Raw genomic sequence first — 115,343 nt, forward strand, 5'->3', positions numbered from 1 at the left:
ACTTCCACACCCTCCTCCTCACCACCCCCGCCAACCACACCCTCACCATGATCAGCAGCATGCTCCGCCACATCCTCGACGCCACCACCCCCGACACCCNCACCCCCGACCTCACCACCCTGCGCCACCAACACACCACCCACCACCAACTCCTCACCCACCTCACCAACCACGACCCCGACGCCGCCGAAACCCTCTGGCGCCACCACCTCACCACCACCCCCCACACCCCCCACCAACCCACCACCCCCCTCGACCTCCTCGGCGACTAGACCCCACACCGAGTCACCCACAGTCACCGAGCCACCCGGACATCGAGGCACCCGGACATCGAGGCACCCGGACATCGAGGCACCCGCGGATCACGTGCCGGTCCCGCGGGGCTCGGCCAGGCCTGGGGAGGCCGTGACCGACCCGGCCGGCCGGGTCGGCCGGGTCGCCGTGACCGGCCCGACATTCCCGGCGCGCGAAACCGCAGGCCCGAAGCACGCGGGAGTCTCGGGCCGGACGTCGTCGTCAATGCGGACTTTTTTGCAGATTCCGGGAGCGGCCGCCGACTGCTCCGGCCGCCTTCCCGTAGCCGGCGGAGGCAATCCCGCACCGGATCGACCCGGCCCGCCGGGGCTCCGACCTGCATGAACGCCGACCGGATCGGTGGAACCACGCAGTGGTGGGGACGTCAAACGCGTATACGAGAGAAATTCGCCCGCAATGCGACGGTGTTCGCGGTATCGTCGTGAGCGTTCAGACTCGGACCATGCGTCGGCGTTCGGCCGAAAGGGTTCTGATGGTCGATCTTGCCCGGCTCAGCTTCGGCGCGGCCGCCGCGGAACGAGACATCCGTCGGGGGCTCGACTCCTATTTCATCGAGTCCTCCGCATACAACCAGGTGAACTCGGGGACGAAGACGATCCTGGTCGCGAACCGGGGCGCCGGCAAAAGTGCGATCTTCAAGACCATGGCGCATCGACAGCGGGACGCGGGCCGCTCGGTGATCGAGCTGGCCCCGGAGGATTACTCCTACGAGTTCCTCAGCTCCGCCATGACCCGGGAGCTGGACGGCGCGTGGGCGAAGCTGGGCGCCTATGCGACGGCCTGGAAGTACCTGATCCTCATACTGATCATGAAGGAGCTGACCCGTCNCCACGGCCGGCTGCGCCGTGGCGCGGAGAGCCAGATCCACACCTACCTGCGGGACCATCACGCGGGCGGCACGACAAGCGCCTTCGATGCCTTCGTCTCCTATCTTCGCCGGATCGAGTCGGTGAAGATAGGCCGGTACGAGGCGGGTGTGCGCACCCGGGAGCTGCAGTACCTGTACAAGCTCCAGGAGATCGAACATCTACTGCCCCCGCTGGTCCGCCTGTGCGAACGCAGCCGGGTGACGGTGCTCGTCGACGAGCTGGACCGCGGCTGGGACGCCTCCGAGGACGCCCAGGCGTTCGTCGCCGGCCTGTTCCAGGCCTGCATGTCGATCAATGATCTCTCGCCGCACCTGCGGATCTGCATGTCGCTGCGACAGGAACTCTACGACAGCATTCCCGCGATCTACGACGATGCCCAGAAGTTCCGCGATCTCATCGAGGTGATCTCCTGGGATGAGGAAGGGCTCTGGAAGATGATAGCCGGCCGCATCCGGCATACGNTCCCCGACATGAGGAGCCGCACCGACAATGACTGCTGGGGCGCGGTCTTCACTCGGCCACTGTGGTCCTTCCGGTACATGACAGACCGTTCACTGTGTCGCCCCCGGGAAATCATTCAGTACTGCAGCCACGCGCTCGACCACGCCCGTACCCACAGCCCCCGCAAGTCGGTCAGAATCACCCCGCGGGACATCCAGGCAGTCGAATCGACGTATTCGGCCGAACGGTCGCGCGACATCGCGGCCGAATACCGGTTCCAGCATCCCGGCCTGCTCGGCGTCTTCCAGACGTTCCGCGCCGGGCCGCCCGTCTGGGGCCGGGCGGACCTGGAACTGTTCCTGCTGGACCTGGCCACCGGGGCGGTCCACACGGCCCCGGAGGCCCGCTCCTGGGTCGACAGCCGAGAACCGGAGGTGATCCTCGAGGTGCTGTGGAACGTCGGTTTCCTCGTCCCCGTCGGGGACACCGCCGCCGATCCCGAGCGGGTGCCGGTCGGCGCCGCGCCCCAGCCGGCGGCCGGGACTGGCGAGGTCCGCCGGCCCCGGCGTCCGCGGCCCGCCCTGCACAGCGTCACCGAGTTCACGATCCACCCGATGTTCCACCGCTACGTCGTCGATCGGTGAGTCGATCGGTGAGTCGATCGGTGAGTCGATCGGTGAGTCGATCGGTGAAAAGTCGGCGTCCGCGAATGGGCGTGCATGACGGCGAGATGACGGTGCCGGATGCCGACGGGAAGAAAGGGCCGGGGCGGCCGCACAACCATTTTCACACCGTGCAGCCAACACCCTGGTTTAGCCTTGTTACTGGGGTTACCGTGGGCCGCATGCCATCGGCGGGTCTGGCCTGGCAGACCCTTTCCGACCCCGGGGCGCTCGCGCTCGTCGACGCCGACTCCGGCCGAGCTGCCGCGCTGGCCCGACCCCATCCCGCCGACCTGCCGATGGTCCAGATCGTCGACATCGAACGCCTCGCCTGGGGCTGGTTGGCGCCGGCGAGCCGGCCACAGTCCGAGCGGCATCTGTCCGAGCAGGTCGCCGCCGATCCGCTGAACANGATGCGCGGGCTGTGCTGGCTGATGGCGATGTGGGTCGTGGCCNTGCATCTACGCACCGGCCGCCAGCCGACCGTCCTCGTTGCGGAACTGCGCGTGCCGGGGATCTGGCAGGGACCCGAGACGCCGGCGAGCACGGCGGTCTGGGAGGACCTGGAGGATCGCATCAGGCTCGGCATCCTCGCCGCGCTCACCAGCGACGCCGACGCCGACACGCGGTTTGTGGAGACCCTTCGCCATCCCGCGGGCATCGCGCCCGTGCTGCTCGGCTACGCGCTGCGCATGCTCACGGATCTACACCGGCAGATGCTGGACCACGGNATCGATCCGCGGGAGATGGCGGGCACCCTGGCGCTCTACACCGTCGATCCTCAGGACCGCGCGACCGCCTGCTTCCGTCCGTTGACCTGACCTCCCGCCCGGCAGGCCGGGCCGAGAGGGTCCGGCGGCGTCACCGTGGAGCGCGCAGGAGGAGCCTGGTCGGCCGCGTCGATGTAGACCACCCGGGTCGTCCCACCGTGCCCGTGGATGGCGAGCAGGGTCTCCATCGTCGGATAGATCGCGATGGAGTCGTGCTCGGAGTCCCACCACAGCACGCAGGTGCCGTCGGGCGCCTGCGCCCCAAATGCCACCGCGCCCGTCCCGGACACCCCCGAGACGTCGACCTCACGCTCCAGCTCGAACCGCCGCACCTGGCGAGCAGACATCGCCACGACCTCCTTGCGGGGCACCGCACCGTACCCGTAGGCATCGCCCGTGATCCGGTTCGGCGGGCGACTCGGGCACCGGGTCCGGGTGAGGCGCCGACGCGATCGGATCAACCGGCCGACGCTGCGCATCGTGACGCCCGCCGGCCGGTTGGCCAACGGTAGCCGCTGATGTCGGGGTGGGTCACCTGTATGCCTTCATAGCACCGTCCGGGTAGCCCGACCGGGGTAGTACCTCCGGGGAAGGCCACCGGCCGGGCCTGCACCCGGCGACGCCGACCGCCTCCCCCGCGCGACGGTCAGGGACTCGAGCGGACGGTCGCCAGCCGCGCGTCCCCTGCCTCCGGGGACGTGAGGTAGCGCGCGTAGCCGGGTTCTCCCCGCAGGTGCAGCGCGAGGAAGGCCACGGTGTAGCGGTCCGCGAGCCGGTGGGCGTCGGCGGGGGCGATCCGCGGCCACCAGCAGGTGGCCGCGGAGGTCAGCGCGACCTGCATGCCCAACACGGCCGGGATCCCGGCGGCGCCGAGCAGCCCGGCCTGCCGGCAGATCTCGGTGAACGAGTTGTGCACGGCGCCGGTGACGGCGACGGTCATCCGCGGGTGGGAGTCGACCAGGAGGTTGAACGCCCGGTCGACGTTCCGGGCGATCGGCACGTTCACGTCCCGGGTACCGCCGATGAGCAGCGTCGGCACGCGCACCTGGGCGAGTGACGCCGCGGGCAACGGGGAGGTCGCCGCCGCGATCCCCACGGACGCCCGGATGCGCCTGTCCGCCGGCGCGGACAGGACGCCGATGCTGGACACGACCGCGGTGAAACCGCCGAAGGAGAAGCCCACGACGCCGATCTCGTCGCGCCGGACCCGCGACGCGACCAGGCAGGACCTGGCGGTCAGCGCGTCGATGACCGCGGAGACGTCGCGGGGCCGATCCGTCGCCAGGGCGAGCTGGCGCTCCTCCCGGCCCGCCGCGGCGTCGGTCATCGTGTCGCCGGGATGGTCGGGGGCGGCGACGAGGAAACCGTGGCTGGCCAGCGCCTCCATCAGGTAGGCCGACTGGACCCGGCTGCCGGCGCTGCCGTGGGAGAACACGACGAGGGCGAACCGACCCGGGGCCGGGGCGGCGTCCGTCACGGCGCTCGCCGAGGGGAACCCGACGTTTCCGACCAACGGGTAGAACGCCGGCCGGCCGGGCCCGCCGAGACCCGCCGGGCCGGCGGCCGCGACCTCGGGGCAGGCTCCACCGGCGCCGGATTCGGTCGCCGCGCGCGGCCCGCCGCTCGGGCCGTTCGTCCCGTTCACCCCGTTCACTCCGCTCGTCCCGGGAAGGGGCGTGCCGGGGGCGGCGGACGCGTCCGGGCGGGCCGGGTACCACAGCGAGGTCACGAGAACACGGCCCGGGCGGCTGGAGTCGACGATCCGCACCGTGCGGTAACCGATCTGCCAGGGCCCCGGCAGGTCCGGGTCGGGCCCGGCAGCGTCGGCGGCGACCGGCGGCGGATCAGCCGGAGCTGCCGCTGCCGCTGCCGTTGCGGCTGCGGCTGCGCGCGGATCGCGGTCGCTGCCGGGCGGTCCGCCGCCTGCGCTCGCCGGCGCCGCCGGGCCCACCACGCAGCCCAGCAGGGCCAGCAACGCCAGCAGGACGACGGGCAGGGCCGCCGGGCGCCTCGCCGACGGCGTCGCGGTCCGGCGCGTCACCACGCATCCGATCACGCTACGCATCATGGCGATGACACTACCGAGTGTGTCGGAACGTCGCCGACGCATCGCCTGGGCCGGTGGCCGCATGTCGCTCGACGCACGGATTCACCGGATCCTCGTCGACNTCACCGAGCCTTCGGCGCCGCTGTGCCGGCGGCCCTGGACGGCCAAGGTCCTACGTGGTCCGTGGGGCCCTTTACCTGGTCCGTGGCCCTTTACGCCCAGCTAGCTGGCCCTGGCGATCAGACGGGCGCAGCGGGGGGCGAAGGCGTCCAGCAGGTCCTCGATCTCCTCGACGCAGCCGCCGCAGCCCGTGCCAGCGTCGCAGCGCGCGCCGATCTCGTCCACGTCGCGAGCACCGGCGGCGATCACTGTGCGCAGCGTCCGGTCAGACACCGCGAAGCATGAACAGATGAGCACCGCACCTCACCAGCCCGAGGCGGCCAGCCCACCCGGGGTTGGCCGGCAGTTGGCAGATCCTGCCGGGAGGCCGCGGCGCCAGCCCAAGCGGACCGATGCCTTAGCTAAGGCTTCCCTAATTGCAGGGTGCCATGCGGCGCCCCCTCGGCGCAAGACGGCCGTATCGCCCGTCACGGCCGGGCGCAAAGGCCCCCGCGGCCCCGGCGCGACGGCCCGGCGCGGTGCGACACGGGGGACGAACGGGCCGTCCGTCCCCCGTCCCACCATCGGCTACGCGCCCCCGGCGGCCGGCACGAGCGCGACGGCCGCGTCGGGCTCGGTGACCCGGAAGGTGAAGCTCTCCTCCAGGTACAGGTCGACGGTGTCCGCAGTGTGGGCCGCATACCCGATCGAGAGGTCCTGGCCCGACTCGAGCACGAAGTCGCCGCCACGCAGGCTGAGCACGACCGCTCCGGTGACGCCGGGGGCCTGCACGACGGGCCCGTCGAGGATGTGCTGGAGGTGGGTGAGCAGCAGGTAGCCGCCGTGCTCGGCGGTCTCGATCACCGCGGTGTAGCTGTCCGGCTCGAGGGCCAGGGCGTACGGTCCGGCGATGCCGGCGCGGCGCAGCAGGGCGACGGCCTTGGCCACGGTGCGCGGGTAGGTGTCGGTCCCCGCCGCCAGCGGGAGCTGGGGATGTGCCGACGCCTGCGTGATGCCGACCAGGCCGGCCTCCTGGTAGCCGTGGAAGACCACCGAGTTCTCGGTGACGGCGATGCGGCGCACCGCCTCCTCCAGCGGCGCGAGATCGAGGTCGTCGGCGCCGCGGTCGGCGTCGGCGAGCTGGGCGCGATCGAGGGTGAAGCCGACGCGCAGCTCGATGACCGGCTGCACCTGGCGGACCCGGGCCTGCACCCCGGCCGCCGGCGGCGAGGACAGCGCCGCCACCCGACCCAGCGGGGTGGCGGAGTACTCCCAGCCGTGCGGCCCGGCGAAGTCCACCACCTTGCGGGCGGCCAGGTTCGTCGTGAGGCGGGCCTTCGCCTCGTCGTCCACCGCCTTCCAGGCAGCGTCCGTCAGCGGGGCGTGGCCGCNCAGCAGATGATTCACTCGCCTACACCTTTCAGACTGCCGATTCCGAGGGAGCCGTCACCGGGCCCCGCCGCCTGCCGCTCCGTCACCGCGCCCGGGTCGCCGGAGCCGCCCCGATCCATGGCCTCCTGTTCGACCTCGGTCACCGGTCCGGAGGTGAACAGGTAGGTCCGTAGCTGGGTGTCCAGCACGGGATCGTGGCGACGCAGCCATTCCAGCGTCATCGCCGCGTGTTCCTTCTCCTCGTCCCGGTTGTGCGCCAGCACCTGGGCCAGTTCCGGGTCCGTCGCGGCGTCGACCCGCTGGTCGTACCAGTCGACCGCCTCGAGCTCCTCCATCAGCGAGACGATCGCCCGATGNCGGTCGACCGTCTGCGCGGAGAGCTTGTCGGGCTGCTCGTGCAGCCCCATGCTTGAGTCGCCCATGGCGTCTGCCTACCACGCCGGCCCGGCGTTACGCCGGCACGGGTGCGGTCTCGCACCCACGGTCACCGCCGTCAGCGCGACGGCAACGGGATGATCTCGACGCGACGGTTGGCGGCGCGGCCCTGCAAGGTGCCGTTGCTCGCGACCGGTTCGCGGGAGCCGAAGCCCGCGACCCGCACGAGGTCTGCGGGGACACCCCGGCTCGTCAGGTAGTCGGNGGCGGCCTGGGCCCGGTTCAGTGACAGCGCCTGGTTCAACGCGGACGGCCCCGAGGTGTCGGTGTAGCCGCCGACGAGGACGGCGAGATCCCCGCCGCGCAGGGTGCTGGCGACCTTGTCCAGGCTGGCCTGCGCCGACGGGCTCAGCCGCGCCCCGGACACCGGGAAGGTGACGTCGTGACCGTCAAGGACCGCCCGCAGGGCCGCCAGGGTTCCGGCCGTCCCGGCGGACGCCCCTGAACCAGCGGACACCCCTGAACCAGCGGAGGTGTCGCCCGGCGCGGCCGATCCCGACTGCCGGCTCCCGGCCGCGGCGCGACCCGGCCTGGCGGCGGCACCGGACCCGGTGCGGGTGACGACCAGATGGTCCGCCAGCGTGGCGCCGGGGACGGTGGCGGCGGTCGCGGCCAGCACCGCCGCGCCGAGCCGGCGGCGGGCCGCCTCGTCGGGAGTGCCGCCNGCGAGGGCGACGGTCGAGCCGGACACTGTCGCGGAGTGCTCCCCCGCCACCCCGCGCAGCGCCGTGGCGAGGGCGGCAACGGCCTCCACCGGCGGCTCGGCGACCGCCGGGTCGACGAGCACCTGGCCGCGCACCGTGCCATCGGCGGCGTCGGCCACGGCGGCCAGCAGCGCGGCGCGGCTCGCCGCGTCCGGCACGGTCGCGGTGACCGACAGGCCCTGCCCGGCCACGGCGAGCACCAGCGGCCTGGCCGGCTGGGTGGCGATGACCACGTCGTCGCCGAGGCGGGCCGACGTGGTGCCGGAGACCGCGGCCGAGGCCCGCGCCTGCTCCGCGGCCGCCGCGCTGGGGAAGCGCCCGGTGACGATCGCCTCCCGCCCCTCGATGCGCACCTGGGCGTGCACACCGCCGACAGCCCGGACGGCCGCCGTCGCCCGGGCGGCCAGGTCATCCTGGATGGGCCCGCGGCGCAGCGCGAAGGCGATCAGGGCGAGCAGCAGCCAGGCCAGCACCAGCGACACGACGAACGCGAGCGGGCGAGGACGGTGCAGCCGCGCGGCCAGGGACGGGGACATCGATCGGACTCCGAGCGGGATCGGACCGGACGCGCAACCCGGGGACGGCGCGGAAGGGTCGGACGTGCATCTTTCGCGACGCTGCCCGGACAGGCGAGGTAGGGAGGGTGCGCGGCCGACGCCGGCCGCGGCACAACCTTCGCACATCGCCCACCCAGGCAACACACCGGGGGTCGCAAACCGCCCATCCTGGACACCCCGCCACGGCGTGGCCCCACCGGCAGGCGGGGCGCCGCGCCGCTTGGTCGCCCGGACGAGGCCCGTCCGAATCAGACCGCGCGCGCACCGTCCGGACGGATGGCCCGGTCCGATCGCAGGGAGTGCTCAGGCGCGGCGGGGGCCGGCACAGGGGGCACGGGCGCTGTGGCCGGTGGGCCCTGCCGATCGGGGGCCGGCGCCGCCCGTGCCGAGGAAGCGGGTTCCGCCGGCGGGGCGGGCTGGGCCGCGGTGGGCTCCGCCGGCGACTCCGGCGACTCCGGCGAGGGGGGCGACTCCGGCGAGGGGGGCGACTCTGGCGAGGGGGGCGACTCGGCCGCCTCGACGGCGCCCGAACCGGCGGTGGGATCGCGGCCGGCCGCCGTCGAGGCGGCGAGCACGACCGGCACCGGGCCTGACCCACCTGCGTTCGCAACGGCGACCGGGGCCGCCGAGCCGGCCGGTCGGGCCGACTCCCGCGGCGGCACCGGCACCGGCACGGCACCGACCGGGACCGTCGGGACCCGCCGCCGCCAGGCGAACACCAGCGCGACGGAACCGGCGGCGACGCCGAGGACCATCCAGCCGGCCACCGCGTCGAGCAGATAGTGGTTGGCGGTCGACATGACGACGAAGAACGTGGCCGCCGGGTAGAGCACCCCGAGGATCCGGGTCACCGGCCGGCGCCCGAAGCGCACGAGCAGGAACCCGCACCACATCGACCAGGCGCAGTGCAGCGACGGNAGCGCCGCGTACTGGTTGGTGATGCCTTCCAGTCCGTTCGGGGCGGCGCTGGCGGTCCCGGTCCACCAGCCCCAGCCCGCGAAGTGCGACATGGTGTCGGTGTACGAGGTGCCGGTGAGCAGGCGGGGCGGCGCCGTCGGGAACAGGAAGAACCCGACCAGGCAGATCAGCGTGGTCACCACGAGCGTCCAGCGGATCTGTGCGTAGTGCCGGGTGTGCCGGCGGTGCGTCCACACCAGCAGTCCCGGCGTCACCACGAAGTGCAGTGTCGCGTAGTAGTAGCAGCACACCACCGCCAGCACCGGGACGCTCTGCAGCCACCGGTTGAGGCTGAGCTCGATGTCGAGGTGCAGGAAGGTCTCGAACCGCACCAGGTCGTGGCCCATCCGCATCGCCTCGCCGGCCGAGGCGTCGGCGACGGAGCGGGTCCCGGTGTACGAGTAGTACAGGACGGCCAACATCAGCAGCTCGAGCCACCAGACCGGCAGACCGGTGGCCTGGTTGCGCAAGCGCCTCACGATGCACCTCTCGAACGTCGCACTCTTCCCAGCCGTCGCACTCGTTCGCGACGTCGTACTTTTCCCGGACGCCGCGGCCATTCCGGACGCCCCACTCTTCCCGGAGGTCGCGATCTTCCCCGAGCGTCGCGACAGCCGCAGCCGCCTCGGCGGGCACGGCCGCCGCGCGAGCCGCGGACGTCGGCCCCACCCGGTCGCGGCCCGCCGGGGCGCCGCGCCAGCGCGCACTTCATGCTTCCACTCAACAGCATGGGCCGGTTGGTGCCGTCACGGGCCGATGCGTGACCGGGTTCGGCGGGAAATTCACCGACTTCTTGCGTGCCCGTCGCCACGGCCCGTGCCTTCCCGGCCGGGTCCGCCCGCGTCGACGGGGCACGTCCCGGGACGGCGCGGGACGCCCCGGGACGGCGCGGGACCGGTGGGCCGGCCGGGCTCGCCGCGACGCCGGCGCACCCCGCAGACGCCGACGAGCCGGTCACCACCCGCGTGGGCGGTGACCGGTCGGCGCCGAGGCGGGGCCGGTCAGGCGCCGCCGGCCGCCGAAGCACCGGGGCCGCCGGCCGCCGAGGCCCCGGGGCCGCCGGGGGCGCTGGGAACGGCGGTGCTCGCCGCCGGCGGAGTGGTGGGAGCCGCCGTCTCGGGCTGGTCCGACACGGGCAGGGCACTGCCCGCCTTCCAGACCGACCACGGTACCGACCAGAAGTTGCCGAGCTGGCTGGTGTCCGGCGGGCGGCCGCTGTTGACGATGTCGACGATGTCACCAAGCCGGCTGATTCCGTAGAACCACTGGGCGTCGGCCGGGGAAGCGTTCACGCAGCCGTGGGAGACGTTCGTCCGCCCCTGAGAGGCCACCGACCAGGGCGCGGAGTGCACGTACTGCCCGCCGCTGGTGTAGTTCACCGCCCACTGGACCTTTTCGTAGTAGTAATCCGGGTTGCCCTTGGGGATGCCCACCGTCGCCGAATCCATAATCACCTCGGGCGACTTNCCGAGGACGTTGTGGGGGCCGTCCATCGACGGGGTTGTGGGCTTGCCGAGGCTCACCGGCATCGTGCGCAGCAACTGACCGTTGCGGAACACCTGCATGATGTGGGTGGCGGCNTCGACCTTGGAGATCTGCGCCGAGCCGACGACGAAGTCCATCGCCCGGTCCTTCACGCCGAGGCGTCCCCCGCCCGCGTCGTACCCGGCGAGGTTCGCCTCCACGTGCACCTTCGTTCCCGGCGTCCAGTACTGCTGCGGGCGCCAGACGACGAGCCGGTTCGAGATCCAGTTCCAGGCGCCGAGGACCGGCGGGTCGGTACGCACGGACAGCATGCGCTGCACGGCGGCGCGGTCCGGTGCGGGGGCGCTGAAGGTCAGGCTGATCGGCGCGCCGACCCCGACCGTCTGCCCGGCGACCGGATCCCAGGAGACCTTGAACGCCTTCTCCGGCACCCCGGTGACGAAACTCGTACGCACCGACTTCGTCCCGACGATCCCCGCCGCGGGGCTGGTGGTGGCGGTGACCTGGTAGCGGGAGTCGGAGTACAGACCGCCCGCGGACGTCCAGGTACGCCGGTCGGCCGAGAACGTCCCGAGCAGCACCCCCGGCTCGGTCTTCTCCGACGCGCTCGCCTCCCGGGCGACGCTCACGTCGGCCAGCGGGGCGTTGGCGTGGACGACGACGTGATCGGTGAGGGTGACGCCCCTGGTGTCGTCGCCCGGGAAGACGGTCACGCTCGCCGCGGGATCCGGCACGGCGACGCCCGCCGGCTTCGACGACCCGCCGCCGGGCGAGCAGGCGGCGACGGTCAGCGCCGTGACGAACGCGAGCGCCCCGCCGACCCACCGGCCACGCCGATGCCCGAAAGTGCCGGCCGGCCGCCGACCCGGACGGCTCGGGTCCCACCCACGAGAAACACGTGAGGGAATCATTACCGAGCGAGACATGTAATGCCCTCTTCCGAAGAACGCGACCGGCATCGTCGCCGGACGGAAGCCTAGGTCTGAACGGTACCCAGGGGTCGGCACCTCGTCCCGTCGATCACCGGACTGGCCGGTGTCAGCCGCCCGACCATCACTCCGCGTCGAGCATATAAATACGGAGGGTAGCACCCTCCGGGCATTCCCCATAAACCCCTCCCCTTTCCCCTCTTCCGACGCGCGGACACCGGATGAGGTTGCCCCCCGGGATGACAATTCGCCGACCCGTCGAAAGCGACGACCTGGACCCATCGCGCCGCCAAAGACGGNGCANCCGGTCACGCCGACGGATGGTTTTCCGCAACTCGGGGACGACCAGACGGGCCATCCGGTCGACACCAACCCAGGACCATCACGGATGATTGCGATGTCGATGGAATTCCGGCGGGAAACGCGGATTCGTTGGGCGATCGGTGATCGATGACCCGCGAACCCGGGGGTGGTGGGGCCGGNGGCGGACTGCGCCCACCCCGGCCACCACGGACCCTCGGGTGGACCCCCGGAGGATCACTGGACGGCCTCGGCACGGACGGCTCGCGGCCGACCGGCGGAAACGGCCACGAAACCCACGGACGGCCCGTGCCGTCACACCGCTGCCGCAGGATGGGCGGGGCCACGGGCCGGGGCTGGGCCACGGGCGGGGCGTCCGTGGACACCGTCGGGCCGCGCGGGTCGCGGCGCCACGTGCCGGGCCGCGCCGGGCCCGGCCGGGGACCGGACCAGACTCGTCGCTGGGCGACCCTCACCGCGAGGGAACGCACGTCCCCGCGACCAGGGAGGCTCGATGGCGATCGTGCTTGGACCGAACCAGTTCGGCAAGGCGGAGATCCGTCTCGTCCACGTGGACCGCACAGGTCCGGTGCATCACCTCACCGACCTGAACGTGTCCACCGCGCTTCGCGGCGACTTCGCCGCGGCACACCTGACCGGTGACAACTCCCACGTCCTCACGACCGATGCGCAGAAGAACACCGTCTACGCCTTCGCGCGGAAGCATGGCATCGGCCAGATCGAGGATTTCGCGATCCGGCTCGGCCGGCATTTCGTCGATTCCTTCCCGTGGATCGACGGCGCCCGGATAGAGATCGAGAAATACCACTGGAATCGAATCCTGGTAGGCGGGACGCCGCACGACCATGCGTTCAGCCGGGCCGGCGGGGAAAGACGGACGACGGTCGTCACGGTGGACGGCGACGCCGCATTCGTCGTTTCCGGACTCGCCGGGCTGGTCCTGCTCAAGTCGACCGGTTCGGAGTTCTGGGGATTTCCCCGCGACGACTACACGACGCTGGCCGAGACCACCGACCNCATCCTCGCGACCGAGGTGACGGCCCGCTGGCGTTACATCGGGGCCGGTCATGACTTCGGGCCGCTGTTCGACGGCGTCCGCGAAACTCTGGTCAGCACGTTCGCCGACGTCCACAGCCTGGCGCTGCAGCAGACGCTCTACCGGATGGGCGAGGCGGCCCTGACCGCCTTCCCGCAGGTCGCCGAGGTACGGATGTCGATGCCGAACAAGCATCACTTCCTGGTCGACCTCGAACCGTTCGGTCTGGACAACCCGGACGTCGTCTACCAGGCACCGGACCGTCCCTACGGGCGGATCGAGGCGACGGTGCTGCGCGACGACGCGCCCGACCCGGGCCCGAGCTGGCAGGCCGTCCCCGGCTTCTGCTGACCCGCGAACGGCCCGGACTGGCCCTGACGCCCACCCAGGCTCGACGCCCGCTCAGGCTCGACGCCCGCTCAGACCCCGGTGCCCGCTCAGACCCCGGTGCCCGCCCGACACAGNGCGAGCCGGTCCGCCGGGGCGACGGCCAGGGTGCGGGCCGCGTCGCCGTCGCGGACCGCGATCGCGGCCATGCCCGCGGCGTCCACGTAGAGCACCAGCTCGCCGGGCGCCACCGACCCGAACGTCACCCCGACCGCCAGCTCCGTCACGGGTGTTCCACCGGCCGCGCCGAGGGATGGGCCGGTGCCGGGGGCGGCGGCCCAGACCAGCGCCCGGCCGGGCGGCCGCAGCCCGGCATCGGCGAGCAACGCCCCCTCGGCCGCGAGCTGCACGTTGCCGAAGGTGTCGACGAGCAGCACCTCGGCCTCGAGCGCCCCGTCCGACCGCAGCCGGGCGTGCAGGGCGGGCAGGCGGACGAGCGTCGCCGGGTCGAGCGGCGCGCCGAGCGCGGTCAGCTCCGTCCCCCGGGCGAGCTCGGCGGCGGCGGGCGCGAACACGTCGCGGCCGTGGAACGTGGCGGGCACTGCGGCCGGCACCGGCAGCGTCACCGCCGCCTCGACGCCGCCGAGCCGCTCGGCCGCCGCGATCAGCAGGCCGTTGTCGGGCCCGACGAGGTCGCCGCCGGCCGCGCGCACCGCCACCGCCCGGCGCGCCGTGCCCACCCCCGGGTCCACCACCGCGAGGTGCACCCCGCGCGGCAGCGAGCCGACGGTCTGGGCGAGCACCGCCGCCGCGCGGCGCACGTCGCCCCGCGGCACGAGGTGGGTAACGTCGATGATGCGGGCCGTCGGCACTGCCCGCAGGATCACCCCGTGGCACGCCGCGACGAAACCATCCGCGAGCCCATAGTCCGTGGTGAAGCTGATGAAGGTCACCGTGACGGGGCGTCGGCCACGGGATCAGCCCGCGCGGAGGCTTCGGCGGGCCCCGGCGGCTCGTTGCCGGGTGTCGACGAGCCCGAGGACGACGAGCCCGAGGACGACGAGCCGGGGGTCGACGCGTCCGCCGGATACTCGGAGGCCGCGTCCGCAGTCGCGGACCACGCGCCGCCCGGCGCCGCCGAGGGCCGGCCGTGGACCCAGCCCGCGTCGTCGACCCAGCCCTCGCTGTCGACCACGCGGTGGGGATCGGCGGTCAGCGCCGCCGGCGCGTCCTGCACCGCCCGCACCGGATCGAAGGTGGCGGGTCGGTCCCGCTCGGGGGGCGGGCCACCGTTGGCGACGACGACCGCGACCCAGGGCAGGATGACGGCGATCGCGACGGCGATGAACCGCAGCCAGCCCTGGAAGGCGACCACGGCGAGCACGAAGCAGATGACCCGGAACAGCATCGAGGCCAGGTAACGCCGCTCCCGGCGGTGGATGTCGGACTGCCGCGACCGGCCGGCGGACGTGATGAGAACCGTCTCCCGGCGTTTGAACATCATCTGTGCACCTCGATGGTTCTCCCTGTCCGGTTCGTCCCCGCCCGCGCCTGCCCTGCCCCTCCCAATATCCTCCTCACCGGGTCGCGGGGAAAACGGCCACGATCGGGCACCGCACTGCGCCAGGGGCCCCGGACCACCCGGACCGCGGCCACCCGGCCCGCGGCCACCCGAACTTCGGCCACCCGGCCTGGGCGACGCTTTCCGGCACGAAGCTGTGCGGGAACGTTCACGTAGCGGTCGGCTGGCCGTCCGCGGGACGGCTCCGTGCCCTGCCACCGTGCTCGGTGTGCGCGTAGCCGTGATCACCGAGTCGTTCCTCCCCCACGTGGACGGGGTGACGAACACGGTGTGCCGAGTCCTGGAGCATCTACGCGACCGCGGGCACGAGGCGATGGTCGTCGCGCCGGCCCCGGCACCGGCCGCCCGGCGCACCGCCCCCCGCGCACACGCCGGCGCGCCCGTGCTGTGGGCGCCGTCGGCGCCGATGCCCGGCTACCCGGCGTTCCGCTTCGCCGTCCCGTGGCCCGCCCTGCCCGCGGCGCTGCGCGAGTTCGACCCGGACATCGTTCATCTCGCGGCGCCGGCCGGGCTCGGCGCGCAGGCGGTGTTCGCGGCCCGGCGGCTCGACGTGCCGAGCGTCGCCGTCTACCAGACCGACATCGCGGCGTTCGCGGCCCGCTACGGCCTGGCCACCGCCGAGCGCACGATCTGGCGCTGGCTCGCCACCGTGCACCGGCTGGCGGCGCGCACGCTCGCGCCGTCCTGGGACTCGGTCGACGCCCTGCTGCGCCAGGGGGTGCAGCGGGTCGCCCGCTGGAGCCGGGGCGTGGATCTCGAACGTTTCGATCCGGGGCACCGCGACGCCGACCTGCGCCGCCAACTCGCCCCGGGCGGCGAGCTGCTCGTCGGCTACGTCGGCCGGCTCGCCCGGGAGAAGCGGGTGGACCTGCTGGGTGCGGTCGCCGACCTGCCGGGCACCCGGCTCGTCGTCGTCGGTGATGGCCCGTCCCGACTGGCCCTCACCCGGACGCTGCCGGACGCCGCCTTCCTGGGCTTCCGCAGTGGCCGCGAGCTGTCCGCCGCGGTGGCGAGCCTGGACGTGTTCGTGCACACCGGCGTGCACGAGACGTTCTGCCAGGCCGCCCAGGAGGCCAAGGCCAGCGGGGTACCGGTGGTCGCCCCGGCGGCCGGTGGGCTGCTCGACGTCGTCGAGCACGGCCGCACCGGCCTGCACTACGCCCCGGGGGATCCGGCGGCGCTGCGCGCCCAGGTCGCCGCGCTGGTCAGCGACCCGCAGCGGCGGGCCACCATGGCGCTGGCCGCGCGGGACTCCGTCGCCGGATGCGGCTGGAGCGCGGTCGGCGACGAGCTGCTCGGCCACTACCGCGACGTCCTCGGCACCGGCGGCGGACAGACCGCGCGTCGCGGCGGACAGGCCGGCCATCGCGCCGGGCCAGGCGCGCACGGGGCGCACGGGGGGCGCGGGGCGCACGGGGGGCATCGGGAGATCGGCGCGCGCGGGGGGCCGGACGGCCGGGCCGGGACGCCCGGACGGCCCGGCCCGGGTGGGTGGGCGGCCCGGCACCTGCAGGCAGGGTCCGGCGGTGGTGCCCGGCGGGGATCGGGGGCGGCCGGGTGGCCGCCGGCAACGGGGGCGGGCGGCCGGGACGCGGCCCGACGAGACGACAGGCGGTCACCATGAAGATCGTGCAGGCGGCGAACTTCGTCGCGCCGGCCTCCGGCGGCATCCGGACGACGCTGCGCCACCTCGCCGCGGGCTACACGGCGGCCGGTCACGAGGTCGTCCAGATCGTGCCCGGGGAGCATGACGAGGTCGAGCAGCGCCCCGACGCGCTGGTGCTGCGGGTTCGGGCCCCCCGCCTGCCCGGCACCGGCTACCGGGTCATCACCCAGCCGTGGCGGGTGGCGGCCCTGCTCGACCGGGAGCAGCCCGACCGGTTGGAGGTCCACGACCGGGCGACCCTGCGTCCGCTGGGCGGCTGGGCGCGCCGGCACGGCGTGCCGTCCCTGGTCGTCAGCCACGAACGGCTCGACCGGCTGCTCGGCACCTGGACGCCGCCGGCGCTGCGGGGCGTGCTGCCGGTGACGGCGGCGGCGGACCGGGCGAACGCCTCGCTCGCCGCCGGGTTCGACACGGTCGTCACGACGACGGCCTGGGCCGCGGCCGAGTTCGTCCGGCTCGGCACGCCGAATCTGTGCCACATCCCGCTCGGCGTGGAACTCGACCGGTTCCACCCCGATCACCGCGACCGCACGCTGCGCCGGGCGTTCGCCCGGGACCGGGAGGCGCTGCTGGTCGTGGCCAGCCGGCTGGCGCCGGAGAAGCGGGTGGACACCGCCGTCGACGCCGTCGCCGAGCTCGTCCGCCGGCGGGTTCCGGTCCGCCTGGTGATCGCCGGCGACGGGGCCCACCGCGGCCGGTTGGAACGGCGGGCCGCCGGGCTGCCCGTGACCTTCCTCGGCTTCGTCGCCGACCGCGAACGGCTCGCCGGCCTGCTCGCCACCGCTGACCTCGCGCTCGCCCCGGGACCGGTGGAGACGTTCGGACTGGCCGCCCTGGAGGCCCTCGCCAGCGGCACGCCGGTGGTGGTCAACCATGCCAGCGCGCTGGCCGAGCTGGTGGTGCCGGGGGTGGGCGCGATCGCCGCCGGCAGCGGGTTCACGTTCGCCGACGCGGTCGTCGACCTGCTGTCGGTGCCGCCGGCCGGGGAGGCCGACCGGCGCGCGGCGGCGCGGGCCCGGGCCGAGCAGTTCACCTGGTCGGCCGCTGTCGCCGGCTTCCTCACCTGCCACGCCGGGTCGCCGACGGCCGACACCGCCACGGTCGCCGCGCCGGCCCCGGTGCCGCCGGCACCGCCCATGGCCGCCTGAAGGCGGCCCACCGATGGCCGCGGCCCGGTCAGGCCGGCGCCCCCCACCGGCGACACGCTTCGTCGCACTGGGCGACAGCATCACCGTCGGGCTGGGTGACGGAGTCACCATGGGCCGCGAGCACCGCCGCACCGCCACCCACGGCCGTGGCTTCGCCGCCCGGCTCGCCGAACGCCTCGGCCCGCCCGACGCCGTCGACTACACCAACCTCGCCACGACCGGCGCGACGGCCCGCGACGTGCGCACCCGCCAGCTACCGGTCGCGCTCACCTGCGACCCGCAGGTGGCCACCGTGATCGCGGGCATGAACGATGTGCTCAAGCGGACGTTCGACCCGCTGCGCGTGCGTCAGGACCTGGTCTGGACGGTGAGCCGGCTGCGCGCCGGTGGGGCGGTCGTGCTTACCGCGACCCTGCCCGACCCCGGCCGGCTGCTTCCGCTGCCGGCGCCGCTGGCCCGCGTTCTCGCCTACCGGGTCGGACGCCTCAACGCCGCCGTGCGCGCCACCGCCCGGGCCGATCCCGGGGTGCTCGTCGTCGACCTCGGCCGTCATCCGGCCGTGCGCCACCGGTCCAGCTTCGACGTCGACCGGGTCCATCCGGGGCCGCACGGGCACCGGCTGATCGCGCAGGCGTTCGCCCACCGGCTCGCCCAGGCCGGGGTACCACTTGTCGGCGCGCCGTCCGGGCCGGATGCCGCGGGCGGCGCGGACGCCGAGGTCACGGCCCCGGGTGCGCTCCGGCACTCCTACTGGCTGCTCAGCGTCGGCCTGCCCTGGCTCGCCGGTCGGTGCCTGGCCGGCGGCGACCGGCACGCCTATCACACGGAAAATCGGCTCGTGAGCCACCCTCGGCGCGCCTGAGACCCCCTCGATTGCCTACGGTAGGCAATGTGCTTCCCGCCCTGTCAGCCTCGCCCCGGTCCGGCGTCCTCACCGGCTGGGGCAACGCATGGCTTGCCGGGCTCGTCGGACTGGACGACGTCATCACGCAGGTGCACCGCGCGCTCGGCGGCGAGGCGGCGCCGCACACCCTCGGCGACGAGCCGCTTGTCCTCGGTCTCGGCGCCCTGCGCACAGCCGGCGCGCAGCGGCTGCGCCTCGTCCTGCCCGCCCCGGGTGACGTCGCCGGCCTGCCCGGCCCGCCGGAGGTGAACCGCGACGCGATCACCGCGGGTGAGGCCGTCCTCGTCGTCGGGCCGACCCCGCCGCTGCTGCTCGTCCCCAGCGTCGTCGTGCACGGTCCGGCGCTGGAGGGCCGGCTGGAGTCGGTGCACTGGCGGGTGCTGCCCGCGGCCAGGGTGCCGCCGCCCGGCGCCGGGCTGCGCGCCGCCGAGCACGACCTCAGCGACGCGATCCGCACGACCACGGCCGCCCTGGTGCATCTGGACATCGCCAGCGCCCGCCCCGAGGTACTCGCCCTGCTGCGCGACCGCGGCGAGGAGGAACCGGGGCCGGGGCTGGGCCCGGGCCACCCGTCTGCCGCCCACGCCCTGCTCGCCCGGGCGGAGCGGCTGTCGACCCTGCTGGACCTGGCGGCCCGCGACGACGGTGCCGCGGTGACGGCCCACGAGATCGCGCGGCGGTCCGCGGCCCTGCGCAGCCTGTCCGCGGCGGTGCGGCGCGCCTACGAGGCCGCCTACGACGCGTTCGACCCGTCCTGCGCGACGGTGCCGCCGCCGCACTGAACCGGCTCGGGCGCGGGCGCGGGCAGCGCGGTCCCGAGGTAACACGGCCTCAGGTGAACCGGGCCGGGAGGACCGGCGCCGCAAGGACCGGCGCCGGGTGAACCGGTGGGGCCGGTCAGTTCAGCCGGGGGCAGAAGTGGCCCGCGGGGTCGTCGGGGCGACCGCACAGGACGCACGCCGGGCGACCGGCGGCGACGATCGTGCGGGCCCGTTCGATGAAGGCCCGGGCCTGCCGGATGGACAGGCCGACCCGCAGCGAGTCGAGCTCGTCCTCGCTCTCGGGCAGCCGGATCTCCCCGGGCGAGATCCCGGCCGCCTCGACGAACACCCGGTGGCCGTCCCAGGAGACGGTGAGCTGCCCCAGGTGGAAGTCCTCCTGGAACGGCGCGTCCAGCGGGGCGAGATCGATCTCGACGTCCGAGGCGGCCGGAAGCGGTATCCCNTGGGTCTGACCGACCTGGCCGAGCAGCGTGTTCAGCCCCTCGGCGAGCGCCGTGACCTNGGTTTTCTCCAAGCCCACGGTCACGACCTGCCCCCGGCCGGCGGCCTGCAGGAAGAAGACCCTGTCACCGGGCTGGCCCACCGTTCCCACCACGAACCGCTCCGGGGATTCGAACACGTAGCGCTGCATATCTCCGATCGCTCCGTTACCTTCGTTCGCCTCGTCGTCCGGTGCTGGTTGCGTCGTTCCCCATCAGTATCGCCGCATCCGCATGCNGTCCACCCTTCGNGGCGTCCTGGATGGCGCCAGGTGACCGCCGCGGCGGCAGGCAGCAGTGCGCGGCGCACCTCTGCGGCCATGGTCCGAACTCGGTCAGCGCCCGGCGGGGCAGGTCCGGATGCCGGATCTCCTCGACGAGCTCCCGCACCATCGCGACGAACCGCGGGTCGGTGCCCACCGTGCCGGCGCGCGCCACCGGCAGCCCGACCTGCGCCGCCCGCTGCGCGGCGAGCACGTCGAGATCGTAGGCGACCTCCATGTGATCGCTGACGAAGCCGAGCGGCACGACGACGGCGCCCACCGCCCCGGCGCCGGCGAGCTCGACCAGCCGATCGCCCACGTCCGGCTCCAGCCAGGGCACCGCCGGCGGTCCGCTGCGGCTGCAGTAGGCCAGCTCGACGGGATGGCGGACCCCGGTGACACGCTCGACCCCGGCGGCGATCACTCCCGCCACGGCGCGTAGCTGGCGCGGGTAGGCGTCGCCGTGGGGACCGCTGGCCCACGCCTGCGACAGCGGCAGGGAATGCGCGGTGAACAGCAGGTGGGCGTCGGCCTGCGCCTTCTCGGGCAGCTCGGCCAGCGCGGCGACGCACCGGTCGACCATCGGCTCCACGAAGCCGGGATGGTCGAAGAACAGGCGCAGCTTGATCAGCTCCGGGGCGGCGAGGGCCGGCGGGAGTGCGGCAAGCGCCGCGGCCAGGTTCTCCCGGTACTGGCGGCAGCCCGAGTACGACGAGAACGCCGAGGTGACGAAGCAGGCCGCCCGGCGGACCCCGGCGGCGGCCATCTCGGCGACCGTGTCGGTCAGGTAGGGCGCCCAGTTGCGGTTGCCCCAGTAGACGGGCAGGCCGGGCAGCTCCGCCCGCAGGGCCTCGGCCAGCGCACGGTTCTGGTCGTTGAGCGGGCTGCGTCCGCCGAACATCCGGTACTGCTCGGCGACGACCTCGAGCCGCGACTGCGGGACATCCCGCCCGGCCGTGACGTTGCGTAGAAACGGCAGCACGTCGTCGGGGCCCTCGGGGCCGCCGAAGGAGACCAGCAGCAGCGCGTCGACGTCGCTGGCGACCCCCAGCGTCCCGGGCGTCGCGGGCGTCACGGTCATCGCGGCACGCGGTTGGCGAGGTCGGCCGGGTAGGTCGGGAAGTAGCGGCCGATGGTCGACAGCTCGAACTCCGGCAGGATCGCTCCCGCCGGTTCCCGGGCCAGCAGGTACTCGAACGACGCGCGGACCAGGGCAATCATCCCCGGCTCGTCGCCGACGTCCGTCCCGCTCGCGGCGAGCACCGCGTCGTCGACGGTGACCCGGAACGAAAAGGAGAGACCGGGCACGCCGGGCGAGGTCTCCTCGGCGGCCTCCACGTCGAAGTCGCGGCCACCACGCGGTTCCACCCGGATCACGCTCATCGGACCCACCCCTTCGTGGCTGTGGCTGCGGCGGCCTCGGCGCCACCGCCCAGGACGAGAGCGGTGGGCCAGGACCGACGCCGGGTGACGCCGGCCGCCGCGCACGGCCACGGCTCGACGGCGCGCAGCAAGGCTTCGCCGCCCACGATATCCGTCGGCGACGTCCCTCACCCACCCGCGGGCCCGGCCGGCGTGCGCCGGCGCAGCCCGGCCCGCGGGCCGGCGCCGTGATGTGCGGCCGCGCGGGTCGGTGACCGGCTTGACGAACTGGTCCTATCGGCCGTCGGACCCGTCCGCGCGGCGGCCGTCGGAACTGTCCGCGCGGCGCGAGGGTGCGGCCGGCCGTGGCGCTCGGCCGCGGTCAACCGGGCTGGGAATCAGTGCCCCATGCTCAGTCCGCCGTCGACCGGAATCAACGCACCGCTGATGTACCCGGCCTGGGGCGAGGCCAGGAAGGCGACGAGGGCGGCGACGTCCGCCGGCTCGCCCATCCGCCCGCCGGGCACCTGGGCGGTGAGCGCCGCCCGCTGGGCCTCGGTCAGCGCGTCGGTCATGTCCGTACGGATCGGGCCGGGGGCGACGACGTTGGCGGTGATGTTGCGGGGTGCCAGCTCCCGGGCGAGGGACCGGGCGAAACCGATCAGGCCGGCCTTGGAGGCGGCGTAGTTGGACTGCCCGGGCCCGCCGGTGGACGCGACGACGGAGGAGACGAAGATGAGCCGCCCGCGGCGCATCCGCATCATCGGCCGCGCNGCCCGCTTGGCCACCCGGTACGCGCCGAGCAGGTTCGTGTCGACGACCTCCTGGAAGGCGTCCTCGCTCATCGTGGCCAACAGGGTGTCGCGCACGATGCCCGCGTTCGACACGACGATCTCGACCGGGCCGAACTCGGCCTCGACCTCCGCGAATGCCTTGTCGACGCTCTCGGTGTTGGCGACGTCCATCCGGACGCCGAGCATGCCCTCGGGGGCGGAGCCGCCGCGGCTGGCGACCGCAACCCGGTCTCCCGCGGCGGCGAGCGCGACCGCGCAGGCGGCGCCGATGCCGCGGTTACCACCCGTCACCAGGGCCACGCGACCCTCGTTTTCGACCATGGCCGGATAGTAGCCGGCCGATCCACCGTCTCCGGACCGTCCCGGCCGACGACACACACATCCCGGAGGACCGCGGGGAACCATCACCCCCGTGGTCACCCCTTGGTGGCATCGTGCCCGCGTCGGCGCCGCAGACGTGCGGTGTCCAGATCACCCTCGTCCTCACGCCGCGACACGAGCTCGCGCGGTGCGGCGGTGCGGCGGTGCGGCGGTGCGGCGGTGCGGCACGATAGCAGTCATGCGGGTGACGATCCGGGTCCAACCGGGCGCCGGGCGAGCCGGCGTGGGCGGGCGCTGGACGGATCCGCGGGCGGGTGCGATGTTGATCGTCCGGGTGACCGAGCGGGCCGTCGACGGCCGGGCGACCGAGGCCGCCCTGCGCGCCCTGGCCGGCGCGCTCGGTCTGCGCCATCCGCAGGTGCGGCTCGTCCGCGGGGCCACGAGCCGGGTCAAGACCGTCGAGCTCACAGCGCCCGAGGCGGACGAACCGGCGCTGCGCGCCCGCCTCGACCGTCTGCTCGCCGCCGACGACCTCAAGGGGACGGCCAGCACCACGACGGACTGACGGGTCTCGCCCGGCCGCACGGCAGAGCCGGGGCGTCGCCGGTGGGGCGCGCACCGGCGACGCGGGGTCGGCGGAGTTCAGCCCGCGGCACCGCAACCGCNCACGGATGCTGAAATGGTGCGACCACCACGAAACGGGACGCCGGACGCGGGCCCGCCGCGCGTAGTGGACGTGTGTCGCCGATCCGGCCGGCGGCACAACCTCCGGCCCGCACCGCACGTCCGGACATTGGGAGGTCGGTGTCGTGGGACGAAGGCCGGTCATGCGCAGGCCGGAAGTCAGACCGGCGGACGCCCTGCGGGCGCATGCGGGTCGGGGGGAGCTGACCATGGGACCAGACATCCCGGATGCTCCCGACGTCCCCGACGTCCCCGACGCCGCGGACGCCGCAGACGCCGCAGACGCCCCGGACACCGCCGCGCCGGACGCCACCCCTCGACCGGGCCAGGAGGACGGCGCGATGGCCCCGGCCCGCCCGCCCCTGCGATCCGGCGCGGACATCCAGCAAGATCGAGACGAGGACTCCATGGTGATGTCGCCGGCCGCCGCTCGCCGCCCCTGGCCCGCCGACGCCGGGGAGCCCGCGGGACCACCGGCGGCGCCGGGCGCCGTGGTGCCGGCCGCGCCCCACGGGCCGGCCACGCCTGGCAGACCGGACCTGATCGCCGGTAGCGCACCGGAACCGGTCACGCCGGGCCCGCCCGGTGGGGTACTCGATCTCGCCGCGCTGGCCGCGGTGGAGCGTCGGCTGCGTGCCACCGCCACCGCGGCCGTCGAGGACGGCGTGCGCTCCGGGCGGCGCTCCCCGGCCGCCGCCCGCAGCGAGCGGGCTGGGGTGGCCGCGGCCTCGAGCATCGCCACCGTCCTGTGGTTCGACTCGCTGCGCGCCGAGGATCGGGTCAGCGTGACGCCCCGGGCCGCCGCGCTGGTCCACGCCGTCCATCACGTGCTCGAGGACGCGCGGGTGGCCGGCGACCCGATCGGCGGGCCGGCGGCGGGCGACCCGCCGGCCGGTTGGCTGCGGCCCGACGGCGCGCCGCCTCTGGCGGACTCCCGCCCCCTGCGCGTGCTGGGCGCCGGCAACGTCGGGCCGAGTGGAACGGTGTGGGCGGCGCTGGCCCGCCGGTACGCCGGCGAGCGCTTCGACCGCACCCCGCGGGGACGCCAGATCTGCCTGATCGACTACGCCGAGCTACGCGACCCGGCCGTCTGGGAGACGATCGCCGACGAGCGGGCCGCCCATCTCGGCGAGCTGCTCTGGGTGGTGATGGTGACCGGGACCAGCGTGTCCGCCGCCACCGGCGGCCCCGGCGGGATCGGCGGGCCGGGCCGTGCGGCGCGGCTGTTCGAGGCGGCCGGCTGGCAGGTCCTGACCGTGCGGTACGGCCGTCGGCTCGAGGCGCTGTTCCGGGCGCCCGGCGGCCACGCGCTGCGGTCCCGACTCGACCTGCTCACTCCGGCCGAGTTCCGGGACCTGCTGCACGCCCGCGGGGCGGACCTGCGCCGCCGCCTCGCCGGGCCGGGCACGGCCGGCGCCGGCATCAGCCGGTTGCTGGATACCCTCACCGACGAGCAGATCCTCGCCTGCCTGGGCGATCTGGGCGGGCACGACATCCCGCTGCTGATCGACGCCTTCGACGAGGTGGCCGCGGACCGGCCCACGGTGCTGTTCGCCTACACCGGCGACCGGCTCGCGCCGGAGGACGGCCCGTACCCGGCCGCGGACACCAGCCGCCGCGACCCACCCGCGCCGGCAGCCGCGCAGCTCGCCTCCCGCAACCTCGCCTCCCGCAACGGGGCCGGTGCGGCGACCGACGTCGACGGGGCGGTTGTCGCCCTGTCCCAGGATCCGGCAGCGCGGCGGCTCGCCCGCCACGTCGCGCGTTATCTCGACCGTGCTCCGGTGCCGCTGCGCAGTCCCGCCCCGGTGCCCGCACACGCGGCTGNCCGCCGCTTCCCGGAGCGGATCTCCACCCAGGAGGCGTTCGGGGACCTGCTGCGAGATCTGCCGCGGCTCGCCCCGCAGGCGGCGGCCGCGGTGGTCACGATCAGCACTCGGGCCGCCGATCCCGTGCTCGCCGGCTGGCTGGCCGCCGCCGGCGGGCCTTCCGGCGGCGGCACGGCGTCGCCCGGCAGCACCACCGACCCCGCCTCCAGGGCGGAACCGGCAATCATCGACGCGGTGGGCGGTGTGGGGGGCGCGACCGACCTGATGCGGCCGGGCGGCGCGGATGACGGCGAGGGCGATGCCCCGGCGGGGCGGCATGTGGCCGGCGGACTGTCGGCGGCGGCCTTCGGCGGGGTTCTCGGCTCGCTGGGGGTGGCGTGGAGCCGGCAGGGTCTGCCGCTGCTGCCCATCGGGGTCGCCGACGAGGTGTCGGCAGGTCGGGTGCTGCCCGGCTGGCTCGCCGCCGGCAGCGCCGACGCCCGCTCGGTGCTGGCGGTGGCCGACACCGGACTCGACCCGATCACCCGCGCTCTGGCCTGGAACGGCGGCGACGGCGCCCCGGCCGGGATCGCGACGACCTGGGTGCCGGCGTTCGCCCACGATCTCGCCTGGTGCCTGCTGGCGGGGCTCGGCCGGCTGGCCCGACTCGACGGTGCCTCCAGCCTGATCCAGCTCTCCGCCCGCCCGGTGGACCAGCGGCTCGCCGAGCTCCCGGTGGACGCGGACGGCTGGCGCCGCCGTCGCGCCCTGGTGCTCGCCGGCGGCTACCGGCTGCACGAGGGCGGGCCGGCAGCCGCGATCACCCTGGTCGGTGTCGGCCCGGTCATGCCGGAGGTGCTGCGCGCCGCGGCGGAGTTGCGCTCCGGGCTCGGCCACGAGGTGACCGTGGTCTGCCTGACCTCGCCGGGAGCCGTCTTCCAGGCGCTGCAGGCCCGCCGCGGGTTGGCCGAGGGGTCGGACGCGCTGCTCGCCGAGCTCTTCCCGGCCGACCGGCGGTGTCCGATGGTCACCGTTGTCGACGGCGATCCGCGGGCGCTGAGTTTCCTGGCGGGCGTGCACGGCGATCCGATCTCGACGCTCGGCTCAGCCACGCCGCCGCCGGACGCCGCCGGGGCGGCGGTCCGGCCGGGGACCGTACCCGTCACCGTGGACGTGATCGTCGGAACGGCGTTGGACCTGCTCGACGAGACGGCGACCGCCGGCTGATCGGCGGCGGGCCGACCTCGGCCACAACGCCCGCCGGTCGGCCCACCACGGCCCGGCGCGGCCCGGCGCGGGCGGCCGCGCGTCAGACGCCGACCGCGTCAGACGCCGACCGCGTGGACGCCGCCGTCGACGTGGACGATCTCGCCGGTGGTCGCCGGGAACCAGTCCGACAGCAGCGCCACGCACGCCTGGGCCGCGGGTGTCGTGTCGTGGACGCTCCAGCCCAGTGGCGCCCGACCGTCCCAGACATCCTCGAACTGGCTGAAACCCGGGATGCTCTTGGCTGCCATCGTGCGCAGCGGGCCGGCCGCCACCAGGTTCACCCGGACGCCGCGCGGGCCGAGGTCGCGGGCGAGGTAACGGGCCGTGGACGCCAGGCCCGCCTTGGCGACGCCCATCCAGTCGTAGGACGGCCAGGCGACGGAGGCGTCGAAGTCGAGGCCCACCACCGACGCCCGGTCCCCGAACAGGGGCAGGGCCGCCCGGGTCAGGGAGGCCAGCGACCAGGTCGACACCTGCAGGGCAGTGCCGACCTCGGACCAGGCGGCCTCGACGAACGGTTTGCCGCCGAGGACCGACTCGGGGGCGAAACCGATCGCGTGCAGCACCCCGTCCAGACCGTCGACGTGTTCGAGCACCCGCCCGGCGAGACCGGCCAACTGCTCCTCGTCGGTGACGTCCAGCTCGACGACCGGCGCCTCGCTGGGCAGGCGCTTGGCAATGCGCCGCGTCAGCGACAGGCCACGTCCGAATCCGGAGAGAACCACCTGCGCGCCCTGTTCCTGCGCGATACGGGCAACGCTGAACGCGATCGATGCTTCCGTGAGAACACCGGTGACGAGAACGCGCTTACCTTCGAGAAGTCCGCTCATGGGCCGCATCCTGCCAAACATGGCCGCCCGAGTGGGCACACCCGGGCCCGGAAGTCTGCCCCCGTTCCGGTTGGACGACGCCGCGGCCGGCGCACGGCACACGGAGGGCCCCACCCGATATCGAGGGAACGTGGACCAACCGTTGCGGGCTCGTCGATGCGGCGCCGCGGTCCGGTGATCAGGAGCGGCCCAGCCGACGGCGGGTGGTGCGGGTCACCGGCTCGACGAAGCGGGCGGCCAGCGGGCCGATAATCGCCATGAGCAGCACATAGCAGGCGGCGAGGGGCCCCAGTTTCGGTTCGATGCCGGCCGCCACGGCGAGGCCGGCGATCACGATCGAGAACTCGCCGCGCGCGACGAGGGCCGCGCCCGCCCGGAACCGACCCATCGTCCCGATCCCGGCGGAGCGGGCCGCCCACCACCCCGTCATGACCTTTGTCACGACGCCGGCAAGCGCCAGCAGCGACCCGGCAAGCAGCGCCGGGGGAATGTCGGCGGGGNCCGTCTGCATGCCGAAGAAGACGAAGAAGACGGCCGCGAACAGATCCCGCAGCGGCCGGAGCACCTCCTGCGCCCCCTCGGCCACGGGACCGGACAGAGCGATGCCGACGAGAAACGCGCCGACGGCGGAGGACACCTGCATCCGCTGGGCGAGGCCGGCCACGAGCAGCGCCAGCCCCAGCGCCCGCAGCAGCAGGACCTCGTCGTCGCGGTCCGCCGACGGGTTGAACACCAGACGGGTCACCTTGTCGCTGTGCCGCAGCGCGACATAGAGGACGGCGACGAGCAGGCCGAGGGCGATCGCCACCGTCAGCGACCCACGGGCGAAGCTGTGGTGGGCCAGCAGCGCGGTCAGGATCGGCAGGTACACGGCCATCGCCAGGTCCTCGAGCACGAGGACGGACAGCACGACCGGCGTCTCCCGGTTACCGAGCCGACCGAGGTCGCCGAGGACCTTCGCGATGATCCCGGACGAGGAGATCGCCGTCACCCCGCCGAGGACCACCGCCGCCGTCGGACCCCAGCCCAGCACGAACGCCGCCACGACGCCCGGGGTGGCGTTCAGGACGAGGTCGAAGACCCCGGCGCGGGCCTGTTTACGCAGGCCGGACAGCAGCTCGCCGGCGGTGTACTCCAGCCCGAGGGTGAGCAGCAGCAGGACGACGCCGATCTCGGCGCCGACGCTGATGAACTCCTCACTGGCGCCGAGCGGCAGCAGCCCGCCGTGACCGAACGCCAGGCCACCGACGAGATAGAGCGGGATGGGGGAGATTCCGACGCGCAGCGCCAGATGTCCGAGGATGCCGAGGGAGAACAGAACTCCCCCGAGCTCGAGGAAGGTCGTCGCGGTGGAATGCACTCGATCCGGCCAACCCGCTCGTCAGCCGGAGTGGAGCAACGCGGCGACGGACGCCGTGTTCTCCGGGGTCCCGACGACGACCACGATGTCCCCGGCCTCGAACCGGAAGTCCGGCCGGGGGGAGGCGTGGACGATCTGGTCACGGACGACGGCGACGATGGAGGCGCCGGTGCGGGTGCGGGCCTGGGTGTCGCCCAGCGGGCGGCCCGCGAAGGGCGAATCGGGCAGGATCGCGATCTGCTCGCCGACCAGCCCGGCGAACGCGCTGCTGATGTCGGCCAGCTTCTCGACGATGTGCGGCGCACCCAGCAGCTCCGAGAGCGCGTCGCTCTCCTCCGCCGTGAGCGGGATGGAGTCCCGGGAGGAGTCGGGATCGTCGGGATCGTAGATGACAAGATCACGCCGCCCGTAATGATGGGACACGACCCCCAGCCGACGGCCACTGCGCGTCTGGAAGTCATGCCGCAACCCGATGCCGGGGAGCGCGGTCTCCTCGATCTCCACAACAACCCTTTCCGCGCCTTGTTGACCCGCTCGTCCGCAGGAAGCTCCTGGTGAGCCGCCTTTGCCACCCTAACCAACGATCCGGGGACGCTCCTGGTTCGCGCCGCGGGCGGGAACGCGGCTCAGCTCACGGAGCCGGACTCGGCGATTCGGGCCACGATTGTGGTGCGCGGCGCGTTGCAACGGGGTAGCGACGACGAGGTCGATGACGCCCGAACGGCATCCGCCCGGACGCCACGGCCGGAACCGGCGCCAGGAACCACCGCCACCAGCAACCACCATGGACCCGTGGGGACCGGCGCGCATCCCGTCCCACCCGCCCCACCCCGTCCCACCCCGTACAGGGAGAGTCGCCGCCTGTGCTGACCCAAAGCGCCCGACTGCTGCGCAGGATCGCCCTCACCGTGCTGGGGATCGTGGTCCTCGGCGTCGGCATCGCGATGCTCGTCCTGCCCGGTCCGGGCTTCCTCGTCGTCGCCCTCGGGTTCTTCGTCCTGAGCCTGGAGTACGAGTGGGCGCGCAGCCGCTTCGAGCGGGCCCGGCGCAAGGCCGCCGACCTCGCCGACCAGGCGGCCGCCAACCGGTTCTCGTCGGCGTTCACGATCCTGTTCGGGCTCGGCATGATCGCCGCGGGCATCGTGTGGATCGTCGTCGACACCCTGCCCGCCTCGTCGCCCTGGAGCGGCGGGAGCCTGATCTTCAGCGGGCTCGTCGTGCTGGCGACGATGATCGTCAGCCTCTGGCAGGCCAAGCAGGCGCGGGACGCCGGTCTACCCNCCCCCGCCGAACTCCTCGAGCAGCACGACCAGGAGCAGCGGGATCAGGAGGAGGAGTGGGCGGCCACCGAGCCCGTCACTGGCCCTGGGTCTCCTGGCTGATGCCGACCACGCCCGGCTGGTCGTGCACGCACTTGTACACCGCCGCACGGTCGGCCGTCGACGCCTTCGCGACGTCGTAGCGCAGCGGATACGCCCTGCTGACGGCGAGGTTGTTGCGGTCCTTCGGTTCCTGGATCGCGCGCCCCACCGAGGGACACGCGGCGCGCACGGCCTCCTTCTGCGCCGCCGTCGCCTCCGGGGTGAAGTAGACCACGGCCTCCTGCTTGGGGGGTGGCCCGCTCAGCGTCGCGTAGATCCCGAACACGATCAGACCGACGGCCGCAAGGGTGATCGCCACCACCGCCGTGCGGCGCCGGGGATCGACCAGATACCGCGCGGCGCGGGTGGCGGCGGTGGGCGGCGAAGAGGCCACGTCGTGAGTCCTGTCACATCGGGGAAGGAATTCTGGTCCGGATTACGGGTGGACCACCACGAAGTCCGGACCCCCAAACTAGCCGGCCGGCGCAGTCCGTAAGGTGAACGCCTTTGTGAGGCTCGGCGACCTCCGCCACGTGTGACCGCCTCCTCTGTCCGGCCCATCTGCCGGGCGGGGGGCGCGAGCCCGCCCCGGGCGCGCGCATCGGCACACCGTCGACCGGCGGCGCCCGCCCACGATCGGGTCCAACGACGGGCCACCCGCGATGGGCCACATCCGATGACGCCGGCAACGGCGTTCATCCCACATCCGGCGATCATCACCGTCCGATGATCGCGACCAGCGAAACCATGGGAGCGAGGAACAGGTCGTGCCATCCCTGATCGAGGACTACGCGCTGATCGGCGACACCCACTCCGCGGCACTCGTGGCGCGCACGGGCTCGATCGACTGGCTGTGCCTGCCCCGGTTCGACTCACCGTCCTGCTTCGCCGCGTTGCTCGGTGACGCCGACGACGGGCACTGGCAGATCGCCCCGGTCGAGCCGGTCCTCGGCGTCAGCCGCCGCTACCGCGGCGACACCCTGGTACTGGAGACGGACATGACCACCGCCTCCGGCACCGTGCGCATCGTCGACGCGATGTTTCCCCACGCCGGCACCCACACGGTGCTGCGCCTCGTCGAGTGTCTCGAGGGCGCCGTCCACATGCGCTCGGAGACCCGGTTCCGGTTCGACTACGGCTCGATCGTGCCGTGGGTGCGCCGCGTCGACGAGCACACCATGTCCGCCGTCGCCGGTCCCGACGCCGTCACCCTGCGCACCACCGCCCCGATGGAGGGGCACGACATGGCCACCTACGCCGACTTCCACGTCGCGGCCGGCCAGTCGGTGCCCTTCTCGCTGACCTGGACGCCGTCGCACCAGACGCCACCGCCGGTCCACGACGTCCGCCGCATGATCACCCTCACCGAGGCGTGGTGGTCGGACTGGATGGCCGGCTGCACCTACGACGGCCAGTGGCAGCCCGCCGTGCGCCNCTCGCTGATCACCCTCAAGGCCCTGACCTACGCCCCGACCGGCGGCATCGTCGCGGCCGTCACCACCTCCCTGCCGGAGCACATCGGCGGGGNGCGCAACTGGGACTACCGGTACTGCTGGCTGCGCGACGCGACCATCACCCTGCTCGCCCTGCTCGACGCCGGGTTCACCAGCGAGGCGACCGCCTGGCGGGAATGGCTGCTGCGCGCGGTCGCGGGCGACCCGTCCCGGGTGCAGATCATGTACGGCGTCGGGGGGGAACGCCGACTGCCCGAGTACGAGGTGCCCTGGCTCGCCGGCTACGAGAACTCCTCCCCCGTCCGGGTCGGCAACGCCGCCGTCGACCAGTTCCAGCTCGACGTCTACGGCGAGGTCCTCGACGCCCTGCACGTCGCGCGGGTCGCGGTCGCCAACCGGCGGCCGTCCGTGCCCGGACTCGTCCTGCCCGGCGGGCAGGCGCTCGCCGACCACCACGGCGACGACTCCTGGCCGCTGCAGACCAAGCTGATGGACTTCCTGGAGACCGGCTGGCGCAAGACCGACGAGGGCATCTGGGAGGTCCGCGGGCCACGCCGGCACTTCGTCCACTCGAAGGTGATGGCCTGGGTCGCGGCCGACCGGGCCGTGCGCGGCATCGTCGAGTCCGGACTGCCCGGCCCCGTGGAACGCTGGTCCGCGCTGCGCGACGAGATCCACACCGAGGTCTGCGCGCGGGGCTTCGACTCCGACCGCAACACCTTCACCCAGTTCTACGGCTCCCGCGAGCTCGACGCGGCGCTGCTGTACATGCCGCTGGTCGGCTTCCTGCCGGCGACCGATCCCCGGGTCGTCGGCACGGTCGCGTCGATCGAACGGGAACTGATGGAGGACGGCTTCGTCCTGCGTTACCCGACCGCCGAGGACGGCGCGGTCGACGGGCTGCCCGCCGGCGAGGGCGCCTTCCTCGCCTGCACCTTCTGGCTCGCCGACAACTACGCGCTGTCCGGACGGGTGCACGAGGCCCAGGAGCTGTTCGAACGCCTGCTGTCACTGCGCAACGACGTCGGCCTGCTCGCCGAGGAGTACGACCCCCGGCTCGGGCGGATGACCGGCAACTTCCCGCAGGCGTTCAGCCACGTGCCGCTGGTCAACACGGCGCGCACGCTCACCGACGCGCTGCGCGGGGTGCCCCGCTCGCGCACCGACCGCGCGCACCCGCCGGGCCACTTCTTCGGCTGAGCCGCCCGGCGGCGGCACGGCGGTGGGGTGGTGGCACGGCGGTGGGGTGGTGGCACGGCGGTGGGGTGGTCCTGCGGGTCGTGCCGCCCCGGGTTCGCCGCACGGCCGCCGGCCGGACTACCAGTTCGTCACACAGCGTGCATGCCGATACTTGTTCCGTACTGTCGGCGTGGCGGAGGACTCCAGCCGATCGACGAGGAGCAGGGGGCGGGGCGTGGCAGGTCGGATCGCGGTGATCGGCGGCGGCATTCTCGGACTGGCGGTGGCCCGGCGTCTTGGCCAGGTCGAACCGGGAGCGACGGTGACCGTGTTCGAGAAGGAGCCCGACGTCGCCCGGCACCAGACCGGACGCAACAGCGGCGTCGTCCACGCCGGCCTCTACTACGTCCCGGGCTCGCTGAAGGCCACCCTGTGCCGGCGCGGCGTCGGCCTGCTGCGCGAGTTCTGCGACACCCACGACCTCCGCTACGACGAGTGCGGCAAGGTCGTCGTCGCGGTCGACGACAGCGAACTGGAGCGGTTGGCCGCGATCGAGAAGCGCGCGGAGGCCAACGGAGTCCCCCGGACCCGCATGCTCGACGCCGCCGAGCTGCGGACGATCGAACCGCATGCCCGGGGGGTCGCCGCCCTGCACTCCCCCACCACCGCGATCGTCGACTATCCCGGGGTCGCGCAGGCGCTCCGCAAGGAGATCATCGCCGCGGGCGGCACGGTGCGCACCGGGGCCGAGGTGATCGGCGTCGACGAGCGGCCGGACGGGGTGCACCTGCGCCTGACCGTCGCCGGCTCCGCCAGCGCCCGACCCAACGGCAATCACGAGGTGGCCGCCCAGGACGGCGGGCGGGTCTCGGTCGTCTCCGAGCGCGTCGGTCCGTTCGATCTGCTGATCGCCTGCGCGGGGCTGCAGTCCGACCTGGTGGCGACCTTCACCGGCGAGGACCCGTCCCCGCAGATCGTTCCCTTCCGAGGTGACTACTGGCTGCTGCGCCCGCAGCGGCGGGACCTCGTCCGCGGGCTCATCTATCCGGTGCCGGATCCGCGCTACCCCTTCCTCGGCATCCACCTCACCAAGCGGATCGACGGGGAGGTCCTGGTCGGGCCCAACGCGGTGCTCGCCACCGCCCGCGAGGGCTACACGGTCGGCACCGTCCAGGGCAGCGATCTGCGTCGGACCCTCACCTGGCCGGGCTTCCACAAGATGGCCAGGACGCACTGGAAGACCGGCGCGAAGGAGATCCTGCACACCGTCAGCAAGCGGGCATTCGTCGCGGAGGCCCGGCGCTACGTGCCCGAACTGCGGACCACGGACGTGGTACGCGGTCCGGCAGGGGTGCGGGCCCAGGCCGTGGCCCGGGACGGCAGCCTCGTCGACGACTTCGTCCTGTCGCACACCGGTCGGGTCGTCCACGTGCGCAACGCCCCGTCGCCGGGGGCGACCGCCTCGCTCGCGATCGCGGAGCACATCGTCAGCAAGGTCGTGCCCGAGCGGGCGAGCTGATGTCGGCCACTCACCGGGCAGGAACCGAGCTGTCCCGACGTTGGCGTGCCGCGCGACCGGCCTCAGCGGTGACTCACCTGGACTCGGCCGCCGCCGCCCGGCCCAGCCAGGCGACTCTCGACGCTCAGATCGCCCACCTGCGGCGTGAAGGCGAACGCGGCGCGTACGTCGCCGAGATGGAGGTCGGCGAGGTCCTGCACTCCGCGCGGGCGGCACTCGCCGACCTCCTGGGGCCCGGGCTCGGCCCCGACGAGGTCGCCTTTCACCATTCGGCCAGCACCGCCTTCGCCGCACTGCTCACCGCCTGGCCGCTGCCCCCGAGAGGCAGAGTCGGGATTCTCCCGAGCGAGTACGGCTCCAACACGCTCGTGCTCGAGGCCCGAGCGCGACAGGCTCCACTCGAGCTGATCAATCTGCCCGTCGACCCGCAGGGCGTGATCGACCTCGACGCCCTCGACAGGGTGGGAATGCCCACCCCCGGGGCGGCCCGTCCGCTCGGGCTCGACGAGCTGGATCTCGTCGTCCTGCCGCATGTCCCCAGCCAACGCGGCATCGTGCAGCCGGCCGTCGAGATCGGCCGGCGCTGCGCCGCCGCCGGGGTGCCGCTCATCCTCGACGTCGCCCAGTCGCTCGGCCAGCTCGATGTCTCGCACGTCCACGCCAGCGCCTACGTGGGAACGTCACGCAAATGGCTGTGCGGCCCGCGGGGCACCGGCTTCCTCGCCGTGCGGGGGGACCTGGCCGAGCGCATCAGCGTCGCGGTTCCGAGTCTTTACAGCATGGGTCGGGGCGAGGACGGCCGGCCGATTCCCCTGCCCGGCCTGGCCCGGCTGGGCATCGGTGAAGCCTCGATAGCGTCCCGGGTCGGTCTCGCCCACGCGCTTTCCGAGCTGCTCGCCAGCGATCCCCCGCTCGTGTTCGCCCGCATCGTGTACCTCGCCTCCTATGGGCGACGCGTCCTGGACGGTGCCGGCGCATGGCGGGTGCGCGAGCAGCCGGACTCGCCGACCGGCATCGTCACGCTGGAACCACCACCCGGCGTGGACCCGGTGGCCGTCCGCGATCGTCTCTACCGGCAGGAGGCGATCCTCACCAGCGCCATCCCGGTCCAGCGAAGCCGCGATCTCGAGGGACCGGTGCTGCGGGTGAGCGCCCACGTGTACAACGATCCGGTCGAGTTCGATCGGCTCGCGGCGGCACTCAGCCGTGATCCTGGAAACTCCCCGTCGCACGCCTGAGACGGACGTGATCCCGCCCCGGCGGTTGCACTGTCGCAAGCCAGACAGGGCGACGTGGCCCGCGTGCACGTACCGCCACCCGCCCTTCTGAGAAGGTGCGACCATGTTCGGAGTGGTTCGCCCCTGCCGGCGGCAGTTGTCCGAGGACCTGCACGCGGCGTGGATGTCGCATCTCTGCGGGCTGTGCCTGACCCTCCGCGACCATCACGGCCAGTGGGCCCGGGTCGCCACGAACGTGGACGCGGTTGTCGTGTCGGTGCTCGTCGCCGCGCAGGCCGGCGCGCCGGCAGAGCGCCGCAGGGCCGGGCCGTGTCCGTTCCGCGCGATGCGCCGGATCGAGGTGCCAGCCTCCACCGAGGCGGGCCCGCGGCTGGCGGCCGCGGTGTCCCTTGCCGCCGGCGCGACCGCCGTAGGCGACCACGTTGCGGACGGCGACGGTCTCCTGCGCCGCCGCCCCGCGGCCGCGATCGCGCAGCGGGTGGCCAGCCGGGCCGTCGCAGCCGCCGAGCGCACCGGCTCCGGGGTCGGACTCGGTGTCGCCCTGCTGGAACACGCGGCGGTGGAGCAACGCGCCCGTGAGGGCGCCAGCGGCCGGGGCAGGGCGGCGCTGTTGGACGCGCTGGCTCCGACCGAAGGCGCGGTGTCCGCCGTCCTCGCGCACACCGCCGTCGTGGCCGGGTGCGACGACAACCGCGCGCCCCTCGCGGCGGTGGGGCGACACTTCGGCCGCGTCGTTCATCTGCTCGACGCCGTCACCGATCAGGCCGACGACGCCCGGTCGGGATCGTGGAACCCGCTGACGGCGACGGGAACCAGCCCGACCGAGGCCCGCCGCCTGTGCGAGGACAGCCGGCGGGACCTGGGGCATGCGTTGGCCGAGGTTCGGTTCACCGACACGGTCGATGCCCGGCTCGCCCGTCTCCTCTTCGGCTTCGGGCTCGACCACGCCGTCGACCGGGCCTTCGCGGCCACCGGACCGTCACCTGGGCCGGGCCGCCCCGGCCAGCGGCCGGACGGTCGTCCCGACGGCCGGCCGCCACACCGCCGGCGGACGGGCTCGGCCTGCCTGGTCGCCGCCGGCATGTTCCTGACCTGCCAGATGTGCGGCGAATACACGTCGCCGCTGGACGGGCGGCGAAAGGAGGGTCTGTGCAGCCGGTGCGGCGACCTCGACTGCGACTGCTGTGACTGCTGTGGGTCCTGCGGCGAGTGCGCGGAGTGCGACTGCGGCGGATGCGACTGCGGCTGCTGAGCGAGTCCGATGTTTCGGCCTCGTTGCGCAAAGCGGAACCTGGTCGTGACATCGGGTGGGGATCTGCTGAAATGGTGGACGTCGCGCGAGCGGAGTCCCCGACGCTCCTCGCGGCCGGGGACGCCCCCACGTCCCCACTGGCGGGCACCGACGCCCGTACGGCCGTGTCGAGGTCTGTCATGGCCGCAAGTCCGGGAGAACGACTGGACCACCATGAACGCAGAGGACGACACGACGGTTTCCGACATCATCACGGTTGCGGCGGTCGACGATCATCCGATCGTGCTGCGCGGTCTCGCGGACCTGCTGCACGACGTCAAGGACTTCGACCTGATCGACACGGCCTGTTCGCTCGACGCACTGCTCGCGGGGCCCGGGCGACACGCACAGGTGGTCCTGCTCGATCTCGACCTGGGCGACGGCACCGAGCCCCCGGACAACCTCCGGCGGCTGCTCTCCGACGAACGGGCCGTGGTGGTGTTCAGTGCCGCGGCGGCGCCGGCCACCGTCCGGGACGCGATGCGCGCCGGCGCCTCGGGCTTCGTTCCGAAGACCGACGACGTCGAGGACCTGGCAACCGCGATCCGGGCGGCCGCCGCCGGCACCGGATGGATCTCGCCACAGCTTGCCTTCCTGCTCCTCACCGACGACTCTCCCGACAAGCCGGACCTGTCCCCGAAGGAGATCGAGGCGCTGCGCCTGTATGCGACGGGGATGCCGCTGAAGACCGTGGCACGCAAGATGAACGTCTCCCCGGAGACCGCCAAGCAGTACATCGATCGGGTCCGCCAGAAGTACCGACGGGTCGGCCGAGACGCGGCGACAAAGGTCGACCTGTTCAAGCGGGCGATCGAGGATGGTCATCTCGACCGCCGCGCCGAGGGGATGGCCTGACNGAGGCGTCGGACCACTGGAACCAGCCGATCGTGGGGCGGCGCCCGCCCGCCGCGCCGAGCCCGACAAGGCTTCGATCGGTTTGAAAAGGTGCAGTGGGCGCCGACACCCCCATGTCAGCGCCCACCACCCCGGCGCGCACGAATCCCCGTATGCTGCGCGCGCCCTCGCGCCACCCCCCGCGTGGCGTGAGGGCGCGCGATCCGGTCAAGTGCGGAACATCTCCGGCACGTCCCCCGACCGAGCCTCGCTGCTCCCCCCGTGTGCCCTTGACCTCTGTCAGAGTGCCTGATGTCGTGGTTGCCGTCATGACCCCAAATCGACCGAACCGGGCGTCCCCCTGTTGGGGGTCACCCGCCCCACGATCGGGCCACCGCCAGCCCTGACATCAGGCCGGACGGGACGCCGGTCGCCGATCAGCGCCGCGGCTCGTCGCCGCCGGCCGCAGGCCGATGCGCGAAGCGCGCAGCCAGGCCGACCAGAAGAACAACGAAACCACAACAGGCAATCACCCACAAGCCGGGGCCGACCGTGATCGCCGTGCGCAGCCCGCTGTTGACGAACGGACCTCCCCGGTAAAGCTGGACGAGGTCGACCGCGGCGGCCAGCAAGATCATCAGCCCCGCCATGGTGGCGAGCAGGCGCCCCCACTCCCTGCGTCCGGCGGCGAGGAGAAGGCCCGCGACCACGGCGAGGATGCCGAGCAGCACCGTCAACCGCCCGTGCTGGTCGGGATCGGTTCCCCGCACGGTGAACTCTACGAACCCGTAGGCCCGCACCGTCGCCCACCGCATCCCCGACGCGATGATCACGGCGACGCCGGCGCAGACGGCCAGCGGGCCGGGTAGCCAGGCGCAGTGGGACGCGAACCGGTGCGACCACGAGCGCTCGGCCGAAGCCGCCGTCCGCGCCGACGCAGACGCAGACGTCGACACAGCGGGCGCCGAGGGCAGGTCCCACGGATGTGCGCGGGACGCTGTGGGGGATGACCACCCGTCCGGCGCGGCGCCGCCAGCCGCCGCGCCGACCTGCGGCGCCGCCAGGGAGACCGGGCCGGATCCCGCCAGGGACCAGGCAGGATCAGCCGTCGCCGCGGCCCGTGCCCGCCACGCCCGCAGCTCCGCGGCGACAATGGCCTCACGGTCGTCATCCCCGGGTGGGCGTGGGCCGGCCGCGGGTGGTGGCGTCCCGCCGTCCCCCGCGTCGCCCCGGGTGCCGCCCCCGGCGGCCACAGGTGAACCACCGCCCCCCGGGCGGGCCCACGGACTCTGCTGTTGACCGGTCACCCACGCCACCACCGTCCGACACCCCGGGAGGGGCCTGACGACCGCCCCNCACGGTCGTATCACGCGCGGAAGCCGCCCGCATGGTCGCGAGACAGAACCACCCAAACCGGGNGGATTACCGCCGGGCACCGCCTCCGGTCGGTGCCGAGCGCCGCTGCAGCAGTACGGCGCCGATCAGGGCGAGGATGNCGGACCCGAGCGTGAACATGATCCCGTTCTGCGGATGGATGGAGATCACGTCTGCCGAGATGGCCCGAAAGGACGCGAGTGTCGGCGGTCCGTAGGCCCGATCGAGCCCGGCAATCACCACGATCAGGATGGCGACCACGCGGGCGACCAGGACATCTGCGGCTCCACCGCCGATCGGCCGGCGCGCGAGCCGCGCCGCACCCAGAGCCCCCAGGATGACGGCCAGGACGAGGACAAGCCGGCCGTCCCCGACGACGAGGCCGTTGAAGGTGCGAGTCTCGTCCGCGCTGGACATCTCGCTCCAGGGCAGGACGCTGCCGATGACGCAGCCCACCGCGCCGACGATCATGGCCAGCGCGGCCGCCGGTCGGGTCCGGCCCGGCGCCGTCGCGGACCCGGTCACGGGCTCGCCAGGCCGGGGCACCTCGTGCTCCGGCACCACGCCCGGCTCAGCCGCCGAGTCGTGATCGCGTAGGCGGGACGGCGCGACGGAGCCGGCGCGGCCGCCCTCGAACGCTGCAGACGCCTCGGACGCTGCAGACGCCTCGGACGCTGCAGACACCTTGGAGGCGTCCGGCTCCGGGTGCTGCCCCGGGTCCGTGAGACGCCAGCCGTCGTCGGTCGCCGCGAACCGCTTCGCGGCCGCGCCGTGATCATCACTCCCGCGATCTCGACGCAGTCCGACGCGCATGGTCGGCGGGTCGAGCGCCGAGTGTGCGGTCGGCAGCCGGGCCGTGCCGGCGCCGGCACGGCTCCCGGCGGCGTTTCCGGCTGCCGGTTCAGTCGCGTCGCCGATGCCGGGGGCGGGTGCGCGTTGTGGATCCGCAGTGCCCGGGCGACCGGGCCGGACGACATCCGGGGCGCCGGCGCGGGCCGAGGCCTCCCGGGCGGGCGGCCGTGCCACGGGCAGCTCACCCCCGCGTTCGTCCCCGCGCCTCGGCAGCGGATCGGGGACCCTGGGAGCGGCCGGGGTCTGCTCGGGCCCGCGGCCTCGGGACAGCCCGTCCGTCCGGCCGGCCGACTGGCGATCTGCGACGTCGCGTTCCCCGGACGGCCGGTTCGTCCCCGCGTCGGCGGACCGGACGGGCGATCGTGGCGCCTCGCGCTCGAACCACGTGGGCCGAGGTGCGGCGTCCGCCGGTGCGGAGGCGGACTGAGGCGGCGATGGCGGGGCCGCGGCGGGCGAAGCGACATCGGTCCTCGCCGGCGGCACGGGCGATGCGGGCGGCGTTGGCGGCCCGGGCGCGACGACGTTCGACCGCCCCTGGTCTCCCCCCACGGCGGCGGCAGGCGGCGGCTGCGCGGCAGGCGGCGGCGGCGCGGCGGCGCGGGGCGGGTCCGCCTGCTGGCCGGCGGCCGGTCGGATCTGCGGCGTCCACGGCTGCTGATCGGGGGGACGCGGCAGCTGGTGTCGGCCCGGCGCGGGTGCTGGGCCGAGCCCCGGTCGGCCAGTTCGAGAGCCGGCCTGGGGGGCCGGCGGGGCCGACGCCCGCGTCTGCGCGGCGGATCCCGGCGACGCGCCCGGAGCGGACCGGCCGGGCGCGGGGGGTGGCGCAGAGAGGTCCCGGTCGACGCGCGGTGACTTCGGGGCCCGGTCGCCGGCGCCCTGCGGCCGCGGAGCAGCGCCGGCCGCGGCAGGCGACCCGTCCGGCGCGCCGTTGTCGGCCGAGCCAGCCTGACCCGCGGCCGCCGACCGCGCCCGAGATCCGTCACCCGCGCTTCCTGCCGGTTCGACCGCACCGTTTCCCGCTGGTCTGGCCGCGCCGCCCGCATCGGTCCGGCCAGTACGGGTCGCCGACCCCGGCGACGATGCTCTGCCGGGAGCCCCGGACGACGCGGGTGCCTCGGCCGACCCGGCCGAGGCACCGGACGCGCCCGACGACGCCCCAGCCGCCCGGGACGGGCGCGCCGGTGCGCGGGATCCGGCGCCCTCGTCCTCGCGCCCGCCGCCGAAGGCACCCCCAGCGCCAACACCTCCAGCGTCACCGGAAGCACCACCACCGCCGACAGCACCACCACCGCCGACAGCACCAGCACCCCCGGCGGAACCAGCACCCCCGGCGGCGCCGACGCCACCGGCAGCGCCCTGTCGCCCACCGTCGGCGCCACGCCCGCCAGCCCCACCGTCCGCGTCCCCGCTCGGCGGGACCGGTGACCGCCCGGGCCACGGCCCGGCCGCGGGCGCCACCCGGGCGGTGGGCTGCCCGGAGGCCGGACGCGGCGCGCCGGGCCGGGCGGCCGGCCGCTCACTGGCAGATCCGCCCCGTGGCGTGCCGGCGGCGCTTGGACGTGCGCCGGCGTTCCCCGCCGGCTGCCCCTTGGCATCCGGCGGGAGCCCGGCCCGGCCCTGGCCGGGGGGGCCGGCGGGGCCGGCGGGCGCACCGGCCGCCGGCCGACCCCCGCGTGCGACGGGGTCGGGTGTCTCGCGGACGGGGCCTCCGCCCGGTCCGCGGTTGTCGCGAACGGAGGACGAATCCTGCCGCGTCGGCGGGGCGCCGGTGGGCTGGGACCGGCCTGGGGCGAGCGGCGGACGGATCGGGCTACGGTCACCCTCGGCTGAACGCGCGGCCGCCCCCGGAGGACGGGACGCGCCGGGCCCGCCACCGGCGCCGGACCGGCCGCCAGGAGACCCGGCCGAACCCGACGACCCGGCCGAACCCGATGACCCCGACGGCCCAGGCGAGGCCCCCGAACCAGACCGTCCGGGCGAAGCGCCGGTCGAGGAGGCGCTCGCCGCGATCGCGTTGTCCGGCGGAAGGGGCAAGCCGCCGGCGACGGAGGCGCGGGCGCCGGCGGGCGAGGCAGGACGAGCGGCTGGTCCGGAGACGGCTCGGCCCGCGGGCGCGGCACGTGGCGGGGTACGGGAAGCCGGGGAAGCCGGGACGCCGGCGCCCGGGTGGTCGGCGGCCGCGGCGGGCCGCGACTGGCCGGCGGACGAAGACTGGCCGGCGGGGCGGGACTGCGGCCCGTGGCCGGGCGGGCCGGGGTCGGCCGTCGGCGTGCCCGCTGGTGCCTGATCGTCCGGCCCGCTCCCCTGCTCGACCATGCAACCACTCCCTGACCATGCGCCCTTGCCCGACAGGCTGCCGCCCGATCCGATCCGGACCCGCGTCGCGGGATCCGCCGCGATCCCGGTCGGCGGGTTGGGACGCGGCCGGCATCATCATGACAGCCGCCAGGCGTCCGTCGGACGGGCACGGCGAATCGCTGCACGGCGGGGTCGTCGCCCGCAACCGAGGCGACAGGTGCCCGCGCGGGACTCCATCCCATTACGCGTGGGAGGTCCAAGGATCGCGAACGCGTCCCCGACTCCGTCGCCGTGGCGGCGGGGCGACGGGGCGGGCGCGGACGCCGGGCCCGCCATCGCATCCGAGCGAGGGAGGTGCGGTGGTCCGGGGGTCGGCGTCCGCTCGAGGTGGCGGGGCGCCCGACCGTCGGTCGGCGCGGGTGGGGCCCCGCGGCAACCGCCCGCCGGTCAGGCGTCAGGTCAGGTCAGGTCAGGGAAGACACGTGAAGTCGGGTGGAGAACGACGACGCGACGACGCGACGTCGCATCGTCACGACTGCACGGTGCGGCCGTCAGACCGCCTCGCCGATGCGGTGGACCCGCATCATGTTGGTCATGCCGGCCACGCCGGGTGGGGTTCCGGCGACGACGACCACGAGCTCACCGGGCCGGCAGCGGCCGATCTGGAGCAGGGCGGAGTCGACCTGGCGGACCATCTCGTCGGTGCTCTCCGCGAACGGCACGAGGAAGGTTTCCACGCCCCAGAACAGTGCCATCTGGTTGCGCACGGCGGGGATCGGGGTGAAGGCCAGCACCGGGACCTCGCTGCGGTACCGGGCCAGGCGCCGGGCCGTGTCGCCGCTGAGGGTGTGGGCGACCAGGTAGCGGGCGCCGACGGCGTGCCCGACGGAGGCGGCCGCCTGGGCGATCGCCCCACCGAGGGTCCGTGGCTCGGTGCGCAGCGGCGGGATCCGTCCGAGGTCGGCCTCGGCGGTCTCGATGATCCGCGCCATGGTGGACACCGACTCGATCGGGTAGGCCCCGACGCTCGTCTCCGCGGAGAGCATGATCGCGTCGGCCCCGTCGAGGACCGCGTTCGCGCAGTCGCTGGCCTCGGCGCGGGTCGGCCGCGGCGCGCTGACCATGGACTCGAGTACCTGGGTGGCGACGATCACGGGCTTCGCCCGCTCCCGGGCCTGGCTGACGGCCCGCTTCTGCACCAGCGGCACGTCCTCGAGGGGCAGCTCGACGCCGAGGTCGCCACGGGCGATCATCAGACCGTCGAACGCCTCGATGATGCCGTCGAGGGCGGCGACCGCCTGCGGCTTCTCGATCTTGGCGTGGACCGGGACCCGGGTGCCGACCTCGTCCATGATCGTGTGCACGGCCTTGGCGTCGGCGGCGCTGCGCACGAAGGACAGCGCGATCATGTCGACCCCGAGTTCGAGGGCGTAGCGCAGGTCGTCGGCGTCCTTCTCGCTCAGCGCCGGCACGGTGAGCGCGGCCCCGGGGATGTTCATCCCCTTGTGGTCGCTGACCGGGCCACCGATGACGACTGTGGTGTGGACGTCGGTGTCGGTGACGCCGTCGATCTGCAGGACGAGGCGGCCGTCGTCGACCAGGATGCGGTCGCCGGCCGAGACGTCGGCGGGCAGACCGGAGTACGTGGTGCCGACCTGGTGCTGGTCTCCGGGCACGTCCCGGATGGTGACGGTGAAGCGCTGGCCCGGCAGCAGGGTGACGCCGCCGTCGGCGAAGGTGCCGAGGCGGATCTTCGGGCCCTGCAGGTCGGCGAGGATGCCGACNCTGCGCTCGGCAGCCTCGGCCGCCTCCCGCACCCGGGCGTAGGTGACGGCGTGCTGTTCGTGTGTTCCGTGGGAGAAGTTTAGGCGGGCAATGTCCATTCCGGCGTCGACGAGGGCCCGGACCTTCTCTGGCGAGCTGGTGGCCGGGCCGAGGGTACAAACAATCTTGGCTCTACGTGGCACAGACAAAGCCTAAGTACTGATCGTCGGTCATTGCACACGGGGGCCGCCGAGAGACGCGCGTCGCGCTCCCGGCAGTAGTCAGATCAGGTCGATCAGGTACATGCTGCGCGTGGTCGCCCGGCGGCGTACCGTCCGTCTCGTCCCCCGCGCCACCCCCGTCCGTCGGCGCGCGTGATACGGGAAAGACGGCAAGGGTGCCGACGTTCCTGGGAGCCGCTCCACCCGGACGCGGAAGTCGGTATGACACGGTCGAGCACCCCCGGAGTCGGACATGAATCGAAATCCCGCTATTCACCGTCAGCCGTCCGGTGACATCGACATCGCCGTGGTCGAGATCACCACCGCACCCGAACCCGGCCCCGCCGCCGCGGATCCGCGTCCCGGGCCGGCGCCCGCGCAGTCCGCCGCGCTCGCCGCAGCACCGCCACGTTCGGTGGAACCCGGTACCTGACCGAACGGGTTACCCCGGCGCCTCCCCCGAACGGCGGTGCCCGCGTCTGCGGCGCGGCCGGGTCCCGGGTCGGCTCAGGCGGGGACCGCGGCCGCGGGGTCGACGGTGGGCTCCGTGGACCNCGCGGGCTCTGTGGACTCCGTGGCGGGGCGGAACTGGGTCCGGTACAGCTCGGCGTACAGGCCGCCACGCGCCAGCAACTCGTCGTGGGTGCCGCTCTGCACGATGCGGCCGCCGTCGACGACGAGGATGCGGTCGGCCTCCCGCACGGTGGACAGCCGGTGCGCGATCACCAGCGAGGTACGGCCGGCCAGCGCCGCGCTCAGCGCCTGTTGCACCGCGGCCTCGGACTCGCTGTCGAGATGCGCGGTCGCCTCGTCCAGTACGACGATGCCCGGCGCGCGCAGCAGCAGCCGGGCGATCGCCAGCCGCTGCTTCTCCCCGCCGGACAGCCGGTGCCCGCGGTCGCCGACGACGGTGTCCAGCCCGTCCGGCAGCGTGCGCACCAGCTCCCCGATCCGGGCGGCGTCCAGCGCGGACCACATCTGCTCGTCGGTGGCGTCCGGCCGAGCGAAGGTCAGGTTGGCCCGCACCGTGTCGTGAAACAGGTGGGCGTCCTGAGTGACCACACCGACCGCGGAGCGCAGCGACTGCAGGCTCAGGTCGCGCACGTCGTGCCCACCGACCCGGACCACGCCGGACCGGGCGTCGTACATCCGTGGGATCAGTTGNCTGATCGTCGTCTTCCCGGCACCGGACGGTCCGACCAGTGCGATCATCTGACCGGGATCCGCCCGGAACGTGATGTCGTGCAGCACCGGCGCGGGGATCCTGGTGTCGAGGACCGCGACGGACTCCAGTGAGGCCAGGGAAACCTCGTCCGCGGCGGGGTATCGGAATCCGACGTGATCGAACTCGACGGCCGCCGCGCCCGCCGGCAGATCGACGGCATCAGGCCGGTCGACGATCGCCGGTTCGAGGTCGAGAACCTCGAAGACGCGCTCGAACGACACGAGTGCGGTCATGACGTCGACGTGCACGTTCGACAACTGGGTGAGCGGCCCGTAGAGCCGGCCGAGATACGCGGTGAGCGCAACCAGAGTGCCGACCTCGAGATCTCCCCGGGCCGCGAGACGGCCGCCGACGCCGTAGACGATCGCGGTCGCCAGCGATGCGACGAGGCTGAGCGAGACGAAGAATATTCGGCCGTACATGGCCTGGGTGACCCCGATGTCTCGTACCCGCCGGGCCCGGCCGCGGAAGTTGACCTCCTCACGTTCCGGGGACCCGTAGAGCTGGGCCAGCATCGCGCCCGACACGTTAAATCGCTCGGTCATGGTGTTGTTCATGTCCGCGTTCAGCCCGTACCGTTCCCGGGTCAGCCGGGCGAGCCGGGGCGCGAACGCGCGAGCGGGAAAGATGAAAACCGGAAGTAACACCAGTGACACAACAGTGATCTGCCAGGACAGTACGAGCATCGCGGCAAGCACGAACCCGGCCGAGAGCACATTCGACAGCACTGAGGACAACGTGTTGGTGAACGCCGACTGCGCGCCGAGCACGTCGTTGTTCAACCGACTGATGAGCGCCCCGGTCTGGGTGCGGGTGAAGAACGCCAGCGGTTGGCGTTGCACGTGCCGGAAGATCTGGCTGCGCATCTCGTAGATCAGGCCTTCGCCGATACGGGCTGAGAACCAGCGCTGGGCGAGGGACAGGCCGGCGTCGAGGAGGGCCAGCGCGGCGACGACCGCCGCCAGTACCTCGACGTAGCCCACCCGGTGACGCCCGATCCCGCCGTCAATGATCTCCTTGAGGATCAGCGGGACGACCGCGCCGAGCGCGGCGCTCACCACGATGAGGAGGAGAAACCAGACCAGATGGCCACGCCAGGGCCGCGCGAAGGCCGCGATGCGGCGCAGCGTCCCCGGCCGCAGCGAGGTCCTCGCCGCCGTGCGGTCGCGGGTGACGGATCGCATGAAAGCCCCACTGTCCGAACCCGGTCTCATCACGCCTCCTACTTCCACTGCTTGCACTGTAAGCAAGTAAGCACACGTGGTTCGCGGTAATTCCCGCCGACCGGTGGCGGGCTCGGACGGTGGCGGGCTCGGACGGTGGTGATCGCGTGGCGGGCCCGCGACCAGGGCGGCCTCGGTCGAATCGGTCGCGGTCAGGGCGGCCTCGGACCGCGCCAGTCGGGGCGCGGGCCGCGATCGGGCGCCGTCCCCGGGCGGATCAGCCCGCGGCGATGCCCCGCGAGGCGTCCAGCAGGTCGAAAAGCGTACGCGCCCACGCCTCACCCTCGGCGTCGGGAAGATCGCGATGGTCGGCAGCGGCCCCGGCCCGCGTCGGGACCACGGATCGGCCGACCGGTCGGGCGCCGCGCAGAAGCGCCTTGACCTCGACGGTGACGGCACGGGATGCGGCGAGCAGGCCCGCGACCACCGTGTCGACCTCGTCGTCCAGGCGCGGGCGGGGTACCAGCCGCTGGGCCAGCCCGAGACGGGCCGCCTCCGCCGCACCAAGCGGCTGCCCCCCGGCCAGGCACAGGTCGAGGGCACGAGACCAGCCGATGAGGTCGGCCAGCCGGGTCAGCGCACCCGCCGCGGGCAGCAGGCCGCCGCGCGCCCAGACGGGGCGCAGCCCCGCGTCGACGGCGAAGATCCGTAGGTCGCAGGCGACCACGAGGGCGGTGCCCACGTCCTCGGTGACCTCCGCCACCGCGGCGATGCTGATGAGGTCGGCTCGCATGGTCAGCCGGTCGAGTGCCTCCCGCCAGACCCGGTACCCCTCGATCAGAGAGGCCGGATCCACTCGCGCGGGCGACGAGGGGAATGGTGCGTTCCTGGCGCCGCCCGGCGGACACGCCGCGGTGTCCGCGGCCGGCGGAACCTGATCGCCCACGCGGAGGACGGCGACCCGGACGTCGCCGCCCATGCGCCGCTGGGCGTCATCAAGGGCGGAGCCGAGACCCTCCAGGGATCCGGGATCACCGGATCCGGACAGCCGGATGGTCGCGACAGGTCCGACGACCTCCACCCGCAGTCCGGCCGCCGCCGATTCGGCGGCGGCCGGCACCGCCATGATCAGGCGCTCTTCTTCTTGGTGCCCCGGGTCGCACCGCCACGGCCGCGCAGGGTCGTGCCGGACTCCGACAGGATCCGGTGGACGAAACCGTACGAACGGCCAGAGGACTCGGCGAGCAGACGGATGCTCTGCCCACCTTCGTACTTCTTCCGAAGTTCGGCAGCGAGCTTGTCCCGCTCGGCGCCGGTGATCCGGGTTCCTTTCCTAAGCTCGGCCAACGTGGCCCCCTCCGTGTTCGATGATCTGCGAACCGATCTTCACTCAGCTCGAGTGAACGCGCCACTCGAAGCAGATGTGATCCATCACACGCGGCGCGCCGGTGCGTGACCGTGCCCTCGCGCTTCCATCTCCACGCCGACGCCAGCGCCGACATGGCCCGGGTCGCACCCGCCCNCACGCACGCCGGGCGTCCACGGCCGACCATGCACGGTGACCAGTGTCCCCAATCCCCTACGCACGGCCTAACAACGGCAACGGCGCGTCGCCGCGAACATCGTCACCAGCATGATCGGCGATCTTCCCTCAACGCAATACCGCAGGTACAACCAACAGTCGATCACTGTACAGAGCCCGCCGACGGACCGCGAACGCCGCAGATCAAACCGACTGATTACTCACACCCGGCACCGGCCCGTGCAGGGCCGTGGCCGGCGGGAAGACCACCGCCGCACGGTGCGTGCCCGCCCCCCGTGGCGCCGGTCCGGCCTGGGCTCGCGCACCCGGAACCCGCGCGCCGATCGGCCCTGGACCTCAGCCGGCAGGAGACTCGTTACCGTGCAGGGGTGGCCCGTGAAGTGATGATCGCCGGTTCGGCGCCGGGTACGTCCCGGGACGCGACGGCCGGCGGGGCGAGGCCGTGAGCGTCACCGGCAGCGCGTCGGAGCGGGCGGGCGTCCCGACGGCCGCGCGGGGATCGGCGGATCGGCGGGCCGGCGCGCCCACGGCGGCGCTCGGGCCGGCGGTGCGCGCGGAGCTCGCCGAGGCCGGGATCTGGCTGGCCCTGGTCGCCTTTGGGCTCGCCGGCACCGCCCTGCTGGCAAGCACCGACGTCGATCTCGGCCTGACGCGCCCCCCGTGGCACGACGGCTGGGAGCCGCGGCTGGACCCGCTCGTCGTGGTCCCGCTCGCGGTCGCCGCGGTCGTGATCGCGCTCACGGCCTGGTGGGCCTCGACGATCCGGCCGCCGGCCCAGCCCGGCGACACAACCCCGACCGCCGACGTCGTTCCGGGGGCCGCCACCGCCCCGGACACAGCGCCATCGGCCGCCTCGACCGCGCCGACCGACAGCTCCACCACCACCACCACCCACACAGCGCCACCGACCACCCCGGCCGCGCGGTCGGTGGTGTTCCGGTTGCCCTGGAGCGTTCTGCTGCTGCTGGGCTATCTCGGTTCGTTGGCATGGAGCCTCGCACTCGCCCTGGTCGCCCCCGGGGATCTCACCGCCGGCCTGCGGGCACCGGCGGACCTGCTCGCGGCGGCCGGCGCGGTCGGCGACGACCCGCTCGGCCTGCTCGCCGCCTACACGACGACGACGCCACACGCGGCCGCCGGCGCAGTCGCCGTGCTGCCGGCGCACCCGCCGGGTCCGGTGCTCGCCACCTGGCTGCTCACCCGGGCGGGGCTGCACGGCGCCGTGGCGATCGGCGTCCTGTTCACCGCGCTCGGCGCGCTGACCGTTCCGGTGGTGTGCGTCGCCATGCGCTCGCTGTGCCACGAGACCGCGGCCCGCCGGCTGGTTCCCGTCCTCGTCCTGGCGCCGTGGAGCGGCTGGCTGGCAGCCTCTCCGGACGCCGTCACCGCCACGCTTGCCGCGCTGGCGGTCGCCGTCGGCGTGGTCGGCTGCGAACCAGAGCGCCGGTCGGTCTGGTGGGCGCTGGCGAGCGGGCTGCTGCTGGGCCTGGCGGCGCTGTTCGGCTATGCCCCGGTGTGGTTGGGGGTGGCGGTCGCGGCCGCCTACTTCGTGCGGCGCCGGCCGCTGCTCAACGTCATCACCGGGCTCGGCGCGCTGCTGCCGCTGTGGCTGTTCTACGCCTGGGGCTTCTCCTGGCCGGACGGGCTGGCCCTGGCCAGCGCGCCGCGACCGTCGGCGGGAGCCGCGCTGGCCTGGATCTTCCTGGACCTGACCGTCCTGGTTCTCGCCACCGGTCCCGTCGCCGTCCGGGCCGCGCGCCGGCTGCGGCTGACGCCGGGCTGGCCGTTCCTGGTCGGTGCCACCGCCACCGTGCTGTTCGCGGTGGCCCTGGGCCTCGCCGAGGGCGGGGTGGAACGGAGCTGGCTGCCGGTGTTCCCCTGGCTGCTGGTCGCGGCGGTGGCACCCCGGCCCCGACCAGCCCGGCCGGGCGACCGGTTGCAGGCCGGCAGCCTGCCCGTCATCCTCGTGTCACTGACTGCGATCGGAGCCCTCGCCCTGCGGCTCTGCCTCGGCGGCCCCCCGGCCTGACCCGCCCCGGAGAAGGCCCGGAACCGCTCCGAACGAGGCGCGTCGGCGGCCGCGCGTCAGACGGCGGGCGCGGAGGTCGCCTCGGTGCCGCCCGCGGACGGTCGGGGCAGCGAGTCGCGGGGGATGTCCGGCTCCAGGAAGATTCGCATCGGGACCGTCAGGGACGCCCGCAGCGCCTCCTCGGCGCCGTCGATGGTCGCGGCGACCTCCCGCATCGTCGCCGTCGGCGCAATCCCGATCTTGGCGGCGACGAGCAGCTCGTCCGGGCCCAGGTGCAGGGTCCGCAGGTGGATGACCTTCGTCACCCCGGGCGCGGCGGCGAGCGTGCCGCGGATCGTCGCGACGGCCTGCGGGGTCGCCGCCTCCCCNACAAGCATGCCGTACGCCTCGGTCGCGACGAGCACGGCGACGACAAGCAGCAGGATGNCGATGGCCAGAGTGCCGGCCCCGTCCCAGATCGGATCGTCGAGCAGCAGGGTCAGCCCGACGCCAAGCAGGGCGAAGATCAGCCCCAGCTCGGCGGCCAGGTCCTCGAGCAGCACGATCGGCAGCTCCGGTGCGCGCGCCTCCCGGATGAACTGCCACCAGGAGCGGTCCCCCCGGGTCTTGCTCGACTCGCGGACCGCGGTGGACAGCGAGTACGACTCCAGCCCGACGGCGATCACCAGGATGACGATCGCGATGAGGCCGCTGTCCAGCTCATGCGGGTGGCGGAGTTTCTCGACGCCCTCGTAGACGGAGAACAGCCCGCCGACACTGAACAGCACGATGGCGACGAGGAAGGCGGCGATGTACCGCGCGCGGCCGTACCCGAAGGGATGCTCCTCGTCGGGCGGGCTGGCCGACTTGCGCTGGCCGAGCAGCAGCAGACCCTGGTTGCCGGAGTCGGCGACCGAGTGAATGGATTCGGCGAGCATCGACGACGACTGCGTGAGCAGGAACGCCACGAACTTCGTCACCGCGATGCCCAGGTTGGCGGCCAGCGCCGCCAGAACCGCCTTGGTGCCGCCCTGCGTACTCACAAAGACTCTCCACTTCGGGTCAGGCCGGTGTCCCCTCCGACCTGACGCCCCAGTCTGGCAAGTCCGCCCCGCCGGTCCTGCGGCGGGTACGGGCGCGCCCGGTGGCGCGAGCGTCTCGGTGTCGCGAGCGTCCCGGGGCGCGGGCGTCCCGACGGGGCGACGGACCGCCCCCGGCGGGCGTCACGCCAGGGTGATCAGCTCCATGAGATCGGGTGACCAGTTGTCCTCGACGCCGTCGGGCAGCATCAGCACCTTCTGCGGGTCGAGCGCCTCGACCGCACCCGGGTCGTGCGTGACGAGCACCACCGACCCCTTGTAGGTGCTCAGCGCGGCGAGCACCTCGTCCCGGGAGGCGGGGTCGAGGTTGTTCGTCGGCTCGTCGAGCAGCAGCACGTTCGCCGAGCTGCACACCAGTCCGGCCAACGCCAGGCGGGTCTTCTCGCCACCGGAGAGGGTCTGCGCGCGCTGCTCCACGGTGTCACCGCTGAACAGGAACGCGCCGAGGATGCGCCGCAGCTCCACGTCGGAGGTGCCCGGCGCGGCGGCCCGCATGTTGTCGAGCACGGAGCGGTCGGTGTCCAGCGTCTCGTGTTCCTGCGCGTAGTAGCCCAGCCGCAGGCCGTGCCCCGGATGCACCTCGCCGGTGTCCGGCCGCTCCTGCCCGGCGAGAATGNGCAGCAGCGTCGTCTTGCCGGCGCCGTTGAGCCCGAGGACGACCACCCGGGACCCGCGGTCGATCGCCAGGTCGACGTCGGTGAACACCTCCAGCGAACCGTAGGACTTCGACAGGCCGGTGGCGGTCAGCGGGGTGCGCCCGCAGGGTGCCGGGTCCGGGAAGCGCAGCTTCGCCACCCGGTCGGCGACGCGGACCTCGGCGAGGCCGGCGNCCAGCCGCTCGGCACGGCGGTCCATCTGGTGGGCGGCGCGGGCCTTGGTCGCCTTCGCCCGCATCTTGTCGGCCTGCGCCTTCAGTGAGTCGATCTTCTTCTCGGCGTTGGCGCGCTCCCGCTTGCGGCGCCGCTCGTCGAGCTCCCGCTGGCTGAGGTACGTCTTCCAGTTGACGTTGTAGACGTCGAGGGCGGCGCGGTTGGCGTCGAGGTGGAAGACCTTGTTGACGCACCGGTCGAGCAGGTCGACGTCGTGGCTGACGACGACGAGGCCGCCGTTGTGCGCGCGCAGGAAGTCGCGCAGCCAGACGATGGAGTCGGCGTCGAGGTGGTTCGTCGGCTCGTCGAGCAGCAGCGTCGCATCCGAGCTGCCGGACCCGGCGAACAGGATCCGGGCCAGCTCCACCCGGCGGCGCTGTCCGCNGGACAGCGTGCCGATGGGCTGGGCGAGCACCCGGTCGGCCAGGCCCAGCGACGAGCAGATCCGGGCCGCCTCCGCCTCGGCGGCGTACCCGCCGAGCGTGCCGAAGCGCTCCTCCAGACTGCCGTAGCGGCGGATCGCCGCGTCCCGGGCCTTCGCGTCGACCAGCTCGGCCATCTCGAGCTGCAGCTTCTCCATCTCGCGCAGCAGGACGTCGAGGCCGCGGGCCGACAGCACCCGGTCGCGGGCGGTGTCGGTCGGGTCGCCGGCGCGCGGATCCTGCGGCAGGTAGCCCAGCTCGCCGCGGACATCGACGCCACCGGCGAACGGAAGGCCCTCGCGCGCCAGCACCTTCAGCAGCGTCGTCTTACCCGCGCCGTTGCGCCCGACCAGACCGATCCGGTCGCCCTGCTGCACCCGGAAGGAGACGGGCTCGATCANGGTGCGGGCTCCGGCGCGCAGTTCGAGCTCGGACACGATGATCATTGAGGTTGGGCCTCTTTCGGGCTTCCTGGCGACGCCGTGGTGACGTCAGACGGCTACGGACGACGGTGGAAACGCCACCGGGGCGGGACATCATCCGATCACGACACGGCGATGCTCATGCCGTCCAGACTACGGTGCCGTCTTCGGGTGGCGACGCCCTCCGGTCGCGACGTCGCCGCCCGCGAGGTCAGGCCAGGCGCGTCACGGCGACGGTGACGCCGAGGGAGGTGGAGGTGCCGCCGGAGAAGACGCCGCGCACGGGCGGGACGTCGTTGTAGTCACGGCCGCGGGCGACGACCACGTGCTGCTCGCCGGCGGGGACCGCGTTGGTCGGGTCGAAGCCCCACCACTGGCCGAGCCAGCCCTCCACCCAGGCGTGCGACTGCCCCTCGACGGTCTCGCCGACCTCCGCGGCGGCGGAGGGGTGCTGGTAGCCGGAGACGTAGCGCGCCGGCATGCCCGCCGCCCGCATCAGGACCAGCGCGAGGTGGGCGAAGTCCTGGCAGACGCCCTCCCGGCGCCGCCACGCCTCCACCGCGGAGGTGTGCACGCCGGTGGTGCCGCGGCGGTAGGCGAGGCGTTCGCGCACCCAGTCGCCGACGGCGGGGATGAACTCCCGCGGCCCGTGGCGGGCGGCGAGGTCGCGGGCGGCGGCGGAGAGCTCGGGGTGCTCCGGGGTGGACGCCGACGGGCGCAGGTACTCGACGAACTCGTCCGCGACCGGGTCGGCGCCCAGCCGCTCCCAGGTGGGGACGTCGGTTGGGGGCTGCGGCGCCGCGGCGGTCTGCACGATCGACCGGCCCGTGACGACGAGCTCGGTGTGCGGGGTGTGCAGGTCGAACGCGGTGACCTGGGTGCCCCAGTAGTCCCAGTAGCGGTAGGTGGTCGCCGCCGGCTCGGTGCGGACCGTGGCCTCCAGCGTGAGCTGGGACGCGGCGGTCTGCGGGATGATCCTGACCTCGTTGTAGGAGGACAGCACGGGGCTGGCGTAGCGGTAGCCCGTCGAGTGCTCGATGCGGATCTGCCAGCTCACCAGGAGTCCCCTCGGATGGGTCGGGTGGGCCGGGTCGGGCCCACCGAGCGGGTCGGGCTCGCCGGCCGCCCCCGGCGCAGCGCCGGGGCCCGCCGCGTCCACCGGACCGCGGCGTCGCCCCGAGCCGGGTGGACCACCCGGGTGGGGCTGGCCGGGCGAGTCAGCCGCGACGGCCGGCTCATGCCGGCACCTCCATCGCCCAGGACCGCGGCGCCTCCCGGGCGAAGTAGCGAGCCGTCACCTCGCCGCTGACCGACGAGCAGGTGCTCTGCAGGGAGGCGAGCAGGTCCGGCATGTTCTCGACGAGTTCGGCGACGCTGTGGAACTCCAGCTCCGTGCGGGTCCGCCCGACCGTCCGCCGGGCGGCGTCGTCGACGGTGGACCGAGGCCGGCCGCGGCCGCCGTCGAGTTCGGCGAGGATGTCCTCGGCCAGCGCCAGCGACCAGTACACCGAGCGCGGGAACAGNCGGTCGAGCAGCAGGAACTCGGCGACCCGGGCGGCGTCGACGGCGCGCCGGTAGGTCCGCAGGTACGCCTCGTGCGCGCCGCAGGAGCGCAGCAGACTGATCCAGCTCTGCGAGTGCGGGTCGTCGCTGATGCTCGACGACAGCAGCCGGGAGGTCATGTCGACGCGTTCCAGGCTGCGGCCGAGCACCAGGAAGCGCCAGCCGTCGTCACGGGCGAGGGTGGCGTCGACCAGCCCGGCGAGCATCGCGGTGCGCTCGCGGACGTAGCGGAAGAACACGTGCGGGCCGAGGCGGCGGGCCAGCTCCTCGGTGTGCGGCAGGTCGTTCCAGGTGGCGTTGAGGCATTCCCAGACGTCGCTGGAGACGACCACGCGCGCNCTGCGGGCGTTCTCCCGGGCCGCCGAGAGCGCCCCGGTGATGCTGAACGGCCGCGCCGGGTCGTAGGCGAGGGTCTCGGTCACCGTGCGGGAGTCGACCTGCTGGTCGAACGTGGCGGGCTGGCCCATGACGGCGAGCAGCTCGCGGCCGGCGGAGCTCGCGTCGAGCCACGGGTCCTCCAGCACCCGGTGGACGTGGACGTCGAGGATGCGGGCGGTGGACTCGGCCCGCTCCACGTAGCGGCCGATCCAGAACAGCGACTCGGCGATCCGGCTCAGCATCCCCGGCTCCCCGCGGCGATCCCGGCCTGGTTCTGCTGCTGTTGTTGCTGCTGGTCGGAGGAGACCGGGCCGTGGTCCGGGCCGCTGGCGGGGCGGACGGCGGCACCGGGCGGGCGGGCCATCGGCAGCGCCGGTTCGCGCGGGTTGCGCTCGGCGGCGAGCACCCAGGTGTCCTTGGAGCCGCCGCCCTGACTGGAGTTGACGACCAGGCTGCCCCGCGGCAGCGCGACCCGGGTGAGCCCCCCGGGCAGCACCCACACCTTGTTGCCGTCGTTGACGGCGAACGGGCGCAGGTCCACGTGCCGGGGGCCGAGGCGGTCATCGGTCAGCGTCGGCGACGTCGAGAGCTTCACGACCCGCTGGGCGATCCAGCCGCGGGGGTCCTCGCTGACCCGCACCCGCAGCTCGGCGAGTTCGGCGTCGCTGGCCTGGGGCCCGATGACGATGCCCTTGCCGCCGGAGCCGTCGACCGGCTTGACGACGAGGGAGTCCAGGTGGTCAAGGACGTAGGCCCGCTGGTCGGGATCCTCCAGCCGGTAGGTGTCGACGTTCGGCAGGATCGGCTCCTCGCCGAGGTAGTACCGGATGAGCTCGGGGACGTAGGTGTACATCAGCTTGTCGTCGGCGACCCCGTTGCCGACCGCGTTGGCGATCGTCACGTGCCCGCCGCGGGCGGCGTTGACCAGGCCGGCGCAGCCGACCATCGACTCCGGCCGGAAGTGCAGCGGGTCGAGCCAGTCGTCGTCCACCCGGCGGTAGACGACGTGCACCGGCTGCTCGCCCTCGGTGGTCCGCATGGTGACCTTGTTGTCGCGCACCGACAGGTCGCGGCCCTCGACCAGCTCCACGCCCATCTGCCGGGCCAGCAGCGCGTGCTCGAAGTAGGCGGAGTTGTACACGCCCGGGGTGAGCACGACCACCGTCGGGTCGGCGACCTCCGGCGGCGCGGCGGCGCGCAGCGCGTGCAGCAGGTGGGTGGCGTAGTCGGCGACCGGCCGCACCCGGTGGGTGGCGAAGAGCTCCGGGAACACCCGGGTCATCGCCCGGCGGTTCTCGATCACGTAGCTGACCCCGGACGGCACCCGGACGTTGTCCTCCAGGACGCGGAAGCCGCCCTGCTCGTCGCGGATGAGGTCGATGCCGGACACGTGCGCCCGCACCCCGTTCGGCGGGTCGATGCCGTGCGCCGCGCGGTGGAAGTGGGCACTGGTCAGCACGAGCCGGCGTGGCACGATGCCGTCGGCGAGCACCTCGGCCGGCCCGTAGANGTCCGCCAGGAACGCCTCCAGCGCCTGGACACGCTGGGTGACGCCGCGTTCGATGACGTCCCACTCGTCGCCGGCGAGCAGCCGCGGCACGAGGTCCAGGGGAAACGGCCGCTCCTCACCGAAGAGGTTGAAGGTGATGCCCGCGTCCCGAAACGCCCGGTCCAGGGCGACCTTGCGGGCCGCGAGATCTGCGCTGCTGAGGGGTTGCAACGCGTCGTAGAGGGCGGCGTACACGTCCCGGGGGGTGTTCGACGCCTCGAACACCTCGTCCCAGGCCGCCGTGGCCGCCGCCTCTGCCGGATAACCCTCGAACAGGTCCGCCACAGCCCGGAGCGTAATTTGCGCGTGTTACCTCCGCGTGACGTCGCCGACCTGGACCGGGCTGGTCACCCTCACCGGATGGTGGGGTGGGGGCCCCGGCCCTCCCTGCCAACCCGGCGCGGACCGCCTCGACGCGCACCAGGCAGACTTGAACCCGCTTGGCCCGGGCCGCGAGACCATGGCCGCCGACCGCCCATCCCACCGCGTGCGCCGAAGCATGCGGGCCGACCGAAAGGCCGAACGATGTCGACGCTGCTGGTGACCGGAGCCGCCGGGTTCATCGGATCGAACTTCGTCCGCTACTGGCGCGAGCGGCACCCCGCGGACGCCGTCGTGGCGTTCGACGCCCTGACCTACGCGGGCTGCCGGGAGAACCTGGCCGACCTCGCCGAGCGCATCACCTTCGTCCACGGCGACATCCGCAACCGCGAGCTCGTCGAGTCCACGCTGCGCGAGCACTCGGTCGACGTGATCGTGAACTTCGCCGCGGAGTCGCACAACAGCCTGGCGATCATCCGGCCGGGAGACTTCTTCTCGACGAACGTGATGGGCACCCAGGCGCTGCTGGAGGCGGCCCGCACGGTCGGGATCGCCCGCTTCCACCAGATCTCCACCTGCGAGGTCTACGGCGACATGGACCTCAACGACCCGGGCGCCTTCACCGAGGACGCCCCCTACCTGCCGCGCACCCCGTACAACGCGGCGAAGGCCGGCAGCGACCACGCCGTGCGCGCCTACGGCTACACCTACGACCTGCCGGTCACGATCACCAACTGCTCGAACAACTACGGGCCGTACCAGTTCCCGGAGAAGGTCATCCCGCTGTTCGTGACCCGGGCGCTGCAGGGCGAGCAGCTCCCGCTGTACGCGTCGACGACGAACCGGCGCGAGTGGCTGCACGTGATGGACCACTGCCGGGCGATCGACGCCGTACTCGACCGCGGCCGCGTCGGCGAGACCTACCACGTGGGCTCCGGGGTCGAGGCCGACATCTCCACGATCGCCGACACCGTCCTCGCCGAGCTCGGCCTGCCCGCGTCACTGAAGACGATCGTGCCGGACCGGCCCTCCCACGACCGCCGCTACCTGCTGGACTCCACCAAGCTGCGCACGGAGCTCGGCTGGTCGCCACTGATCGACTTCAGCGAGGGGATGCGCTCCACCATCGCCTGGTACAAGGAGAACGAGTCCTGGTGGCGCCCGCTGCTGGGCCGCTCCCCGGTCACCGAGACCGCCTGGAAGAACTGACCACCCGCCACGAGTCGGCAGCGTTACTGCCAGCACACATACTGGCAGCGCACCTTACGGCGATGTGGTCGACAGTGACGCGACGCGCCAGATCTGTCACACCTTCCTGGCATGGTGGCGGCATGCCCACTTCCGCCCACGAGATACCGCTTGAGCTCCTCCGGCTCGACCCCGCCCTGCCCGACTGGGTCCAGACGGAGCTGCTCGGCGGTGAGGACGCGCCGGCGTTCGATCACGCCCGGTTGCATGACCCCCATGTGCGTCCGCAGACCTTTCTCGCCGACGCGATGGTGCTGTACTGCGACTCGGAGGACACCCCGGTACGGGGCACCGTCTACGAGGTTCAGCGCGGCCGTGACCCGCGCAAGCTGGGGTCGTGGAAGCTGTATGTCGGACATCTGGAGACCGAGTTCCGGGTGACGGCTTCGCTGGTGGTGTTCGTGCCGGATCCGGCGGTCGCCCGCTGGTACCGCGACCAGATCGCCGCGGACACCCACAGCGGGGCGCGGTTGTCTCCGCGGATGTTCACCGCCGACGATGTTCCGCTGCTCCCGGACGTCGAGCAGGCGACGGCGCGGCCGGCGTCCGCGCTGTTCGCGGCGACGTGCCATCTCGACGACGCCGACATCGACGTGATGTTCCCGGCACTGCTCGCGGCGCTGGACGCACTGGAACCCGAGAAGAAGATCTTTTACGATGATGTGACCGTGGGTCGGCTGCCCCAGGCGGCCCGCGACCGATGGGAGGCTTTCCTCATGACGACTGCCGTCGGACGGCGTTACCACTACGAACGCTACAACGAGATCGACGCACGCGGAGAGGCTCGCGGAGAAGCCCGTGGCGAGGCTCGCGGCGAGGCTCGCGGCGAGGCGAAGGCGGTACTGCTCGTGCTGGACAGCCGCGGGGTCCCCGTGCCCGAGGCGATTCGCCAGCGGATCCTGGAGTGCGTCGACATCGACCTGCTGGATCTGTGGCTACGGCGCGCAGCCACGGCGGACACCGTCGACGACGTCATCCGCGGCCACACCGGCCAGGCCTGAGGGATCCCGCCGGGCGGGCCGGTGCCCCGTGGCGTCGTTCGGCCAGCTAGCGGCTGGCCACGGAGTCGTACAGGGCCGCGGTGCGCTCGGCGACGGCCGCCCAGCCGAACTCGCCGACCGCCCGCTCCCGCCCAGCGCGGCCCATCGCCGCGGCCCGCGCCGGGTCGGCGAGCACGGTGTTGACGGCGTCGGCGAGCGCCTTCGGCTCGTCGGGCGGCACGAGCAGCCCGGTGACGCCGTCGTCGACGACCTCCGGGATGCCGCCGACGCGGGAGGCGACGACGGCGGTGCCGCAGGCCATCGCCTCCAGGTTGACGATGCCCAGCGGCTCGTACACCGACGGGCAGACGAACACGGTGGCGTGGCTGAGGAGCTGGATGACCTCGGGCTTGGTCAGCATCCCGTTCAGCCAGACGACGCCGCCGCGCTCGACGCGCAGCCCGTCGACCAGGGCGGTGGTCTCCGCGAGCAGCTCCGGGGTGTCCGGGGCGCCGNCACAGAGCACGAGCTGCGCCCGCGGGTCGATCGCCGACGCGGCGCGCAGCAGCACCGGCAGCCCCTTCTGCCGGGCGATCCGCCCCACGAAGATCACCGTGGGCCGCTCCGGGTCGACCCCGTGCCGTTCCAGCACGTCGGTTGCCGGGTCGGGCCGGTACTCGTCGGTGTCGATGCCGTTGCGGATCACGTGCACCCGCGCCGGGTCGACCGCCGGGTAGGCGTCGAGGATGTCGGCACGCATCCCGGCGCTCACCGCGACCACCGCCGCCGCGGACTCGATGGCGATCCGCTCGGACCACGACGACAGCCGGTAGCCGCCGCCGAGCTGCTCGGCCTTCCACGGCCGGCGCGGCTCCAGCGAGTGCGACGTCATCACGTGCGGGACGCCGCCGAGCAGGGCGGCGAGGTGGCCGCCGAGGTTGGTGTACCAGGTGTGGGAGTGGATCACGTCCGCGCCGACGGCCGCCGCGGCCATCGACAGGTCCATCGACAGGGTGCGCAGCACGTCGTCGGTGCCGGCGAGCGCCGCCCAGCTCGGGTGGGCGCGCACCGCGGCGACGCCCGGCCCGCCGGACGCCTCCACCACGGCCCGGTCGCCGCCGGCGGCCGCCTCCCGATGCCCGCCGGCCTCCCGGTGCACGGTGAGGTCGACCAGCCGGGCGAGCTCGCGGGCCAGGTACTCGACGTGCACACCCGCCCCGCCATAGACGTCCGGGGGAAACTCGCGGGTGAGCAGCGCGACGCGCATGGACTGTCTCTCCATCGACGGGTTGGTGGTGTTGCAGGGGCCGGTGGTGCTGGTGCGGTGGTGCTGGTGCGGTGGTGCGGGGGCGCGCCGGAGCGGGCGGCGGGGAGTCAGTCGGTGACGGTGACGCCCTTGCCGACCACGGTGATGCCGCGTTCGCTGACGGTGTAGCCGCGGGCGCGGTCGCGGTCCTTGTCGACGCCGACCTGAGCGCCCGGCGGGACGTGGACGTTCTTGTCGAGGATCGCGTCGCGGACGACGGCGCCGCGCCCGACGACGGCGTTGTCGAGGACGACCGCGCGGTCGACCTCGGCCCAGGAGTTGACCCGCACGCCTGGCGAGAGCACAGAGGAACGCACGGTGCCCCCGGAGACGATCACGCCGTTGCTGACGATGCTGTTGATCGCCATGCCGGTACGCCGCGGATCGTCGTGGACGAACTTGGCCGGCGGCAGCGACGGCACGCTGGTCAGGATCGGCCACTCGCGGTTGTACAGGTTGAACACCGGGTCGAGCGCGCACAGGTCCATCTGCGCGTCGAAGTAGGAGTCGAGCGTGCCGACGTCACGCCAGTAGCCGCGGTCCCGGTCGGTCGTGCCGGGCACGACGTTGTCGCTGAAGTCGTAGACGGCCGCGGCCCGCTGCGAGACGAGCATCGGGATGATGTCGCCGCCCATGTCGTGCGGGCTGTCCTCGTCGGCGGCGTCCTTCCGCAGCGCCTCGATGAGCACGTCGGTGGAGAAGACGTAGTTGCCCATGGACGCGAACGTCTCCTCGGGGCTGTCCGGCAGGCCGGGCGGGTCGGCGGGCTTCTCCAGGAACGCCTCGATGGTCCGACCGTCCCGGCCGGTCTGGATCACCCCGAACGACCGGCCGTCCGCGCGCGGCACCCGCAGCCCGGCGACGGTCACCCCGGCACCGGACTCGAGATGCTGGGCGACCATCTGCCGGGGATCCATCCGGTAGACGTGATCGGCGCCGAAGACGACGACGATGTCCGGATTGTCGTCGTGGACGAGGTTCAGCGACTGGTGGATCGCGTCGGCGCTGCCGGCGAACCACCGCGGGCCGAGGCGCTGCTGCGCCGGCACCGGGGTGACGTAGTTCCCCACCAGGTTGCTCATCCGCCACGTCGTGGTGATGTGCCGGTCGAGGCTGTGGCTCTTGTACTGAGTAAGCACGGCGATCCGCAGATAGCCGGCGTTCACGAGGTTGGACAACACGAAGTCGATCAGCCGGTACAACCCACCGAAGGGAACGGCGGGCTTGGCCCGGTCAGCCGTCAGCGGCGCCAGCCGCCGTCCGGCCCCCCCGGCCAGCACCAGGCCGAGGACCCGCGGGCTCGGCACAGACTTGCTCCCGTCTCATGGCGTGGTCTGCGGGGCGATCCGCGGGCCGATACGCCCTGTCCCCCAGCGGGTTTCCCACCAGACCCGAGGTCCCGACCGACACGCCGAGCCGCACCGAGCACGAAGGGAGATTCCGCTGAATGAGAGCCACTGCCGGGAAGGACCGATGACGCCGCCGATCGCCTGTTGCGACCCTACAAGCTGGGCCTGGAAGGCTCGGAACCGCCGCCGGACGACTGCCCCGAACGGGGTCGTCCCCGGCCTCGAACCGGCCCGGTCGGGCCACGCCGATCGACCGAGCCACGCGACCGCCCACGTCTCCTAAGCCGCGGGGCGAGGGATGACGCGGACGTCGAGGTCGGCATCGAGAGCCTCGGCGAGCCGTTCCAGCACCGGCAGTGTCGGTACGGTGCCACCGGCCTCGAACCGTGCCACCGCCGACTGCGTCATGCCCGCCGCAGCGGCCAGCTCGGCCTGGCTCCAGGCGCGCCGCTGGCGCAGCTCCCGCACCGACCGGCCCAGCTCGAACGCCAGCCTGGCCGACTGGTAAGCATCCCGCGCACCCAGCTCGCCCATCCGCCGTTCCCGCAGCTGCGCCCAGTCCGACCGTTCAGCCATCGCCGCCATCCCTCGCATCCTCGTCTGCCGTGTGCTCGGCGGCCAGGNACCGCGCCAGCGCACGCCTCGCTCGGGACACCCCGGCGGCCTCTCGCATCCGCGTCTTGGCGAACACCGTCAGCAGCACCATCCGCCTGCCCGACGCTATCCAGTAGGTCACCCGGACAGCCCGACCTTCCAGATGGAACCGCAGCTCCCGCAGCTTGCCGTCGAGCTGCCGTGTGTACGGCTCACCCAGCAACGGCCCCTGCGCAGCGAGCAGGTCCACCTAGAAGGCGGCCGTCGCAAACTGCGCGGTCGGCAACCGCTCCAGCCAGTCCCGGACCTCCGGTTCCAGCTCGACGGTACCCCAGTTCATAGCGTTGACGCTATATTCGATCGACGGCGATCCAGGCGGCAGGACCGAGGCAGGCACCACCCGGACCACGCACGCCATAGTCCGCCAGCGGGAAAGGTGGGATGCCCGCCCGGTTAAAAGCGGCCGGGGCGTCGGCCGCCCGGCCGTCAGCTCAGGACGACCCGGCGATCACCGAAGTCGGCGATGATCTCGACTTTCCNGCCGAGGGCTTCCACGTAGGCCCGGATGGTCGACAGCCCAGCACGATCGAGAGCTCCCCGCTCAAGATCGGACACAGGGGGCTNCCTGACGTGCATCCGCTCCGCGAGCTCGACCTGCGTGAGTCCCTGCTCCTCGCGGATCTCCCGCAGCCGGTAGGCACGCACCTCGGCATCGATCCGGGCCCGGTGCTCGGCAACCCTGTCCTCGCGAGGNGGTCGCCTGGACCGCGNCTCGTTCCAGGTGGACGCCACGGCCCCGCCTCCTGTCGATTCAGTCGCCATGATCATCATGTAGCCAGTCGTCGTACCGGTCGTCGGCAACTTTGATGTTGCGGAACACCTTGATCGCCACGCGGTTCCGCGGAACACCTTGATCGCCACGCGGTTCCGCGGAACACCTGGCCGGGGCCAGGGGCCCCGGCCGGGGCCGAGGGGCTGGCTTGGCGAGGTGGGCCAGGTTCACGACCCTCGCCTCGCTCGGCGGCCGCGGAGACGGCATGAGTCGGCTCTTGAGATGGACCCAAGGCTGCGAAGTCGCGTGGCCACGCAGGCGGCGACCGACGTGCGTAATGAAGACGCGTGCGGGCCTACCCGCAGAAACAGCAATTTCCGTCAGGCGTTGACCGACATGTCGTCGGCGCGGCCCGCGGTGTGTACGGCACTGCTAGTGTCGGCCAGAGAGGACTCAACTTCGCTGTTGAGGCGACTTCGCTGTTGAGACGAGACGCCGTGAGCTGTTTAAACCCCGGCGACGCGGAACACCGTTTCTACGTCGTCGACGACCGAGCTGTCGACGACCATCTGGGCGAAGCGATCCGGCCGTTGTAGCGCCATATACTCATTCTCGGCCGGCATCCATTCGTTGACCCATTGATCACGCGACTCCTCCCCGTCGCGTTGTAGACCGCGAGCGAGGCGTAGTGCTGGTTCTGCCTGACAGAACACGGTGAAAGTGTAACAAGCGCGTAGCTTCCGCTCGAGNCAGTAGACGCCCTCGACAATGAGGGATGCACCGGCGGGGACCTGAATCCATCCGGCAAGATCGTCCTTGATCCAGTCATAGCGCTGATAGCGCAGTGCGGCGCCGGCCGCACCTGGAATGGCGACCTGGTCGGCGAGCCGAGGCAGATCGAACAGTGGGCCAACGGCGCCCCGCCGTTCAGTCCGCCGACTGGAGGGCAGGTAGAAGTCGTCGACATGCACGACGTGCGCGGAAGGGATGGCAGCCGCCAGCTGACCGGCCAGCGTGCTCTTGNCGGCGGCGCCTGGGCCGTCGATCCCGACGAGGACCCTCGGACGAGCCGCAGCGGCACATATGATGCGCTCGGCCAGAACAGCGATATCCACGGTGTCGGCTGCGGTCATGGTGATTCCAGCCCAGGCTCACATCGAGATGGCGATATTCAGCGAAGCCGGGGGCTGAACGTCAATCCGTTCACCGGCATTTATTCGGCCGCCCAGGGCCGTGCAGGCGCTGCGGCGAAACCCGGATGATCGGGGCGGCGGCCCGGTCTGGCCGGAGGACGATCCCGGCCAGACCGGCGGCGGCTCGCTGGGCGGGTCAGACGTTGAAGCCGAGGGCGCGCAGCTGCTCGCGGCCGTCGTCAGTGATCTTGTCAGGGCCCCACGGGGGCATCCAGACCCAGTTGATCGTCACGCCGGCGACGAGGCCGTCCGGGCCGTCGACGAGCGCGGAGCGGGTCTGGTCCTCGATGACGTCGGTCAGCGGGCAGGCCGCCGAGGTCAGCGTCATGTCGAGGGTGACGGTGTTGTCGTCGGCGACGTGGATGCCGTAGACGAGCCCGAGGTCGACGACGTTGATGCCGAGCTCGGGGTCGACGACGTCGCGCATCGCCTCCTCGATGTCGGCGAACTCGGCGAGTTCCAGGCCCGCGGCCCGCTCCGCGACGGTGGCTGGCGCGGGCGTCTCGGTGCCGCCGGTCGGCTGCGCCGGGGCGTCGCTCGCCGCCGTCTCGTCACGGGTGTCGGTTACCACTTCGCTCATGGCTTCTCCTGCTCGGGTACGTCCAGGGCGGGGCCGGCGCCGGCACCGGCGGCGGGCGTCAGCGACGGGGCCGCGAGGCCGGGGGTGGGCGCGGCGGCGGCGGCCGGGTCGACGGCCTTGGCGGTCGCGTCCTTCCAGGCCATCCAGGACAGCAGGGCGCACTTGACCCGCGCCGGGTACTTGGAGACGCCGGCGAACGCGACGGCGTCCTCCAGCACGTCCTCGTTGCCCTCCGCGGTGCCCCGCGACTGCATCAGCGCGAGGAACTCGCGTTCGAGCTCCAGCGCCTCGTCGACCTTCTTGCCGATGACCAGGTCGCTCATGACGCTCGCCGAGGCCTGGCTGATCGAGCAGCCCTCGCTCTCGTAGGAGACGTCCTCGACGACCCCGTCGGAGACCTTCACCCGCAGGGTGACCTCGTCGCCGCAGGTCGGGTTGACGTGGTGCACCTCGGCGTCGAACGGGTCGCGCAGGCCGCGGTGCAGCGGATTGCGGTAGTGGTCCAGGATGATCTCCTGGTACATGGAATCGAGCTTCACCTCGAGAAGAACCTCCGAACCCCGTGCAGACCTTCCACCAGCGCGTCGACCTCGCCGGTCGTCGTGTACAGGTGGAACGACGCCCGGGTCGTGGCCGGCACGCCGAAACGCAGGCAGACCGGCCGGGCGCAGTGGTGGCCGACGCGCACGGCGATGCCGCGCTCGTCGAGGAGCTGGCCGACGTCGTGCGGGTGAATCGCCCGGCCGGCGTCGTCGTGCAGGACGAAGGAGATCGCCCCGCCGCGGTCGGTGCCGGTCGGCGGGCCGATGATCCGGGTGCCGGGCACGGTGGCGAGCGCGTCGAGGGCGTACGCGGTGACGGCGTGCTCGTGCGCGGCGATCGCCGGCATGCCCAGCGCCGTCAGATAGTCGACGGCGGCGCCGAGCCCGACGACCTGGCTGATCATCGGGGTGCCGGCCTCGAAGCGGTGCGGCGGGGCCGCGTAGGTCGACCCCTCCATCGTGACGATCTCGATCATCTCGCCGCCGCCGAGGAAGGGCGGCATGACCTCCAGGAGCTCGTAGCGCCCCCAGAGCACCCCGACGCCGGTCGGCGCGCACATCTTGTGGCCGGTGAAGGCCAGGAAGTCCACGCCGAGCTCGGCGACGTCGATCGGCATGTGCGGCACCGACTGGGANCCGTCGAGGACGGTGAGCGCGCCGACCTCGCGGGCCCGGGCGACGATCCGCGCCACCGGGTTGACCGTGCCGAGGATGTTCGACTGGTGGACCATCGAGACGACCTTCGCCCGGTCGGTGATGACCGCGTCGAGGTTGTCGAGGTTCAGCCGGCCGTCGTCGGTCAGGCCGATCCAGCGCAGAGTGGCGCCGGTGCGCCGGGCGAGCATCTGCCAGGGCACCAGGTTGGAGTGGTGCTCCATCTCGGTCACGACGATCTCGTCGCCGGGGCCGAGCCGGAACCGCTCCGCCTCCCCGCCGGTGGTCTCCGCGTTGCTCATCGCGTAGGCGACGAGGTTGAGCGCCTCGGTGGAGTTCTTCGTGAAGACGACCTCGCGCCGGTCGGTCGCGCCGATGAAGGCGGCGACCTTGTCCCGCGTCGCCTCGTACAGGCCGGTGGCCTCCTCGGCGAGCACGTGGATGCCACGGTGCACGTTGGCGTTGTGCAGCTCGTAGTAGGCGCGCTCGGCGTCCAGGACGGCCAGCGGCTTCTGCGAGGTGGCGGCGCTGTCGAGGTAGACCAGCGGCAGGTCGTCGTGCACCGTGCGGGCCAGGATCGGGAAGTCCTTGCGGACCTGCTCGACGTCGAAGCCTGTGGCGCCCGGTGTGCCGCCGGCGATCAGCGACTCGGTGAGCGTCATGACACCGCCCCCGCTCCCGCCGGCGCCGCGGCCCCGCCGCCCTTGACGTAACGGTCGTAGCCGGAGTCCTCCAGCNCGGCGGCGAGCTCCGGGNCGCCCTCGTCGACGATCCGCCCGGCCGCCATCACGTGCACGAACTCGGGCTTGATGTAGCGCAGGATGCGGGTGTAGTGGGTGATGAGCAGGATGCCCGTCTCCCCCTTGGCCCGCACGGCCTCGATGCCGCCGGAGACGATGCGCAGCGCGTCGACGTCGAGGCCGGAGTCGGTCTCGTCGAGCACGGCGATCTTCGGCTTGAGCAGCGCCATCTGGAGGATCTCGTGGCGCTTCTTCTCACCACCGGAGAAGCCCTCGTTGACGCCGCGCTCGGCGAACGACGGGTCCATCTCCAGGGCCTCCATGGAGGCCTTGACCTCCTTGACCCAGGTCCGCAGCTTCGGCGCCTCGCCGCGCACGGCCGTGGCCGAGGAGCGCAGGAAGTTCGACACCGACACCCCGGGGATCTCCACCGGGTACTGCATCGCCAGGAAGATCCCGGCGCGGGCGCGGGCGTCGACGCCCAGCGCGAGGACGTCCTCACCGTCGAGCGTGATGCTGCCGTCGGTCACGGTGTACTTGGGGTGGCCCGCGATCGAGTACGACAGCGTCGACTTGCCCGAGCCGTTCGGACCCATGATCGCGTGCGTCTCGCCCGTGCGGACGGTCAGGTCGACGCCGCGCAGGATCTCGCGCGGGCCCTCCTCCGTCTCGACCGAGACGTGCAGGTTACGAATCTCCAAGGTCGACACCGCTGCCGTCACCCTCGTTCCAGGTTCGAATGTGCGACGTCGACGAGCACGTCGTCGCCGTCGATGGTCACTGCGTAGGTGGGCACCGGGTCGATCGCCGGCAGGGTCAGCGCCTTGCCGCTGGCCAGGTCGAACTGGGACCCGTGCAGCCAGCACTCGATCTTGCCGTCCTCGACCTCGCCCTGCGAGAGCTGTACGTCGGCGTGCGAGCACTCGTCGCGCACCGCGTAGACGCGCTCCCCGGCGCGCACGACGCACACCGGCACGCCCTCGATCTCGGTGCCGAGCGCCGTGTCGTCCTTCAGGTCGGCCAGCGCGCAGACCCGGTGCCAGCGAGGCACGGCCGCGGAGTCGGCGGCGGAGTCTGCGGCGGCGCTCATGCGCCCACCGTCTCGGCCCCGGCCGGCGTCGCGGGCTCGTCCTCGGCCGGCGTCTCGCCCAGCCGGGCCGCGACCGACGCCATGATCCGGTCACGCAGGTCGGCGACCTCGATGCGGTCGATGACCTCGGCGAAGAAGCCGTGCACGACGAGCCGGCGGGCCTCGGCCGGCGGGATGCCGCGGGACTGCAGGTAGAACAGGGCCTCGTCGTCGAAGCGGCCGGTGGCGCTGGCGTGGCCGGCCCCGACGACCTCCCCGGTGAGGATCTCCAGGTTGGGCACCGAGTCGGCGCGGGCGCCGTCGGTGAGCACCAGGTTGCGGTTGAGCTCGTAGGTGTCGGTGTCGACCGCGTCGGCGTTGATGACGACGTCGCCGATCCACACCGAGTGCGCCCCGTCGCCGCGCAGAGCGCCCTTGTAGGTCACCCGGCTGCNGCACGACCGCGGGGTGTGCNTGACGAGCAACCGGTGCTCCTGGTGCTGGCCGGCGTCGGTGAAGAACACGCCGTTGAGCTCGGCGTCGCCACCCGGGCCGCGGTAGTCGACGGTCGGGCTGAGCCGGACCAGGTCGCCGCCGAGGGTGACGGTGAACGAGCGCAGCTTCGCGTCGCGGCCGATCGAGTAGGCGTGCGCACCGACGTGCACCGCGCCCGCGTCCCAGTCCTGCAGGGACACGAAGGTCAGCGAGGCGCCGTGGCCGACGTGGACCTCGACGTTGCCGGCGTAGGTGGCGCTGCCGGTGTGGTCGAGCACGACGGTGGCCGACGCGAACGGGCCGATCTCGACGAGCAGGTGACCGTAGGCGACCCCGGCGGCGGTGCCGGCCGCGGCCCGGGGGCTCTCGCCGTGCAGGTGCACGACCACGGGCTCGGCCGTGGCGGCCTCGGCCGGGATGGTGATGGCCGTGGCACCGCCCGCCCGGGCCAGCGCGAACGCGGCGACCCGGTCGGCGGGCGTGTACGACCGGCCGATCCGCGGGTCGGCGGCGTCGAGCTGCTCCACGGCGATCCCGGCCGGCGCGGAGACGGTCACGGAGACCTTCCCGTCGGCGTCCGGGCCGGTGAGCAGGCCGCGCAGCCGGCGCAGCGGAGTGAACCGCCACGCCTCCTCGCGGCCGGTGGGCACGTCGTGGTCGAGCGGGTTGCGCGATCGCACCGGGCGGGGCACGGCTCCGGAGGCCATCGGGGGGCGCCCGGTGGCATCGATGACGACCATCAGCCGACCGCACCTTCCATCTGCAGCTCGATGAGCCGGTTCAGTTCGAGGGCGTACTCCATCGGCAGTTCGCGGGCGATGGGCTCGACGAAGCCGCGCACGATCATCGCCATCGCCTCCTCCTCCGACAGGCCGCGGCTCATCAGGTAGAAGAGCTGGTCCGCGCCGACCTTGGAGACGCTGGCCTCGTGGCCGATGGAGGCGTCGTCCTCGCGCACGTCGACGTAGGGGTAGGTGTCCGAGCGGCTGACGGTGTCGACGAGCAGCGCGTCGCACTTGACCGTCGACCTCGACGCCGCGGAGCCCTCGTTGATCTGCACGAGGCCGCGGTAGGAGGTGCGGCCGCCGCCGCGGGCCACCGACTTCGAGATGATCGTCGACGACGTGCGGGGCGCGGCGTGCACCATCTTGGCGCCGGCGTCCTGGTGCTGGCCGGCACCGGCGAAGGCGATCGAGAGGACCTCGCCCTTGGCGTGCTCGCCGAGCAGCCACACGGCCGGGTACTTCATCGTCACCTTGGAGCCGATGTTGCCGTCGACCCACTCCATGGTGGCGCCCTCGTGGCAGGCGGCCCGCTTGGTGACCAGGTTGTAGACGTTGTTCGACCAGTTCTGGATGGTCGTGTACCGGCAGCGCGCGTTCTTCTTCACGATGATCTCGACGACCGCCGAGTGNAGCGAGTCCGAGGAGTAGACCGGCGCGGTGCAGCCCTCGACGTAGTGCACGTAGGCACCCTCGTCGACGATGATCAAGGTCCGCTCGAACTGGCCCATGTTCTCGGTGTTGATCCGGAAGTAGGCCTGCAGCGGGATCTCCACCTGCACGCCCGGCGGCACGTAGATGAACGACCCACCCGACCACACGGACGTGTTCAGCGCGGCGAACTTGTTGTCGCCGACCGGGATCACCGAGCCGAAGTACTCCTGGAACANCTCCGGGTGCTCACGCAGGCCGGAGTCGGTGTCCAGGAAGATGACGCCCTGCTCCTCGAGGTCCTCACGGATCTTGTGGTAGACGACCTCGGACTCGTACTGCGCGGCGACACCCGAGACGAGGCGCTGCTTCTCNGCCTCCGGGATACCGAGCTTGTCGTAGGTCGCCTTGATGTCCTCGGGCAGGTCCTCCCACTCGGCGGCCTGCTTCTCCGTCGAGCGGACAAAGTACTTGATGTTGTCGAAGTCGATGCCGGAGAGGTCTGCGCCCCAGGTCGGCATCGGCTTGCGCTCGAACAGCCGCAGCCCCTTCAGGCGTAGGTCGGTCATCCACGACGGCTCGGACTTCTTCGCCGAGATGCCGCGGACGACCGCCTCGGAAAGGCCGCGCTGGACGTCGTCGGCGTAGGCGTCGGTGTCAGCCCAGCCGAACTTGTAGGAACCAAGGCCTTCGAGGGCGGTCTCGGCAGAGGTTGTCATAGGGCGGAACCCTCCGAAGACGGGGACGGTGGACAGGTCGGGGGCGCGGGTGCGGGGTCCCGGTCGGACACGGGCGGCTGCGACCCGCCTACGCGGAACCCGCCTTCGCGGGACCCGCCAGCACGGAACCCGCCAGCACGGGACACGTCCTGGTCGGACGGACCATGCGGATCGGGTCCCGGCGCCGCGCCCACGGGAATGTGCGTCGTGCAGACGCCGTCGCCGTGGGCGATCGTCGCCAGGCGCTGCACGTGGGTGTCGAGGACCCGGGCGAGCGCCGCGGTCTCGGCGTCGCACAGCGCGGGGAAGCGCTCCGCGACGAACTGGACCGGGCAGTGGTGCTGGCAGATCTGCAGGCCGGTCGGCAGCTCCGAGACGCTGGCCGTGTAGCCGGCGGCCGTCATCGCCTCGGCCAGCGCCGCCGGCCGATCGGCCGGCTCCGCCGCGACGACCGCGGAGCGCACCCGACGCTCCAGGTCGGAGGCCCGGCCCTCGGCGAACTGGCTCACGGCCGAGGGCCCGACGACCTCCGCGAGGAACCTCAGCGCGCCGGCCGCGAGATCGGAGTACGCCGTCGGGCCGGCGCGGTGGCCGGCCTCGGTGAGGGCGTAGCGCTTGGCCGGACGGCCGCGGCCCCGCGGCTCGCGGGACCGGCTCTCGGTCGGGGTGATGATGCCGTCCCCGACCATGGCGTCCAGGTGCCGGCGGATGCCCGCCGGGGACACGCCGAGCTGCCGGGACAGCTCGGCCGCGGTGGCCGACCCGCCCTCCAGCAGCAGACGCACGACCCGGTCGCGGGTGCGGCCGTCGGCCGTCCCGCCCGAGGCATCGTGGTCGTTTTTCACAACGCTAGTGTGCCCTATTTACGGGACGAGGTCGAACCGAGGGCCCCCGATCAGGTCCACCCCGAGGCGATCTCCGTCACAGGACCTTCCGTCGCAGGGCCTTCCGTCACGAGCTGTGCCGTCCCGAGCCGTGCCGGTGCCGGTCGCACTCCGGCTCCGCACAACATCTACCCACGGCTGATAGGCGGTCGGCCACCGCTGGCGGCGTGATGCCAGACTTGCGNCACCACCGGGCGGGTCGTCCCTGCGGACGCCCATCCCCCGGCGGACCTCGGACGGGGAGGCGGCGGACGGATGCGGGCTCGACCACGGTGCGGCGCGATCGGGCGGACCCTGCTCGGGCTCGGCCTGCTGCTCGCGCTCGGCGCGGCCGCGGCCTGCGGCGGCGGGGGCGAGAAGACCAACGGCCTGGAGAAGCTGCCGGCCGCCGAGGTCGGCTCCCGCGCGCTCACGGCGCTGCGCTCCGCCCCCGGAGTGCACGTGGTGGGCAGCGAGGAGGATCCCAGCTCCGACTCCCCCGGCCGCTACGACCTGGTGATGTCCGCCACGACGACCCGGGGCACCATCGAGGAGTACGGCCAGCGGACCCAGCTCGTCAAAATCAACAACGACACCTACGTCCGCCGCGGCCGCTCCTTCTACACGGCGACGGGCGACGGCGACGCCGCGGACCTGCTCGCCGACCGGTGGGTCCGGCTCGCGCCCGCCGACGCCGCCAAGTACAGCTACTTCACCCTCGGCAAGCTCAGCGACTCCCTGGGCAGCTACCTCGTCGGGCTCACCGGCGACGTGCGGCGGGAGAAGGTCGGCGACGCCCGGACGGTGCGGGCCGCGGCCCCCGACGGCACGGCCTTCGTCGTCGCGAACACCGGCCCCACCTACCCCCTGCGGATCACCGTCGCGGGCAGCTCCACCAACCAGATGACCTTCGACGACTTCGGGCCGACCGCCGCCGTCACCCCGCCCGGCTCCGCCGTCGACCTGTCCAGCCTCGGCTGACCGCCGCCCCGGCAGACCACCCGCCTGCACTGACCGCCGTCTGCGCTGACCACCCGCCTCGGCTGACCACCCGCCTCGGCTGACCGTCGTCCGCGCCGCCCGGCGTCCGGGCATGGCGCCATGCCCGATCCCGCGGATTGCGGCAAGATCGGCGGGACGGCGCACACAGGGCGGGAGGCGACGATGGGCACACCGGCGCGGGGCAGCGTGGTCGCCGCGGTCGACCAGGGCACCACCGGGACCACCGTCTGCCTGCTCGACCGGGACGGGACGGTCGTCGGGCGCGGCTACACCGAGATCCACCCCCGGTTCCCCCGGCCCGGCTGGGTCGAGCAGGACCCCGACGAGCTGTGGCGCAGCGTCGTCGACACCGTCGCCGCGGCGCTGGTCGACGCCGGTCGCCGCCCCGCGGACCTGGCCGCGCTGGGCATNACCAACCAGCGGGAGACCACCGTGCTGTGGGAGCGGTCCTCCTCCGCCCCGGTCGGTCCGGCGATCGTCTGGCAGGACCGGCGCACGGCCGCGCGCTGCGAGCGCCTGGCCGCCGACGGGCACGCGGGCGTGGTCGGCGCCNGCACCGGCCTGGTCCTCGACCCGTACTTCTCCGCCACGAAGATCGGCTGGATCCTGGACCGGGACCCGGTGCTGCGCCGGCGGGCCGGCCGCGGCGAGATCGCCTTCGGCACCGTCGACTCCTGGCTGGTGTGGAAGCTGACCGCCGGCGCCGTCCACGTCACCGACGTCACCAACGCGTCCCGGACGCTGCTGCTCGACCTCGCCGCCGCGGCCTGGGCTCCCGACATGCTGGACCTGTTCGGCGTGCCCGCCGAGGTGCTGCCCGAGGTGGTGCCGAGCTCCCGGGTCTACGCCGAGACCGACCCGGACGCCTTCCTCGGCGTGCGGATCCCGGTCGCCGCCGCCGTCGGCGACCAGCAGGCCGCCCTGTTCGCCCAGGGCTGCGTCGAGGCGGGGCAGGCCAAGAACACCTACGGCACCGGCTCGTTCGTCCTGGTCAACACCGGGACGGCGGTGCCGCCGCCGCAGTCGTCGCTGCTGCGGACCATCGCCTACCAGCTCGACGGCGAGCCCGTGCGCTACGCCCTGGAGGGCGCGATCCTGTCCACCGGCGCGGCCGTCGGCTGGCTGCGCGACTCCCTCGGGGTCATCCGGGACGCCGCCGAGACGGCGCACCTCGCCGCGTCGCTGTCCGGCAACGACGGCGTCTACTTCGTCCCGGCGCTGACCGGCCTCGGCGCGCCGCACTGGGATCCACGCGCCCGCGGCACCCTGCTGGGGATCACCCGCGGCACCGGCCGGGCGCACCTGGCCCGCGCGGTGCTGGAGGGGATCGCCTACCGGACCCGCGACGTCGTCGAGGCGATGGCCACCGCCGGCTTCGCCGTGCGGGAGCTGCGCGCGGACGGCGGGGCCGCGCGCAACCCGTGGCTCATGCAGTTCCAGGCCGACATGCTCGGCGTCGACGTCGACGTGCCCGACAACATCGAGACCACGGCGCTTGGCTCGGCGTACCTGGCGGGCCTGGCCACCGGCTTCTTCACCGACCCCGCCGCGCTGGCCACGCACCGGCGCAGCGAGCGGCGCTACCACCCGGCGATGCCGGCCGCCCGGCGCGACCGTGCCTACCGCCGGTGGCGCTCCGCCGTCGACCGCGCCCGCGGCTGGGCCGACGACCTCGACGACACCGACGACCTCGACGACCCCGACGCACCTCGCTGACCTGCTTCAGCGATCGACAAACGGGCGCAGGGCCNGCCGCCGCGCCGCCGGTTTCACCCCCGACTGCCATCACGACAAGGGGCGCAAGTCGGTCACCTAGCGCCACTTCTACGGCGGTGCGGCCCCGAGATCTGCTGCACCCCGCATTCACGGGAGCACGCCAGGGCCACATTCCCTCGCGCCTTCTTGGTCGAANCGGCTGTCAGGCGCACCGATGCCTGACAGGCTGTCACTGGGGGCGGTTGGCGTCTCCTGTCGACCTGACCCGGACGGAGACCGTGACCGAGGCGGACTACGCCCTGGAGCTCGGGCGCCGGCTTCGCGCGGCGCGCAACCGGCGTGGCATGTCGCTGCTGGATGTCCAGGAGCGCACCCACGGCCGGTGGACCGCGGGAACTCTGGGGGCCTACGAACGAGGCTCCCGCACCCTGCGGGTGCACCGGCTCGTCGAGCTCGCCGAGTTGTACGACGTTCCCGCGACCCTGCTGGTCCCGCCGGCAGCCGACCGCCGTGACGTCGACCACCTTCCCCCACTCGTCATCGATCTGCGCCGACTGCGCAAACTGCCGCCGACCCGGACCGGCCCGCTGCGACGCTGGATCGCGATCGTGCAGGTCCTGCGCTCGGACAGCTCCCGCGACATCCTGCGGCTACGCCGCTCCGACCTGCAGTCCCTGTCGCGCCTGTACAGCACGACGCCGTCGATGCTCTATGAACGGCTCGGCGCCTGGGGCGCGTTGGTGGAGCCGGGCGAGCCGGTGGCGGTCGGCGCACGGCGCCGCGTCCTGCCCATCCGGCCGCCGCAGCAGCGAAGTTGAGGGTGTCCGACCGGCGGGTCGGCTCCGAGGTGGCAGGTACCGACCCCCCTTCCCCCCGGTCGGATCCGTAGGATCGCCAGGTGGCCGAGATCCTGGCAGTCAGCGTCAATGGCCTCGTGAAGACCTACTCCGCGCGATCCATTCCCTCCCGGTCCGGGACCGCGCGCGGCGAGGGCTCCCGGGGCCCCGGTCGACGTGGCCGCCGCAGCTCCGCCGCGCCGGCTCTGCGGCCCGCGCCGTTCGCCGAGGTCTCGACGACGCCCGCCACGCTCGCGGCGTCGGCGGGGCGGGCAGCCTCCCCCGATGGCCGGATCCGCGCGGTCGACGGCTTGTCGCTGGGCGTCCCGGTCGGCTCGGTGACGGCGCTGCTGGGCCCCAACGGCGCCGGCAAGACGACGACGGTGGAGATCTGCGAGGGCTTCCGCCGGGCCGACGCGGGCGAGGTCCGCATCCTGGGCCGTGACCCGATCGTGGACGCGGTCGCCCTGCGGCCCCGGGTCGGCGTGATGCTCCAGGCCGGCGGGATGTACCNGGGCGCCCGGGCCGGGGAGATGCTGCGGCTGGTCGCCGCGCACCATCGCCACCCGCTCGATCCCGCGGCGCTGCTGGACCGGCTCGGTCTGACCGACTCCGCCGGCACCCCGTTCCGCCGGCTGTCCGGCGGCCAGCAGCAGCGGCTGTCGCTGGCGATGGCCGTGGTCGGCCGCCCCGAGCTGGTGTTCCTCGACGAGCCGACGGCCGGGCTGGACGTCGCGGGTCGGCGCACCACCTGGGAGCTCATCGAGGAGCTGCGCACGGCCGGCGTCACCGTCGTGCTCACCACCCACGCGATGGACGAGGCCGAGCGCCTCGCCGACCAGGTGATCATCATCAACCGCGGTCGGGTCGTGGCCGTCGGCTCGCCCGCGGAGCTCACCCGCGGCGGCGCCGAGGGCCAGTTGCGCTTCCGTGCCCCCACCGGCCTGGAGCTCGGCAAGCTGCTGCTCGCGCTGCCGGACGGCACCACCGCCCACGAGGGACCGACCGGGCACTACCTGGTTCAGGGCACGGTCGACCCGCAGCTGCTCGCCGCGGTGACCGCCTGGTGCGCCGGCAACGGCGTGCTCGCGGAGGATCTCCGGGTGGAGCAACGAACGCTGGAGGACGTCTTCGTGGAGCTGACCGGTTCGGAGCTGGGCTCATGACCGCCACCGACGCCGCCGGGCCCGGCACCCGGGGACCCGCTGGCCGGGGCCGCGCCGGCCTGCTCGACCTGCGCCCGGCGCCGGCGGCGGCCACCCGCGCCCGGATGTTCGCCGCGCAGACCCGACTCGAACTGATCCTCACCCTGCGCCGCGGCGAGTCCGTGCTGCTGACCATGATCATACCGGTCGGCCTGCTCGCCTTCTTCACCGCCGTGGACGTGCTCCCGAGCGACACCGAGAAGTCGGTGGACTTCCTCGTCCCCGGGGTGCTGGCGCTCGCGGTGATGTCGACCGCGTTCACCGGCCAGGCGATCGCCACCGGCTTCGAACGCTCCTACGGGGTGCTCAAGCGCCTCGGCGCGACGCCCCTGCCCCGCTCGATCCTGCTCGCCGGCAAGACCGCGGCGGTGCTCGCCGTCGAGGTCATCCAGCTCGTCCTGCTGGTCGCGGTCGGCTTCGCGCTCGGCTGGGATCCCAGCGGCGGGGCGGGCGCCGTGCCGTCCGTGCTGGCGCTGCTCGTGCTCGGCACGGCCGCCTTCTCCGGGCTCGGTCTGCTCATGGCCGGCACCCTGCGCGCCGAGGCGACGCTTGCCGCTGCCAACGGCGTCTACCTGCTGTTGCTGCTGATCGGCGGGGTGGTCTTCCCGCTGTCGAAGCTGCCCGGCTGGCTGCGGGCGATCGCCGAGGTGCTGCCCACCGCCGCACTGTCGGACGGGCTGCGCGACGTCCTCGCCGACGGTTCCGGCCCCGGGGTCCGCAACCTGGTCGTGCTCGCGGTGTGGGCCGTGGTGACCCTGGGCCTGGCCGCCCGCACCTTCCGCTGGGAATAACCGACCGCCGCGCATGACCCGGCCGCCGCGCATGACCCGGCCGCCGCGCATAACCGACTGCCGGGAATGACCCGATCCCCGCGTATGACCCGACCGGGCGGCCCGGCGTCCGACCGGCGAGTCGTGGGCGCACCGGGCGTTACTATGGCACCCGTGCCAGCTTCTACAACGCGTCGGAGATTGCCGCTCGTCAGCCGGCGCGCGTTCCAGGTCGTCACCGCGCTCAACGTCTTCGCGCTGTCCCTGATCGTGGTCAGCGGCGGAGTCGTCNGGCTCAGCGGCTCCGGCCTGGGCTGCCCGACGTGGCCGCAGTGCGGCGACGGNTCGTTCACGCCGCACTCCGAGTACGCCCTGCACGGCGCGATCGAGTTCGGCAACCGGGTCGTCGGGCTGGTCGTCGGGCTGGTGGTGCTCATCACCCCGATCATGGCGCTGCGCCTGCGCGACGGCCGCCGCCGGGACCTGACCCTGCTGTCGTTCGGCCTGTGGCTGGGCTACCTCGGCCAGGCGGTGCTGGGCGGCATCACGGTCCTGACGAAGCTGAACCCGACGACCGTCGCCGGCCACTTCCTGCTGTCCATGGTGCTGCTGTGGAACGCCGTCGTCCTCGACCGCCGCGCCCGCCAGGGCGCCGGCGCGGTGACCCCGGCGGTCGCCCCCGCGCTGCTGTGGCTGGCCCGGCTGCTCGTCGTCGTCTCGGCCGGCGTCCTCGTCCTCGGCACGGTGGTGACCGGGACCGGCCCGCACAGCGGCGACAGCGAGCACCCCGCCCGCTTCGGCTTCGACATCGTCAACGTCTCCCAGCTCCACGCCGACGGCGCGATGCTGCTGACCGGCCTGGTCGCGGCGATGGCGTTCGCGGTGCGGGTCACCGCCGCCCCCGTGGCCGCCCGACGCGACTCGCTCGTCCTGATCGCCGTGGTCGTCGCGCAGGCCGGCATCGGCTTCGCCCAGTACTTCCTCGGCGTCCCCTCCGGCCTCGTCGCCCTGCACATGACCGGCGCCACCATCATGTGGGTCGTCGCGCTGCGCCTGTGGCTCTCCATGGTCACCCGCCCGGCCCTGGCGACCGCCGGCGCGGCGACACCGACCGACATGGCGACACCGACCGACGCGGCCCCGGCATTCGTGGCGCCGGCCTCGCCGGCCCAGGTCGCCGCGCCCGTGCCCGGAGCAGGGGCCCAGCCCGCTCCGGCAGAGGCCCCAGGGACGCCGGGCCGCCAGCCCGTCGGCGCGCCCCGCCCCTGACCGAGGACCGCACCGGGTACTGACCGGCCGACCGAACGCGCCTGGTACTGACCGGCCGACGGAGCGCGCCCCGACCGTGTGGGGCCCGCGCCGTCAGGAATAGGGGGCGGACGGGCGGAGGTTGGGCACGCACATGACCATCACGCCCTTCGACCCGCGGGTGCTGCTCGCGGAGAGTCGACTCGGTGTCCTTGCCACGATCAAGGCCGACGGCCGTCCTCAGCTTTCTCCCGTCCAGCCCNACTTCGACCGTGAGGCGGAGGTCCTCTACGTCTCGATGACCGAAGGGCGAGCCAAGACGGCAAACCTGCGTCGGGATCCGCGCGCCACCCTGGAGGTCACCAGCCCGGACGGCCGCGCCTGGGNCACCGCCGAGGGCACGGCGACGCTCACCGGACCGGGGACGGACCCCCGCGGCCCCGAGGTCGAGGCGCTGGTGCACTACTACCGCAGCGCCGCCGGGGAGCACCCGGACTGGGACGAGTACCGGTCGGTGATGGTGTCCGACCGCCGGGTGCTCATGAGAATGGCGGTCGACCACGTGTACGGCGAGAAGCTGGGCTGAAACCCAGGTCCGTCGACCGAAGNCCGGACGCCTCGGGCAGGGCGGTGCGGCCGGGCCGGACCGCTGAACCGTCCAACCCACGTCACGCCGGCATGNCCCGACTCCGATCGTGGGAGAGGTCGTCGCCCTCTCTCGTGCCTCGTCGAGCCAACCCAGGTACATCCTCCTGTCGAGCACTGTAGGTGTCGGTTCCCGTACTGGAATGGTCCGGTGTGGGTGCGATGGGACACTGAACAGATGATCGGCGGGGGCGGGTCGGCTGACGGGGATGGCGGTTGGGACTTCTTCGTCTCCTACACCGCGGCGGACCGGGGCTGGGCCGAGTGGATCGCCTGGACCTTGGAAGAAGCCACCTACCGGGTCCTGGTCCAGGCGGGGGACTTCGCCCCGGGTCGAACTGGGTCGGCGGGATGCACGACGGGGCCCAGCGCGCGACGCGGACCATCGCGGTGCTCTCCGACGCCTACACCCGCTCGGTCTACGGCCAGGCCGAATGGCAGGCGGCGTGGGCCGCGGACCCGTCCGGGGCGGCCCGCAAGCTTCTCGTGACGCGGGTAGCCGACTGCGACCGGCCGGGACTACTCGCCCAGGTGGTCTCCACAGACCTGTTCGCGCTCCCGGAGGGACAGGCGCGGGCGGAACTGCTCCGCGCGGCGGCACTGGCCCGGTCCCCGGTGGCCGGGCGAAACCACGCGACGCACCACCGTTCCCGCCTGACGGGCGGGCGGTGCAGGTCCGCCCGTCGTTCCCCGGCGGCCGGCCGGACGTGTGGAACGTCCCCCCACGGCTGGCCCACTTCACCGGCCGAGCCGACCTGCTCGACCAGCAACTCACCGACGAGGGCACGGTCGCGGTCTGCGCCCTGCACGGCCTCGGTGGGATCGGGAAAACCGCCCTCGCCGTCGAATACGCCCACCGCCACTCACACAGCTACGACCTGGTCTGGTGGATACCCACCGAAGATCCACAGCTCATCCCCGGGCACGTGTCCACCCTCGGCGTGCACCTCGGCGTGCACCTCGGCCTGCCCGACGGCGCGGACTGGTCCGCCGTCCTCGACGTGCTCCGGCGCGAACGGCTGCGCTGGCTGCTCATCCTCGACAACATCGGGGACCGGGCCCTGGTCGGCCCGTTCCGCCCGACCGATCATTTCGGCCGGCTGCTCGTCACCTCGCGGCGCGCCGGCCTCGACGGCTTCGGAACCCAGATCGCCGTGCCCGAGCNCCCCCGACGCGACGCGGTCGACCTGCTCACCCGGCGGATCCCCGCGCTCGCCCCCGGGACGGCCGGGCGGATCGCGCAACTCCTCGGGGACCTGCCCTTGGCCGTGGAGCAGGCCGCCGGCTACCTGGGCGAGACCGGCATGCCGCCCGACGACTACGCCCAGCTCCTGCGCGGGCGGCTCGGGGACATGCTGCACCGCGGGTGGGTGCCCGACCGGCCCGGCATCACGATCGCCAACCTGTGGGACCTCTCCCTGGCACGGCTGCGCGCCGACCAGCCCGCCGCGGTCGGTCTGCTGGAACTGTGCGCGGCGTGCGCCGCGGAGGCCATCCCCCTCGACCTCTTCAGCGACAACATCGACGAACTACCCGCCGGCCCCCTCCACGACGCGGCGGCCGATCCCCTGGCCTGGGCGGACACGGTTGGCGCGCTCGTCGACTACGGGCTCACCCGCCGCGACGGGCCCACTCTCACCGTGCACCGGCTCACCTCCGCCGCCGTCCGCACCACGATGACCCCCGACCAGCACACCACCACCGACGCCACCCTCATCCACCTCCTGCGCGCGACCCTGCCGGCAGGCATTGCCGGGCACCCGGAGAACTGGCCCCGCTGGCGCACTGTGCTTCCCCACCTCCGCACCGCCCTCGACCGCCACTCCGACCAGGACGGATCAGACGAGAACCTCACCCGGGACCCGACCACCCTGACACCCTGACCAGCCGCCACAACCTCGCCGGCGCCTACCGGTCGGTGGGACGCCTCGATGAGGCCATCGCCCTGCACGAACAGACCCTCACCGAAAGCGTGCGTGTCCTGGGTCAGGACCATCCAGTCACGGCAACGATCCGGGAGAATCTGGCGGCCGCCCGAACCGCACGCACCGGCTGACTGCTGACTGCTGACAGCTCGCAGACGGCGCCGTCCGTCCGGTAAGAACGGCCGAGCCGTGGCCTCGTGCCGTTGTGCTTTCTGGCGCCTCGTCCGGAGAGGTCGCAACCCGAGCGAACAGTTCGCCGCGGCCTGGTCTGCGGCGAGACGGCTGATCATTTCTGCGGGAAACGCTGCCGGTGGGACCGCGAAGTGTTCCGCGGAACCCGAGCGCCCCCGAAGGCCAGACGCGCCGGCCGCGGGTGTGCGGTCGGCGCGTCTGGGGAGTCGGATCGGTGGGATCCGAGGCGGAGCGGGGGTCAGACGACGGCGGTGACCGCGATCGCGACGAACAGCAGCGTCAGGTAGGTGATCGACATGTGGAACAGACGCATGGGGCGGGGATCGTCGCCGCGGCGGGTCCGGCGGTCGATGCGGTGCGCCTCGGCGAGGAACCAGGCGCCGACGACCACGGCGGACACCAGGTACACCGGGCCGGTGTGGGCCACCGGGACCAGCGCGAGCGAGGCGGCCACCATCGCGTACGAGTAGCCGAGGATGCGCCGGGTCACCACCTCGACGGGGGCGACGACGGGCAGCATCGGGATGCCGGCCGCGGCGTAGTCGTCGCGGAACTTCATCGCCAGCGCCCAGAAGTGCGGCGGGGTCCAGAAGAACACCACGGCGAACAGCAGCACCGCCGACCAGCCCACGGTGCCGGTGACCGCGGACCAGCCGATGAGGACCGGGAAGCAGCCGGCCGCGCCGCCGATGACGATGTTCGACGGGGTACGGCGCTTGAGCCCGAGGGTGTAGACGAAGACGTAGAAGGCGATCGCGCCGTCCGCGAGCAGCGCCGACGGCCAGTTCACCAGCAGGCCGAACATCAGCGTCGAGACGATGCCGATGGCGATGCCGAAGACGAGCGCCTCGGTCGGGGTGACGGTGGCACGGACCAGGGGGCGCCGCTTGGTGCGGGCCATGACCTGGTCGATGTCCCGGTCGACGTAACAGTTGATCGTGTTGGCGCTGCCGGCCGCCAGGGTGCCGGCGACGAGGGTGACGGCGATCAACCAGAGCGAGGGCATCCCCCGGTCCGCGAGCATCATCACCGGCACGGTGGTGATGAGCAGCAACTCGACCACGCGCAGCTTCATGAGCGCGACGTAGGCGCGGATCTTCGCGTTCACCGCGGCGAACCCACTCGCGACGGGCGGCACCGCGGCGGCGGGCGCCGCGTGGGCGGCCGCCGTGCCGTTCGACGCCNCCGTGGGGGAACCGGAGCGATGGGTCGCCGTGGGAGAACCGGAGCGGTGGGTCGCTGTGGGGGAAGCGGTTCCGTTCGAGCCGGACGTGCCGTTCGAGCCGGACGTGCCGTTCGAGCCGGATCCGACGCGTGACGCGGCGGTCGAACCGTGGGGAATCACCGTCACGTTCGACATGACGGCGCCGACCGGGGAGGCCGCCGTGCCGTTGGACTTCGCGGTGCCGTTCGACTTCGCGGTGCCGTTCGAGACCGCGACCCCGTTCGAGACCGCCGTGCCATTCGAGACCGCGACCCCGTTCGAGCGGCCGGTTCCGGCGGGCTTCGCGACACCGTTCGAGAGTCCGACCCCACCGGAGATCGCGCTACCGGTGGGTGTCGCGTTCGCGGGGGACGGCATGGCTGCCTCGGTCGGTGCGGTCTCGGGGCGCGGGGCGTCCGCGGGGTCGGGGGCACCCTGGGCCGGGACATGGTCCGGGGCAGGCGGGAGCGTGGTTGCGGCGATCACCGACGGAGAGGTGCCCGACCGCACCGGTCCGCGTGTGGTGACGTGCCGGCGACGAAGGGCGGCCTCGGTAGACAGAGCGACCTCGCGATCGGCGGGATCGGCGGACGACCCGCACTGTACGGAGCCCCGGGGACGGAGCGGACGGTGTTCTACGACGTGTCGGAGTCTAGCCGCCGGATTGGGGCGCACGCGCGGCGGCCGCACCCGCACCGGGCAGCGGACGGTGCGGTCTGGATCACGTCGCCGGTCGCGCGTCCAGCCGGCCGGGCCACCGGACGGGGTCGTCCCGCCCGCGGCCCAGGCCCGGCGTGGTGTGTCTCACGAGTGCCGTCCTGCCAGTTCACGCCGGGTGTTCTTCCAACCGCTACCCGCGCGTCACAGAGCCGAACAGATGGGGATCAGACTGGAACCAGACTGGGATGGAGCCGGCGCGACGGGGTAGTGCCCACAGGGGTGCACCCGGCGGGCGTCAGGTCGGAGCCGGCCTGNGCCGCGCGCCGGTCGGCGGCGCACCGGAACCGATTCCCGGCGACGGGCATCACCGGCACCGAGAACGGCTTGACCTGTTGTGGACGTTCACCGCCCGCGGAGAGGAACCAAAGCCTGATGAGCAACCCCCTGTCCGAGCTCTCGGCCGCCGGAGTGGCGGTCTGGTTGGACGACATCAGCCGGGACCGGCTGCGCACCGGCAACCTCGCCGATCTGGTCGCCAACCGCAGCGTCGTCGGTGTCACCAGCAATCCGACGATCTTCCAGAAGGCGATTGCGTCCAGCGACCTGTACAACGAGCAGCTACGCGACCTGAAGGTCCGCGGTGTCGACGTCGGCGAGGCGGTGCGCGCGATCACCGCCGCGGACGTCCGTGACGCCTGCGACGTGCTGCGCGGCGTCTACGACGCCTCCGGCGGGGTCGACGGGCGGGTGTCCCTCGAGGTCGACCCCCGCCTGGCCCACGAGGCCGAGCGCACCGTCGCCGAGGCCCGCGCGCTGTGGTGGCTGGTGGACCGGCCCAACCTGTTCATCAAGATCCCGGCCACCCAGGACGGGCTGCCGGCGATCACCGAGACCCTCGCTCAGGGCATCAGCGTGAACGTCACGCTGATCTTCGGCCTGGACCGCTACGACGCCGTCATCGAGGCGTTCATCGCAGGTGTCGAGCAGGCGATCGAGGCCGGCCGGGACGTCAGCGACCTGGCCTCGGTCGCGTCGTTCTTCGTCAGCCGGGTCGACTCCGAGGTCGACGCCCGGCTGGAGAAGATCGGCACGCCGGAGGCGAAGGCGCTGCACGCGAAGACGGCGATCGCGAATGCCCGGTTGGCCTACGAACGGTACGAGAAGGCGTTCGCCACCCCTCGGTGGCAGGCGCTGGCCGCGCAGGGCGCGAAGCCACAGCGGCCGCTGTGGGCGTCCACCTCGACGAAGGACCCGTCCCTGCCGGACACGATCTACGTCTCCGAGCTGATCGCGCCCGGCACCGTCAACACCATGCCCGAGGCGACCCTGCAGGCGTTCGCCGACCACGGGACGGTCCGCGGGGAGACCATCCGCCCGTACTACGACGACGCCCGTGGCGTGTTCGCCGCGCTGGCCGCCGTCGGCGTGGACCTCGACGACGTGATCGAGACTCTGGAGACCCAGGGGGTACAGAAGTTCGAGGACTCGTGGAACCAGCTGCTCGGCACCATCGCGCAGCAGCTCGGCAGGTCCGGTTCGGACGGCTAGCCGGCACGTCCCGCGTCGTGAGCATGACCCCGATCGGCCGGGTGACCGGGCCGGTCCGCGGCCGTGGTGATCGTCTCAGCGTCCGTCGTGGACAGGCGACGGTCGCAGGTGAAACAACCTCGGGTAGACCGAAGCGAGAACGAAGGGGGAACGGGTGGCGCCCACGGTGAGATCCAACCCGCTGCGGGATCCACGTGACCGCAGACTGCCCCGGCTGCCGGACGCGAGCGCCCTCGTGGTGTTCGGTGCGACCGGTGACCTGGCCCGCAAGAAGCTGATTCCCGCCGTCTACGACCTGTTCAGCCGCGGGCTGCTGCCGCCTGGTTTCGTGCTGCTCGGTTTCGCGCGCAGGGACTGGTCGGACGGCGATTTCGTCGATTTCGCCCGCGAGTCCGCCGAGAAGGGCGCGCGCACCCCGTTCCGGGACGAGGTCTGGGACCGGCTGGCCGGCTCCGTCCGCTTCCTGCAGGGCTCCTTCGACGACGACGCGGCCTTCGACCGGCTCGCCTCGACGCTGGAGGACCTGGAGCGCTCGCACGGCATCGGGGGCAACGCCGCGTTCTACCTGTCCATCCCGCCCTCGGCGTTCCCGGTCGTGCTCAAGCAGATGCAGCGCACGGGCCTGTCCTCGGCGCAGGACTCGGGCGGCTGGCGCCGCGTCGTCATCGAGAAGCCGTTCGGGCACGATCTGGCCTCGGCTCGCGACCTCAACGCCCTGGTCGACGACGTGTTCACCCCGTCGGGGGTGTACCGGATCGACCATTACCTGGGCAAGGAGACGGTGCAGAACCTGTTCGCGCTGCGGTTCGCGAACAGCCTGTACGAGCCGATCTGGAACTCGCAGTTCGTCGACTCGGTGCAGATCACCATGGCCGAGGACGTCGGCATCGGCACCCGCGCCGGCTTCTACGACGAGACCGGCGCCGCCCGCGACGTGCTCCAGAACCACCTGCTCCAGTTGCTCGCCCTCACCGCGATGGAGGAGCCGGTCAGCTTCGGCCCGGAGACGATCCGCACCGAGAAGCTCAAGGTGCTGCGCGCCGTCTCGCTGCCCGACGACCTTGCCCGCTTTGCCGTGCGCGGCCAGTACGAGCAGGGCTGGCTCGCCGGGGAGCGGGTTCCCGGCTATCTCGACGAGAAGGACATCCCGCCGGGCTCCCGAACGGAGACGTTCGCCGCGGTACGGCTCGGCATCGAGACCCGCCGCTGGGCCGGGGTGCCGTTCTACCTGCGGACCGGCAAGCGGCTACCCCGACGGGTCACCGAGATCGCGATCGTGTTCAAGAAGGCGCCGCACCTGCCCTTCGACCACACCGACACCGCCGAGCTCGGCAACAACCAGCTCGTCATCCGGGTGCAGCCCGACGAGGGCGTCACCCTGAAGTTCGGTTCCAAGGTGCCGGGCTCGGCGATGGAGGTCCGCGACGTCGCGATGGACTTCCTGTTCGGCGAGGCGTTCACCGAGGCGCTGCCCGAGGCCTACGAGCGGCTCATCCTCGACGTGCTGCTCGGCGACGCGACGCTGTTCCCGAACAACGCCGAGGTCGAGGAGTCCTGGCGGATCGTCGACCCGCTGGAGGAGTACTGGGCGAACACGACCCCGCACCGCTACCGCGCGGGAAGCTGGGGGCCGGCGGCGGCCGACGAGATGCTCGCCGCGGACGGCCGCCGGTGGCGGCGGCCGTGAGCGCGCCCGCCCACCGGCGCCCGGCCGGCCATCACGGCGTGCACCCTCCCGTCGACCGAGGCTTCCCGTCGGCCGGCGGCCCACTCCCGCGGACGGATAGGAGCCCCTCGTGACCACGCTGTGGGACACCACCGGTTCTGAGGTGGTCAAGGCCCTCTCCGCCGAGCGGCGGGCGGCCGGGGCGCTGGCCTTCGGGCTGGCGCTCACCCTCGTCGCCGTCGTCGACGAGAGGCACGTCAGCGAGGCCGAGGGCGCGGCGACGCTCGCCGCCTCCGCCCACCCGTGCCGGCTGCTCATCGTGGTGCGCCGTCAGATCGAGTCGCCGCACCCCCGGCTGGACGCCGAGGTCTCGATCGGCGGCCGGCTCGGCCCGGGTGAGGCGGTCGTCATGCGGATGTCGGGGCGCCTGGCGCTGCACGCCGAGTCGGTCGTGCTGCCGCTGCTCGCCCCGGACGCCCCGGTGGTCACCTGGTGGCACGACGAGCCGCCGGTCCGGATCGCCTACGATCCGCTCGGCGTCTTCGCCGACCGCCGCGTCACCGACGTCACCGCCGCCCCCGACCCGCTGGCCGCGCTGTCCCAGCGGGCGACGGACTTCGCGCCCGGCGACACGGACCTGTCGTGGACCCGCCTGACGCCGTGGCGGACCCTGCTCGCCGCGGCGTTCGACACCGTCAGCGACCGGCCCGACGCGGCGGTGATCACCTCCGGGCGGGCCAACCCGAGCGCCCAGCTCTTCGCCGGCTGGTTGCAGAACAAGCTCGGCATCCCGGTGTCCGTCGAGGAGGTCGGGAGCCGGCCCGACATCACGAAGGTGACCGTGTCCTTCGGCGGGTCCGAGCTCGCGATCTCCCGGACCGACTCCCGCACGGCGAGGATCTCCCGGTCCGGCTACCCGGACCGCGTCCTGCCGCTGCCGGGCCGCGGCGTCGGCGAGCTGCTCGCCGAGGAGCTGCGCCGGCTCGACGACGACGAGGTCTTCGCTGAGGCGCTGGGTACCTGGAGCGGCCTGGCGCACCTCGCCGACCGCTCGCCGCACCGCGAGCACATCTGGCGCGACCCGATGGACAAGTCCGTGACGGTCACCAGCACGGTTCCGCCGACCGCCGGCGCCGCCCAGGCCGGGGCGACCTCCCAGGCGGGAACGACATCCCCTGCCAGGAGCGCACCCCAGACCGGGAGCGCATCCCAGACCGGGAGCGCACCCCAGGCGGGAACGGCGTCCTCCGCCGGGAGCTCCCCGCCCGCCGGCCTGTCGGGCTCCGCCGCCCAGGCGAAGCGGCCGGCGCGCGGCCCGGCCGCCGGGTCCACATCCGGGTCCACATCCGGATCTGCGACGGCGGACCAGCCGAAGGCGGGCGGCGCATGACAGCCGAGCCGCAGCTCGTCCCGCACCGCGACGCCGGCGTCCTCGCCCGCGCCGCCGCCGCCCGGCTGATCACCCGGCTGATCGACGGGCAGGCCGCCCGCGGCGAGGCGTCGGTGGTGCTCACCGGCGGTGGCATCGGCATCGCACTGCTGCGAGCGGTCCGGACGAACCCCGCGGTCGACGCGGTCGACTGGTCCAGGGTCGACGTCTGGTGGGGCGACGAGCGGTTCGTCCCCGCGGACTCCCCCGACCGCAACGACCGGCAGGCCCGCGAGGCGCTGCTCGACCACATCCCGGTCGACCCGAAGCGGGTGTTCCCGATGGGCCATCACGCGGCCCAGACGGCCGGCGGGGACGTCGAGGGCAGCACCGCGGCATCCGGCTACGCCGACCCGGAGTCGGCGGGGGCGGAGTACGCGGCCCTGCTCGCCGGCCGCGCGGCGCCGGGCGCCGCGGTCCCCGTGTTCGACGTCGTCCTGCTCGGTCTCGGCCCGGAGGGGCACGTCGCGTCCCTGTTCCCGAACTCGCCGGCGGTCGTGGCCACGGAGCCGGTGGTGGCCGTGCACGACTGCCCGAAGCCGCCGCCGGAACGCATTTCCCTGACCCTGCCGACGATCCAGTCGGCCCGCGAGGTGTGGGTGATCGTCGCGGGTGAGGAGAAGGCCGGGGCCGTGGCCGCGTCGTTCTCCGGAGCGGGGCCGATCGACGTCCCGGCAACCGGAGCCGTGGGCCGCGAACGCACCCTCTGGCTGGTCGACCGGGCGGCCGCCTCCCGCCTGACACCGACCCACGGCTGACACCGACCCCGGCTGAGGCGCCGGTGGGTTGGTGCGGTGGGTTGGTGCGGTCGGCGGGCCGGGTTTTCCGGGACCGCCGCCTGTGCTCAGGCGAGGATCCGCGTCTTGCCGCGTTCGAACTCGACGTCGCTGATGATGCCCTGATCGCGCAGGTCCGCGAGCTTGCCGAGCTCGTCGGCGCTGCTCGCCGGGGCGGCGGCCCGCTCGAGATACGCCCGCCACGCCCGCTCGTCCCGGTCCGCGGCGGCGCGGCTGCGCTCGTGCATGNTGCCGCCGCGGACGACGAGGTAGGCGAGCACACCGAGACAGGGCAGCACGACGATGGCGGCGGTCCAGNCCGCCTTCGCCCAGCCAGACAGGTCCGGGCTGCGGAAGACATCGGTGATCACCGCGAAGAGCAGGAACAGCCACAGGACGAAGGCGAAGAACCAGACCATGTAGAGGAACACGCTCAGCAACGGGAAGTCGGGATCCACCGCGGCACCTCCAGTCAGTACCGTCGCCCCGGACCCGGGGGACGGTCGCCGGTCCGCGCGGAGCCTGCGGGCCGAGACCCGGGTCATACCCGCCCGCGGCCGCCCCGCCGTCGCCCCCGGTCACCCGTCCGGGGTGGAAACCCGAGTCCCGCCACGCCTCCCCTGCCTCCCCTGGATGCTCGTGGTATTCGCCGGCGGGGTCGGCTCACCCGGGCACCCGACGCAGCACCGCATGCCCGCCCGGAACAATCAAGGACGCTGGATAGTCGTAGTCCAGGGTGCCGTCGGTGCGCAGCACGAGGACGTCGACCGCGTTCGCGACGCACGCCACGCCGCCCGCGGTGAGACGCTCGGCGAACCGGGCCTCGGCGCNGCGGACGCTCAGGAGCTCCAGGTCGGCCGCGCAGCCGTCGCGCGTGTTCCGGTTACTGCCCAGGGTCTCGCCCACCCGGCCGCCGGCCAGGATGAGCTCGGCCGGATACGAGGCCTCGTCCTGCGCGACCGTCCCCCGCCACCGCCCGATCATGCCGGCGGGCAGGTCGCCGCCGTTCCCCGGCCGCGCCGCGCCGTCCCCGTCGACCGCGGCGACGGGCCCGGCCGACCGGGACGGGCCGATCTCGCCGCCACCACCGCCACCGCCGGAGGTGAGCAGAAGGATCCCGCCAGCCACGGCCACGACCGCCACCAGCGCGGCGAGCAGCAGGCCGACNGGCCGCCAGTCCCACCGCCCCCCGCTCGGCCCCGTCGGCGGCGACCCGCCCGCCACCGGGCGCCGCCCCGGCACCGCGCCGGGCATGGCCCGCAGGGACACCGGCGTCGCGCTCCCCGGGGCTACTCCGGTCACGCCATCCGGGACCGCTCCGGACACGCCACCCGGGACCACCCCGGACACGCCACCCGGAGCCGCTCCGGTCGCGCCACCCGGCACTCGACCGCGCGCTGCAGGGGCCGGGCGCAGCGGCGCGGAGCCGGATGACGCCCGGGTGAGCAGGGCCTGCGCGCCGTCGGGGCGCAGCCGGCTCGCCGGGCTCTTGGCCAGCAGGCCGGCGATCGCGGGGGCCAGCGGGCCGGCGCGGGCGAACGGGGGCGGGTCGGCGTGCAGCACCGCGCCGACCGTCAGCGGCAGGGTCTCCCGGTGAAACGGGGGGACCCCCTCGACGGCGAGGTAGAGGGTGGCGCCGAGCGCGAACAGGTCGCCGGCGAGGGTCGCCGCACCGCCGAGCAGCCGCTCGGGGGCCATGTAGGCGGGGGTCCCGCCGCTACCGAGACCCCCGGTCAGCGTCGGGTCGGAGACGTGCGTGGCGATGCCGAAGTCGGTGAGCAGCACCCGGCCGTCGTGCGCCAGCAGGATGTTGGACGGCTTGACGTCGCGGTGCAACACCCCGAGCCGCTTGCCGGCGACGAGGGCGTCAAGGACGGCGAGGCCCACCCGGGCCGCGCGTTCCACCGGCAGCGGGCCCCCGCGCTCGACGGTGGCGACCAGGGTGGCGGCGGGCACGTAGTCCATCACGATCCACGGCAGCCCGTCCTGCTCGACGGCGTCGTGGACGGTCACGACGTGCGGGTTGCCCCGTAGCCGGGCGGCGTTGCGAGCCTCCCGCATCGCCGTGTCGACCTGGCCGGCCCGCTCGGCGTCCTCGAGGTCGGCCGGGAACCGGATCTCCTTGACTGCGACGTCGACCCGCAGCACCTCGTCGTACGCCCGCCAGACGGTGCCCATCCCGCCGGCGCCCAGCCACTCGACCAGCCGGTAGCGCCCCGCGACGAGCCGACCGGCGCCGACGTCATCAACGGTCACGGCGCATCATCCTCGGCGGTGGGCCTGGCGGGGCCGGGCGGGAGCGTCCCGCGCACCCGCGCCGGGCACCAACCGACGGCCCGCCTGTCCGGCCGCGGGCGCGAGCGCGGCGCGGGCCGGATGTCAGGCCTCGAATCAGCCTAGGGGGCGCCCCGCAGCTTGGCGAGGGCTTCCGCGAGGATCGCCTCGCCGTCCTTCTCGTTACGCCGCTCCCGGACGTAGGCGAGATGGGTCTTGTACGGCTCGGTCCGCGGCGGGGCCGGGGTGTTGTCCCGGTCCCGCCCCGCCGGAAAGCCACAGCTCGGACAGTCCCACGTGTCGGGAATGGCCGCGTCCGCGGCGAACGACGGTCTCGTCTCGTGCGCGTTGGCACACCAGAAGGAGATGCGCTGGCGGGGCGCGGTCTCGCCGCGCTCCGCCTCTCCCATCGGTCCTGCCCCGACCCGGCTCCCCCGGATGGCGTTGCCACCTGCCACGGCCCGCGTGCTCCTTCGTCTCGTCCCATGGGTGGTAGCCCGGAACCCGCTGCGGCGGCCCCGCGGTGTGCACCACCGCGGGAACCGACAGCCGGTTCCGCAAGCATGACGTTCCCGGCCACTCCCCCGGGTTGTCCCTCCGGGTACGTCCTGGGGGGAGTGTAGGCCGCCAGGGCCCAACGTGGATGCACCGACCACCCCAACCCGGCCATGCACAGCCGGGACGATCAAGGACGGGTCGGGCGTCATCCGGATCCGAGCGACACGGCGGACGGATCGGCCGTGCCGATGGACGGCACGATCGCGAACGTCGTGACCCCCGCGCTGTGGAACTCCGGGGTGTGCACGACCGCCAGCGGGATCACCGCGGCGCTGCCGACGACGGTCTGCTCCAGCGCGCCCCACGAGGCGGCCGCGGTGGTCTCCGAGGTGGCCCGCAGGGCGGCGTCGAGCTGGCGGGAGGCGTTCGGATCGCGGTAGCCGCCGTCGGCGGGCCGCGGGCCGAGCCACTGCTCGTCCAGCAGCGGCTGGAAGACCGTGCGCCCGGCGTCGCCGAACCACGCCGGGGTGATCGTGGACAGCGCCAGGTCCCAGAACTGGCCGGTGGGCTGGACCGCCGCGGCGGTCCAGCGCGCACCGGTGCGGATCCGCACGTCAAGGCGGACGCCAGCGCGGGCGAACGCCGTACGCAGCGCCTCGGCGACCGCCGCGTCGGTGGCGCTGTCGGTGGTGAGCAGCGACAGCGCCGTGACGGGTCCGCCGGGGGTCTGGCTGAGCGCCTCCCGACAGCGGGCCGGGTCGCCGAGGCCGGCGGGGCTCGGGAACGGGTCGGCGTCGTTGTAGCCGGTCATCGGCTCCTGCAGCAGCCCGCCCGTGGTGGCGGCGAACTCGGGGCCGCCGAGAGCCGCGGCCAGGCTCACCCGGTCGATGCAGTAGGGCAGCGCCTGGCGGATGGCCGGTTCGCGCAGGGCTGCCGCGGACGGCCCGTCGAGGCCTACCGTGAGCGCCAGGGTGGAACCCACCGGGGCGACGACGAGGCGCGGGTCCTTGGCCTTCGCCAGTTCCGCGGCCCGGCCGGCCGGGAGTTCACCGTCGAGCGCCATGTCCGCGTCGCCGCGTTCGAGCTGCTGCTGCATCTGTTCGGGGGACAGCCCGTCGATGATCGTGATGTGGTCGGGTAGCGCCCGGCGGATGCCGTCCGAGGAGGCGCTCCACGACGGGTTTCGGGCCAGCCGGTAGCCCGGCGTGGCGTCGTCGTCCGGGGCGATGGTGAACCGGTAGGGCCCGTCGGAGACCAGGTTGTGCAGGTACTCCGGCGAGTCGGGCGGATAGGCGAGCGCCTCCAGCGGCACCGGCGACGCCGCCGGCAGGGCCAGTACGTCGACGAAGTCGTTCACCGGGGCGAGCAGGTGGAACGCGACGGTGTCATCGCCGACGATCTCCACCCCCTCGATGGTGTTGCTCTCGACGAAGGCGGCGGCGTCCCCGGCCGGGGTCGCCGCGAGCTCGGTACAGAATTCGCGGAAGCCGACGACCGTCGCGGCGAAGTAGCCGCGCAGCGGGGAGGGATCCGGCGGCACGCACAGCCGCTTGATGCCACGGGCGACGTCGTTGGCCGTGATCCGCCGCTGGTTCGGGGTGTCCCAGCGGGCCGCCGACCGCAGCCGGACGGTGTAGACCAGCCCGTCCTCGGTGACAATCGGCGCCCCGGCGGCCAGGTCGGGCCGCGGGACTGTCGACTTCGCCGCATCGGCGTCGGCGGGATAGCTGTAGAGCTGGCGGGCGACGAGGCGGACGACGGCCTGCTCGCCGGGCTGGTCGGCCCAGCCCGGGTCTCCGCTGGGCATCTGCTGGGTGACGATGCGCAGGGTGCCCCCGGGCTTGGCCGCCGGCGGGGTCGTGGCGATGGCCGTCGGGGTGGGGCTGGGGGCGGCGAGGCGGCCGGAGCCGCCGGAACCGCCGCTGCAGGCCGCGACGGTGACGGCGAGCACGGCGGCGAGCGCCGCAAGTCGAGACGCCGCCGCCCTCCGGGGGCGGCGGCGCGCACGCGGGGCGTTCAATTCTTCAGCAGCAGACCGAGACCGATGATGCAGACGAACCACACGGTCCCGACCAGGATGGTCAGCCGGTCGAGGTTCTTCTCCACGACGGAGGAACCGCCGAGCGACGAGGACACGCCCCCACCGAACAGGGTGGACAGACCGCCGCCCTTGGCCCGGTGCAACAAGACGAGCAGGATCATCAGAATACTCGCGATGATCAAGGCGATCGACAGACCGACCGTCATTCAGACCAGCTCCTGCTCCTCGGGGAGGTGGCAGGAGACCCGCGCCCGGCTCGCCTCCGCGACAGTGGAGGCTCCACGGCCCTGCACACCTCCTGCGCCTTCCAGCAACCTGCGCCTACCAAGCGACCCACGCCTGCCAAGCACCCTGCACCTGCCAAGCACCCTGCACCCGGCAGGCAACCCACGCCTGCCAAGCAACCCACGCCTGGCAGCAACCTCGGTGGATCCGGCAACCGTCAGGGGGCAAGCGGTATCGGCACACGTCGCCAGGCAACAGTATCCGCTTGCACCGGCGAGCCCCCGCNGGAACCGGCACCGCGAGGGCCGGGTGCGTGACCGGGTACACGGCGGGCAGCCGCATACAGACCGGCCCGGCCGGCCGTTTCTCTACGGTTCCGCCAAGGTACCGCACCCTGTCGCCCGGACCGCGGTGACGCACCCCGCTCCGGGCGCGCGATGCGCAGCCGGGTCCGGCCGGCGGGCGAGCGTTGCGTGCGTCGAGATCTGGCACCGCACCCACAACGGCACTGCGCCCACAACGGCGAGAGCCCGGCGGGGTTCACCCCCACCGGGCTCTCGGTTCGGCCGCCTCAGGCGGGCGGGCCGCTGCGCACGATGCCGACGAACTCCTCGGCGACGAGGCTGGCCCCGCCGACGAGCCCGCCGTCGACGTCGGGCATGGTGAACAGCTCGCCGGCGTTCGCCGCCTTCACCGAGCCGCCGTACAGCACGCGGATGCCCGCGGCCACCGCGTCGCCGTAGAGCCGGGCGAGCTGCCCGCGCACGGCGGCGCACATGTCCTGGGCGTCCTGGGCGGACGCCGTGCGGCCGGTGCCGATCGCCCACACCGGCTCGTAGGCGATGACGATCGTCGCGGCCTGCTCGGCGGTGATCCCGGCAAGCGACCCGGTGAGCTGGCCCAGCACGTGCTCGACGTGGGTGCCGGCCGCGCGGATCTCCTCCACTTCGCCGACGCACAGGATCGGCGTGATCCCGGCGGCGTAGGCCGCCTTCGCCTTCGCGGCGACCAGGGCGTCGTCCTCGTGGTGGTCGGCGCGGCGCTCGGAATGGCCGACGACGACGTAGGAGCAGCCGAGCTTGGCCAGCATCGACCCGCTGATGTCGCCGGTGTGCGCGCCCGAGCCGTGCGGAGAGAGGTCCTGCCCGCCGTAGCCCAGGGCGAGCTTGTCGCCGTCGATCAGCGTCTGGACGCTGCGCAGGTCGGTGAACGGCGGGATGACGACGACCTCGACGGTCTCGAGCTCCGCGGGCTTGAGATCGAAGGCGATCTTCTGCACCAGCGCGATGGCCTCGAGGTGGTTGAGGTTCATCTTCCAGTTGCCGGCCACCAGTGTCCGCCGCCCGGTGCCCTTGTCCTTGCTCACGCGGTTCTTACCTTTCTCGGTACCCCGTTCGGATCGTCCCCGGCCCAGCGGTGCCATCACCGGCTCCCGGTCTCAGACATCGAGCGCCGCGAGGCCGGGCAGCGTCTTGCCCTCGAGGTACTCCAGGCTCGCCCCGCCGCCGGTGGAGATGTGGCTGAAGGCGTCGTCGGGGATGCCGAGCGTGCGCACGGCGGCGGCGGAGTCCCCGCCACCCACCACGGAGAAGCCGTCCCCGGCGGCGATCGCCTCGGCGACCCCGCGGGTGCCGGCGGCGAACGGCGCGAGCTCGAACACGCCCATCGGGCCGTTCCAGAACACGGTCGCGGCGCCGGCGAGCCGCTCGGCGAACTGCGCCGTGGACTCCGGGCCGATGTCCAGGCCGAGCCAGCCCGCCTCGATCCCGTCGGCGGCGACGACCGCCGTCTGGGCGTCGGCGGCGAAGCGGTCGGCGACGACGACGTCGGTCGGCAGCACGATCCGGTCGCCGCCCTCGGCGAGCAGGGCCTTGCAGGTGTCGATCATCTCGGACTCGAGCAGCGAGCCCCCGACGCCGTGGCCGAGGGCCGCCAGGAAGGTGAAGCACATGCCACCGCCGACGAGCAGCGCGTCGACCTTGGGCAGCAGGGCGCGGATGACCCCGAGCTTGTCCGACACCTTCGAGCCACCGAGGACCACCGCGTAGGGGCGGGCCGGGTCGGCGCTGAGCCGGCGCAGCACGTCGAGCTCGGTGAGCACCAGCCGGCCGGCCGCGTGCGGCAGGCGCTTGGGCACGTCGACGACGCTGGCGTGGGCCCGGTGGACCGCGCCGAAGGCGTCGCCGACGTAGAACTCGGCCAGGGCCGCCAGGGCGTCCGCGAACGACGCCCGGGTCACGGCGTCCTTGCTGGTCTCGCCGGGCGAGAAGCGCAGGTTCTCCAGCAGCGCCACCTCGCCGTCGCCGAGACCGGCGACGACCTCACGCGCGCGGGCGCCGGAGATGTCGCCGGTGCCGTCGCCGGCGAAGGCCACCGGCCGGCCGAGCAGCTCGCCGAGGCGGACCGCGACCGGCTCCAGCGAGTACTTGGGGTCGGGCTCGCCCTTGGGACGGCCGAGATGGGAGGTCACGATCACCCGCGCGCCACGGTCCAGCAGCGCGGCGATCGTCGGGACACTGGCGCGGACCCGGCCGTCGTCGGTGATGCGCGGGGTGTCGCCCGAACGGTCCAGCGGCACGTTCAGGTCGCTGCGGACCAGGACGCGGTGCCCGGCGACCTGTAGGTCGTCGATCGTCCTCACTCTTGGTTACTCCATTGGGTTCGAGACCGGGGAAGGGAGACGGGCGATGCTGCGAACCGCCTCCGGCGATCCCCACCGGGAACCTGGCCGGACACGCTCCGCGGCGTTGCGGTTGCGATGCGAGAGGAAGAGTGNGGGACGCAACCACGACGGCCGGGACCGCGGACGGCGGCCCCGGCCGGAACGGCGCCTTGCACCACAGCGAAACCAGTACTACAGCGAGACCAGTACTACGGCGAACCTAGAGGCGGGCGCCGACCAGGGCGGTCAGGTCGACCAGCCGGTTGGAGTAGCCCCACTCGTTGTCGTACCAGCCGACGATCTTGACCTGGTTGCCGGCGGACATCGTCAGCAGCGAGTCGAAGGTGCAGGATGCCGGGGTGTTCACGATGTCGGAGGAGACGATCGGGTCCTCGGTGTAGACCAGGTAGCCCTTGAGCGGGCCGTCGGCCGCCGCCCTGAACGCCGCGTTGACCTCGTCCTTGGTCGCCGGCGTGTTCAGCGTGGCGACCAGGTCGGTGACCGAGCCGTCGAGCACCGGCACCCGCATGGCGATGCCGTCGAGCTTGCCCTTGAGGTGCGGCAGGACCAGCGCGGTGGCCTTGGCGGCACCGGTGGTGGTCGGGATGATGTTCTGCGCCGCCGCCCGGGCCCGGCGCAGGTCCTCGTGCGGGAAGTCCAGGATGACCTGGTCGTTGGTGTAGGCGTGGATGGTGGTCATGAGGCCCTGGCTGATGCCGAACGCCTCGTCGAGGACCTTGGCCATCGGCGCCACACAGTTCGTGGTGCAGGAGGCGTTGGACAGGATGTGGTGCTTCGCCGGGTCGTAGGCGTCGTCGTTCACGCCCACGACGACGGTGATGTCCTCGTCCTTGGCCGGGGCCGAGATGATGACCTTCTTGGCACCCGCCGTGAGGTGCTTGCCCGCGTCGGCGGCCTTGGTGAACCGGCCGGTGGACTCGATGACGATGTCCACGCCCAGCTCGCCCCAGGGCAGCGCGGCCGGGTCGCGCTCGGCGAGCACCTTGATCAGGGTGTCGCCGACCCGGATGCCCTCGTCGACGACGCTGACCGGCGCGGCCAGCGTGCCCAGGGTGGTGTCGTACTTGAGAAGGTGCGCGAGGGTCTTGTTGTTGGTCAGGTCGTTGACGGCGACGATCTCAAGGTCGTCCCGCTTGCTCGCCGCGAGCGCCCGCCAGAAGTTACGGCCGATCCGCCCGAAGCCGTTGACACCCACCCGCGTAGCCACGTTCAGGACTCCCTACCGTCTTGTCTCGTCGTTTCGACGGCCACGACGCCGCTTGCGTCATGACCGGAGTTCGGTATNTCGTTGTCGAGGCAGGAGCCTAACGAGTTCGCACATCATCGGCGGTAATCCGAACCGTGCGGTGTTGGTCTCCTCACACGGGACCGCGCGTCCGTCGGGCTACCTGCTCCCACCCGGTCACGACGATGCTCCGCCTCCGGAGGTTCCCGCCGCTCCCCCACCCGGACCCCCGGGCCAGGCACGTCCCGCGCTTGCCTGTCACACCGTCCGAGCCGCTCCACCGTTCGGGCACCCCCGCGGCGCGAGGCCTGCACCGTCCCCTGCGTGCGATCCCGATGGTGCTACTCCGCGATTATTCCACGGACGTTCGGGCATCGTTGGTCCGACCTCGGCACGTTCCGCCACCAACGGGCCCTTATCAGGAATAGCGCTGATCCAGCTAGCGAAATGCCCGGAATCAACCAGATGACGCATTGTCAACACTCAGGCGTTCTCCAGCAGGTCCGGCGAGACGCTTGCCTCGGTGTTGGGGATGCCGAGTGCGTTCGCCCGCTTGTCCGCGAGCGCCAGCAGCCGCCGGATCCGCCCGGCGACGGCGTCCTTGGTCAGCGGCGGGTCGGCGAGCGCGCCGAGTTCCTCCAGGGACGCCTGGGCGTGTTCCAGGCGCAGCCGGCCCGCGGCGAGCAGGTGCTCGGGCGCGTCGTCACCGAGGATGCGCATCGCCGCCTGCACCCGCGCCCCGGCCGCGACCGCGGCGCGGGCCGAGCGGCGCAGGTTGGCGTCGTCGAAGTTCGCCAGCCGGTTCGCCGTCGCCCGGACCTCGCGGCGCATCCGCCGCTCCTCCCAGGCCATCAGGCTGTCATGGGCACCGATCTTGGTCAGCAACGCGCTGATGGCGTCCCCGTCCCGGATGACCACCCGGTCGACCCCACGCACGTCGCGGCTCTTGGCCTGCACACCGAGCCGCCGCGCCGCCCCGACCAGCGCGAGCGCCGCCTCCGGACCGGGCGAGGTCACCTCGAGCGAGCAGGACCGGCCAGGTTCCGTCAGCGACCCATGGGCGAGGAACGCACCCCGCCATGCCGCCGCCGCGTCGCAGGCCGAGCCGGTGACGACCTGCGGCGGCAGCCCGCGGACGGGCCGGCCACGCTGGTCGAGCAGCCCCGTCGAGCGGGCGAGTTGTTCACCGTCGCGTTCGACCCGCACGATGTAGCGCACCGAGCGGCGCAGCCCCCCGGCGGCGAGCACCGCCACCGTGGACGGGAAGCCGAAGACCTCGGCGACCTCCCGACGCAGCCGACGCGCGGTCGCACCCGTATCCAGCTCCGCCTCCACCACGATGCGGCCCCCGACGATGTGCAGCCCCCCACCGAAACGCAGCAGGGCTGCCATCTCGGCCCGCCGGCAACAGGGCTTCGCGACCCGTAGCCGGCTCAGTTCGTCCTTGACGGTGGCCGTCATCGCCGCCACACCGATCACTCCTTGGCTTCACCGAATGGGGTCCGGCGAACGGCGCCGCCGGACGATGGGTACTTCGTGACCGGCCGCCGGCTGACCCCCGCGGACGGCGCCCGCGGCACCGACGGGGCCGGCGGCCCGGACGGCCCGGTGCGGACGGCCGGCGACGCCGCCGCGGACTGTGCGCCCGCTTCGGACCGTGCGCCCGCTCCGGACCGTGCGAACACTGCACGGAAGGCCTCGGCAAGGCGGGCCGGGTCGTGCACGGGTGCGCCGGGCACCCGCACCGGCGCGAGATGCAGCCGGGCGCCGAGATCCGCCGCAGCCCGCGCCAGCGGGTCGGGCTCGGGCACGGCACTCGGATCGGCGATCACGACGTCCAGGCGCAGCCCGGGCACGTGCCGGCGCAGGGCGTCGAGGTGGGCCTGCGGGGTGTACCCGGCGGTCTCCCCCGGCTGGGCGGCCAGGTTGAGGACCATCAGCGTGCGCGCCCGCGAGGTGGTGATCGCCTGCCGCATCCCAGGCACCAGCAGGTGCGGCAGCATGCTCGTGTAAAGCGAGCCCGGGCCGAGCACGAGCCAGTCGGCCGCGTGGGCCGCCGCCACCGCCTCCGCGCAGGCCGCCGGTTCCGCCGGTGCGAGCCGGACACCGGCCACCCGTCCCGCCGTGGTGGCAACTGCGGCCTGCCCGCGTACCTCGGTCACCGCCCCCGGTACGGCCGGGTCCAACCCGAGGACGTCGGCGACGATGTCGATGCCCGCGGTGGACAGCGGCAGTACCCGACCCCGCGCCCCGAGCAGGCCGGCGGCGAGATCGAGGGCGGCAACCGGGGAGCNGGTGTGCTCGGCCAGCCCGGTCAGCACCAGGTTCCCCACGGCGTGCCCGGCCAGCGAGCCGGAGCCGGCGAACCGGTGTTGGAAGAGCTCCGCCCAGGTCGCCGGCGGGCCGTCCGGGCCGGCGAGCGCGGCCAGCGCCATCCGCAGGTCCCCCATGGGCAGCGCGCCGAGCTCCGCTCGCAACCGCCCCGATGATCCGCCGTCGTCGCCGACGGTAACCACCGCCGTCAGCGCCGAGGTGAGCTGGCGCAGCGCGGCCAGCGAGGCGGCGAGCCCGTGGCCGCCGCCGAAGGCGACGACCGCCGGCTCCAGCCCGGCGCCCGCGTCCTCGACGGCCTGGACGGCCTCAGGGGCCACGGCGACCCCAGTGACCCCGGCGCCCTCAGCGCCCCCGGTGGCCCCAGCGCCCTCAGCGGCCCGGGGGTCACGGCCGGGGCCGGTGGGCTTCGGCACGCTCACTCCCGTCCCAGATCGCGGTGCACGACCCGGACCCCGACGCCGTCGGCGGCCAGTCGCGCGCCGAGCTGCTCGGCCATCGCCACGCTGCGGTGCTTGCCGCCGGTACACCCGACCGCGAGGGTCAGGTACCGCTTGCCCTCCCGCGCATAGCCCTCCCCGACCAGGCGCAGCAGGGCCGCGTACTGGTCAAGGAACTCCTGCGCCCCGGGTTGGGCGAGGACATAACTACGCACCTGCGGATCCCGCCCGGTGTAGGGGCGCAGCTCCTCCACCCAGTGCGGATTGGGCAGGAATCGGCAGTCGGCGACGAGGTCGGCGTCCAGCGGCAGCCCGTACTTGTACCCGAACGACACCACGGTGGCGTTGAGCCGGTTCGNGCCCGGCTGCCCGAACGCCGCATCGATCTTCGACCGCAGCTCGTGGACGTTCAGGTCCGTGGTGTCGAGGACGAGATCGGCCTCGCCACGCAGCTCGGCGAGCAGCGCCCGTTCCCGGCCGATGCCGTCGACCACGCGCTCGTCGCCCTGCAGCGGATGCGGCCGGCGGACGTGGTCGAACCGCCGGATGAGCGCGTCGTCGCTGGCTTCGAGGAAGAGCATCCGGGGATGCATGCCGCGGGCGTCCAGCGCCGCGACCGCTGCCCGCAGGTCGGAGAAGAACGCCCGGCCGCGGACGTCCACGACCACGGCGATCCGGCTGACCGCGCCCCCGGAGCGGTGGCCGAGCTCCGCCATGGTGGACAGCAGGGCCGGCGGCAGGTTGTCGACGACGAACCAGCCGAGGTCCTCCAGGCACTTGGCCGCGGTGCTGCGCCCCGCGCCGGACAGGCCGGTGATGATGGCGAGGTCGAGGGTCGGGGTGGTCATGACGGCCTTCCCGAGTCGGCGTGGTGCAGGGCGCGTGCCGCCGCGGCGGGATCGTCCGCCGCGGGCGCCGGTGCGGTCCGCACCGGGTCGGGTTCCGGCGCGGGCGCCGGTGGCGCCTCGTCGAGGATCTCACCGGTGCGAGGGTCGACGGCGGGGGTGGGGGCGGCGGCGGTGCCCGGCGCGGACCGGCCGAGCGCCGTGAGGATCGCCGCGGCGGTGCGCGGCCCGATCCCGGGCACCTGGGCGATCTCCTCGGCGCTCGCCGCCCGCACCTTCGCCACCGAGCCGAACTGCCGCAACAGCGCCTTGCGCCGGGTCTCCCCGAGGCCGGGCACGTCGTCGAGAGCGGAGGTCACCATCGCGGCGGACCGCTTCTGCCGGTGGTAGGTGATGGCGAAACGATGCGCCTCGTCCCGGACCCGCTGCAACAGGTACAGCGCCTCGGAGGCGCGCGGCAGGATCACCGGCTCCGCGGAGTCGGGCAGCCAGACCTCCTCCAGCCGCTTCGCGAGCCCGCACAGCGCCACCCCGCCGGGCCCCGTGTCGATGCCGAGCTCGTCGAGGGCTCGGGCGGCCGCGGCGACCTGCGGGGGGCCACCGTCGACGACGACGAGGTTCGGCGGGTAGGCGAACTTGCGGGGTCGGCCGGTGTCCGGGTCGATCGACTGCGCCGCGCCCGTCGGGACGGCCCGGCCCCGCCCGTCCCGCACGCCCGCCTCGGCACCGGCAGGGACGTCGCCCGCGAGGTCGCCAGTCTGATCGGCGGTGGAAGCGGCGGTGGGGCCGACGGCGAGATCCTCCACGGGGTCGACGATGTCGACGAGTTCCCCCGTGCGGGACCGCTCGGCGAGGTACCGGGAGAACCGGCGGTGGATGGTCTCGTACATGCTGGCGACGTCGTCCTGCCCGGCGTCCGGCCGCCCGTGCTCGCGGCCGGCGCCCGCGCCGCCGCGGATGGAGAACCGGCGGTACTCCGACTTGCGCGCCAACCCGTCCTCGAAGACGACCATGCTCGCGACGACGTTGGTGCCCTGGATGTTCGACACGTCGTAGCACTCGATGNGCAGCGGCGCGTCCGGCAGCTCCAGGGCCTCCTGGAGCTCGGCGAGCGCCCGGCTGCGCGCGGTCAGGTCGCTGGCCCGCTTCGTGCGGTGCAGCGTCAGCGCCTGGCGGGCGTTGCGCTCCACGGTCTCCAGCAGGGTGCGCTTGTCGCCGCGGCGCGGCACCCGGACCTCGACCCGGCCGCCGCGGGCGACGCTGAGCAGCTCGGCCACGGCGTCCGCGTCCGGGGGCAGGGCGGGCACGAGAATCTCGCGCGGGATGCCCGCGCCCTGCGGGTCCGTGCGCGGCGACCGGGCCGGCGGCGTGGGCCCGGCGGCCCGAGCGGCAGCCACGACGGCGGCATCCGATGCGCCGGCCTGCCCGGCCTGCCCGGCCTGCCCGGGGGGAACGGGGGGAACGGGGGGAACGGCGCCGGCGGTGGTGAGCGAGGTGCCCTCCAGGTACTCCTGGGTGAGGAACTGCTCCACGAGGTCGGCCGTGGTCACCTCGTCGAGCTTGTCGACCACCCAGCCGCGTTGCCCGCGCACGCGACCACCGCGAACATAGAAGATCGCGACCGCGGCCTCCAGCTCGTCCTCGGCGAAGGCGATCACGTCGGCGTCGGTGCCGTCGGGCAGCACGACGGCCTGCTTCTCGATGGCGCGCCGCAGGGCGCCGGCGTCGTCGCGCAGCCGCGCGGCCCGCTCGTACTCCTGGGCCGAGGCGGCCTGCTGCATCTCCTGCTCGAGCCGGCGCAGGTAGCGGCCGGTCTGACCGGACATGAAGTCGCAGAAGTCGTCGACGATCTCCCGGTGGGTCTCGGCATCCACCCGGCCGACGCAGGGCGCCGAGCAGCGGTCGATGTAGCCGAGCAGGCACGGCCGGCCGACCTGCCCGGCCCGCTTGAACACCCCCGCCGAGCAGGTGCGCGCGGGGAAGACGCGCAGCAGCAGGTCGAGGGTCTCCCGGATCGCCCAGGCGTGGGCGTACGGACCGAAGTACCGNACACCCTTGCGCTTCGGTCCCCGCATGACCTGCAGACGCGGGAACTCCTCGTGGAGGGTCACCGCGAGGCTCGGGTAGCTCTTGTCGTCGCGGTACCGGACGTTGAAGCGCGGATCGAACTCCTTGATCCACGTGTACTCGAGCTGGAGGGCCTCGACCTCCGTGGAGACCANGGTCCAGTCGACCGCGCTGGCGGCCTGGACCATGTGCTGGGTACGCGGGTGGAGCGTGTGCAGATCGGCGAAGTAGTTGGCCAGCCGGGCCCGCAGGTTCTTGGCCTTGCCCACGTAGAGCACACGGCCGTGCTCGTCGCGGAAGCGGTAGACGCCGGGGGTCTCGGGAATCGAGCCCGGCGCGGGTCGGTAGGACGCCGGATCAGCCATGAACCGAGCCTACGGCGACCATCATCCCGCATGAGCAGCGCCTGCACGTAACCATTTCATCACGCATAGCGCGCAACCTCATCGGCGGGCCCTCTCGAAGCGTGGCAGAAGGATGACAGCAGGCGACAGATCCTGAAGCTGGTCGTGATTAATCCCGGACTTTCCGTTGTTTCTGGTGCCCCNACTGGCGTCCGGCGCGGGGGGCTGCGACCCTCGACACATCGGGCAAGCGAACCGAGGGAGNCAGCTCGTGCTTGGTGAGGACGTCACGGCGGAGTTCGTCGTGGACGACGNGGCCAGCCGTGGGCGGGTGACGGTGTTCCAGATCTGCTGGCGTGCGTGCGATCCGCTGGCCGTGTCCATGACCCTGGTGTCCAGGCCGGAGCACCCCGCGCTGCCGCAGGGGAGCTGGGTCGCCCCCCGCGACGCCCTGCGTGCCGGGCTGGAGGCGGCGGTCGGCGACGGCGATGTGCGGATCGGCCCCGACCCCGGGGAGGGCGGCGTCCGGCTGGACCTGGTCGACGGGGATCGCCACTCCGTCGTGGTCCTCGCGACGGCGTCGCTGCGCAGCTTCCTGGACCGCACCGAACGGCTGGTGCCGACCGGCCAGGAGCACACCGAGCAGGAGCTGGACACCGTCCTGGCGAACCTGCTCCAGACCTGATCTCCCCGGCCCCGGGCGGCCGCACCGCGGACCCGCGCGGTCGACGGATCCCCGCCCGGCGCCGGCCACCCTGTGGCCCGCCGGGCGGCCGGCGCGCCTCTCAGCGGGCCGCCGCTTCGGCGAGCCTGCGCCGCCGAGCGCCTCCCCCACCACCGGCCTCGGCCGCCGCCCCGCCGGCGGCCGGGACCCGGTCGCCGAGGATCTCCCGAAGGAAGACCCCGGTGTGGCTCTCCTCGACTGCGGCAACGGTCTCGGGCGAGCCCTGGGCGACGACCCGACCGCCGCCGGTGCCGCCCTCCGGCCCCATGTCGATGATCCAGTCCGCCGTCTTGATGACGTCGAGGTTGTGCTCGATCACGATCACCGTGTTGCCGGCGTCGACGAGCCGGCCGAGCACCCCGAGCAGCTTGCGGATGTCCTCGAAGTGCAGCCCGGTCGTCGGCTCGTCGAGGACGTAGACGGTCCGGCCGGTGGAGCGCCGCTGCAGCTCGGAGGCGAGCTTGACCCGCTGCGCCTCGCCGCCGGACAGCGTCGGCGCCGACTGGCCGAGGCGGACGTAGCCGAGTCCGACGTCGTTGAGCGTGCGCAGGTGACGGGCGATCGCCGGCACCGCGGCGAAGAACTCGGCCGCCTCCTCGATCGGCATGTCGAGGACCTCGGCGATGTTGCGCCCCTTGTAGTGGACCTCGAGGGTCTCCCGGTTGTAGCGGGCACCGTGACAGACCTCACACGGCACGTACACGTCCGGCAGGAAGTTCATCTCGATCTTGATGGTGCCGTCGCCGGAGCACGCCTCGCAGCGGCCGCCCTTGACGTTGAACGAGAACCGGCCCGGCAGGTACCCGCGGACCTTGGCCTCGGTCGTCTCGGCGAACAGGCGGCGGATGTGGTCGAACACGCCGGTGTAGGTGGCCGGGTTGGACCGCGGGGTCCGCCCGATCGGCGACTGGTCGACCCTGACTGCCTTGTCGAGGTGGTCGAGGCCGCTGACGGTCCGGTGCCGGCCGGGCACCTCGCGGGCGCCGTTGAGCTTGTTGGCCAGCACGGCGGCGAGGATGTCGTTGACGAGGGTGGACTTGCCCGACCCGGACACCCCGGTGACGGCCACGAAGCAGCCCAGCGGGAACGAGACCGTGACGTCGCGCAGGTTGTGCTCGCGGGCGGCGTGCACCGTCAGCGCCCGCCCCTTCGTCGGCACCCGGCGGATGTCGGGCACCGGGATCTGGCGCCGGCCGGAGAGGTAGGCGCCGGTCATCGACTCCTCGCTGGCGAGCAGCTCCGCCACCGGCCCGGAGACGACGACCCGCCCGCCGTGCTCACCCGCGCCGGGGCCGATGTCGACCACCCAGTCGGAGGCCCGGATGGTGTCCTCGTCGTGTTCGACGACGATGAGCGTGTTGCCCNGGTCACGCAGCCGCAGCAGGGTCTGGATGAGCCGACGGTTGTCCCGCTGGTGCAGCCCGATCGACGGCTCGTCGAGCACGTAGAGCACCCCGACGAGGCCGGAGCCGATCTGGGTGGCCAGCCGGATGCGCTGCGCCTCCCCGCCGGCGAGGGTGNCGGCGGCCCGGTCGAGGGAGAGGTAGTCGAGCCCGACGTCGAGCAGGAACGTCAGCCGCGCGTCGACCTCCTTGAGCACCCGCCCGGCGATCGTCCGCTCCCGCTCGCTGAGCTCCAGCCCGCGCAGGAACTCGGCGCACTCGCCGATCGCCATCCCGGCGACCTCCGCGATGGACCGGCCGCCGACCGTGACGGCCAGCGACTCGGGCTTGAGCCGGGCCCCGCGGCAGGCCGGGCAGGGCACGTCGCGCATGTAGCCCTCGTACCGCTCGCGGCTGCTGTCCGACTCGGCCTCCCGGTGGCGGCGGCCGATGAAGCCGATGACCCCCTCGAACGACGTGTAGTAGGACCGCTTACGGCCGTAGCGGTTGGTGTAGCCGACGTGGATCTCGGTCTCGCCGNTGCCGTGCAGCACCGCCGTGCGGGCCCGCTCGGGCAGCCCCTCCCAGGGGGTGTCCATCCGGAAGCTGAGGTCCTCGGCGAGGGCGGTGAGCAGCCGCTCGAAGTACTCCTTGTTGTGCCCGCCGGCCCACGGCGCCACGGCACCCTGGGCCAGGGAGAGGGTCGGGTCGGGCACGACGAGCTCCGGGTCGACCTCCTTGCGGGTACCGATGCCGGTGCAGTCGGGGCAGGCGCCGTAGGGCGAGTTGAACGAGAACGACCGCGGCTCGAGCTCCTCGAAGGACAGGTCGTCATAGAGGCAGGCGAGGTGCTCGGAGTACATCCGCTCGCGCTCGGGGTCGTCGGCGGCCCGGTCGACGAAGTCGACGAGGACCAGGCCGCCACCCAGGCGCAGCGCCGTCTCCACCGAGTCGGTCAGGCGCCGCTTGGCCGACTCCTTGGCCGCCAGCCGGTCGACCACGACCTCGATCGTGTGCTTGCGCTGCTTCTCCAGCTTCGNCACGTCGGTGAGCGCCACGACGGTGCCGTCGACGCGGGCCCGGGCGAACCCGGAGCTCTGCAGCTCGGCGAACAGGTCGAGGTACTCGCCCTTGCGCCCGCGGACCACCGGCGCGAGCACCTGGAAGCGGGTGCCCTCGGGCAGCTCCAGCAGCCGGTCCACGATCTGCTGCGGGGTCTGCCGGGAGATCGGCCGCCCGCACTTCGGACAGTGCGGCCGGCCGGCGCGGGCGAACAGCAGACGCAGGTAGTCGTACACCTCGGTGATCGTGCCGACGGTGGAACGGGGGTTGCGCGAGGTGGACTTCTGGTCGATGGAGACCGCCGGGGACAACCCCTCGATGAAGTCCACGTCGGGCTTGTCCATCTGGCCGAGGAACTGGCGGGCGTAGGCCGACAACGACTCCACGTAGCGCCGCTGCCCCTCGGCGAAGATGGTGTCGAAGGCAAGGCTGGACTTGCCGGACCCCGACATGCCGGTGAAGACGATCAGCCCGTCGCGGGGCAGGTCGAGATCGACATCGCGGAGGTTGTGCTCACGCGCGCCACGCACGACAAGACGGTCGGCCATCGTCGATCCCTCATGATCTTCCGGAAAATCGGACCTGGGCGAGTGTGGCCATGCTACGGATGGGGACTGACAGTTTTTCCACGGCCGGTCGCCGGCGCCGCCCGCCGGGCACCCGCCCGCGCGCCGGCGGTACGGCCGTCACCCGACGGAAAGTAACGACCTGCCCGAAGTGGGTGTTCCGCGCCCGGCGTGGTCCCACGCCGGTCCGCGGTGTCGGCGAGCCACCGGGCGCCGACAATCACTTCAGGCGGGCGCGACCATCGCGGGCGGACGTGATGCCCGAGCAGACCCGGCCGTTCGCCCGGAGAGGGGAACACCCATGAGCGACGCCCACGGCGACGAGGCCGGCGCGACCACCACCGGCGGCTACACCGGGAAGGTCACCGTCGGTGGCCCGNCGGACACCCGGCCCCTGCCCGGCCTGACGGTGACCAAGGTCGCCGTCGGCCCGGCGGACAACAACGCCTACCTGCTGCGCTGCCCCGTCACCGGGGAGCAGCTCCTCATCGACGCCGCGAACGAGGCCGACACGCTGCTGCGGCTGATCGGCGACGCGGGCCTCGCCACGGNGGTCACCAGTCACCNGCACGCCGACCACGTCCAGGCGCTCGCCGAGGTCGTGGCCGCCACCGGCGCGACCACGGTCGCCCACGCCGACGACGCCCCTCGGATCCCCGTGCCCACCGCCCGGGTCGTGCACGACGGAGACGAGATCACCGTGGGCCGGGCGACCCTGCGGGCGATCCACCTGGTCGGCCACACCCCCGGCTCGATCGCCCTGCTCTACGACGCCGACCCCGCCGCCCCGCACCTCTTCACCGGCGACTNCCTGTTCCCCGGCGGCCCGGGCAACACGTTCGGTGACGCCGACGCCTTCGTCACGCTGATGGACGACCTGGAGCGCAAGGTGTTCGGCCCCCTGCCGGACACCACCTGGATCTACCCGGGCCACGGCTTCGACTCCACCCTCGGCGCCGAACGCCCCCACCTCGCCGAATGGCGCGCCCGCGGCTGGTGACCGTCCCAGGGGGTGCCGGACGCGGCGGCCCGCCGATCGTGCCGCCGACGACCGGCTCAGAGGGTGTTGCCCACGGGGCGCCACGGCTCGGCGTCGGGAGTCTCGGCTCCGCCCGTGCTGCGGGTGAAGGTGAGATGCTCGGTGCCGCTCTCGGCGGTCTCCACTCTCACCGCGTAGTTCTGTTCGAGGCCGCGCAGCTCGTCCCAGAGGCGAACGCCGCCACCAAGAAGGATCGGGGCGATGGCAACGTGGAGGGCGTCGATCAGGCCGGCCTTGAGGAAGTCGCGGACCACGGTCGGTCCGCCGCCGATCCGGACGTCGAGCCCGCGGGCGGCCTCCACCGCCAGCCGGAGCGCCTCCTCGGGCGTGGCCGCCAGGAAGTCGACCCGAAGCCGTCGAGCGAGATGTTCAGGTCGGCGCGCACCTTCATCAGCAGTCCCATCCTCGTGATCGCGTGAACGACTCACCGCCGCGCGGAGGACCATGGCCGACCGGCACCGGCACCGGCACCGCGATCAACGGCTCGTGGCCGGGCATCGCCCGGCTCAGGACGCCAGGGCGAACTCCAGGGTTGCCTGGGCGAGGTCGCGCAGGAACCGGTCACGGTCGAAGGCGTCGCCGTCGTCGGCCAGATCTGGCGGCGGCGAGTTCATGAAGCTGAAGTGACCCGCGTTCGGCACGATGCGCAGCTCGACGTCGGCCGGCGCGCTCTTCAGCAGGATAGCTTGGTCGACGGGTGTGACGGTATCCAGCTCGGCGGCGTAGACCAGCATGGGAACCGTCACCGCGGCCAGGGCACCGGGAGCGGCGAACCAGCCGGTGGCGGGCGCCCACAGGGCGAGCCGGCTGACCCGAGGTTCCCGCGGCACGTCCAACGGCGTGCCGTCCCGCTCCCAGGGCGTCGCTCCGGCCAGGCAGAGGGCGGCCCAGCCGCCGATGGAGTGGCCTATCGCCACGACGGTCGCGTCCGCGGGTGCCTCTCGGCGCAGCGCTTCGACCAGCCCGGCCGGACGGGCGAGCAACTCGGCCGTAGCCGCCTCCCGCCCGGCCATGCGCTCGAAGCGGGGCGCGACGACCCGGCAGCCATGGGCGGCGAGGTGGTCCAGGAGCGGTCGGTAACGCTGCGGGTCGCCGCNCGCGCCGGTGGCGAAGAGCACGACGCGCTCGGGCTCGGCCGGACCGAGCGTCAGGATGTCCATGTCGTTCCTCCACCACGCGCGGTCCGCCGGCGAGACCCGTCACCCCGCCCAGCAGGTCCTGATGCCGCATCAGGCTACTGAGCGGCGGTGGATCCCGTTCCGCCCCATCGAGCCCGGACGCCGCTCGCCTGCTCCTCGCGCAAGCCGGGCGTCGGTGTCCGCCGGGTCGCGGCGAGGCCTACCCGGTGGCGAGGGGATAGACGACCGAGGGGTCGGGTTCCAGCTCCAGCTCAACGGGTCGAGGTCTCTGCGCCGGGACGGCGGGCGTTGCGATCCGGGCCGCATCGGCCGGGGAGAGGTGGCCGAGGCGACGGCGGGTCGCGGCGGGGGCGGCGTGCCAGCGGGAGTGCACGGCGGGCTCCCAGGTCGGCCGGGCCAGGCCGGCCGCGAGGCCGGCGAGGATCCCGGCAGCGCGCCGGGCATCATGGATGCGACCGGTGGCGAGTTTGCGGGCGGTGAGGACGACGAGCTGGCCGGCGTGCACCGCGGGCCAGCTCCAGCCCAGGGTGGCGCGATGGCGGCGGGCGTAGACGGCGGCCGAGCGGCCGAGCTCGGCGTGCAGCAGGCCGGAGCGGCCGACGGTCTCGCCGCCGACGTGTACCACGGGCCATTCGTCGTCGGCCCAGGCGAGCCGCCCGCCGGCCGCGTACAGCCGGGCGAACAGATCGGTCTCCTCGTAGTACATCCAGTAGGCGGGGTCGAAGCCGCCCAGGCGCAGGAAGGTCGGGACGCGGATGGCGAAGAAGGCGCCGACCGGGTGGCGCAGCTCCGGCCACCGGGCGACGGCCGCCGCCTCGCCGCGCAGCGTGATGAAGGCGTTCGTGCGGGAGGTCGGCAGCACTCCGCGGGACCGTCCGGGGCTGCCGTCGCCGGCGAGGAACGGGAACCCGACGGCGTCGACGGACGGCGGGTACCAGGCGAGGAGCTTGGGCAGGACCTCCGCGGTGTCGCGGGGGATCATCACATCACTGTTGATCACCAGCAGCCAGTCCGGCGCCGGGCCGTCCGTGACGGCGCCTCGGACGGCGAGGTTGACGGCGAGGTTGACGGCGGTGCCGTAGCCGACGTTGCCGTGGCCCTCGACGACGCGTACCCCGGCGGGCACCGAGCGCCCGGCGAGCGTGCCGTTCTCGACCANCACCGCCTCGCAGCCGTTCATGGCGACCAGGGCCGAGAGCAACTGGTGCAGATGGGTTGCGCCTCCGTGGGACACGACGACCGCCAACAAGCTGTGCATCATCCGCCTTCACTAANACATAAAACGATGACGAGAAGATCGTGGACAACCCTGCCGTACGTCCACGGAGCAAACCGGCGAACACATCAGGCCAGGTCGATCGATCAGGATTTCGCCGGTGCNGCCGCACTCATGGCCGTACTCCCGTCCACGACCACAGTCGTGACCCACCTCACCCCTGCTGACCAGCCCGGACACCGGTCTCGACCAGGGTAACTAGCGCATCGCGGTGCTCCACTTCTCCCTTCCCGGCGAGTCGCGCACCGTCGCCGGTCCACCCGTTATCCGAAACCGCCAAACGTGCACCGGAAATGCTGCAGATGCGGATTACGGTAACACTCGAGCGGAATTTCGACCCCGATCACGGTCGCCGCCGCAGCCACCGGGAGACACCGAATCCGGTACCGAGCCAGCCTGTCGCGCCGGTCACCGCTGCCGGTCACCGGGCCGCGCCGCCCGGGCCGCGCCGCCCGGGCCGCCCGGGTCCGCTGCCCGGGTCCGCCGCCGTTCGGCACTCCAGTCATCGCACATCACGGGCATGGGGCAGCGAGATTGCCCAAGTCGCGCCGTTTCGGCACCAGTCGTGACAGGGCCCTGTCAACGTGGAACNCATGCCGCACCCAGATCGACTGACCGCGATCGTCGAGGAGCTGCGCCGGGCCGGACCCGCCGGGCGCACAGCCGCAAGCCTGGCGGCCCGGCTGGACGTCAGTGTGCGAACGATCCGCCGGGACCTGCTGGCCCTCCAGGACGCCGGGGTTCCCGTCGGCGGGATCTCCGGGCCCGGGGGCGGGTACGTGCTCGCCCAGCACGCGATGCTGCCACCCGTCGCGTTCACCCAGGGTCAGGCGAGCTCGGCCGCCGTGGCGCTGGCCGCCGCCGCGACGGGCCCGCTGACCCGTGACGGCGCGGCGGCGCTCGAGAAGCTGCTCGACATCATGCCCCCGCCACAGCAGCGGCAGGTCGCCGAACTGGCCTCACCCGGCTGGGCGGGGCCACCCGTGGTCGCCCGCACGGCGCTGGCCACCACGATCGAGGAGGGCCTGCGGGCCGGCCGGGTGCTCGCGATCGACTACCAGGACGCCGCCGGCAGCCGGACCGTGGGCCGCCGGGTGGAGCCACAGTTGCTGGCCTTCACCGGCGGCCACTGGTACCTGCTGGCCTGGTGCCTGGATCGGGGCGGCCCGCACTGGTTCCGCTGGGACCGGATCTCCCGCGCCGTCAACACCGGCCAGCCGGCGGACGACCACGACCCGTTCTCGATCTTCACCGCGCCTCCGCCCGGCCTGCGGCGCATCCGCCGGGCCCCGGCGTCCGGCCCGCGCGGCGAGCCGGCGAGGCCGAGCTGACCGTGCCCGGCGGCCGGCCCGTCGGGCGTGGTCGCCGTCACCACGATCGACGGGCCGCCCGCGCCGGGCGGGGCGGCCTAGCGCGAGCGTCCGCCCGGCAGCCCGCCGCCCGGCGCGGCGACCTCCCGCGGTTCGGCCCGGTCGGCCGCCGGGGTCGGTGAGGAACCCGCCTCCGGGGCCGGTTTCTCGGCGACCTCCCCCGCTTCCCCCGCCTCCTGCGCCTCCTGCGCGGGCGGTTCGGTCAGCAGCGACCAGATCACCGAGACGGCCAGCGCGACGGCGATCACGCCGAGCGACAGCGTGATCGGCATGTGCCACACGTCGGTGAGCAGCATCTTCACGCCGATGAAGGCCAGGATGAACGCCAGCCCCGTCGCCAGCCGGTGGAACCGTTCCATCAGGCCCGAGAGCAGGAAGAACAGCGACCGCAGCCCCAGGATGGCGAGTGCGTTGCTGGTGTAGATGAGGAACGTCCGGTCGGTGACGCCCAGGGCGGCGGGCACCGAGTCGAAGGCGAACAGCACGTCGGCGGTCTCGATCGCGACGAGGACGGCGAGCAGCGGCGTGGCGACGAGTTTGCCCGCGCGGCGCAGGACGAAGTGCTGCCCCTGGTACTGATCGGTGACCNGCATGACCCGCCGCAGCAGTGACACCGCCCGGCTCTGCCCCGGGTCCATCTCCACCCNGCTGTCGCGCAGCATCTTCACGGCCGTGTAGATCAGGAAGGCGCCGAAGATGTAGATGATGAAGCTGAACTGCTCGAGCAGGGCGACCCCGGCGGCGATGAAGATGAACCGCAGTACCAGGGCGCCGAGCACGCCGTAGAACAGCNCCCGGTGCTGGTACTCCCGGGGGACCTTGAAGTACGAGAAGATCAGCGCGAAGACGAACAGGTTGTCGACGGACAGGCTCTTCTCGAGCAGCCACGCCGCCGTGTATTCGCCGGCGGCGCCGGGGCCCTGCCAGGCCCAGATGACCCCGGCGAAACCGATGCCCAGCGACACCCACAGCAGGCTCCACCAGGCGGCCTCGCGGAAGCCGATGACGTGGGCCCTGCGGTGGGCGAGCAGATCGATGGTGAGGAGCCCGAGCACAGCGCCGACGAAGGCGGCCCAGGCCCAGAGGGGAACGTGCACGGAGATCTCCAGAGGTGTCGCCGGTCGCGGCCCGGATGCGCCACCCCGGCTCCACCGGGGCGGAAGGTGTCGCTCTGACCGGCCGGGCGCCGTTGCCAGCGGCCGGTCAGAGCACGTTTACGCGCGCCACACCATCAGCGAGATGAGCGTGAAGCGACGAATCGTTAACTCTCAGTAACTATCGGAAGGTACGGCGGTCCCGGTGTCCCCCGGCCGGATCCCACGTGGAGATCCGGCCGGGGCGTGGCCGGGGGCGAACCGGCCGGGCGGGCTGCCCGCCGGCGGGATCAGCGCCGGAGGGGGATCAGCGCCAGAGGTTGCCGGGCCGCACCGGCCGGGCGCCCCGCCCGCGCAGCGGCGCCGTCTCGATCGCCTGGCTGAGCTCGACCGGGCCGACGGTGCCGATCATCCGGGGGTTGCCGTCCGCCGCCGGCTCGATCACGACGACGCAGCCGGCGGCCGGCCGTTCGAGCAGCCTCGCGGGCAGGTCTGCCACCGCGTCGTCCGGCGCGGCGGTCGCGACCATGGACAGTGGGATGCAGACCCGGTTGACCCGGGCGAGGTCGCGGTCGTCCATCGGGACGGCGGCGAGGTCGCGCAGCAGCNCCACTCCGGCGAGCGAACCGTCGAAATCCTCGACCCCGAAGACGGCGCGGTGGGCGGGCAGCACCACGTCGTGGAGCGCGTCGTCCACGGTCGACCAGGACGACAGCGCCGGCGGCGCCGGGCTCATGACGTCCCGCGCCACCAGGCCCTCCAGTGCGGCGTGGGTGCGCTGCTGGGACTGCGCCAGCCGGGACGCACCCAGTGCCAGCCAGCCGAGCAGCACCGCCCACAGCCCCACGAAGCCGACGAGGAACACGCCCGCGGCACCCACGGCGATCAACGACCAGCCGCTGATGACGCCGGCCCGGGCGACGGCCTGCTCGGCGCGCTCCCGGCTGCCGGTGCGGCGCAGCACCCGGGCGGCAATCAGCCGCCCACCGGAGCTGCGCGGGCTGGGCAGCACGTCGATGAAGGTCACCAGCAGCGCGAACGTACCGACCCAGAGGGCCACCTGGCCGGCCAGGGCCAGCGTCCCCGCCGGCGCCAGCGCGCCGAGGGTGACCAGCAGCGCGCCGGCCAGGGCGGTCACGGTGAGCCCCGCGCGGGCGACCTGCGCCTCGGCGCGGACGTCGGCACCCGACTCGACGAACCTCGGGCCGGTGGCCGCCTTCCCGGGGCCGGTGGCCGGCGGCAGAACGACGTCGACTCCGCCGCCCGCGCCGAACGTGCCCGGGGAACCGGCTGCTCCGGAACGCCCGGTGGGCGCGGCCGACCCGGCTGCCGGACGGCCCGCGGGGGTCGCGCCGGCGTCGGCGCTGCCCCGGTCACGGCCGCCGAGGGCGACCGTCAGGCGGCTGCCAAAGGCGCCGAGGGTGATGCCGACGACGGTCAGCCCGGCCCGGCGGGCGGCCCGGGCCCGCCTCAGGTCCGCGCCCAGCATGATGCCGATGAGCAGGCCGGCGCCGATCAGCCCGCCGCAGAGGTAGGCGAAGTCGGGCCGGTCCGGCACGGTGGCCGGCAGCGTGATCGCGGCGAGCAGGACGGTGACGACCGCCACCGAGACGGCGAGTCCCGGACGCACCGTGATCGGCGGAAACCCTCCCCGCCTGGTGGCGTCGTGGGTGGTCATGTCCGCTCAGACTCCTCTCCCGTTTCCCAGTTCCCCGGCCGGCGTTGACGACCGGGTGCTACACATGCACAACGTCTAGCGTGCCCTTCAACGTCCCGGCAGACACCGCACGGACTCTGCGACTTCGCCTATGATTTCGCTGCCGAGGCTCGGCAATCAGGGGCGGGAGGCGGGTGGATGGACCAAGCGGACGAACCGGCCGGGACGGCCGCGGTCGACGACGACGCACCGGCCGGTCTGCCCGAGACGAGCCTGACCCGGCTCCCCCGCGCCGCCGTGCTCGCGGCTGCCGACTCCCGGCTGCATGCCGGCCTGCTCGGCGACTACCTCGACGTCCTCGCCTCGGCGGCGGACAGCGGGCGGCGGCTGACCCGGGCGGAGCTGGAGGCGTTTCGCGGCCTCGGCCAGGCGGCGGCGGAGTCCGGGGCGTCGCTGCGCGCCCTGGTCGACCTCTACCTCTCGGCGACCTGGCGGGTGTGGCCGTCGCTGCCCGCGGTGCGGGCCGCCGACCGCGCCGCCCGCGGGCTGACCAGGGCGTCGAGCGAGCCGGTGGCGTCGGGGCAGCTCGCCCACCCGCTGCGCTCGGCCGGCGATTCGGTCGGGGCGGTCTCGCGCACCCGCGCCGCCGCCTCCGCGGTACTGCGGGCCAGCGACGACGCCGTCGCCGCCGTCTGCGAGGGCTACGAGGCGGCCCGCACCGCCCGGGCGCGCTCCGAGGAGGCGCTGCGCCGCGAACTCGTCGATGATCTGCTCACCGGCACGTCGGCGGTGGGCCAGTTGCTGGAGCGGGCCGGGGCGTTCGGCCTGCGGCTGGAGGCGCCGCACACCGTCCTGGTCGTCGCCGGTAACCGGCGCTTCCTCGACGGACGGGCACTGACCCGCGCGGCCGAGTCCCTCCTGCGCGAGCACAGCCTCACCGATCCGCTGGTCGCGACCCGCGACGGCCTGCTCGTCTGCGTGGTGCCCGAGCAGGGCGACCTGGCCCGCGGCCGGCAGCCGCCCGTTCGCGGCCGTACCCCGGCCAGCCATCCGGCGGCCGGGGCGGACGCCGCCGGCGGCGCTGCAGCCGGGCAGGCGCGGGGCGCTGCCGCCGGGCCGCCGAGACCACCGGGGTCGCGGGCCCGGGCCGCGGCGG

Annotated in this window: 76 protein-coding genes and 79 pseudogenes (1 of these 155 running past the window's edge); 53 read left to right on the forward strand and 102 right to left on the reverse strand. The window is 73.3% G+C overall.

Annotated elements, in window-relative coordinates:
- From FF86_RS62135 to FF86_RS65785, 5 pseudogenes are all read left to right on the forward strand, one after another.
- Nucleotides 1-99, forward strand: a pseudogene (locus FF86_RS62135) (GntR family transcriptional regulator); the annotation flags it as partial.
- Nucleotide 100: 1 nt separating this feature from the next.
- A pseudogene (locus FF86_RS45320) lies at nt 101-272 on the forward strand (GntR family transcriptional regulator); the annotation flags it as partial.
- Nucleotides 273-787: 515 nt separating this feature from the next.
- Nucleotides 788-1,142: pseudogene (locus tag FF86_RS65775) on the forward strand (hypothetical protein); the annotation flags it as partial.
- Nucleotide 1,143: 1 nt separating this feature from the next.
- Nucleotides 1,144-1,645: pseudogene (locus FF86_RS65780) on the forward strand (P-loop ATPase, Sll1717 family); the annotation flags it as partial.
- 1 nt (nt 1,646) lies between these two features.
- Nucleotides 1,647-2,269: pseudogene (locus tag FF86_RS65785) on the forward strand (P-loop ATPase, Sll1717 family); the annotation flags it as partial.
- 799 nt (nt 2,270-3,068) lie between these two features.
- Here the strand turns inward: FF86_RS65785 and FF86_RS10365 are convergent.
- The 13 genes and pseudogenes from FF86_RS10365 to FF86_RS45360 all read right to left on the reverse strand — a co-directional run.
- The gene (locus tag FF86_RS10365; protein ID WP_044884765.1) at nt 3,069-3,404 is read right to left on the reverse strand and encodes a hypothetical protein; all 336 of its coding nucleotides are present in this window, start codon (nt 3,402-3,404) and stop codon (nt 3,069-3,071) included.
- Between the two features lie 299 nt (nt 3,405-3,703).
- Nucleotides 3,704-5,098 (reverse strand): dienelactone hydrolase family protein, encoded by a 1,395-nt coding sequence (locus tag FF86_RS10370; protein WP_242418514.1) that lies wholly within the window; start codon nt 5,096-5,098, stop codon nt 3,704-3,706.
- Nucleotides 5,099-5,326: 228 nt separating this feature from the next.
- Entirely contained in the window at nt 5,327-5,521 is a 195-nt protein-coding gene (locus FF86_RS10375) for a bacterioferritin-associated ferredoxin (protein ID WP_044884679.1), read from the reverse strand.
- 270 nt (nt 5,522-5,791) lie between these two features.
- Nucleotides 5,792-6,594, reverse strand: an 803-nt coding sequence (locus FF86_RS63655) for a family 1 encapsulin nanocompartment shell protein (protein WP_304438125.1), incomplete at its 5' end; no start/stop codon positions are given.
- Between the two features lie 12 nt (nt 6,595-6,606).
- Nucleotides 6,607-6,951 (reverse strand): ferritin-like domain-containing protein (locus FF86_RS10385; RefSeq protein ID WP_242418515.1); only part of this gene is annotated, 345 nt, incomplete at its 5' end.
- Nucleotide 6,952: 1 nt separating this feature from the next.
- Nucleotides 6,953-7,017, reverse strand: a pseudogene (locus FF86_RS62140) (ferritin); the annotation flags it as partial.
- A 71-nt stretch (nt 7,018-7,088) separates the two neighbouring features.
- A pseudogene (locus FF86_RS45325) lies at nt 7,089-7,234 on the reverse strand (OmpA family protein); the annotation flags it as partial.
- Nucleotide 7,235: 1 nt separating this feature from the next.
- A pseudogene (locus FF86_RS45330) lies at nt 7,236-7,649 on the reverse strand (OmpA family protein); the annotation flags it as partial.
- A gap of 890 nt (nt 7,650-8,539) precedes the next feature.
- Nucleotides 8,540-9,208 (reverse strand): phosphatase PAP2 family protein (locus FF86_RS45340; protein ID WP_242418516.1); only part of this gene is annotated, 669 nt, incomplete at its 5' end.
- A gap of 1 nt (nt 9,209) precedes the next feature.
- A pseudogene (locus FF86_RS64045) lies at nt 9,210-9,808 on the reverse strand (phosphatase PAP2 family protein); the annotation flags it as partial.
- Nucleotides 9,809-10,249: 441 nt separating this feature from the next.
- Nucleotides 10,250-10,714, reverse strand: a 465-nt coding sequence (locus FF86_RS45350; protein ID WP_242418517.1) for a L,D-transpeptidase, incomplete at its 5' end; no start/stop codon positions are given.
- Nucleotide 10,715: 1 nt separating this feature from the next.
- A pseudogene (locus FF86_RS45355) lies at nt 10,716-10,828 on the reverse strand (L,D-transpeptidase); the annotation flags it as partial.
- Nucleotide 10,829: 1 nt separating this feature from the next.
- A pseudogene (locus FF86_RS45360) lies at nt 10,830-11,659 on the reverse strand (Ig-like domain-containing protein); the annotation flags it as partial.
- A gap of 817 nt (nt 11,660-12,476) precedes the next feature.
- Here FF86_RS45360 and pucL point away from each other — a divergent pair.
- Nucleotides 12,477-12,999, forward strand: a 523-nt coding sequence (pucL, locus tag FF86_RS45365; RefSeq protein ID WP_242418518.1) for a factor-independent urate hydroxylase, incomplete at its 3' end; no start/stop codon positions are given.
- Between the two features lies 1 nt (nt 13,000).
- Nucleotides 13,001-13,370, forward strand: a pseudogene (locus FF86_RS45370) (urate oxidase); the annotation flags it as partial.
- A 114-nt stretch (nt 13,371-13,484) separates the two neighbouring features.
- Here FF86_RS45370 and FF86_RS10410 read toward each other — a convergent pair.
- A pseudogene (locus FF86_RS10410) lies at nt 13,485-14,299 on the reverse strand (S-adenosyl-l-methionine hydroxide adenosyltransferase family protein); the annotation flags it as partial.
- Entirely contained in the window at nt 14,296-14,850 is a 555-nt protein-coding gene (locus FF86_RS10415) for a DUF3099 domain-containing protein (protein WP_044884686.1), read from the reverse strand. The gene FF86_RS10415 and the pseudogene FF86_RS10410, both read right to left, overlap by 4 nt.
- A 286-nt stretch (nt 14,851-15,136) precedes the next feature.
- Here FF86_RS10415 and FF86_RS10420 point away from each other — a divergent pair, with 286 nt between their 5' ends.
- From FF86_RS10420 to FF86_RS10435, 4 genes are read left to right on the forward strand one after another with little or no spacing between them, the layout of a single operon-like run.
- Nucleotides 15,137-16,552 carry a glycosyltransferase family 1 protein gene (locus FF86_RS10420; protein ID WP_199865364.1) on the forward strand — a complete coding sequence of 472 codons (1,416 nt, stop codon included), beginning with the start codon at nt 15,137-15,139 and terminating at the stop codon, nt 16,550-16,552.
- A complete protein-coding gene (locus FF86_RS10425; RefSeq protein ID WP_044884769.1) occupies nt 16,549-17,742 on the forward strand; it encodes a glycosyltransferase in 1,194 nt (397 codons plus the stop codon). Before FF86_RS10420 ends, FF86_RS10425 begins: the two co-directional genes overlap by 4 nt.
- Nucleotides 17,743-17,755: 13 nt before the next feature.
- Entirely contained in the window at nt 17,756-18,604 is an 849-nt protein-coding gene (locus tag FF86_RS10430; RefSeq protein ID WP_044884687.1) for an SGNH/GDSL hydrolase family protein, read from the forward strand.
- A gap of 29 nt (nt 18,605-18,633) precedes the next feature.
- Nucleotides 18,634-19,428, forward strand: a complete 795-nt coding sequence (locus FF86_RS10435) for a hypothetical protein (protein WP_173667302.1) — start codon at nt 18,634-18,636, stop codon at nt 19,426-19,428.
- A 115-nt stretch (nt 19,429-19,543) separates the two neighbouring features.
- Here FF86_RS10435 and FF86_RS45375 read toward each other — a convergent pair.
- The 7 genes and pseudogenes from FF86_RS45375 to FF86_RS45395 form a co-directional block, all read right to left on the reverse strand.
- A partial coding sequence (locus tag FF86_RS45375; RefSeq protein ID WP_242418519.1) for a DUF3090 family protein occupies nt 19,544-19,870 on the reverse strand: 327 nt, incomplete at its 5' end.
- A 1-nt stretch (nt 19,871) separates the two neighbouring features.
- Nucleotides 19,872-19,929 (reverse strand): annotated as a pseudogene (locus FF86_RS45380) (DUF3090 domain-containing protein); the annotation flags it as partial.
- Between the two features lies 1 nt (nt 19,930).
- Nucleotides 19,931-20,059, reverse strand: a pseudogene (locus tag FF86_RS45385) (DUF3090 family protein); the annotation flags it as partial.
- A 100-nt stretch (nt 20,060-20,159) separates the two neighbouring features.
- Nucleotides 20,160-21,251: pseudogene (locus tag FF86_RS10445) on the reverse strand (ferrochelatase); the annotation flags it as partial.
- Entirely contained in the window at nt 21,248-21,553 is a 306-nt protein-coding gene (locus tag FF86_RS10450; protein WP_044884689.1) for a hypothetical protein, read from the reverse strand. The gene FF86_RS10450 and the pseudogene FF86_RS10445, both read right to left, overlap by 4 nt.
- A gap of 377 nt (nt 21,554-21,930) precedes the next feature.
- Nucleotides 21,931-22,305 (reverse strand): SDR family oxidoreductase (locus tag FF86_RS45390; RefSeq protein ID WP_242418520.1); only part of this gene is annotated, 375 nt, incomplete at its 5' end.
- Nucleotide 22,306: 1 nt separating this feature from the next.
- Nucleotides 22,307-22,647 (reverse strand): annotated as a pseudogene (locus tag FF86_RS45395) (SDR family NAD(P)-dependent oxidoreductase); the annotation flags it as partial.
- 238 nt (nt 22,648-22,885) lie between these two features.
- On the opposite strand from FF86_RS45395, the gene FF86_RS10460 reads away from it, so the two are divergent.
- Complete coding sequence (locus tag FF86_RS10460; RefSeq protein WP_044884690.1) at nt 22,886-23,212, forward strand: DUF167 family protein; 327 nt, start codon at nt 22,886-22,888, stop codon at nt 23,210-23,212.
- Between the two features lie 1,947 nt (nt 23,213-25,159).
- Nucleotides 25,160-26,366: pseudogene (locus tag FF86_RS45405) on the forward strand (pyruvate dehydrogenase); the annotation flags it as partial.
- A gap of 98 nt (nt 26,367-26,464) precedes the next feature.
- Here the strand turns inward: FF86_RS45405 and fabI are convergent.
- From fabI to FF86_RS10480, 4 genes and pseudogenes are all read right to left on the reverse strand, one after another.
- A complete protein-coding gene (gene fabI, locus FF86_RS10470; RefSeq protein ID WP_044884692.1) occupies nt 26,465-27,238 on the reverse strand; it encodes an enoyl-ACP reductase FabI in 774 nt (257 codons plus the stop codon).
- Nucleotides 27,239-27,416: 178 nt separating this feature from the next.
- A pseudogene (locus FF86_RS45410) lies at nt 27,417-27,738 on the reverse strand (cation:proton antiporter); the annotation flags it as partial.
- 1 nt (nt 27,739) lies between these two features.
- Nucleotides 27,740-28,598 (reverse strand): annotated as a pseudogene (locus FF86_RS10475) (cation:proton antiporter); the annotation flags it as partial.
- 21 nt (nt 28,599-28,619) lie between these two features.
- A complete protein-coding gene (locus tag FF86_RS10480) occupies nt 28,620-29,102 on the reverse strand; it encodes a cation:proton antiporter regulatory subunit (RefSeq protein ID WP_044884694.1) in 483 nt (160 codons plus the stop codon).
- Nucleotides 29,103-29,461: 359 nt separating this feature from the next.
- Here FF86_RS10480 and FF86_RS10485 point away from each other — a divergent pair.
- Nucleotides 29,462-29,878 (forward strand): PGPGW domain-containing protein (locus FF86_RS10485; protein ID WP_242418521.1); only part of this gene is annotated, 417 nt, incomplete at its 3' end.
- A gap of 76 nt (nt 29,879-29,954) precedes the next feature.
- On the opposite strand, the gene FF86_RS10490 is transcribed toward FF86_RS10485, so the two are convergent.
- Complete coding sequence (locus FF86_RS10490; protein ID WP_055408008.1) at nt 29,955-30,353, reverse strand: hypothetical protein; 399 nt, start codon at nt 30,351-30,353, stop codon at nt 29,955-29,957.
- Between the two features lie 373 nt (nt 30,354-30,726).
- On the opposite strand from FF86_RS10490, the gene FF86_RS45415 reads away from it, so the two are divergent.
- From FF86_RS45415 to FF86_RS10515, 7 genes and pseudogenes are all read left to right on the forward strand, one after another.
- Nucleotides 30,727-31,393: trehalase-like domain-containing protein (locus tag FF86_RS45415; protein WP_255355753.1), on the forward strand; the 667-nt coding region annotated here is incomplete at its 3' end.
- A 1-nt stretch (nt 31,394) separates the two neighbouring features.
- Nucleotides 31,395-31,486 (forward strand): annotated as a pseudogene (locus tag FF86_RS62145) (hypothetical protein); the annotation flags it as partial.
- Between the two features lies 1 nt (nt 31,487).
- A pseudogene (locus FF86_RS45425) lies at nt 31,488-32,613 on the forward strand (glycoside hydrolase family 15 protein); the annotation flags it as partial.
- A gap of 214 nt (nt 32,614-32,827) precedes the next feature.
- Nucleotides 32,828-34,111 carry an L-2-hydroxyglutarate oxidase gene (lhgO, locus tag FF86_RS10500; protein ID WP_044884698.1) on the forward strand — a complete coding sequence of 428 codons (1,284 nt, stop codon included), beginning with the start codon at nt 32,828-32,830 and terminating at the stop codon, nt 34,109-34,111.
- Nucleotides 34,112-34,179: 68 nt separating this feature from the next.
- Nucleotides 34,180-35,349, forward strand: coding sequence for an aminotransferase class V-fold PLP-dependent enzyme (locus FF86_RS10505; protein WP_052681029.1), 1,170 nt, complete (start codon nt 34,180-34,182; stop codon nt 35,347-35,349).
- A gap of 103 nt (nt 35,350-35,452) precedes the next feature.
- Complete coding sequence (locus FF86_RS10510; protein WP_044884700.1) at nt 35,453-36,601, forward strand: DUF5685 family protein; 1,149 nt, start codon at nt 35,453-35,455, stop codon at nt 36,599-36,601.
- 213 nt (nt 36,602-36,814) lie between these two features.
- Complete coding sequence (locus tag FF86_RS10515; protein WP_044884701.1) at nt 36,815-37,495, forward strand: response regulator transcription factor; 681 nt, start codon at nt 36,815-36,817, stop codon at nt 37,493-37,495.
- Between the two features lie 416 nt (nt 37,496-37,911).
- Here FF86_RS10515 and FF86_RS10520 read toward each other — a convergent pair whose 3' ends face one another.
- From FF86_RS10520 to FF86_RS45430, 3 genes and pseudogenes are all read right to left on the reverse strand, one after another.
- Nucleotides 37,912-38,727, reverse strand: coding sequence for a hypothetical protein (locus FF86_RS10520; RefSeq protein ID WP_052681030.1), 816 nt, complete (start codon nt 38,725-38,727; stop codon nt 37,912-37,914).
- A 3,822-nt stretch (nt 38,728-42,549) separates the two neighbouring features.
- On the reverse strand, nt 42,550-43,782 hold a 1,233-nt coding region (gene pyk, locus FF86_RS10530; RefSeq protein ID WP_242418522.1), incomplete at its 5' end, for a pyruvate kinase.
- A gap of 1 nt (nt 43,783) precedes the next feature.
- Nucleotides 43,784-43,965 (reverse strand): annotated as a pseudogene (locus FF86_RS45430) (pyruvate kinase); the annotation flags it as partial.
- Nucleotides 43,966-44,236: 271 nt separating this feature from the next.
- Between FF86_RS45430 and FF86_RS10535 the strand changes: the two are divergent.
- Entirely contained in the window at nt 44,237-44,416 is a 180-nt protein-coding gene (locus FF86_RS10535) for a hypothetical protein (RefSeq protein ID WP_044884704.1), read from the forward strand.
- 122 nt (nt 44,417-44,538) lie between these two features.
- On the opposite strand, the pseudogene FF86_RS45435 reads toward FF86_RS10535, so the two are convergent.
- From FF86_RS45435 to FF86_RS10550, 4 genes and pseudogenes are all read right to left on the reverse strand, one after another.
- A pseudogene (locus tag FF86_RS45435) lies at nt 44,539-45,147 on the reverse strand (ABC transporter ATP-binding protein); the annotation flags it as partial.
- A gap of 1 nt (nt 45,148) precedes the next feature.
- Nucleotides 45,149-46,422, reverse strand: a pseudogene (locus tag FF86_RS10540) (ABC transporter transmembrane domain-containing protein); the annotation flags it as partial.
- 226 nt (nt 46,423-46,648) lie between these two features.
- Nucleotides 46,649-47,497, reverse strand: a complete 849-nt coding sequence (locus FF86_RS10545) for an enoyl-CoA hydratase/isomerase family protein (protein WP_044884706.1) — start codon at nt 47,495-47,497, stop codon at nt 46,649-46,651.
- Nucleotides 47,498-47,499: 2 nt separating this feature from the next.
- Nucleotides 47,500-47,718: a helix-turn-helix domain-containing protein gene (locus FF86_RS10550; protein WP_009399485.1), complete on the reverse strand. Its 219-nt coding sequence runs from the start codon at nt 47,716-47,718 to the stop codon at nt 47,500-47,502.
- A gap of 638 nt (nt 47,719-48,356) precedes the next feature.
- On the opposite strand from FF86_RS10550, the gene FF86_RS10555 reads away from it, so the two are divergent.
- The gene (locus FF86_RS10555; RefSeq protein ID WP_044884707.1) at nt 48,357-49,943 is read left to right on the forward strand and encodes a hypothetical protein; all 1,587 of its coding nucleotides are present in this window, start codon (nt 48,357-48,359) and stop codon (nt 49,941-49,943) included.
- A gap of 56 nt (nt 49,944-49,999) precedes the next feature.
- Here the strand turns inward: FF86_RS10555 and FF86_RS45440 are convergent.
- From FF86_RS45440 to FF86_RS64050, 14 genes and pseudogenes are all read right to left on the reverse strand, one after another.
- Nucleotides 50,000-50,311: pseudogene (locus FF86_RS45440) on the reverse strand (cation transporter); the annotation flags it as partial.
- A 1-nt stretch (nt 50,312) separates the two neighbouring features.
- Nucleotides 50,313-50,369 (reverse strand): annotated as a pseudogene (locus tag FF86_RS45445) (hypothetical protein); the annotation flags it as partial.
- Nucleotide 50,370: 1 nt separating this feature from the next.
- Nucleotides 50,371-50,965 (reverse strand): annotated as a pseudogene (locus tag FF86_RS45450) (cation diffusion facilitator family transporter); the annotation flags it as partial.
- A 180-nt stretch (nt 50,966-51,145) separates the two neighbouring features.
- Nucleotides 51,146-51,638: ATP-binding cassette domain-containing protein (locus FF86_RS45455; RefSeq protein ID WP_242418523.1), on the reverse strand; the 493-nt coding region annotated here is incomplete at its 5' end.
- Between the two features lies 1 nt (nt 51,639).
- Nucleotides 51,640-51,851 (reverse strand): annotated as a pseudogene (locus FF86_RS45460) (ATP-binding cassette domain-containing protein); the annotation flags it as partial.
- A gap of 1 nt (nt 51,852) precedes the next feature.
- Nucleotides 51,853-52,275 (reverse strand): annotated as a pseudogene (locus FF86_RS45465) (ABC transporter ATP-binding protein); the annotation flags it as partial.
- A gap of 1 nt (nt 52,276) precedes the next feature.
- Nucleotides 52,277-52,713 (reverse strand): annotated as a pseudogene (locus FF86_RS45470) (ATP-binding cassette domain-containing protein); the annotation flags it as partial.
- Nucleotides 52,714-52,946: 233 nt separating this feature from the next.
- A complete protein-coding gene (locus tag FF86_RS10570) occupies nt 52,947-53,792 on the reverse strand; it encodes a transglutaminase family protein (RefSeq protein WP_044884772.1) in 846 nt (281 codons plus the stop codon).
- Entirely contained in the window at nt 53,789-53,974 is a 186-nt protein-coding gene (locus tag FF86_RS33215; RefSeq protein ID WP_128423287.1) for a hypothetical protein, read from the reverse strand. The genes FF86_RS10570 and FF86_RS33215 overlap by 4 nt, the downstream gene beginning before the upstream one ends.
- Nucleotides 53,971-54,258, reverse strand: a 288-nt coding sequence (locus tag FF86_RS45475) for an alpha-E domain-containing protein (RefSeq protein WP_242418524.1), incomplete at its 5' end; no start/stop codon positions are given. The genes FF86_RS45475 and FF86_RS33215, both read right to left, overlap by 4 nt.
- Nucleotide 54,259: 1 nt before the next feature.
- Nucleotides 54,260-54,636 (reverse strand): annotated as a pseudogene (locus tag FF86_RS45480) (alpha-E domain-containing protein); the annotation flags it as partial.
- Nucleotide 54,637: 1 nt separating this feature from the next.
- A pseudogene (locus FF86_RS45485) lies at nt 54,638-54,918 on the reverse strand (alpha-E domain-containing protein); the annotation flags it as partial.
- Nucleotides 54,912-56,185, reverse strand: a 1,274-nt coding sequence (locus FF86_RS10580) for a circularly permuted type 2 ATP-grasp protein (protein WP_242418525.1), incomplete at its 5' end; no start/stop codon positions are given. The pseudogene FF86_RS45485 and the gene FF86_RS10580, both read right to left, overlap by 7 nt.
- A gap of 1 nt (nt 56,186) precedes the next feature.
- Nucleotides 56,187-56,510 (reverse strand): annotated as a pseudogene (locus FF86_RS64050) (circularly permuted type 2 ATP-grasp protein); the annotation flags it as partial.
- A 240-nt stretch (nt 56,511-56,750) separates the two neighbouring features.
- On the opposite strand from FF86_RS64050, the gene rfbB reads away from it, so the two are divergent.
- The gene (gene rfbB, locus FF86_RS10585) at nt 56,751-57,755 is read left to right on the forward strand and encodes a dTDP-glucose 4,6-dehydratase (protein WP_044884712.1); all 1,005 of its coding nucleotides are present in this window, start codon (nt 56,751-56,753) and stop codon (nt 57,753-57,755) included.
- Between the two features lie 122 nt (nt 57,756-57,877).
- Nucleotides 57,878-58,795: a hypothetical protein gene (locus tag FF86_RS10590; protein WP_044884713.1), complete on the forward strand. Its 918-nt coding sequence runs from the start codon at nt 57,878-57,880 to the stop codon at nt 58,793-58,795.
- Between the two features lie 46 nt (nt 58,796-58,841).
- Here the strand turns inward: FF86_RS10590 and FF86_RS45495 are convergent.
- The 22 genes and pseudogenes from FF86_RS45495 to FF86_RS10660 all read right to left on the reverse strand — a co-directional run.
- A partial coding sequence (locus FF86_RS45495; RefSeq protein WP_242418526.1) for a glycosyltransferase occupies nt 58,842-59,289 on the reverse strand: 448 nt, incomplete at its 5' end.
- A gap of 1 nt (nt 59,290) precedes the next feature.
- Nucleotides 59,291-60,041 (reverse strand): annotated as a pseudogene (glgA, locus tag FF86_RS45500) (glycogen synthase); the annotation flags it as partial.
- 107 nt (nt 60,042-60,148) lie between these two features.
- Entirely contained in the window at nt 60,149-61,387 is a 1,239-nt protein-coding gene (glgC, locus tag FF86_RS10600) for a glucose-1-phosphate adenylyltransferase (protein WP_044884715.1), read from the reverse strand.
- 321 nt (nt 61,388-61,708) lie between these two features.
- On the reverse strand, nt 61,709-62,005 hold the full coding sequence (locus tag FF86_RS10605; protein WP_044884773.1) for a helix-turn-helix transcriptional regulator: 297 nt from the start codon (nt 62,003-62,005) through the stop codon (nt 61,709-61,711).
- 48 nt (nt 62,006-62,053) lie between these two features.
- Nucleotides 62,054-62,273, reverse strand: a pseudogene (locus tag FF86_RS45505) (type II toxin-antitoxin system RelE/ParE family toxin); the annotation flags it as partial.
- A gap of 290 nt (nt 62,274-62,563) precedes the next feature.
- Nucleotides 62,564-62,646 (reverse strand): annotated as a pseudogene (locus FF86_RS65790) (transcriptional regulator); the annotation flags it as partial.
- Between the two features lies 1 nt (nt 62,647).
- A pseudogene (locus tag FF86_RS65795) lies at nt 62,648-62,728 on the reverse strand (helix-turn-helix domain-containing protein); the annotation flags it as partial.
- A gap of 573 nt (nt 62,729-63,301) precedes the next feature.
- A pseudogene (locus tag FF86_RS35670) lies at nt 63,302-63,544 on the reverse strand (hypothetical protein); the annotation flags it as partial.
- 580 nt (nt 63,545-64,124) lie between these two features.
- Nucleotides 64,125-64,568 (reverse strand): metal-sulfur cluster assembly factor, encoded by a 444-nt coding sequence (locus FF86_RS10625; protein ID WP_044884717.1) that lies wholly within the window; start codon nt 64,566-64,568, stop codon nt 64,125-64,127.
- Nucleotides 64,565-65,107 (reverse strand): Fe-S cluster assembly sulfur transfer protein SufU, encoded by a 543-nt coding sequence (sufU, locus tag FF86_RS10630; protein WP_044884718.1) that lies wholly within the window; start codon nt 65,105-65,107, stop codon nt 64,565-64,567. The genes FF86_RS10625 and sufU overlap by 4 nt, the downstream gene beginning before the upstream one ends.
- A partial coding sequence (locus FF86_RS45510) for an aminotransferase class V-fold PLP-dependent enzyme (protein WP_242418527.1) occupies nt 65,104-65,745 on the reverse strand: 642 nt, incomplete at its 5' end. The genes sufU and FF86_RS45510, both read right to left, overlap by 4 nt.
- 1 nt (nt 65,746) lies before the next feature.
- Nucleotides 65,747-66,426, reverse strand: a pseudogene (locus tag FF86_RS45515) (aminotransferase class V-fold PLP-dependent enzyme); the annotation flags it as partial.
- The coding region (locus tag FF86_RS62150; protein WP_255355755.1) for a hypothetical protein at nt 66,423-66,501 on the reverse strand (79 nt) is incomplete at its 5' end. The gene FF86_RS62150 and the pseudogene FF86_RS45515, both read right to left, overlap by 4 nt.
- Nucleotides 66,502-66,520: 19 nt before the next feature.
- Nucleotides 66,521-67,214 (reverse strand): annotated as a pseudogene (sufC, locus tag FF86_RS10640) (Fe-S cluster assembly ATPase SufC); the annotation flags it as partial.
- An 8-nt stretch (nt 67,215-67,222) separates the two neighbouring features.
- On the reverse strand, nt 67,223-67,594 hold the full coding sequence (locus tag FF86_RS10645) for a non-heme iron oxygenase ferredoxin subunit (RefSeq protein ID WP_044884721.1): 372 nt from the start codon (nt 67,592-67,594) through the stop codon (nt 67,223-67,225).
- On the reverse strand, nt 67,591-68,027 hold a 437-nt coding region (locus FF86_RS45520), incomplete at its 5' end, for a SufD family Fe-S cluster assembly protein (RefSeq protein WP_242418528.1). The genes FF86_RS45520 and FF86_RS10645, both read right to left, overlap by 4 nt.
- A gap of 21 nt (nt 68,028-68,048) precedes the next feature.
- Nucleotides 68,049-68,808: pseudogene (locus FF86_RS45530) on the reverse strand (SufB/SufD family protein); the annotation flags it as partial.
- Nucleotides 68,808-69,482: Fe-S cluster assembly protein SufB (gene sufB, locus FF86_RS45535; RefSeq protein ID WP_242418529.1), on the reverse strand; the 675-nt coding region annotated here is incomplete at its 5' end. The gene sufB and the pseudogene FF86_RS45530, both read right to left, overlap by 1 nt.
- A gap of 1 nt (nt 69,483) precedes the next feature.
- Nucleotides 69,484-69,739, reverse strand: a pseudogene (locus FF86_RS45540) (Fe-S cluster assembly protein SufB); the annotation flags it as partial.
- A gap of 1 nt (nt 69,740) precedes the next feature.
- Nucleotides 69,741-69,875, reverse strand: a pseudogene (locus FF86_RS45545) (hypothetical protein); the annotation flags it as partial.
- Between the two features lies 1 nt (nt 69,876).
- Nucleotides 69,877-70,220: pseudogene (locus FF86_RS45550) on the reverse strand (Fe-S cluster assembly protein SufB); the annotation flags it as partial.
- Complete coding sequence (locus FF86_RS10660; RefSeq protein ID WP_044884724.1) at nt 70,217-71,065, reverse strand: metalloregulator ArsR/SmtB family transcription factor; 849 nt, start codon at nt 71,063-71,065, stop codon at nt 70,217-70,219. The pseudogene FF86_RS45550 and the gene FF86_RS10660, both read right to left, overlap by 4 nt.
- A gap of 1,182 nt (nt 71,066-72,247) precedes the next feature.
- Here FF86_RS10660 and FF86_RS45555 point away from each other — a divergent pair.
- The 17 genes and pseudogenes from FF86_RS45555 to FF86_RS65800 form a co-directional block, all read left to right on the forward strand.
- The coding region (locus tag FF86_RS45555) for an FGGY family carbohydrate kinase (protein ID WP_242418530.1) at nt 72,248-72,495 on the forward strand (248 nt) is incomplete at its 3' end.
- 1 nt (nt 72,496) lies between these two features.
- Nucleotides 72,497-72,637: pseudogene (locus tag FF86_RS45560) on the forward strand (FGGY family carbohydrate kinase); the annotation flags it as partial.
- A 1-nt stretch (nt 72,638) separates the two neighbouring features.
- Nucleotides 72,639-73,801, forward strand: a pseudogene (locus FF86_RS10670) (FGGY family carbohydrate kinase); the annotation flags it as partial.
- 278 nt (nt 73,802-74,079) lie between these two features.
- A complete protein-coding gene (locus tag FF86_RS10675) occupies nt 74,080-74,619 on the forward strand; it encodes a transcriptional regulator (RefSeq protein ID WP_044884777.1) in 540 nt (179 codons plus the stop codon).
- A gap of 80 nt (nt 74,620-74,699) precedes the next feature.
- The coding region (locus FF86_RS45565; RefSeq protein WP_242418531.1) for an ATP-binding cassette domain-containing protein at nt 74,700-75,150 on the forward strand (451 nt) is incomplete at its 3' end.
- A 1-nt stretch (nt 75,151) separates the two neighbouring features.
- Nucleotides 75,152-75,803 (forward strand): annotated as a pseudogene (locus tag FF86_RS45570) (ATP-binding cassette domain-containing protein); the annotation flags it as partial.
- The gene (locus FF86_RS10685) at nt 75,800-76,633 is read left to right on the forward strand and encodes an ABC transporter permease (protein WP_044884727.1); all 834 of its coding nucleotides are present in this window, start codon (nt 75,800-75,802) and stop codon (nt 76,631-76,633) included. The pseudogene FF86_RS45570 and the gene FF86_RS10685, both read left to right, overlap by 4 nt.
- A gap of 144 nt (nt 76,634-76,777) precedes the next feature.
- Nucleotides 76,778-76,903: pseudogene (locus tag FF86_RS45575) on the forward strand (heme A synthase); the annotation flags it as partial.
- 1 nt (nt 76,904) lies between these two features.
- Nucleotides 76,905-76,956 (forward strand): annotated as a pseudogene (locus FF86_RS45580) (hypothetical protein); the annotation flags it as partial.
- 1 nt (nt 76,957) lies between these two features.
- A pseudogene (locus FF86_RS10690) lies at nt 76,958-77,881 on the forward strand (COX15/CtaA family protein); the annotation flags it as partial.
- Between the two features lie 133 nt (nt 77,882-78,014).
- On the forward strand, nt 78,015-78,122 hold a 108-nt coding region (locus FF86_RS45585; protein ID WP_242418551.1), incomplete at its 3' end, for a pyridoxamine 5'-phosphate oxidase family protein.
- A 1-nt stretch (nt 78,123) separates the two neighbouring features.
- A pseudogene (locus FF86_RS45590) lies at nt 78,124-78,246 on the forward strand (PPOX class F420-dependent oxidoreductase); the annotation flags it as partial.
- 1 nt (nt 78,247) lies between these two features.
- Nucleotides 78,248-78,446, forward strand: a pseudogene (locus FF86_RS45595) (PPOX class F420-dependent oxidoreductase); the annotation flags it as partial.
- A gap of 237 nt (nt 78,447-78,683) precedes the next feature.
- Nucleotides 78,684-79,030: pseudogene (locus tag FF86_RS45600) on the forward strand (toll/interleukin-1 receptor domain-containing protein); the annotation flags it as partial.
- Nucleotides 78,940-79,669: NB-ARC domain-containing protein (locus FF86_RS64055; RefSeq protein WP_313954317.1), on the forward strand; the 730-nt coding region annotated here is incomplete at its 3' end. The pseudogene FF86_RS45600 and the gene FF86_RS64055, both read left to right, overlap by 91 nt.
- Before the next feature lies 1 nt (nt 79,670).
- Nucleotides 79,671-80,388: pseudogene (locus FF86_RS35675) on the forward strand (hypothetical protein); the annotation flags it as partial.
- A complete protein-coding gene (locus FF86_RS65800; protein ID WP_396229831.1) occupies nt 80,343-80,561 on the forward strand; it encodes a tetratricopeptide repeat protein in 219 nt (72 codons plus the stop codon). The pseudogene FF86_RS35675 and the gene FF86_RS65800, both read left to right, overlap by 46 nt.
- Nucleotides 80,562-80,860: 299 nt before the next feature.
- Here FF86_RS65800 and FF86_RS10705 read toward each other — a convergent pair whose 3' ends face one another.
- The gene (locus FF86_RS10705) at nt 80,861-81,730 is read right to left on the reverse strand and encodes a heme o synthase (RefSeq protein WP_055408036.1); all 870 of its coding nucleotides are present in this window, start codon (nt 81,728-81,730) and stop codon (nt 80,861-80,863) included.
- A 1,188-nt stretch (nt 81,731-82,918) separates the two neighbouring features.
- On the opposite strand from FF86_RS10705, the gene tal reads away from it, so the two are divergent.
- The 4 genes from tal (at nt 82,919) to pgl (ending at nt 87,887) form a co-directional block, all read left to right on the forward strand.
- The gene (gene tal, locus FF86_RS10710) at nt 82,919-84,034 is read left to right on the forward strand and encodes a transaldolase (protein ID WP_044884730.1); all 1,116 of its coding nucleotides are present in this window, start codon (nt 82,919-82,921) and stop codon (nt 84,032-84,034) included.
- 154 nt (nt 84,035-84,188) lie between these two features.
- The gene (gene zwf, locus FF86_RS10715) at nt 84,189-85,721 is read left to right on the forward strand and encodes a glucose-6-phosphate dehydrogenase (RefSeq protein ID WP_044884731.1); all 1,533 of its coding nucleotides are present in this window, start codon (nt 84,189-84,191) and stop codon (nt 85,719-85,721) included.
- A gap of 109 nt (nt 85,722-85,830) precedes the next feature.
- A complete protein-coding gene (locus FF86_RS10720) occupies nt 85,831-87,090 on the forward strand; it encodes a glucose-6-phosphate dehydrogenase assembly protein OpcA (protein ID WP_044884732.1) in 1,260 nt (419 codons plus the stop codon).
- Nucleotides 87,087-87,887: a 6-phosphogluconolactonase gene (gene pgl, locus FF86_RS10725; protein WP_044884733.1), complete on the forward strand. Its 801-nt coding sequence runs from the start codon at nt 87,087-87,089 to the stop codon at nt 87,885-87,887. The genes FF86_RS10720 and pgl overlap by 4 nt, the downstream gene beginning before the upstream one ends.
- An 86-nt stretch (nt 87,888-87,973) precedes the next feature.
- Here pgl and FF86_RS45610 read toward each other — a convergent pair whose 3' ends face one another.
- From FF86_RS45610 to FF86_RS45660, 17 genes and pseudogenes are all read right to left on the reverse strand, one after another.
- A complete protein-coding gene (locus FF86_RS45610; RefSeq protein ID WP_242418532.1) occupies nt 87,974-88,153 on the reverse strand; it encodes an SHOCT domain-containing protein in 180 nt (59 codons plus the stop codon).
- Between the two features lie 920 nt (nt 88,154-89,073).
- Nucleotides 89,074-90,161: pseudogene (locus FF86_RS45625) on the reverse strand (serine/threonine-protein kinase); the annotation flags it as partial.
- Nucleotides 90,162-90,301: 140 nt separating this feature from the next.
- A complete protein-coding gene (locus tag FF86_RS10740) occupies nt 90,302-90,637 on the reverse strand; it encodes an RNA polymerase-binding protein RbpA (RefSeq protein ID WP_009399449.1) in 336 nt (111 codons plus the stop codon).
- A 245-nt stretch (nt 90,638-90,882) separates the two neighbouring features.
- Nucleotides 90,883-92,628 (reverse strand): ABC transporter substrate-binding protein, encoded by a 1,746-nt coding sequence (locus tag FF86_RS10745; RefSeq protein WP_055407979.1) that lies wholly within the window; start codon nt 92,626-92,628, stop codon nt 90,883-90,885.
- Between the two features lie 65 nt (nt 92,629-92,693).
- Nucleotides 92,694-92,924 (reverse strand): preprotein translocase subunit SecG, encoded by a 231-nt coding sequence (secG, locus tag FF86_RS10750; RefSeq protein ID WP_044884737.1) that lies wholly within the window; start codon nt 92,922-92,924, stop codon nt 92,694-92,696.
- A gap of 590 nt (nt 92,925-93,514) precedes the next feature.
- The gene (gene tpiA / locus FF86_RS10755; protein WP_255354306.1) at nt 93,515-94,366 is read right to left on the reverse strand and encodes a triose-phosphate isomerase; all 852 of its coding nucleotides are present in this window, start codon (nt 94,364-94,366) and stop codon (nt 93,515-93,517) included.
- A 15-nt stretch (nt 94,367-94,381) separates the two neighbouring features.
- On the reverse strand, nt 94,382-95,584 hold the full coding sequence (locus tag FF86_RS10760) for a phosphoglycerate kinase (protein WP_044884739.1): 1,203 nt from the start codon (nt 95,582-95,584) through the stop codon (nt 94,382-94,384).
- A 241-nt stretch (nt 95,585-95,825) separates the two neighbouring features.
- A complete protein-coding gene (gene gap / locus FF86_RS10765) occupies nt 95,826-96,833 on the reverse strand; it encodes a type I glyceraldehyde-3-phosphate dehydrogenase (RefSeq protein WP_044884740.1) in 1,008 nt (335 codons plus the stop codon).
- A 501-nt stretch (nt 96,834-97,334) separates the two neighbouring features.
- The gene (whiA, locus tag FF86_RS10770; RefSeq protein ID WP_173667303.1) at nt 97,335-98,312 is read right to left on the reverse strand and encodes a DNA-binding protein WhiA; all 978 of its coding nucleotides are present in this window, start codon (nt 98,310-98,312) and stop codon (nt 97,335-97,337) included.
- 14 nt (nt 98,313-98,326) lie between these two features.
- A partial coding sequence (locus FF86_RS10775) for a 2-phospho-L-lactate transferase CofD family protein (protein WP_242418533.1) occupies nt 98,327-99,144 on the reverse strand: 818 nt, incomplete at its 5' end.
- Between the two features lies 1 nt (nt 99,145).
- Nucleotides 99,146-99,598, reverse strand: a pseudogene (locus tag FF86_RS45630) (2-phospho-L-lactate transferase CofD family protein); the annotation flags it as partial.
- A gap of 2 nt (nt 99,599-99,600) precedes the next feature.
- Nucleotides 99,601-99,980 (reverse strand): annotated as a pseudogene (locus FF86_RS45635) (RNase adapter RapZ); the annotation flags it as partial.
- Nucleotide 99,981: 1 nt separating this feature from the next.
- Nucleotides 99,982-100,470, reverse strand: a pseudogene (locus FF86_RS45640) (RNase adapter RapZ); the annotation flags it as partial.
- Nucleotides 100,467-101,532 (reverse strand): helix-hairpin-helix domain-containing protein (locus FF86_RS45645; protein ID WP_242418534.1); only part of this gene is annotated, 1,066 nt, incomplete at its 5' end. The gene FF86_RS45645 and the pseudogene FF86_RS45640, both read right to left, overlap by 4 nt.
- 1 nt (nt 101,533) lies before the next feature.
- A pseudogene (gene uvrC / locus FF86_RS45650) lies at nt 101,534-102,515 on the reverse strand (excinuclease ABC subunit UvrC); the annotation flags it as partial.
- Between the two features lies 1 nt (nt 102,516).
- Nucleotides 102,517-102,688, reverse strand: a pseudogene (locus FF86_RS45655) (hypothetical protein); the annotation flags it as partial.
- A gap of 1 nt (nt 102,689) precedes the next feature.
- Nucleotides 102,690-102,899 (reverse strand): annotated as a pseudogene (locus tag FF86_RS45660) (GIY-YIG nuclease family protein); the annotation flags it as partial.
- Between the two features lie 294 nt (nt 102,900-103,193).
- Between FF86_RS45660 and FF86_RS10790 the strand changes: the two are divergent.
- Nucleotides 103,194-103,563 (forward strand): annotated as a pseudogene (locus FF86_RS10790) (SsgA family sporulation/cell division regulator); the annotation flags it as partial.
- Between the two features lie 100 nt (nt 103,564-103,663).
- Here FF86_RS10790 and FF86_RS45665 read toward each other — a convergent pair.
- The 5 pseudogenes from FF86_RS45665 to FF86_RS45685 all read right to left on the reverse strand — a co-directional run.
- A pseudogene (locus tag FF86_RS45665) lies at nt 103,664-104,966 on the reverse strand (ATP-binding cassette domain-containing protein); the annotation flags it as partial.
- Nucleotide 104,967: 1 nt separating this feature from the next.
- A pseudogene (locus FF86_RS45670) lies at nt 104,968-105,122 on the reverse strand (hypothetical protein); the annotation flags it as partial.
- A gap of 1 nt (nt 105,123) precedes the next feature.
- A pseudogene (locus FF86_RS45675) lies at nt 105,124-105,524 on the reverse strand (excinuclease ABC subunit A); the annotation flags it as partial.
- A gap of 1 nt (nt 105,525) precedes the next feature.
- Nucleotides 105,526-106,023 (reverse strand): annotated as a pseudogene (locus tag FF86_RS45680) (excinuclease ABC subunit A); the annotation flags it as partial.
- A 1-nt stretch (nt 106,024) separates the two neighbouring features.
- Nucleotides 106,025-106,594: pseudogene (locus FF86_RS45685) on the reverse strand (excinuclease ABC subunit A); the annotation flags it as partial.
- Between the two features lie 319 nt (nt 106,595-106,913).
- Here FF86_RS45685 and FF86_RS45690 point away from each other — a divergent pair.
- The 4 pseudogenes from FF86_RS45690 to FF86_RS45710 form a co-directional block, all read left to right on the forward strand.
- Nucleotides 106,914-106,991, forward strand: a pseudogene (locus tag FF86_RS45690) (MBL fold metallo-hydrolase); the annotation flags it as partial.
- A 1-nt stretch (nt 106,992) separates the two neighbouring features.
- Nucleotides 106,993-107,163, forward strand: a pseudogene (locus FF86_RS45695) (MBL fold metallo-hydrolase); the annotation flags it as partial.
- Between the two features lie 16 nt (nt 107,164-107,179).
- Nucleotides 107,180-107,421, forward strand: a pseudogene (locus tag FF86_RS45705) (MBL fold metallo-hydrolase); the annotation flags it as partial.
- A 1-nt stretch (nt 107,422) separates the two neighbouring features.
- Nucleotides 107,423-107,612, forward strand: a pseudogene (locus tag FF86_RS45710) (MBL fold metallo-hydrolase); the annotation flags it as partial.
- 56 nt (nt 107,613-107,668) lie between these two features.
- On the opposite strand, the gene FF86_RS10805 reads toward FF86_RS45710, so the two are convergent.
- From FF86_RS10805 to FF86_RS65810, 3 genes and pseudogenes are all read right to left on the reverse strand, one after another.
- Entirely contained in the window at nt 107,669-108,097 is a 429-nt protein-coding gene (locus FF86_RS10805; protein ID WP_082121802.1) for a dihydrofolate reductase family protein, read from the reverse strand.
- Nucleotides 108,098-108,157: 60 nt separating this feature from the next.
- On the reverse strand, nt 108,158-108,747 hold a 590-nt coding region (locus FF86_RS65805), incomplete at its 5' end, for an alpha/beta hydrolase family protein (RefSeq protein WP_396229829.1).
- A gap of 1 nt (nt 108,748) precedes the next feature.
- A pseudogene (locus tag FF86_RS65810) lies at nt 108,749-108,811 on the reverse strand (hypothetical protein); the annotation flags it as partial.
- Between the two features lie 1,848 nt (nt 108,812-110,659).
- Here FF86_RS65810 and FF86_RS10825 point away from each other — a divergent pair.
- Nucleotides 110,660-111,397, forward strand: coding sequence for a YafY family protein (locus FF86_RS10825; RefSeq protein ID WP_044884746.1), 738 nt, complete (start codon nt 110,660-110,662; stop codon nt 111,395-111,397).
- 77 nt (nt 111,398-111,474) lie between these two features.
- On the opposite strand, the pseudogene FF86_RS45720 reads toward FF86_RS10825, so the two are convergent.
- From FF86_RS45720 to FF86_RS45745, 6 pseudogenes are all read right to left on the reverse strand, one after another.
- Nucleotides 111,475-112,024, reverse strand: a pseudogene (locus tag FF86_RS45720) (tellurium resistance protein TerC); the annotation flags it as partial.
- Between the two features lies 1 nt (nt 112,025).
- A pseudogene (locus FF86_RS45725) lies at nt 112,026-112,082 on the reverse strand (hypothetical protein); the annotation flags it as partial.
- A 1-nt stretch (nt 112,083) separates the two neighbouring features.
- Nucleotides 112,084-112,228, reverse strand: a pseudogene (locus FF86_RS45730) (tellurium resistance protein TerC); the annotation flags it as partial.
- A gap of 1 nt (nt 112,229) precedes the next feature.
- Nucleotides 112,230-112,533 (reverse strand): annotated as a pseudogene (locus FF86_RS45735) (tellurium resistance protein TerC); the annotation flags it as partial.
- 304 nt (nt 112,534-112,837) lie between these two features.
- Nucleotides 112,838-113,138 (reverse strand): annotated as a pseudogene (locus tag FF86_RS45740) (peptidase M50); the annotation flags it as partial.
- A gap of 1 nt (nt 113,139) precedes the next feature.
- A pseudogene (locus FF86_RS45745) lies at nt 113,140-114,208 on the reverse strand (peptidase M50); the annotation flags it as partial.
- A gap of 177 nt (nt 114,209-114,385) precedes the next feature.
- Between FF86_RS45745 and FF86_RS10840 the strand changes: the two are divergent.
- On the forward strand, nt 114,386-115,343 hold the 5' portion of the coding sequence (locus FF86_RS10840; protein ID WP_044884749.1) for a CdaR family transcriptional regulator. The gene runs 599 nt beyond the window's last position; the window shows 958 of its 1,557 coding nt (coding positions 1-958); the start codon lies at nt 114,386-114,388; its stop codon lies beyond the right edge, outside the window.

Origin of the sequence: Frankia sp. CpI1-P (assembly GCF_001421075.1) — a bacterium.
Classification (GTDB): Bacteria; Actinomycetota; Actinomycetes; order Frankiales; family Frankiaceae; genus Frankia; species Frankia torreyi.

Bases quoted from the DNA above. Each gene is read 5' to 3' on its own strand.
- tal (WP_044884730.1), top strand. From the start codon at position 82,919: ATGAGCAACCCCCTGTCCGAGCTCTCGGCCGCCGGAGTGGCGGTCTGG.
- FF86_RS10365 (WP_044884765.1), bottom strand. From the start codon at position 3,404: ATGTCTGCTCGCCAGGTGCGGCGGTTCGAGCTGGAGCGTGAGGTCGAC.
- FF86_RS10545 (WP_044884706.1), bottom strand. From the start codon at position 47,497: ATGGCGGTGCCGGCCGCCGCCGAATCGGCGGCGGCCGGACTGCGGGTG.
- FF86_RS10645 (WP_044884721.1), bottom strand. From the start codon at position 67,594: ATGAGCGCCGCCGCAGACTCCGCCGCCGACTCCGCGGCCGTGCCTCGC.
- FF86_RS10430 (WP_044884687.1), top strand. From the start codon at position 17,756: ATGGCCGCGGCCCGGTCAGGCCGGCGCCCCCCACCGGCGACACGCTTC.
- secG (WP_044884737.1), bottom strand. From the start codon at position 92,924: ATGACGGTCGGTCTGTCGATCGCCTTGATCATCGCGAGTATTCTGATG.
- FF86_RS10510 (WP_044884700.1), top strand. From the start codon at position 35,453: ATGTTCGGAGTGGTTCGCCCCTGCCGGCGGCAGTTGTCCGAGGACCTG.
- whiA (WP_173667303.1), bottom strand. From the start codon at position 98,312: ATGACGGCCACCGTCAAGGACGAACTGAGCCGGCTACGGGTCGCGAAG.
- FF86_RS45610 (WP_242418532.1), bottom strand. From the start codon at position 88,153: ATGCACGAGCGCAGCCGCGCCGCCGCGGACCGGGACGAGCGGGCGTGG.
- pgl (WP_044884733.1), top strand. From the start codon at position 87,087: ATGACAGCCGAGCCGCAGCTCGTCCCGCACCGCGACGCCGGCGTCCTC.
- FF86_RS10535 (WP_044884704.1), top strand. From the start codon at position 44,237: ATGAATCGAAATCCCGCTATTCACCGTCAGCCGTCCGGTGACATCGAC.
- rfbB (WP_044884712.1), top strand. From the start codon at position 56,751: ATGTCGACGCTGCTGGTGACCGGAGCCGCCGGGTTCATCGGATCGAAC.
- FF86_RS10825 (WP_044884746.1), top strand. From the start codon at position 110,660: ATGCCGCACCCAGATCGACTGACCGCGATCGTCGAGGAGCTGCGCCGG.
- fabI (WP_044884692.1), bottom strand. From the start codon at position 27,238: ATGAGCGGACTTCTCGAAGGTAAGCGCGTTCTCGTCACCGGTGTTCTC.
- FF86_RS10425 (WP_044884769.1), top strand. From the start codon at position 16,549: ATGAAGATCGTGCAGGCGGCGAACTTCGTCGCGCCGGCCTCCGGCGGC.
- FF86_RS10805 (WP_082121802.1), bottom strand. From the start codon at position 108,097: ATGGTCCTCCGCGCGGCGGTGAGTCGTTCACGCGATCACGAGGATGGG.
- FF86_RS33215 (WP_128423287.1), bottom strand. From the start codon at position 53,974: ATGAGCCGGCCGTCGCGGCTGACTCGCCCGGCCAGCCCCACCCGGGTG.
- FF86_RS10515 (WP_044884701.1), top strand. From the start codon at position 36,815: ATGAACGCAGAGGACGACACGACGGTTTCCGACATCATCACGGTTGCG.
- tpiA (WP_255354306.1), bottom strand. From the start codon at position 94,366: ATGGCACCGCTGGGCCGGGGACGATCCGAACGGGGTACCGAGAAAGGT.
- FF86_RS10685 (WP_044884727.1), top strand. From the start codon at position 75,800: ATGACCGCCACCGACGCCGCCGGGCCCGGCACCCGGGGACCCGCTGGC.
- FF86_RS10625 (WP_044884717.1), bottom strand. From the start codon at position 64,568: ATGAGCGAAGTGGTAACCGACACCCGTGACGAGACGGCGGCGAGCGAC.
- FF86_RS10590 (WP_044884713.1), top strand. From the start codon at position 57,878: ATGCCCACTTCCGCCCACGAGATACCGCTTGAGCTCCTCCGGCTCGAC.
- FF86_RS10450 (WP_044884689.1), bottom strand. From the start codon at position 21,553: ATGAGCGTGATCCGGGTGGAACCGCGTGGTGGCCGCGACTTCGACGTG.
- FF86_RS10415 (WP_044884686.1), bottom strand. From the start codon at position 14,850: ATGATGTTCAAACGCCGGGAGACGGTTCTCATCACGTCCGCCGGCCGG.
- FF86_RS10605 (WP_044884773.1), bottom strand. From the start codon at position 62,005: ATGGCTGAACGGTCGGACTGGGCGCAGCTGCGGGAACGGCGGATGGGC.
- FF86_RS10460 (WP_044884690.1), top strand. From the start codon at position 22,886: ATGCGGGTGACGATCCGGGTCCAACCGGGCGCCGGGCGAGCCGGCGTG.